At 64.4% G+C, this 107,944-nt stretch carries 121 protein-coding genes, 4 tRNA genes and 2 pseudogenes (2 of these 127 cut by a window edge); 39 read left to right on the forward strand and 88 right to left on the reverse strand.

Features of this window, described 5'->3' with window-relative positions; genetic code table 11:
- The 27 genes from AC1DYL_RS03615 to rpsL form a co-directional block, all read right to left on the reverse strand.
- On the reverse strand, positions 1-336 hold the 5' portion of the coding sequence (locus AC1DYL_RS03615; protein WP_477149300.1) for an adenylate kinase. It extends 234 nt beyond the left edge of the window; only the first 336 of its 570 coding nucleotides appear in the window; the start codon lies at positions 334-336; its stop codon lies off the left edge, out of view.
- Positions 333-1,667, reverse strand: a complete 1,335-nt coding sequence (secY, locus tag AC1DYL_RS03620) for a preprotein translocase subunit SecY (RefSeq protein WP_477149299.1) — start codon at positions 1,665-1,667, stop codon at positions 333-335. Before secY ends, AC1DYL_RS03615 begins: the two co-directional genes overlap by 4 nt.
- Positions 1,668-1,699: 32 nt before the next feature.
- A complete protein-coding gene (gene rplO / locus AC1DYL_RS03625; RefSeq protein ID WP_055877882.1) occupies positions 1,700-2,185 on the reverse strand; it encodes a 50S ribosomal protein L15 in 486 nt (161 codons plus the stop codon).
- 12 nt (positions 2,186-2,197) lie between these two features.
- Positions 2,198-2,386: a 50S ribosomal protein L30 gene (gene rpmD / locus AC1DYL_RS03630; protein WP_055877885.1), complete on the reverse strand. Its 189-nt coding sequence runs from the start codon at positions 2,384-2,386 to the stop codon at positions 2,198-2,200.
- Positions 2,387-2,408: 22 nt separating this feature from the next.
- Positions 2,409-2,936, reverse strand: a complete 528-nt coding sequence (gene rpsE / locus AC1DYL_RS03635) for a 30S ribosomal protein S5 (protein WP_055049088.1) — start codon at positions 2,934-2,936, stop codon at positions 2,409-2,411.
- 22 nt (positions 2,937-2,958) lie between these two features.
- On the reverse strand, positions 2,959-3,321 hold the full coding sequence (rplR, locus tag AC1DYL_RS03640) for a 50S ribosomal protein L18 (protein WP_477149298.1): 363 nt from the start codon (positions 3,319-3,321) through the stop codon (positions 2,959-2,961).
- Positions 3,322-3,333: 12 nt separating this feature from the next.
- Entirely contained in the window at positions 3,334-3,867 is a 534-nt protein-coding gene (gene rplF, locus AC1DYL_RS03645; RefSeq protein ID WP_477149297.1) for a 50S ribosomal protein L6, read from the reverse strand.
- Between the two features lie 54 nt (positions 3,868-3,921).
- Positions 3,922-4,320: a 30S ribosomal protein S8 gene (gene rpsH, locus AC1DYL_RS03650; protein WP_477149296.1), complete on the reverse strand. Its 399-nt coding sequence runs from the start codon at positions 4,318-4,320 to the stop codon at positions 3,922-3,924.
- 13 nt (positions 4,321-4,333) lie between these two features.
- On the reverse strand, positions 4,334-4,639 hold the full coding sequence (rpsN, locus tag AC1DYL_RS03655) for a 30S ribosomal protein S14 (RefSeq protein ID WP_055877897.1): 306 nt from the start codon (positions 4,637-4,639) through the stop codon (positions 4,334-4,336).
- A gap of 21 nt (positions 4,640-4,660) precedes the next feature.
- Positions 4,661-5,218 carry a 50S ribosomal protein L5 gene (rplE, locus tag AC1DYL_RS03660; RefSeq protein ID WP_477149295.1) on the reverse strand — a complete coding sequence of 186 codons (558 nt, stop codon included), beginning with the start codon at positions 5,216-5,218 and terminating at the stop codon, positions 4,661-4,663.
- Positions 5,211-5,525, reverse strand: a complete 315-nt coding sequence (rplX, locus tag AC1DYL_RS03665; protein WP_477149294.1) for a 50S ribosomal protein L24 — start codon at positions 5,523-5,525, stop codon at positions 5,211-5,213. Before rplX ends, rplE begins: the two co-directional genes overlap by 8 nt.
- Entirely contained in the window at positions 5,525-5,893 is a 369-nt protein-coding gene (rplN, locus tag AC1DYL_RS03670; RefSeq protein WP_055877905.1) for a 50S ribosomal protein L14, read from the reverse strand. Before rplN ends, rplX begins: the two co-directional genes overlap by 1 nt.
- A 57-nt stretch (positions 5,894-5,950) precedes the next feature.
- Positions 5,951-6,184: a 30S ribosomal protein S17 gene (rpsQ, locus tag AC1DYL_RS03675; protein ID WP_423067702.1), complete on the reverse strand. Its 234-nt coding sequence runs from the start codon at positions 6,182-6,184 to the stop codon at positions 5,951-5,953.
- Between the two features lie 10 nt (positions 6,185-6,194).
- On the reverse strand, positions 6,195-6,431 hold the full coding sequence (rpmC, locus tag AC1DYL_RS03680) for a 50S ribosomal protein L29 (RefSeq protein WP_477149293.1): 237 nt from the start codon (positions 6,429-6,431) through the stop codon (positions 6,195-6,197).
- 5 nt (positions 6,432-6,436) lie between these two features.
- Entirely contained in the window at positions 6,437-6,850 is a 414-nt protein-coding gene (gene rplP, locus AC1DYL_RS03685) for a 50S ribosomal protein L16 (RefSeq protein WP_291307874.1), read from the reverse strand.
- 16 nt (positions 6,851-6,866) lie between these two features.
- Positions 6,867-7,631, reverse strand: a complete 765-nt coding sequence (gene rpsC / locus AC1DYL_RS03690) for a 30S ribosomal protein S3 (RefSeq protein WP_477149292.1) — start codon at positions 7,629-7,631, stop codon at positions 6,867-6,869.
- Positions 7,631-8,011, reverse strand: coding sequence for a 50S ribosomal protein L22 (rplV, locus tag AC1DYL_RS03695; protein ID WP_055877918.1), 381 nt, complete (start codon positions 8,009-8,011; stop codon positions 7,631-7,633). Before rplV ends, rpsC begins: the two co-directional genes overlap by 1 nt.
- A gap of 1 nt (position 8,012) precedes the next feature.
- Complete coding sequence (gene rpsS, locus AC1DYL_RS03700; protein WP_477149291.1) at positions 8,013-8,291, reverse strand: 30S ribosomal protein S19; 279 nt, start codon at positions 8,289-8,291, stop codon at positions 8,013-8,015.
- A 3-nt stretch (positions 8,292-8,294) separates the two neighbouring features.
- Positions 8,295-9,134 (reverse strand): 50S ribosomal protein L2, encoded by an 840-nt coding sequence (gene rplB / locus AC1DYL_RS03705; protein WP_477149290.1) that lies wholly within the window; start codon positions 9,132-9,134, stop codon positions 8,295-8,297.
- Positions 9,135-9,148: 14 nt separating this feature from the next.
- Complete coding sequence (locus AC1DYL_RS03710; RefSeq protein WP_477149289.1) at positions 9,149-9,442, reverse strand: 50S ribosomal protein L23; 294 nt, start codon at positions 9,440-9,442, stop codon at positions 9,149-9,151.
- Complete coding sequence (rplD, locus tag AC1DYL_RS03715) at positions 9,439-10,059, reverse strand: 50S ribosomal protein L4 (RefSeq protein WP_477172107.1); 621 nt, start codon at positions 10,057-10,059, stop codon at positions 9,439-9,441. Before rplD ends, AC1DYL_RS03710 begins: the two co-directional genes overlap by 4 nt.
- The gene (gene rplC, locus AC1DYL_RS03720; protein WP_055877928.1) at positions 10,059-10,763 is read right to left on the reverse strand and encodes a 50S ribosomal protein L3; all 705 of its coding nucleotides are present in this window, start codon (positions 10,761-10,763) and stop codon (positions 10,059-10,061) included. The genes rplD and rplC overlap by 1 nt, the downstream gene beginning before the upstream one ends.
- 86 nt (positions 10,764-10,849) lie before the next feature.
- The gene (gene rpsJ / locus AC1DYL_RS03725; protein ID WP_055049780.1) at positions 10,850-11,158 is read right to left on the reverse strand and encodes a 30S ribosomal protein S10; all 309 of its coding nucleotides are present in this window, start codon (positions 11,156-11,158) and stop codon (positions 10,850-10,852) included.
- Positions 11,159-11,231: 73 nt separating this feature from the next.
- Positions 11,232-12,422: an elongation factor Tu gene (gene tuf / locus AC1DYL_RS03730; RefSeq protein ID WP_477149287.1), complete on the reverse strand. Its 1,191-nt coding sequence runs from the start codon at positions 12,420-12,422 to the stop codon at positions 11,232-11,234.
- Between the two features lie 80 nt (positions 12,423-12,502).
- On the reverse strand, positions 12,503-14,593 hold the full coding sequence (fusA, locus tag AC1DYL_RS03735; protein WP_477149286.1) for an elongation factor G: 2,091 nt from the start codon (positions 14,591-14,593) through the stop codon (positions 12,503-12,505).
- Positions 14,594-14,610: 17 nt separating this feature from the next.
- Complete coding sequence (gene rpsG / locus AC1DYL_RS03740) at positions 14,611-15,081, reverse strand: 30S ribosomal protein S7 (RefSeq protein ID WP_069911349.1); 471 nt, start codon at positions 15,079-15,081, stop codon at positions 14,611-14,613.
- An 11-nt stretch (positions 15,082-15,092) separates the two neighbouring features.
- Entirely contained in the window at positions 15,093-15,464 is a 372-nt protein-coding gene (rpsL, locus tag AC1DYL_RS03745) for a 30S ribosomal protein S12 (protein ID WP_273957941.1), read from the reverse strand.
- Between the two features lie 508 nt (positions 15,465-15,972).
- Between rpsL and AC1DYL_RS03750 the strand changes: the two genes are divergently transcribed.
- Positions 15,973-16,449 carry a YbjN domain-containing protein gene (locus tag AC1DYL_RS03750; protein WP_477172108.1) on the forward strand — a complete coding sequence of 159 codons (477 nt, stop codon included), beginning with the start codon at positions 15,973-15,975 and terminating at the stop codon, positions 16,447-16,449.
- Positions 16,450-16,452: 3 nt separating this feature from the next.
- On the opposite strand, the gene AC1DYL_RS03755 is transcribed toward AC1DYL_RS03750, so the two are convergent.
- The 10 genes from AC1DYL_RS03755 to secE all read right to left on the reverse strand — a co-directional run bounded on the left by AC1DYL_RS03755 (position 16,453) and on the right by secE (position 30,394).
- Positions 16,453-17,118, reverse strand: coding sequence for an O-methyltransferase (locus AC1DYL_RS03755; protein WP_477172109.1), 666 nt, complete (start codon positions 17,116-17,118; stop codon positions 16,453-16,455).
- 123 nt (positions 17,119-17,241) lie between these two features.
- Complete coding sequence (locus AC1DYL_RS03760; RefSeq protein WP_477172110.1) at positions 17,242-18,141, reverse strand: prohibitin family protein; 900 nt, start codon at positions 18,139-18,141, stop codon at positions 17,242-17,244.
- A 194-nt stretch (positions 18,142-18,335) separates the two neighbouring features.
- The gene (gene rpoC / locus AC1DYL_RS03765; RefSeq protein ID WP_477172111.1) at positions 18,336-22,556 is read right to left on the reverse strand and encodes a DNA-directed RNA polymerase subunit beta'; all 4,221 of its coding nucleotides are present in this window, start codon (positions 22,554-22,556) and stop codon (positions 18,336-18,338) included.
- Positions 22,557-22,637: 81 nt separating this feature from the next.
- Positions 22,638-26,786 carry a DNA-directed RNA polymerase subunit beta gene (gene rpoB / locus AC1DYL_RS03770; protein WP_477149280.1) on the reverse strand — a complete coding sequence of 1,383 codons (4,149 nt, stop codon included), beginning with the start codon at positions 26,784-26,786 and terminating at the stop codon, positions 22,638-22,640.
- A gap of 274 nt (positions 26,787-27,060) precedes the next feature.
- Positions 27,061-27,438, reverse strand: a complete 378-nt coding sequence (rplL, locus tag AC1DYL_RS03775; protein WP_477149279.1) for a 50S ribosomal protein L7/L12 — start codon at positions 27,436-27,438, stop codon at positions 27,061-27,063.
- 71 nt (positions 27,439-27,509) lie between these two features.
- Positions 27,510-28,028 carry a 50S ribosomal protein L10 gene (gene rplJ, locus AC1DYL_RS03780; protein WP_477149278.1) on the reverse strand — a complete coding sequence of 173 codons (519 nt, stop codon included), beginning with the start codon at positions 28,026-28,028 and terminating at the stop codon, positions 27,510-27,512.
- A 330-nt stretch (positions 28,029-28,358) separates the two neighbouring features.
- Positions 28,359-29,054 carry a 50S ribosomal protein L1 gene (gene rplA, locus AC1DYL_RS03785; RefSeq protein ID WP_477149277.1) on the reverse strand — a complete coding sequence of 232 codons (696 nt, stop codon included), beginning with the start codon at positions 29,052-29,054 and terminating at the stop codon, positions 28,359-28,361.
- Between the two features lie 2 nt (positions 29,055-29,056).
- Positions 29,057-29,485: a 50S ribosomal protein L11 gene (rplK, locus tag AC1DYL_RS03790; protein ID WP_477149276.1), complete on the reverse strand. Its 429-nt coding sequence runs from the start codon at positions 29,483-29,485 to the stop codon at positions 29,057-29,059.
- 145 nt (positions 29,486-29,630) lie between these two features.
- Entirely contained in the window at positions 29,631-30,161 is a 531-nt protein-coding gene (nusG, locus tag AC1DYL_RS03795) for a transcription termination/antitermination protein NusG (protein WP_055877965.1), read from the reverse strand.
- 35 nt (positions 30,162-30,196) lie between these two features.
- Positions 30,197-30,394: a preprotein translocase subunit SecE gene (gene secE, locus AC1DYL_RS03800; RefSeq protein WP_477149413.1), complete on the reverse strand. Its 198-nt coding sequence runs from the start codon at positions 30,392-30,394 to the stop codon at positions 30,197-30,199.
- Positions 30,395-30,631: 237 nt separating this feature from the next.
- Between secE and AC1DYL_RS03805 the strand changes: the two genes are divergently transcribed.
- Complete coding sequence (locus AC1DYL_RS03805) at positions 30,632-30,766, forward strand: hypothetical protein (RefSeq protein ID WP_477172112.1); 135 nt, start codon at positions 30,632-30,634, stop codon at positions 30,764-30,766.
- 57 nt (positions 30,767-30,823) lie between these two features.
- Positions 30,824-31,036, forward strand: a pseudogene (locus AC1DYL_RS03810) (helix-turn-helix domain-containing protein); the annotation flags it as partial.
- On the opposite strand, the gene AC1DYL_RS03815 reads toward AC1DYL_RS03810, so the two are convergent.
- The 3 genes from AC1DYL_RS03815 to AC1DYL_RS03825 form a co-directional block, all read right to left on the reverse strand.
- On the reverse strand, positions 31,009-31,275 hold the full coding sequence (locus AC1DYL_RS03815; protein WP_477172113.1) for a hypothetical protein: 267 nt from the start codon (positions 31,273-31,275) through the stop codon (positions 31,009-31,011). The pseudogene AC1DYL_RS03810 and the gene AC1DYL_RS03815 sit on opposite strands and share 28 nt — an antisense overlap.
- Positions 31,272-31,487: a hypothetical protein gene (locus AC1DYL_RS03820; RefSeq protein WP_477172114.1), complete on the reverse strand. Its 216-nt coding sequence runs from the start codon at positions 31,485-31,487 to the stop codon at positions 31,272-31,274. The genes AC1DYL_RS03815 and AC1DYL_RS03820 overlap by 4 nt, the downstream gene beginning before the upstream one ends.
- A gap of 530 nt (positions 31,488-32,017) precedes the next feature.
- Positions 32,018-32,093: transfer RNA gene (locus tag AC1DYL_RS03825), tRNA-Trp, on the reverse strand.
- A gap of 149 nt (positions 32,094-32,242) precedes the next feature.
- Here AC1DYL_RS03825 and AC1DYL_RS03830 point away from each other — a divergent pair.
- On the forward strand, positions 32,243-32,521 hold the full coding sequence (locus AC1DYL_RS03830; protein ID WP_477149271.1) for a hypothetical protein: 279 nt from the start codon (positions 32,243-32,245) through the stop codon (positions 32,519-32,521).
- 80 nt (positions 32,522-32,601) lie between these two features.
- Here AC1DYL_RS03830 and AC1DYL_RS03835 read toward each other — a convergent pair whose 3' ends face one another.
- Positions 32,602-32,769: a hypothetical protein gene (locus AC1DYL_RS03835; RefSeq protein WP_477158089.1), complete on the reverse strand. Its 168-nt coding sequence runs from the start codon at positions 32,767-32,769 to the stop codon at positions 32,602-32,604.
- A 97-nt stretch (positions 32,770-32,866) separates the two neighbouring features.
- Between AC1DYL_RS03835 and gcvA the strand changes: the two genes are divergently transcribed.
- Positions 32,867-33,760, forward strand: a complete 894-nt coding sequence (gene gcvA, locus AC1DYL_RS03840; RefSeq protein ID WP_477172115.1) for a transcriptional regulator GcvA — start codon at positions 32,867-32,869, stop codon at positions 33,758-33,760.
- 16 nt (positions 33,761-33,776) lie between these two features.
- Here the strand turns inward: gcvA and AC1DYL_RS03845 are convergent.
- Positions 33,777-33,850 (reverse strand) — tRNA-Gly (locus AC1DYL_RS03845).
- Positions 33,851-33,963: 113 nt separating this feature from the next.
- Between AC1DYL_RS03845 and AC1DYL_RS03850 the strand changes: the two genes are divergently transcribed.
- Together AC1DYL_RS03850 and AC1DYL_RS03855 are read left to right on the forward strand one after the other, a co-directional pair.
- The gene (locus tag AC1DYL_RS03850) at positions 33,964-34,368 is read left to right on the forward strand and encodes a thermonuclease family protein (protein ID WP_477158090.1); all 405 of its coding nucleotides are present in this window, start codon (positions 33,964-33,966) and stop codon (positions 34,366-34,368) included.
- Between the two features lie 99 nt (positions 34,369-34,467).
- Positions 34,468-35,493: a PAS domain S-box protein gene (locus AC1DYL_RS03855; RefSeq protein ID WP_477172116.1), complete on the forward strand. Its 1,026-nt coding sequence runs from the start codon at positions 34,468-34,470 to the stop codon at positions 35,491-35,493.
- 64 nt (positions 35,494-35,557) lie between these two features.
- Here AC1DYL_RS03855 and AC1DYL_RS03860 read toward each other — a convergent pair.
- A tRNA-Tyr gene (locus AC1DYL_RS03860) sits at positions 35,558-35,642 on the reverse strand.
- 166 nt (positions 35,643-35,808) lie between these two features.
- On the opposite strand from AC1DYL_RS03860, the gene rlmB reads away from it, so the two are divergent.
- On the forward strand, positions 35,809-36,564 hold the full coding sequence (rlmB, locus tag AC1DYL_RS03865) for a 23S rRNA (guanosine(2251)-2'-O)-methyltransferase RlmB (protein WP_477149266.1): 756 nt from the start codon (positions 35,809-35,811) through the stop codon (positions 36,562-36,564).
- A gap of 42 nt (positions 36,565-36,606) precedes the next feature.
- Here the strand turns inward: rlmB and AC1DYL_RS03870 are convergent, their stop codons facing one another.
- The 8 genes from AC1DYL_RS03870 to AC1DYL_RS03905 all read right to left on the reverse strand — a co-directional run bounded on the left by AC1DYL_RS03870 (position 36,607) and on the right by AC1DYL_RS03905 (position 45,486).
- Positions 36,607-37,833 (reverse strand): hypothetical protein, encoded by a 1,227-nt coding sequence (locus AC1DYL_RS03870; protein ID WP_477172117.1) that lies wholly within the window; start codon positions 37,831-37,833, stop codon positions 36,607-36,609.
- A 97-nt stretch (positions 37,834-37,930) separates the two neighbouring features.
- Complete coding sequence (locus AC1DYL_RS03875; RefSeq protein ID WP_477172118.1) at positions 37,931-38,602, reverse strand: DUF1345 domain-containing protein; 672 nt, start codon at positions 38,600-38,602, stop codon at positions 37,931-37,933.
- Positions 38,603-38,819: 217 nt separating this feature from the next.
- A complete protein-coding gene (locus AC1DYL_RS03880; RefSeq protein WP_477172415.1) occupies positions 38,820-39,971 on the reverse strand; it encodes a sulfite oxidase in 1,152 nt (383 codons plus the stop codon).
- 199 nt (positions 39,972-40,170) lie between these two features.
- Positions 40,171-40,246 (reverse strand) — tRNA-Thr (locus AC1DYL_RS03885).
- Positions 40,247-40,299: 53 nt separating this feature from the next.
- Positions 40,300-41,130: an ATP-grasp fold amidoligase family protein gene (locus AC1DYL_RS03890; protein ID WP_477172119.1), complete on the reverse strand. Its 831-nt coding sequence runs from the start codon at positions 41,128-41,130 to the stop codon at positions 40,300-40,302.
- 71 nt (positions 41,131-41,201) lie between these two features.
- Positions 41,202-41,693, reverse strand: a complete 492-nt coding sequence (locus tag AC1DYL_RS03895) for a peptide deformylase (protein WP_477172120.1) — start codon at positions 41,691-41,693, stop codon at positions 41,202-41,204.
- Between the two features lie 3 nt (positions 41,694-41,696).
- Entirely contained in the window at positions 41,697-44,123 is a 2,427-nt protein-coding gene (locus AC1DYL_RS03900) for a penicillin-binding protein 1A (protein ID WP_477172121.1), read from the reverse strand.
- Positions 44,124-44,259: 136 nt separating this feature from the next.
- Positions 44,260-45,486 carry an N-acetylmuramoyl-L-alanine amidase gene (locus AC1DYL_RS03905; protein WP_477172122.1) on the reverse strand — a complete coding sequence of 409 codons (1,227 nt, stop codon included), beginning with the start codon at positions 45,484-45,486 and terminating at the stop codon, positions 44,260-44,262.
- Between the two features lie 666 nt (positions 45,487-46,152).
- On the opposite strand from AC1DYL_RS03905, the gene AC1DYL_RS03910 reads away from it, so the two are divergent.
- The gene (locus tag AC1DYL_RS03910; protein ID WP_477172123.1) at positions 46,153-48,822 is read left to right on the forward strand and encodes an Rne/Rng family ribonuclease; all 2,670 of its coding nucleotides are present in this window, start codon (positions 46,153-46,155) and stop codon (positions 48,820-48,822) included.
- 69 nt (positions 48,823-48,891) lie between these two features.
- On the opposite strand, the gene AC1DYL_RS03915 is transcribed toward AC1DYL_RS03910, so the two are convergent.
- Together AC1DYL_RS03915 and AC1DYL_RS03920 are read right to left on the reverse strand one after the other, a co-directional pair.
- Complete coding sequence (locus AC1DYL_RS03915; RefSeq protein ID WP_477172124.1) at positions 48,892-49,599, reverse strand: DUF4386 family protein; 708 nt, start codon at positions 49,597-49,599, stop codon at positions 48,892-48,894.
- Positions 49,596-50,189 (reverse strand): TetR/AcrR family transcriptional regulator, encoded by a 594-nt coding sequence (locus tag AC1DYL_RS03920; RefSeq protein WP_477172125.1) that lies wholly within the window; start codon positions 50,187-50,189, stop codon positions 49,596-49,598. The genes AC1DYL_RS03915 and AC1DYL_RS03920 overlap by 4 nt, the downstream gene beginning before the upstream one ends.
- A 102-nt stretch (positions 50,190-50,291) precedes the next feature.
- On the opposite strand from AC1DYL_RS03920, the gene AC1DYL_RS03925 reads away from it, so the two are divergent.
- The gene (locus AC1DYL_RS03925; protein WP_477172126.1) at positions 50,292-50,981 is read left to right on the forward strand and encodes a helix-turn-helix transcriptional regulator; all 690 of its coding nucleotides are present in this window, start codon (positions 50,292-50,294) and stop codon (positions 50,979-50,981) included.
- Between the two features lie 62 nt (positions 50,982-51,043).
- Positions 51,044-51,418 carry a VOC family protein gene (locus tag AC1DYL_RS03930; protein ID WP_477172127.1) on the forward strand — a complete coding sequence of 125 codons (375 nt, stop codon included), beginning with the start codon at positions 51,044-51,046 and terminating at the stop codon, positions 51,416-51,418.
- Here the strand turns inward: AC1DYL_RS03930 and AC1DYL_RS03935 are convergent.
- Positions 51,415-51,936: a GNAT family N-acetyltransferase gene (locus AC1DYL_RS03935; protein ID WP_477172128.1), complete on the reverse strand. Its 522-nt coding sequence runs from the start codon at positions 51,934-51,936 to the stop codon at positions 51,415-51,417. The two genes, AC1DYL_RS03930 and AC1DYL_RS03935, sit on opposite strands and share 4 nt — an antisense overlap.
- The gene (locus AC1DYL_RS03940) at positions 51,936-53,090 is read right to left on the reverse strand and encodes a pyridoxal phosphate-dependent aminotransferase (protein WP_477172129.1); all 1,155 of its coding nucleotides are present in this window, start codon (positions 53,088-53,090) and stop codon (positions 51,936-51,938) included. Before AC1DYL_RS03940 ends, AC1DYL_RS03935 begins: the two co-directional genes overlap by 1 nt.
- A gap of 134 nt (positions 53,091-53,224) precedes the next feature.
- Here AC1DYL_RS03940 and AC1DYL_RS03945 point away from each other — a divergent pair, with 134 nt between their 5' ends.
- From AC1DYL_RS03945 to accC, 4 genes are all read left to right on the forward strand, one after another.
- Positions 53,225-54,151, forward strand: a complete 927-nt coding sequence (locus AC1DYL_RS03945) for a DsbA family protein (protein ID WP_477172130.1) — start codon at positions 53,225-53,227, stop codon at positions 54,149-54,151.
- 96 nt (positions 54,152-54,247) lie between these two features.
- Positions 54,248-54,682 (forward strand): type II 3-dehydroquinate dehydratase, encoded by a 435-nt coding sequence (aroQ, locus tag AC1DYL_RS03950; protein WP_477158104.1) that lies wholly within the window; start codon positions 54,248-54,250, stop codon positions 54,680-54,682.
- A 10-nt stretch (positions 54,683-54,692) separates the two neighbouring features.
- Positions 54,693-55,190, forward strand: a complete 498-nt coding sequence (accB, locus tag AC1DYL_RS03955) for an acetyl-CoA carboxylase biotin carboxyl carrier protein (RefSeq protein WP_477149250.1) — start codon at positions 54,693-54,695, stop codon at positions 55,188-55,190.
- A gap of 7 nt (positions 55,191-55,197) precedes the next feature.
- Entirely contained in the window at positions 55,198-56,544 is a 1,347-nt protein-coding gene (accC, locus tag AC1DYL_RS03960; RefSeq protein WP_477158105.1) for an acetyl-CoA carboxylase biotin carboxylase subunit, read from the forward strand.
- 207 nt (positions 56,545-56,751) lie between these two features.
- Here the strand turns inward: accC and AC1DYL_RS03965 are convergent, their stop codons facing one another.
- Positions 56,752-57,705 carry an alpha/beta hydrolase gene (locus AC1DYL_RS03965; RefSeq protein ID WP_477172131.1) on the reverse strand — a complete coding sequence of 318 codons (954 nt, stop codon included), beginning with the start codon at positions 57,703-57,705 and terminating at the stop codon, positions 56,752-56,754.
- Positions 57,706-57,803: 98 nt separating this feature from the next.
- On the opposite strand from AC1DYL_RS03965, the gene aat reads away from it, so the two are divergent.
- Positions 57,804-58,433: a leucyl/phenylalanyl-tRNA--protein transferase gene (gene aat / locus AC1DYL_RS03970; protein WP_477172132.1), complete on the forward strand. Its 630-nt coding sequence runs from the start codon at positions 57,804-57,806 to the stop codon at positions 58,431-58,433.
- Positions 58,421-59,164 carry an APH(3') family aminoglycoside O-phosphotransferase gene (locus tag AC1DYL_RS03975; RefSeq protein ID WP_477172133.1) on the forward strand — a complete coding sequence of 248 codons (744 nt, stop codon included), beginning with the start codon at positions 58,421-58,423 and terminating at the stop codon, positions 59,162-59,164. The genes aat and AC1DYL_RS03975 overlap by 13 nt, the downstream gene beginning before the upstream one ends.
- A gap of 13 nt (positions 59,165-59,177) precedes the next feature.
- On the opposite strand, the gene AC1DYL_RS03980 is transcribed toward AC1DYL_RS03975, so the two are convergent.
- From AC1DYL_RS03980 to AC1DYL_RS04010, 7 genes are all read right to left on the reverse strand, one after another.
- Positions 59,178-59,963, reverse strand: a complete 786-nt coding sequence (locus AC1DYL_RS03980; protein ID WP_477172134.1) for an SDR family NAD(P)-dependent oxidoreductase — start codon at positions 59,961-59,963, stop codon at positions 59,178-59,180.
- 2 nt (positions 59,964-59,965) lie between these two features.
- The gene (locus tag AC1DYL_RS03985; protein WP_477158110.1) at positions 59,966-60,457 is read right to left on the reverse strand and encodes a GyrI-like domain-containing protein; all 492 of its coding nucleotides are present in this window, start codon (positions 60,455-60,457) and stop codon (positions 59,966-59,968) included.
- Entirely contained in the window at positions 60,432-61,010 is a 579-nt protein-coding gene (locus tag AC1DYL_RS03990; protein ID WP_477172135.1) for an SRPBCC family protein, read from the reverse strand. Before AC1DYL_RS03990 ends, AC1DYL_RS03985 begins: the two co-directional genes overlap by 26 nt.
- On the reverse strand, positions 60,994-61,341 hold the full coding sequence (locus tag AC1DYL_RS03995; protein WP_477172136.1) for an ArsR/SmtB family transcription factor: 348 nt from the start codon (positions 61,339-61,341) through the stop codon (positions 60,994-60,996). Before AC1DYL_RS03995 ends, AC1DYL_RS03990 begins: the two co-directional genes overlap by 17 nt.
- Positions 61,342-61,453: 112 nt before the next feature.
- Positions 61,454-61,951, reverse strand: a complete 498-nt coding sequence (locus AC1DYL_RS04000) for a GyrI-like domain-containing protein (protein WP_477172137.1) — start codon at positions 61,949-61,951, stop codon at positions 61,454-61,456.
- 77 nt (positions 61,952-62,028) lie between these two features.
- Positions 62,029-62,403, reverse strand: a complete 375-nt coding sequence (locus AC1DYL_RS04005) for a DUF2155 domain-containing protein (protein ID WP_477149411.1) — start codon at positions 62,401-62,403, stop codon at positions 62,029-62,031.
- A 67-nt stretch (positions 62,404-62,470) separates the two neighbouring features.
- Positions 62,471-62,899 (reverse strand): NADH:ubiquinone oxidoreductase subunit NDUFA12, encoded by a 429-nt coding sequence (locus AC1DYL_RS04010; RefSeq protein ID WP_477172138.1) that lies wholly within the window; start codon positions 62,897-62,899, stop codon positions 62,471-62,473.
- A gap of 675 nt (positions 62,900-63,574) precedes the next feature.
- Here AC1DYL_RS04010 and AC1DYL_RS04015 point away from each other — a divergent pair.
- A complete protein-coding gene (locus AC1DYL_RS04015; RefSeq protein ID WP_477172139.1) occupies positions 63,575-67,273 on the forward strand; it encodes a vitamin B12-dependent ribonucleotide reductase in 3,699 nt (1,232 codons plus the stop codon).
- A gap of 52 nt (positions 67,274-67,325) precedes the next feature.
- The gene (locus AC1DYL_RS04020) at positions 67,326-67,562 is read left to right on the forward strand and encodes a DUF2188 domain-containing protein (protein WP_477172140.1); all 237 of its coding nucleotides are present in this window, start codon (positions 67,326-67,328) and stop codon (positions 67,560-67,562) included.
- A 153-nt stretch (positions 67,563-67,715) separates the two neighbouring features.
- Here AC1DYL_RS04020 and AC1DYL_RS04025 read toward each other — a convergent pair whose 3' ends face one another.
- The 7 genes and pseudogenes from AC1DYL_RS04025 to AC1DYL_RS04055 all read right to left on the reverse strand — a co-directional run bounded on the left by AC1DYL_RS04025 (position 67,716) and on the right by AC1DYL_RS04055 (position 72,159).
- Positions 67,716-68,642, reverse strand: a complete 927-nt coding sequence (locus AC1DYL_RS04025; RefSeq protein ID WP_477172416.1) for an ImmA/IrrE family metallo-endopeptidase — start codon at positions 68,640-68,642, stop codon at positions 67,716-67,718.
- A gap of 99 nt (positions 68,643-68,741) precedes the next feature.
- A pseudogene (locus AC1DYL_RS04030) lies at positions 68,742-68,924 on the reverse strand (helix-turn-helix domain-containing protein); the annotation flags it as partial.
- 2 nt (positions 68,925-68,926) lie between these two features.
- Positions 68,927-69,628, reverse strand: a complete 702-nt coding sequence (locus AC1DYL_RS04035; RefSeq protein ID WP_477172141.1) for a hypothetical protein — start codon at positions 69,626-69,628, stop codon at positions 68,927-68,929.
- 90 nt (positions 69,629-69,718) lie between these two features.
- A complete protein-coding gene (locus tag AC1DYL_RS04040; protein WP_477172142.1) occupies positions 69,719-69,946 on the reverse strand; it encodes a hypothetical protein in 228 nt (75 codons plus the stop codon).
- A gap of 504 nt (positions 69,947-70,450) precedes the next feature.
- The gene (locus AC1DYL_RS04045; protein ID WP_477172143.1) at positions 70,451-71,242 is read right to left on the reverse strand and encodes an alpha/beta fold hydrolase; all 792 of its coding nucleotides are present in this window, start codon (positions 71,240-71,242) and stop codon (positions 70,451-70,453) included.
- Positions 71,243-71,346: 104 nt separating this feature from the next.
- A complete protein-coding gene (locus AC1DYL_RS04050; protein WP_477172144.1) occupies positions 71,347-71,808 on the reverse strand; it encodes an SRPBCC domain-containing protein in 462 nt (153 codons plus the stop codon).
- 3 nt (positions 71,809-71,811) lie between these two features.
- Entirely contained in the window at positions 71,812-72,159 is a 348-nt protein-coding gene (locus AC1DYL_RS04055) for an ArsR/SmtB family transcription factor (RefSeq protein ID WP_477172145.1), read from the reverse strand.
- 204 nt (positions 72,160-72,363) lie between these two features.
- Between AC1DYL_RS04055 and AC1DYL_RS04060 the strand changes: the two genes are divergently transcribed.
- The 4 genes from AC1DYL_RS04060 (at position 72,364) to AC1DYL_RS04075 (ending at position 75,176) form a co-directional block, all read left to right on the forward strand.
- Complete coding sequence (locus AC1DYL_RS04060; protein ID WP_477172146.1) at positions 72,364-72,753, forward strand: GFA family protein; 390 nt, start codon at positions 72,364-72,366, stop codon at positions 72,751-72,753.
- A 128-nt stretch (positions 72,754-72,881) separates the two neighbouring features.
- Positions 72,882-73,328, forward strand: coding sequence for a hypothetical protein (locus tag AC1DYL_RS04065; RefSeq protein ID WP_477172147.1), 447 nt, complete (start codon positions 72,882-72,884; stop codon positions 73,326-73,328).
- A gap of 38 nt (positions 73,329-73,366) precedes the next feature.
- Positions 73,367-73,783, forward strand: a complete 417-nt coding sequence (locus tag AC1DYL_RS04070; protein WP_477172148.1) for a hypothetical protein — start codon at positions 73,367-73,369, stop codon at positions 73,781-73,783.
- A 685-nt stretch (positions 73,784-74,468) separates the two neighbouring features.
- A complete protein-coding gene (locus AC1DYL_RS04075; protein ID WP_477172149.1) occupies positions 74,469-75,176 on the forward strand; it encodes a gamma-glutamylcyclotransferase in 708 nt (235 codons plus the stop codon).
- Between the two features lie 2 nt (positions 75,177-75,178).
- Here AC1DYL_RS04075 and AC1DYL_RS04080 read toward each other — a convergent pair whose 3' ends face one another.
- Together AC1DYL_RS04080 and AC1DYL_RS04085 are read right to left on the reverse strand one after the other, a co-directional pair.
- Positions 75,179-75,490, reverse strand: a complete 312-nt coding sequence (locus AC1DYL_RS04080; RefSeq protein ID WP_477172150.1) for a DUF1905 domain-containing protein — start codon at positions 75,488-75,490, stop codon at positions 75,179-75,181.
- A gap of 27 nt (positions 75,491-75,517) precedes the next feature.
- Complete coding sequence (locus AC1DYL_RS04085) at positions 75,518-76,324, reverse strand: metallophosphoesterase (protein WP_477172151.1); 807 nt, start codon at positions 76,322-76,324, stop codon at positions 75,518-75,520.
- A 169-nt stretch (positions 76,325-76,493) separates the two neighbouring features.
- Here AC1DYL_RS04085 and AC1DYL_RS04090 point away from each other — a divergent pair, with 169 nt between their 5' ends.
- From AC1DYL_RS04090 to AC1DYL_RS04100, 3 genes are all read left to right on the forward strand, one after another.
- Positions 76,494-76,907: a hypothetical protein gene (locus AC1DYL_RS04090; protein ID WP_477172152.1), complete on the forward strand. Its 414-nt coding sequence runs from the start codon at positions 76,494-76,496 to the stop codon at positions 76,905-76,907.
- Between the two features lie 64 nt (positions 76,908-76,971).
- Positions 76,972-77,547: an SOS response-associated peptidase gene (locus AC1DYL_RS04095; protein WP_477172153.1), complete on the forward strand. Its 576-nt coding sequence runs from the start codon at positions 76,972-76,974 to the stop codon at positions 77,545-77,547.
- On the forward strand, positions 77,544-78,014 hold the full coding sequence (locus AC1DYL_RS04100; protein ID WP_477172154.1) for an NUDIX hydrolase: 471 nt from the start codon (positions 77,544-77,546) through the stop codon (positions 78,012-78,014). The genes AC1DYL_RS04095 and AC1DYL_RS04100 overlap by 4 nt, the downstream gene beginning before the upstream one ends.
- On the opposite strand, the gene AC1DYL_RS04105 is transcribed toward AC1DYL_RS04100, so the two are convergent.
- Positions 78,011-79,255 carry an NAD(P)/FAD-dependent oxidoreductase gene (locus tag AC1DYL_RS04105; RefSeq protein WP_477172155.1) on the reverse strand — a complete coding sequence of 415 codons (1,245 nt, stop codon included), beginning with the start codon at positions 79,253-79,255 and terminating at the stop codon, positions 78,011-78,013. The two genes, AC1DYL_RS04100 and AC1DYL_RS04105, sit on opposite strands and share 4 nt — an antisense overlap.
- A 65-nt stretch (positions 79,256-79,320) precedes the next feature.
- A complete protein-coding gene (locus AC1DYL_RS04110; protein ID WP_477149224.1) occupies positions 79,321-79,794 on the reverse strand; it encodes an Lrp/AsnC family transcriptional regulator in 474 nt (157 codons plus the stop codon).
- A 117-nt stretch (positions 79,795-79,911) separates the two neighbouring features.
- Between AC1DYL_RS04110 and AC1DYL_RS04115 the strand changes: the two genes are divergently transcribed.
- The 7 genes from AC1DYL_RS04115 to AC1DYL_RS04145 all read left to right on the forward strand — a co-directional run bounded on the left by AC1DYL_RS04115 (position 79,912) and on the right by AC1DYL_RS04145 (position 89,851).
- Positions 79,912-82,281 (forward strand): transketolase, encoded by a 2,370-nt coding sequence (locus AC1DYL_RS04115; protein ID WP_477172156.1) that lies wholly within the window; start codon positions 79,912-79,914, stop codon positions 82,279-82,281.
- 274 nt (positions 82,282-82,555) lie between these two features.
- Positions 82,556-84,166, forward strand: a complete 1,611-nt coding sequence (locus AC1DYL_RS04120) for a peptide ABC transporter substrate-binding protein (RefSeq protein ID WP_477149222.1) — start codon at positions 82,556-82,558, stop codon at positions 84,164-84,166.
- Between the two features lie 64 nt (positions 84,167-84,230).
- Positions 84,231-85,997, forward strand: coding sequence for an ABC transporter ATP-binding protein (locus tag AC1DYL_RS04125; RefSeq protein WP_477149221.1), 1,767 nt, complete (start codon positions 84,231-84,233; stop codon positions 85,995-85,997).
- Positions 85,998-86,008: 11 nt separating this feature from the next.
- Positions 86,009-86,941, forward strand: coding sequence for an ABC transporter permease (locus AC1DYL_RS04130; RefSeq protein WP_477149220.1), 933 nt, complete (start codon positions 86,009-86,011; stop codon positions 86,939-86,941).
- A complete protein-coding gene (locus AC1DYL_RS04135) occupies positions 86,938-87,840 on the forward strand; it encodes an ABC transporter permease (protein WP_477149219.1) in 903 nt (300 codons plus the stop codon). The genes AC1DYL_RS04130 and AC1DYL_RS04135 overlap by 4 nt, the downstream gene beginning before the upstream one ends.
- A gap of 1 nt (position 87,841) precedes the next feature.
- Positions 87,842-89,047: an aminotransferase class V-fold PLP-dependent enzyme gene (locus AC1DYL_RS04140; RefSeq protein WP_477172157.1), complete on the forward strand. Its 1,206-nt coding sequence runs from the start codon at positions 87,842-87,844 to the stop codon at positions 89,045-89,047.
- 60 nt (positions 89,048-89,107) lie between these two features.
- The gene (locus AC1DYL_RS04145) at positions 89,108-89,851 is read left to right on the forward strand and encodes a FadR/GntR family transcriptional regulator (protein WP_477149217.1); all 744 of its coding nucleotides are present in this window, start codon (positions 89,108-89,110) and stop codon (positions 89,849-89,851) included.
- A 3-nt stretch (positions 89,852-89,854) separates the two neighbouring features.
- Here AC1DYL_RS04145 and AC1DYL_RS04150 read toward each other — a convergent pair whose 3' ends face one another.
- Both AC1DYL_RS04150 and AC1DYL_RS04155 read right to left on the reverse strand, forming a co-directional pair.
- Positions 89,855-90,364, reverse strand: coding sequence for an HPP family protein (locus AC1DYL_RS04150; protein WP_477149216.1), 510 nt, complete (start codon positions 90,362-90,364; stop codon positions 89,855-89,857).
- A gap of 128 nt (positions 90,365-90,492) precedes the next feature.
- A complete protein-coding gene (locus AC1DYL_RS04155) occupies positions 90,493-90,951 on the reverse strand; it encodes a YaiI/YqxD family protein (RefSeq protein ID WP_477172158.1) in 459 nt (152 codons plus the stop codon).
- 81 nt (positions 90,952-91,032) lie between these two features.
- Here AC1DYL_RS04155 and AC1DYL_RS04160 point away from each other — a divergent pair, with 81 nt between their 5' ends.
- Entirely contained in the window at positions 91,033-91,467 is a 435-nt protein-coding gene (locus AC1DYL_RS04160; RefSeq protein ID WP_477149214.1) for a hypothetical protein, read from the forward strand.
- Between the two features lies 1 nt (position 91,468).
- On the opposite strand, the gene AC1DYL_RS04165 is transcribed toward AC1DYL_RS04160, so the two are convergent.
- The gene (locus AC1DYL_RS04165; RefSeq protein ID WP_477149213.1) at positions 91,469-91,843 is read right to left on the reverse strand and encodes a VOC family protein; all 375 of its coding nucleotides are present in this window, start codon (positions 91,841-91,843) and stop codon (positions 91,469-91,471) included.
- A 164-nt stretch (positions 91,844-92,007) separates the two neighbouring features.
- On the opposite strand from AC1DYL_RS04165, the gene AC1DYL_RS04170 reads away from it, so the two are divergent.
- Both AC1DYL_RS04170 and AC1DYL_RS04175 read left to right on the forward strand, forming a co-directional pair.
- Positions 92,008-92,985 (forward strand): calcium-binding protein, encoded by a 978-nt coding sequence (locus AC1DYL_RS04170; RefSeq protein WP_477172159.1) that lies wholly within the window; start codon positions 92,008-92,010, stop codon positions 92,983-92,985.
- A complete protein-coding gene (locus tag AC1DYL_RS04175) occupies positions 92,982-93,434 on the forward strand; it encodes an L-2-amino-thiazoline-4-carboxylic acid hydrolase (protein WP_477149211.1) in 453 nt (150 codons plus the stop codon). The genes AC1DYL_RS04170 and AC1DYL_RS04175 overlap by 4 nt, the downstream gene beginning before the upstream one ends.
- Here AC1DYL_RS04175 and AC1DYL_RS04180 read toward each other — a convergent pair.
- Both AC1DYL_RS04180 and AC1DYL_RS04185 read right to left on the reverse strand, forming a co-directional pair.
- Positions 93,431-94,435, reverse strand: a complete 1,005-nt coding sequence (locus tag AC1DYL_RS04180) for a P1 family peptidase (protein ID WP_477172160.1) — start codon at positions 94,433-94,435, stop codon at positions 93,431-93,433. The two genes, AC1DYL_RS04175 and AC1DYL_RS04180, sit on opposite strands and share 4 nt — an antisense overlap.
- A 15-nt stretch (positions 94,436-94,450) precedes the next feature.
- Positions 94,451-95,746, reverse strand: coding sequence for a tetratricopeptide repeat protein (locus tag AC1DYL_RS04185; RefSeq protein WP_477172161.1), 1,296 nt, complete (start codon positions 95,744-95,746; stop codon positions 94,451-94,453).
- Between the two features lie 120 nt (positions 95,747-95,866).
- On the opposite strand from AC1DYL_RS04185, the gene AC1DYL_RS04190 reads away from it, so the two are divergent.
- A complete protein-coding gene (locus AC1DYL_RS04190) occupies positions 95,867-96,643 on the forward strand; it encodes an alpha/beta fold hydrolase (protein ID WP_477172162.1) in 777 nt (258 codons plus the stop codon).
- Here AC1DYL_RS04190 and AC1DYL_RS04195 read toward each other — a convergent pair.
- From AC1DYL_RS04195 to AC1DYL_RS04230, 8 genes are all read right to left on the reverse strand, one after another.
- On the reverse strand, positions 96,640-97,380 hold the full coding sequence (locus AC1DYL_RS04195; RefSeq protein WP_477172163.1) for an SDR family oxidoreductase: 741 nt from the start codon (positions 97,378-97,380) through the stop codon (positions 96,640-96,642). The genes AC1DYL_RS04190 and AC1DYL_RS04195 overlap by 4 nt on opposite strands.
- Positions 97,381-97,384: 4 nt before the next feature.
- On the reverse strand, positions 97,385-98,839 hold the full coding sequence (locus tag AC1DYL_RS04200; RefSeq protein WP_477172164.1) for an aldehyde dehydrogenase family protein: 1,455 nt from the start codon (positions 98,837-98,839) through the stop codon (positions 97,385-97,387).
- Between the two features lie 44 nt (positions 98,840-98,883).
- Complete coding sequence (locus AC1DYL_RS04205; protein WP_477172165.1) at positions 98,884-100,503, reverse strand: ABC transporter ATP-binding protein; 1,620 nt, start codon at positions 100,501-100,503, stop codon at positions 98,884-98,886.
- Positions 100,503-101,330 carry an ABC transporter permease gene (locus tag AC1DYL_RS04210; RefSeq protein WP_477172417.1) on the reverse strand — a complete coding sequence of 276 codons (828 nt, stop codon included), beginning with the start codon at positions 101,328-101,330 and terminating at the stop codon, positions 100,503-100,505. Before AC1DYL_RS04210 ends, AC1DYL_RS04205 begins: the two co-directional genes overlap by 1 nt.
- Before the next feature lie 35 nt (positions 101,331-101,365).
- On the reverse strand, positions 101,366-102,313 hold the full coding sequence (locus AC1DYL_RS04215) for an ABC transporter permease (protein WP_477172166.1): 948 nt from the start codon (positions 102,311-102,313) through the stop codon (positions 101,366-101,368).
- Positions 102,314-102,521: 208 nt separating this feature from the next.
- Complete coding sequence (locus AC1DYL_RS04220; RefSeq protein ID WP_477172167.1) at positions 102,522-104,012, reverse strand: ABC transporter substrate-binding protein; 1,491 nt, start codon at positions 104,010-104,012, stop codon at positions 102,522-102,524.
- A gap of 140 nt (positions 104,013-104,152) precedes the next feature.
- Positions 104,153-105,469 (reverse strand): acetylornithine deacetylase/succinyl-diaminopimelate desuccinylase family protein, encoded by a 1,317-nt coding sequence (locus AC1DYL_RS04225; RefSeq protein ID WP_477172168.1) that lies wholly within the window; start codon positions 105,467-105,469, stop codon positions 104,153-104,155.
- Positions 105,470-105,524: 55 nt separating this feature from the next.
- Positions 105,525-105,908 (reverse strand): VOC family protein, encoded by a 384-nt coding sequence (locus AC1DYL_RS04230; RefSeq protein WP_477149200.1) that lies wholly within the window; start codon positions 105,906-105,908, stop codon positions 105,525-105,527.
- 75 nt (positions 105,909-105,983) lie between these two features.
- Between AC1DYL_RS04230 and AC1DYL_RS04235 the strand changes: the two genes are divergently transcribed.
- On the forward strand, positions 105,984-106,619 hold the full coding sequence (locus AC1DYL_RS04235; RefSeq protein ID WP_477172169.1) for a 5'-methylthioadenosine/S-adenosylhomocysteine nucleosidase: 636 nt from the start codon (positions 105,984-105,986) through the stop codon (positions 106,617-106,619).
- On the opposite strand, the gene AC1DYL_RS04240 is transcribed toward AC1DYL_RS04235, so the two are convergent.
- Entirely contained in the window at positions 106,620-106,928 is a 309-nt protein-coding gene (locus AC1DYL_RS04240; protein ID WP_477149198.1) for a hypothetical protein, read from the reverse strand.
- A gap of 255 nt (positions 106,929-107,183) precedes the next feature.
- Between AC1DYL_RS04240 and AC1DYL_RS04245 the strand changes: the two genes are divergently transcribed.
- Positions 107,184-107,944, forward strand: partial view of a DUF2189 domain-containing protein gene (locus AC1DYL_RS04245; RefSeq protein WP_477172170.1) — the 5' portion only. The gene runs 43 nt beyond the window's last position; only the first 761 of its 804 coding nucleotides appear in the window; the start codon lies at positions 107,184-107,186; its stop codon lies beyond the right edge, outside the window.

The following is a 107,944-nucleotide window of genomic DNA, read 5'->3' on the forward strand; positions in this document are numbered from 1 at the left end:
TTCCACCACCGCGTCGAGCTGCATGCCCTTCTCGGTCAGCATCTCGTCGAGCGCCTCGGCCTGCGGAATGGTCCGCGGGAAACCGTCGAGCACGAAACCGGCCCGGCAGTCTTCCTGGTCAAGCCGCTCGGACACGATGCCGTTGACGATCTCGTCGGAGACGAGGTCACCGCGGTCCATGATCTCCTTGGCGGCGAGGCCCATGGGGGTCTTCGCAGCGATGGCGGAGCGCAGGATGTCGCCGGTCGAAAGCTGCGGGATCCCGTAGCTATCGATCAGCACCTTTGCCTGCGTGCCCTTGCCGGCGCCCGGAGGTCCCAGAAGGATCAGCCTCATTTACGCTTGCCCCCAAGGCGCGACCGCTTCACCAGGCCCTCGTACTGCTGGGCGATCAGATGGCTCTGCACCTGGGTCACCGTATCCAGCGTCACCGTCACGATGATCAGCAGCGAGGTGCCGCCGATGAACTGGCTGACGTTGAGCTGGCTGTGGATCAGCTCGGGAATGAGCGCCACGACAGTAAGATACAGCGCGCCGACCAGGGTGATGCGGGTGAGCACGTAGTCGATGTAGTTCGCCGTCCGCTCGCCCGGCCGGATGCCGGGAATGAAGCCGCCGGAGCGCTTCAGGTTGTCCGCGGTGTCGGTCGGGTTGAAGACGATCGAGGTGTAGAAGAAGGCGAAGAAGATGATCAGCGCAGCGAACAGCGCCAGGTAGAGCGGCTGGCCGCGGCCGAGCAGCGCCGCCGTCACCGACAGCCACTGCGGGGCGTCACCCTGCGCCGCGAACGACGCAATAGTGGCGGGGAGCAGCAGCAGGGACGAGCCGAAGATCACCGGGATAACGCCCGAGGTGTTGAGCTTCAGCGGCAGGTGCGAGGTGTCGCCCTGGAACATCTTGTTGCCAACCTGGCGCTTCGGATACTGGATCAGCAGCCGGCGCTGGGCGCGTTCGAAGAACACGATGATGCCGATCACCAGAATGGCGATGAGCGGAATGCCGAAGCCCCAGAAGCCGGAGATGGCGCCCGTACGGGCGAGCTCAAGCGTCTGCACGACGGTTGCCGGCAGGTTCGCCACGATACCGGCGAAGATGATCAACGAGATACCGTTGCCGATGCCGCGCGAGGTGATCTGCTCACCAAGCCACATCAGGAACATGGTGCCGCCGACCAGCGTGATGACGGTCGAGAGCTCGAAGAACAGGCCCGGATTGAGCACCACACCCTGGCTGCCCTCGAGGCCCTTGGCGATGCCGTAAGCCTGCACCGCGCAGAACAGCACGGCAAGATAGCGGGTGTACTGGTTGAGCTTGCGACGCCCACTCTCACCTTCCTTGCGGAGGGCTTCGAGGCGCGGCGAGGCAGTGGTGACCACCTGAACCACGATGGACGCGGTGATGTAGGGAATGAGGTTCAGCGCGAAGATCGCCATGCGCTGCACGGCACCGCCGGCGAACATGTCGAACATGCCGAAAATGCCCTGCTGCGCCTGCTTGAAGGTCGCGGCATAGGCATCGGGATCGATACCGGGAACCGGGATGTAGGTGCCAAGCCGGTAAACCAGAAGCGCACCCAGTGTGAACCAGATGCGCTGCTGAAGGGCCTTCGCCTTGGCGAAGGTCCCGAAGTTAAGATTCTTGGCCAGCTGTTCGGCTGCGGACGCCATAGTCGCTCCCTTTAGAATGGGGCCAGGCGCTCTTAGGCGTCAGCCTTCACTTCTGCCTGAGGCATATCGACCTTGCCGCCGGCTGCTTCAATAGCAGCGAGGGCACCCTTGGTCGCGTGAGCAACCTTGAAGGTCACCTTCTTGGCCGTGAAACCGGAGCTGCCGATCAGACGAACGCCATCGAGCTCGCGGCGGATCACGCCGGCCTTCACGAGAGCGGCCGCATCGACCACGCCCTTGATGTCCAGCTTGCCGCTGTCGATGTAGTTCTGGATGCGGTCGATACGCAGCTGGTTCCACTTCTTGGGATTCAGAGCGTTGAAGCCGCGCTTCGGCATACGCATGTGAAGGGGCATCTGGCCGCCTTCGAAGCCGTTGATGGCTACGCCGGAACGAGCCGTCTGGCCCTTGCCGCCGCGACCACCGGTCTTGCCGACGCCCGAGCCGATACCACGACCGACGCGTACGCGCTTCTTGTTGGCGCCCGGGTTGTCCCGGAGTTCATTCAAACGAGTCATTGTTCTCGTTCCTTATTTGGCGTCGACGACGCGCACGAGGTGCGGGATCTTACGGATCATGCCGCGGACCTCGGGGGTGTCCTTGAGGGTCGACTGCTTGCGGATCTTGTTGAGCCCCAAACCGATGAGGGTGGCGCGCTGGTCCTGCGGACGGCGCGTCGGGCTGGCGATCTGCTCGATGGTGACGGTCTTGTCGGCCATAGTTCTAACTCCCAAGCCCTAATCAGGCTTCGACGGTCTCGCCACGGCGAGCCTGCAGGTCCGAGACCTTCAGGCCGCGGCGGGCGGCGACCGAACGCGGGCTATCAACGCGCTTCAGCGCATCGAAGGTGGCCCGCACCATGTTGTAGGGATTGGCGGTGCCCTGCGACTTCGCCACGATGTCGTTGACCCCGAGGGTCTCGAACACGGCGCGCATCGGGCCGCCGGCGATGATGCCGGTACCGGGAACGGCGGCACGCAGGATGACCTTGCCGGCGCCGTGGTGGCCGACCACATCGTGGTGCAGCGTACGGGCATCGCGCAGCGGAACGCGGATCATCTGGCGCTTAGCCTGCTCGGTCGCCTTGCGGATGGCCTCGGGCACTTCACGCGCCTTGCCGTGACCAAAGCCAACGCGGCCCTTCTGATCACCAACCACCACGAGGGCAGCGAAACCGAAACGACGGCCACCCTTCACAACCTTGGCGACACGGTTGATGTGCACCAGCCGGTCGACGAATTCGCTATCGCGCTCTTGAACGTCTCTCATCGAATTTTCCTTTGTCGCCGGATCAGAACTGCAGGCCGCCTTCGCGGGCCGCATCACCCAGGGCCTTAACGCGGCCATGGTAGAGGTAGGCACCACGATCGAACACGACCGTCGACACCTTGGCAGCGAGGCCACGCTCGGCAATCAGCTTGCCGACAGTGGCTGCGGCCTCGGCGGTCGAGCCGTTCTTGACCTTGGCCTTGACGTCCTTGTCGATGGTCGAAGCGGCAGCAAGCGTGCGGCCGGACGCATCATCGATGATCTGGGCGTAGATATTTTTGTCCGAGCGGTGCACGGACAGACGCGGGCGGCCATTCGAATTGGCCTTGAGCGCCTTGCGAACTCGGGCCTTGCGGCGGTCCGCACCTTTGAGGCTGATGGGCATCTCGTGCGCTCCTTACTTCTTCTTGCCTTCTTTGCGGGCGATGTACTCGCCCACATAACGCACGCCCTTGCCCTTGTAGGGCTCCGGCGGACGCCAACCGCGAATGTCGGCGGCCACCTGGCCAACCTGCTGCTTGTCCGAGCCGGTGATAACGACTTCGGTCTGCGTCGGCGCCGCGATGGTGATGCCAGCCGGAGTCTGGAACACCACTTCGTGGCTGAAACCGAGCGACAGCTTCAGATCCTTGCCCTGCATGGCGGCGCGATAACCAACGCCCTGGATCTGCAGCTTCTTCTCGAAGCCCGCGCTGACGCCGATCACCATATTGTTGATCAGCGCGCGGGTGGTCCCCCAGGCAGCCCGAGCTTCCTTGCTCTCGTTGGCGGGCTCGATGACGATGCCGTCATCGGTCTGCTTGGCGTTCACGATATCCATGAGCGTCAGCGCCTGCTCGCCCTTCGGCCCCTTTGCGGTGACCTTGCGATCGCTGATCGTGACGGTGACGCCACTGACCGGAGCAATCGGCTTTTTGCCTGTACGGGACATTCTTTCTACTTCCTTCGGAGTAATCGTCACACCGACGGCTTCAAGGCGTGAGCCTTAGAAGACGCGGCAGAGTACCTCGCCACCCAGGTTCTGGGCTTTTGCTTCATGATCGGCCATCACGCCCTTGGGGGTCGAAAGGATCGACACGCCAAGGCCATTCGCGACCGAGGGGATATTCTTGACCGACGCATAGACACGGCGACCGGGACGCGAGACGCGCTCGATGGTCCGGATCACCGGGGTATTGTCGGAGTACTTCAGCTCGATGTCGAACTGGGCAACGCCGTTGTCCATTTTGCTTTCCGAGTAGCCGCGGATGAAGCCTTCCGACTTCAGCACGTCGAGCACGCGGCCACGCAGGGTGGAAGCGGGAGTCTGGACGACATCGCGACGGCGCATCTGCGCGTTGCGGATGCGGGTCAGCATATCGCCGATCGGATCAGTAAGGCTCATAGCGTCTGTCTCCTTACCAGCTCGACTTCACAAGGCCCGGGATCAGCCCGAGGTTGCCGAGCTGACGCAGGGCAATACGGCTGAGCTTGAGCTTGCGATAGTAGCCACGCGGACGACCCGTGAGCTCGCAGCGGTTGTGCACGCGGTTCTCGGCCGAGTTACGCGGCAGCGCGGCAAGCTTGAGCTGCGCGGCGAAGCGTTCCTCGAGCGAAACGCTCTGGTTCATCACGACTGCCTTGAGCTTGGCCCGCTTGGGACCCAGCTGCTTGGCAAGGCGCTTGCGCTTGTTGTTCTTTTCGATGGAGCTGGTCTTTGCCATGTCTCGTCCTTCTCTCTTCCGTTACTGCCGGAAGGGGAAATTGAAAGCCTTGAGCAGCGCCCGGGCTTCGTCGTCGGTGCGCGCGGTCGTGCACACGATGATATCCATGCCCCAGGTCTGATCGATCTGATCGAAGTTGATCTCGGGGAAGATGATGTGTTCCTTGATGCCCATGGCGTAGTTGCCACGGCCATCGAACGAATTCGGGTTCAGCCCGCGGAAGTCACGAACGCGAGGCAGAGCGATGTTCACCAGGCGGTCCAGGAACTCGTACATGCGGGCCTTGCGGAGCGTCACCTTTACGCCGAGCGGCATCTCTTCGCGGACCTTGAAGCCGGCGATCGACTTGCGAGCGTGGGTGATGACGGGCTTCTGGCCAGCGATCTTCTCGAGATCAGCAGCCGCCGACTTCACCTTCTTGGTGTCGTTCACCGCCTCGCCGACACCCATGTTCAGCACGATCTTGTCGAGCTTGGGAGCCTGCATGACGTTCTTGTAGCCGAACTCTTTGATCAGGTTCGCCTTGATGGTCTCGTCGTACTCGGTACGGAGACGCGGGATATAGACGGTGTCAGCCATCGATCGTGTCCCCGGTCGACTTGGCGACGCGCACCTTGGTGCCGTCGGCGTTGATCTTGAAACCGACGCGCGACGGCTTGCCGTTCGCATCGACGATCGCGAGGTTGCTCAGGTGGATCGGGGCTTCCTTGGTGAAGATGCCCGCATCCTGGCTCGCGGTCTGCTTGGTGTGACGGCGCACGAGGTTGAGCCCCTGCACGGTGGCCTTGGTGGCCTCCGGGAACACCTGGGTGACCTGCCCGGTCTTGCCCTTGTCCTTGCCGGTCAGAATGACGACCTTGTCGCCCTTCTTAATCTTGGCCGCCATCACAACACCTCCGGCGCAAGCGAAATGATCTTCATGTGGTTCTTGGAACGCAGCTCGCGCGGCACCGGCCCGAAGATACGGGTACCGATCGGCTCGGCCTGGTTATTGATCAGGACGGCGGCGTTGCGGTCGAAGCGGATGACGGTGCCATCGGCGCGGCGAACCGGGAATGCGGTGCGCACAACGACGGCCTTCATCACCTGGCCCTTCTTGACGCGGCCACGCGGGATCGCGTCCTTGACCGAGACAACAATGATATCGCCCACCGAGGCGTACTTGCGGTGCGAACCGCCGAGTACCTTGATGCACATGACACGACGCGCGCCGGAATTATCGGCAACGTCGAGATTGGACTGCATCTGGATCATGGCTTGATGCCTTTTTCAGTTTCGGGGTCTGCCTACACGGCGAGCCCTAAATTCCGGTTACGCGGAGGGCTTGAGGACCCAACGCTTGTTCTTCGAAATCGGCGCCGATTCTTCGATCCAGACGACGTCCCCGACCTTGGCCGCATTGGCCTCGTCGTGAGCGTGGTACTTCTTGGACCGGCGCACGGTCTTCTTCATCACCGGGTGGGTAAAGGCGCGGTCAACCCGCACCACCACGGTCTTCTCGTTGGTGTCGGAGACCACGGTCCCCTGCAATACGCGCTTGGGCATCGGTTGCTCCTTACTTCGCCGCGGCTTTTTCGCCGAGGATCGTCTTCACCCGCGCGATTTCGCGGCGGACTTTCTTGACCTCGGTCGGCTTTTCCAGCTGCTGGGTAGCGCGCTGGAACCGCAGGTTGAACTGCTCTTTCTTCAGGCTGAGCAGCTGATCCTTCAGCTCATCCGGGGTATTGGCCCGGAGGTTGGCGGTGTGGCCACTGCCCTTGGCCTCGATCTTCTTCTTGGGTGCACGTGCCATGGCGATCAATCCGCAATGCGGGTGACGACCCGCGTGATGATCGGAAGCTTCATCGCGCCGAGGCGCAAGGCTTCCTTGGCGACGTCCTCGGGGACGCCGTCGATTTCGAACAGGATACGACCGGGCTTGACGCGGGCGGCCCAGAATTCAACCGAACCCTTGCCCTTACCCATACGAACTTCGGTCGGCTTCTTGGAAACCGGCAGGTCCGGGAAGACACGGATCCAGACGCGGCCGGCGCGCTTCATCTCGCGGGTGATCGCGCGGCGGGCCGCTTCGATCTGGCGAGCCGTAACGCGCTCGGGCTCCTGGGACTTCAGGCCGAACTGACCGAAGGCCAGGTCCGTGCCACCCTTAGCATTGCCATGGATGCGGCCCTTATGCGCCTTGCGGAACTTGGTACGTTTTGGTTGCAGCATTTTTGTCTATGCCTTCTCAGTTCGCCGGCGCGCGATCGCGATCGCGACCGCCACGATCACCGCGCTCGTCCCGATCGGAACGCTCGCGACGCTGACCGCCCTCGTTCGAACCGCCGCCTTCAGTGGCGCGACGCTCGTGAGCGGACGGATCGTGCTCAAGGACTTCGCCCTTGAAGACCCACACCTTGATGCCGATGATGCCGTAGGTGGTCTTCGCTTCGGCAGTGCCGTAGTCGATGTCGGCGCGCAGCGTGTGCAGCGGCACGCGACCTTCGCGGTACCACTCGGTGCGGGCGATGTCGGCGCCGCCGAGACGGCCGCCCACGTTCACCCGGATGCCGCCGGCGCCCATACGGATCGCCGTCTGCACTGCACGCTTCATCGCACGACGGAACGCCACGCGACGCTCGAGCTGCTGGGCAATGCCCTGCGCGACGAGGTTCGCATCGGTCTCGGGTTTGCGCACTTCAACGATGTTGATGTGCACTTCGCTGTCGGTGAACTGCTTCACCTTGGCGCGGATCTTGTCGATGTCAGCGCCCTTCTTGCCGATCACGATGCCCGGACGGGCAGTGTGGATCGACACGCGGCACTTGCGGTGCGGACGCTCGATGACGATCTTCGAGACCGCGGCCTGCTTGAGATCTTCGAGCAGCGTCGCACGGATCTTCAGGTCTTCCTGCAGCAGGTTACCGTACTCACCTTTGTTCGCGTACCAACGCGAATCCCAGGTGCGGTTGATGCCGAGGCGCAGACCGATCGGGTTGATCTTCTGACCCATTATGCGGTCTCCTCAACTTGGCGAACCACAATGGTGAGGTTCGAGAACGGGCGCTCCATGCGGGCAGCGTGACCACGGCCACGGGCCATGAAGCGCTTCATCACCAGCGAGTCACCGACATAGCACTCGGCAACAACCAGGCTGTCCGGGTCGAGACCGTGATTGTTTTCGGCGTTCGCGATGGCGCTCTCGAGCGTCTTCTTGACCGAGCCGGCGATACGCTTGCGCGAGAAGGTCAGCTCGGCGAGAGCCTTGTCGACCTTCTTGCCGCGGATCATCGCAGCCACGAGGTTGAGCTTGATGCCCGAGGTGCGAAGCATGCGGAGAACCGCCTTGGCCTCGTTGTCCTTGAGCGACCGCTGAGTTTTCGGCTTGCCCATGTTACTTCCTCTTGGCCTTCTTGTCGGCCGCGTGACCGTAGTAGGTACGGGTCGGCGCGAACTCGCCAAACTTGTGGCCGATCATTTCTTCCTGGACGTTCACCGGCACGTGCTTGTGGCCATTGTGAACGCCGAAGGTCAGACCGACGAACTGCGGCAGGATCGTGGAACGACGGCTCCAGATCTTGATGACTTCGTTGCGGCCGCTCGAACGGCTGGTCTCTGCCTTCTTGAGCAGATAGCCATCGACGAACGGGCCTTTCCAGACTGAACGCGACATGGCTTAGCGGCCCTTCTTCACGTGACGCGAGCGGACGATGAACTTGTCCGTCGACTTGTTGGAACGGGTCTTCTTGCCCTTGGTCGGCTTGCCCCACGGGCTCACCGGGTGACGGCCACCCGAGGTACGGCCTTCACCACCACCATGCGGGTGATCGACCGGGTTCATGGTCACACCGCGGTTGACCGGCTTGCGGCCGAGCCAGCGGTTACGACCGGCCTTGCCGATCGAGGTGTTCGAGTGATCCTGGTTCGACACCGCGCCGACAGTGGCGAGGCACGAGCCGTGGACCCGGCGCTGCTCGCCCGAGTTGAGGCGAAGGATCGCCCAACCGGCGTCGCGGCCGACATACTGTGCGTAGGCACCGGCCGAACGAGCGATCTGACCGCCCTTGCGGGGCTTCATCTCGACGTTGTGGACGATGGTGCCGACCGGCATGCGCTCGAGCGGCATGGCATTGCCCGGCTTCACGTCGGCGGTGCCGAGCGTGGAGATCACCTTGTCGCCGGCAGCCAGACGCTGCGGCGCGATGATGTAGGCAAGCTCGCCGTCGGCGTACTTGATCAGCGCGATCCAGGCCGTGCGGTTCGGATCGTACTCGAGACGCTCGACAGTCGCCACTTCGTCGAAACGAACGCGGCGGAAGTCGACCATACGGTACGAACGCTTGTGACCGCCGCCGCGATGGTACGCGGTGATACGGCCGGCGTTGTTACGGCCGCCGGACTGGTTCAGACCTTCGGTCAGCGACTTGACCGGCTTGCCCTTCCACAGCTCCGACCGATCGGTCGTGATGAGCTGGCGGCGGCCCGGAGAGGTCGGATTGTAAGTTTTTAGACCCATTCTTCTCTCTCCCCTCAGATGCCGGTCGAAATATCGATCGACTGGCCTTCGGCCAGGGTGACAATGGCCTTCTTGACGTCCTTGCGGGTGCCAAGTTCCTGCCGGAAACGCTTCACCTTGCCCTTGCGGACGAGGGTGTTGACCGCCTTGACCTTGACCGAGAAGAGCGCCTCGACGGCGGCTTTGATGTCGGCCTTGGTGGCATCGATCGCGACGTCGAAGACGACCTGGCTGTGCTCGGACGCCATGGTCGACTTTTCGGTGACGACCGGGTTACGGATCACGTCGTAGTTGCTGAACTTGCTCATGCGAACCGGGCCTCGAGCGCTTCGAGCGCTGCTTTGGTCAGAACGAGCTTATGGCGACGGAGAATGTCAGCGACATTGATCCCCTGCACCGGCAGCACGTCGATCTGCGGAATGTTGCGCGCCGCGTTGGCGAAATTCTTGTCCACCTCGGCGCCGTCGATGATCAGAGCGCTCGACCATTCCAGCTTGCCAAACTTGGCAACCAGCTGGGCGGTCTTGGGCTCCTTGGTGGCGACGGTCGGAACGACGACCAGTTCGCCAGCCTTGGCCTTGGCCGAAAGCGCATGCTTCAGGGCCAGGGCGCGGACCTTCTTGGGCAGCTCGATCGCATGGCTGCGGGGCTCGGGACCAAAGGCCCGGCCGCCGCCGCGGAACTGCGGAGCAGACTTGGCGCCGTGACGAGCGCCGCCCGAGCCCTTCTGCTTGACCGACTTCTTCGAAGTGTAAGCGATCTCGGAGCGGTGCTTCACCTTGTGGGTGCCGGCCATCGCCTTGAGCTGCTGGTAACGGACCATGCGGTGCAGGATGTCCTGGCGGACTTCAAGACCGAAGATCTCGTCCTTCAGAGTGACCGAACCGTCGGCCTTGCCGTCCAGAGTTGTGACCTGGAGTTCCATTATTTCGCCTCCTCGGCCACGGCTGCGACAGCCGCCTTGAACGAACCGGGCACAGCTGCGCCCTTCGGAGCGGCCTTCTTGACCGCGTCCTTGATCTGGATCCAGGCGCCCTTGGCACCCGGGACAGCGCCCTCGACCATGATCAGCCCGCGCTCCACATCGGTGCGCACGACCTTCAGGTTCTGGGTGGTGACACGACGGTCGCCCATGTGGCCGGCCATCTTCTTGCCCTTGAACACCTTGCCGGGGTCCTGGCGCTGGCCGGTAGAACCGTGCGAGCGGTGCGACACGGACACGCCGTGCGTGGCACGCAGACCACCGAAGTTCCAGCGCTTCATGCCGCCGGCGAAACCCTTACCGATCGAGGTACCGGTCACGTCGACCAGCTGACCTTCGACGAAGTGGTCCGCCTGCATGGTGGCACCGACTTCGATGAGGTTCGCAGGATCGACACGAAACTCAGTTACCTGACGCTTGGGCTCGACCTTGGCGACGGCGAACTGGCCGCGCTCCGCCTTGGTGACGTTCTTCGCCTTAACGGTGCCAGCGCCGAGCTGGAGGGCGGTATAGCCGTCCTTCTCCTGCGTGCGCTGACCCACGACCTGGCAGTTCTTGAGATCGAGCACGGTCACGGGGACGTGTGTGCCATCATCCAAGAACAGGCGGGTCATGCCCAGCTTCTGTGCGATCAAACCAGAACGCATCGGTTGTTACCTTCTCTCTTTGGCGCTTGACCGGGTCATTGTGTCCAAGAGGACCCTTTGGATGGTCAGCGCGAAAACTCAGTTACTCAGAGCTTGATTTCGACGTCGACGCCGGCGGCGAGATCGAGCTTCATCAGAGCATCAACGGTCTGCGGGGTCGGATCCACGATGTCGAGGAGACGCTTGTGCGTCCGGATCTCGAACTGCTCGCGGCTCTTCTTGTCGATGTGAGGCGACCGGTTGACCGTAAACTTCTCAATCTGTGTGGGCAGCGGGATCGGCCCGCGCACCTGCGCACCCGTGCGCTTGGCCGTGTTCACGATCTCCCGAGTGGAGGTGTCGAGCACACGGTGGTCAAAGGCTTTGAGCCGGATGCGAATGTTTTGACCGTTCATCTTGCTTTCCCAGCGAAAAATGGAACGCGGCGCGCTGTTTGTAGCGGCGCGCCGCGCCCTGGATTACCAGGTCTTATTTCAGGATCTTGGCGACGACGCCCGAACCGACGGTACGGCCACCCTCACGGATAGCGAAGCGGAGCTTCTCTTCCATGGCGATCGGCACGATCAGCTGAACGGAGATATTCACGTTGTCGCCCGGCATCACCATCTCGGTGCCTTCCGGCAGGGTAACCACACCGGTCACGTCGGTGGTGCGGAAGTAGAACTGCGGACGGTAGTTGGCGAAGAACGGAGTGTGACGGCCGCCTTCTTCCTTGGTGAGGATATAGGCCTCAGCAACGAAGTCGGTGTGCGGGGTCACGGAACCGGGCTTGCAGAGGACCTGGCCGCGCTCAACCTGAGTGCGGTCGATACCACGGATCAGCGCGCCGATGTTGTCGCCAGCCTGGCCCTGATCGAGCAGCTTGCGGAACATCTCAACGCCGGTCACGGTCGTCTTCTGGGTCGCCTTGATGCCGACGATCTCGACTTCCTCACCCACCTTCACGATGCCGCGCTCGACACGGCCGGTCACCACGGTGCCACGGCCAGAGATCGAGAACACGTCTTCGATCGGCATCAGGAACGGCTGGTCGATCGGACGAGCCGGCTGCGGGATGTAGGCGTCGACAGCGGCCATCAGCTCGAGAACGGCGTCGTGGCCGAGCTTCTTGTCACCATCGTTCAGAGCTTCGGTGGCCGAGCCCTTGATGATCGGAACGTCGTCGCCCGGGAATTCGTAGGACGACAGCAGTTCGCGAACCTCGAGTTCCACGAGCTCGAGGAGCTCCGGATCGTCGACCATGTCACACTTGTTGAGGAACACCACGAGGGCCGGCACGCCAACCTGACGGGCGAGCAGGATGTGCTCGCGGGTCTGCGGCATCGGGCCGTCGGCAGCCGACACGACCAGGATCGCGCCGTCCATCTGGGCCGCGCCGGTGATCATGTTCTTCACATAGTCGGCGTGGCCCGGGCAGTCGACGTGAGCGTAGTGACGGTTGGTCGTCTCGTACTCGACGTGCGCGGTGTTGATCGTGATCCCGCGGGCCTTCTCTTCCGGTGCTGCGTCGATCTGGTCGTACGCCTTGAAGGTCGCGCCACCGGTCTCAGCCAAAACCTTCGTGATCGCTGCGGTCAGCGAGGTCTTGCCATGGTCGACGTGACCGATGGTGCCGATGTTGCAGTGAGGCTTATTGCGGGAAAACTTTTCCTTGCCCATCGCTTCTCTCCGTATGCGTCAGCCAACAGCCGACGTGAGTTTTCAGTTTCTATTTCAAGCGGTTGCTTAGCGGGTAAACGTTAAGCGTACTTTGCCTGGACTTCGGTGGCGACCGCCTGCGGGACCTGCTCGTAGTGGTCGAAAGTCATGGTGTACTGAGCGCGCCCCTGGCTCATCGAGCGGAGCGAGTTCACGTAGCCAAACATGTTGGCAAGAGGCACCATGGCGTCGATCACCTGCGCAATACCGCGGGCTTCAGTGCCGCGGATCTGGCCGCGACGTGAATTCAGGTCACCGATGACGTCGCCCACATAGTCTTCCGGGGTCAGAACTTCAACCCGCATGACCGGCTCGAGGATCTTCGGAGCCGCCTTCTCGATGGCTTCGCGGAAACCCGCGCGGCCAGCGATTTCGAAGGCGAGAACCGAGGAGTCGACGTCGTGGTAGGCACCGTCCGTCAGCGTGAACTTCACGTCGACGATCGGGAAGCCGATCACCGGGCCGGAGCCCATGACCGACGAAACACCCTTCTGCACGCCCGGGACGTATTCCTTGGGGACGTTGCCGCCCACGATCGCGGACACGAACTCGAAGCCCTTGCCGGCTTCATTCGGCTCGATCGTGAACTTGATGCGGGCGAACTGGCCCGAACCACCAGACTGCTTCTTGTGCGTGTAGTCGTGCTCAACCTTGCGGGTGATCGCTTCACGGTAAGCCACCTGCGGCGCACCGATATTGGCCTCGACCTTGAACTCGCGGCGCATGCGATCGACGAGAATGTCGAGGTGCAGTTCGCCCATGCCCGAGATGATGGTCTGGCCGGATTCTTCGTCGGTCTTGACGCGGAACGACGGGTCTTCGGCAGCCAGGCGAGCGAGGGCGAGGCCCATCTTCTCCTGGTCGGCCTTGGACTTGGGCTCCACGGCGATGTCGATGACCGGCTCCGGGAACTCCATGCGCTCGAGGATCACCTTGTTGTTGGGATCCGAGAGCGTGTCGCCCGTGGTCGTGTCCTTGAGGCCAACGATAGCGACGATGTCACCAGCGTAGGCTTCGTTGATCTGCTCGCGAGAGTTCGCGTGCATCTGGAACATGCGACCGACGCGTTCCTTCTTTTCCTTGACCGTGTTCTCGAGCATCGCACCGGCCTCGAGGTGACCCGAGTAGATGCGGCAGAAGGTCAGCGAGCCCATGTGCGGGTCGTTGGCGATCTTGAAGGCCAGCATCGACAGCGGCTCGTTGTCGGTCGCGTGACGCTCGATCGGCTTGTCGGTCTTGACGTCGATGCCCTGGATCGCAGGAATGTCGGTCGGAGCCGGCAGGAAGTCGATAACGCCATCCAGCAGCGGCTGCACGCCCTTGTTCTTGAAGGCCGAGCCACAGAACACCGGATACAGCTTCACTTCGCAGGTGCCCTTGCGGATCAGCCGGCGCAGCGTGTCGTTATCAGGCATTTCGCCGTTGAGGTAAGCCTCGGTGGCCGCATCGTCCATCTCGACGGCGGTCTCGATCATCTTCTCGCGGTACTCAGCGGCCTTGGCCTTGAGGTCCTCGGGGATCTCGACGACGTCCCACTGGGCGCCCAGCTCTTCGTTGCGCCAGACGAGCGCGTTCATCTCGATCAGGTCGACGACGCCGCGGAAATCGCTCTCGGCGCCGATCGGCAGCTGCATCACAACCGGCTTGATGCCGAGGCGCTTATCGAGCGTATCGAGGCAGAAGTAGAAATCGGCACCGATCTTGTCCATCTTGTTGACGAAGATCAGGCGCGGAACGTTGTACTTGTCGGCCTGGCGCCAGACGGTTTCCGTCTGCGGCTCGACGCCCTGATTGCCGTCGAGCAGCGCGATGGCACCGTCGAGCACGCGGAGCGAGCGCTCGACTTCGATGGTGAAGTCCACGTGGCCGGGCGTGTCGATGATATTGAAGCGGTACTGGGTGCCGTCACGGCCCTTCCAGAACGTGGTGGTCGCGGCGGACGTGATGGTGATGCCGCGCTCCTGCTCCTGCTCCATCCAGTCCATGGTCGCGGCGCCGTCGTGGACTTCGCCGATCTTGTGGGACTTGCCGGTGTAGTAGAGAACACGCTCGGTCGTGGTCGTCTTGCCAGCATCAATGTGAGCCATGATGCCGAAGTTACGGTAGTGATTGATCGGGTATTCGCGGGCCATCTTGAGCGAGCCTTCCGTTACCAGCGGTAGTGCGAGAAGGCACGGTTGGCGTCAGCCATACGGTGCGTGTCTTCGCGTTTCTTGACGGCCTGGCCGCGACCGTTGACGGCATCCATGAGCTCGCCCGACAGGCGTTCCTTCATGGTGTGCTCGCCACGCTTGCGGGCAGACTCGATGAGCCAGCGGATGGCCAGCGCCTGCTGACGATCGGTGCGGACTTCGACCGGGACCTGATAGGTCGCACCACCAACGCGGCGCGAACGGACTTCGACGGCCGGGCGGATGTTGTCGAGGGCGGTGTGGAACACGCCGATCGGATCCTGCTTCAGCTTGGTCTGAACGATATCGAAGGCGCCGTAGACGATGCCTTCGGCGGCCGACTTCTTGCCGTCCTTCATGAGCGAGTTCATGAACTTGGAGACGACGAGATCGCCGAACTTCGGATCGGGATTGACGACGCGCTTTTCAGCGGAGTGACGACGGGACATCTAAATGCTCCTTACTTCGGCCGCTTCGCGCCGTACTTCGAACGGCGCTGCCTGCGATCCTTCACCGACTGGGTGTCGAGGACGCCGCGCAGCACGTGATAGCGAACACCCGGCAGATCGCGAACACGACCGCCGCGGATCAGCACCACGGAGTGTTCCTGCAGGTTGTGACCCTCGCCGGGGATGTAGGAAATGACTTCACGCGAAGTGGTCAGACGGACCTTCGCCACCTTGCGGAGAGCCGAGTTCGGCTTCTTCGGGGTCGTCGTATAAACGCGAGAGCACACGCCGCGCTTCTGCGGGTTTGCTTCCATCGCCGGTACTTTGTTCCGCTTGGGCTTGGATACCCGAGGCTTGCGGATCAACTGATTAATGGTCGGCATTGCGCTCTTTCCATCGGTCCGAAGTTCGTTGCGAAAGACGATGGCAAACCAAAGGGGCGCCAAATCCACTCCAAAACGGAGCAGCAGCGCCTCTTATTGCAGCGGACCACCCGGCTGTTGACCAGGCGTTCATGCGCACGAAGATTTGTCGTCGTCTCTTGCCTTTGGCGATGTGTTTGAAGTTCCTGGATGCCCGCACAAGGTGGCAGATACCCGCGTGAACTTCACGACCGACCGCTAAGGTTGCGCCTCTATATGAGCAGTGAGTCCCCCCGTCAAGGATTCTTTCAGCGGAACATCATGCTCACGCCGCCGGAAATCCGGGGAATTTCCGTTCACCAGGAGAACGGGGTCGGAGGGCAGAGCTAACTTGCCGCGCACGCATGGCTGGCACCAGATCGGACGTGCGGTTTTCCTCTACTTTCAGGGATCCCCCTGCCCCGCATTGGCCCGCCTCTGACAAAGGTGTATCAGTCGGGCCAATACCGGGACGATGAGGGAGCATCCGATGAAGCTGGGACGTCTGTGGGCTGGCCTGCTGCTTGGCGCTCTCTCTGCTGGTCCCACCCTTGCGCAGACCGTGGTCGATGGCAGCAAGGTCGACGAAATCGTCACGATCGCGCGCGGCTATGGCTCGGCGACGCTTGAGTCCCAGGGCGACAGCAACCCGCGCATTGCCGGCAACATCAAGGGCGTGCCCTACTACGTGTTCTTCATGAACTGCGCGGCCGACAAGGCCTGCGAGGACATCAACTTCTATGCCGGGTTCGCCGATATCAAGCCGACAATGGATGCGCTGAACGCCTGGAACCGCGACAAGCGCTTCGGCAACGCCTATCTCGACGCGGACCTCGACGCGGCGATCGAGTACGACGTGAACCTCGAGTATGGCGTCACGCGCGAGAACCTCGACGCGGCGTTCGGGGTATGGTCGGTGCTGCTGGAGCAGTACACCGCCTATGTCGGCTACAAGCCGGCCCAGTGATCCCTAGTCGAGGATCATCATCGCAAAACCGTCATAGCCCTTGGCGCCGACCGTCTGCAGCGCTGTGGCTGAGAGCCTCGGGTTTGCCGCGATCAGCTCAAAGGCGCCACGGCTGCCGAGGACGTTCGGATCCCTGCTCTCCGCATTCGCCACCTGGCCATCCCGCACCACGTTGTCGAGTACGATCACAGTACCCGGCCGCCCGAGCTTGATGGCCCAGTCGAGGTAGGTGGTGTTGTTCGGCTTGTCGGCGTCGATAAAGACGAAGTCGAACGGTTCGGGCTTCTCGGCCGCCAGCACCGGCAGCGTCTCCGCTGCGGCGCCGACGCGCACCTCGATCCGATCGGAGTACCCTGCCCGCTCGACGTTCCGGCGCGCCACCTCGGCATGGTGCGGCTCGTACTCCAGCGTGACGATTGAGCCACCTGCCGGTAGCGCCTTGGCCATCCATATCGTCGAGTAGCCCCCGAGCGTGCCGACTTCGAGCACGCGTCTGGCCCCGCTCATGCGGACCAGCAGATGCAGGAACTTGCCCTGGGCAGCGGACACGTCGATGGGGCGCAGGCCGCCAGCGGCGTTGGCTTTCAGCGCGTCGGCGAGCGCCGCACTCTCATCGACCAGCTTGTCGACGATGTAGTCATCCACCCGGCCCCACAGATCGGCGCTCATCTCATCCTCCAGCTTGCCCGGTGCCTTCTAGAGTGCGCCGCGTGACGCTTCCATGACACTGCGACTAGGCAAAAAGAAGGGGCGGCGACGGCCCCCTCAACGCACCTTCCGCTGCTCCGCCGCTTAGGGCACCGGCGTGGTGGGCGTCAGATTGAGGAAAGGCACAGTGCCGCCCGGCGGCATCACGGACGGCAGCACACCGTCCCACTTCTCCGCCTGCACCAAGGCCACGACGCCCGGGTTGTCCTTCAACGCCTGCCCCCGCTGATCGATCGCCGTTGCCTCGGCGCGGCCCTTGAGCTCGATCGAGTAGGCCTCGGCTTCGGCGGCGAGACGCACCGCCTGGGCATTGGCGGTGGCCGTCGCAACGACCGAGTCCGCTTCTGCCTGCGCCTGGGTGACGGTGATCTTGGCTTGCACTTCCTGCTGGGCCAGCTCCTGCTGCCGCTTCTGCACCTCGACGGTGGCGAGTTGCTTCTGCTCGATGGAGTTTTCGTAGGCCGCTGAGAACTTGATGTCCTCGACCTGGACGCTCTCGACGATGATCGGTTCGCCGATGCCGGCCTGCAGGGCGGACAGTGCATCGAGGTTGAGCTTGGCGCGCTGCTGGATAACACCGAGGGCGTCGTATTGGCCGAAGACGTTCTTGAACAGTGCCGGCACGCGTGGCTCAACCAGTCGGGCGATCATGTTTTCGACCCCGCCATACTCGGCATAGACCTCGGCGCCGCTGCCGGGAATGACGTGGTAGCTCACCGACAGGCGGATCTGGGCCGGCTGCTGATCGCGGCTGTAGGACTCCATCGACTCGAAGGTCTTGGTGTGGGACTGGAGCGAGATCTCCTTCACGTCGTCGACGATCGGCAACTTGAAGTGCAGGCCCGGTCCGACAGTGCCGGTCACCGCCCCGTTGCGCAACACAACCCCTTCCTCACCCTGGTCGATCTGATACCAGGAGCCGAACAGTATGATGGCCAGGGCGACGATAACGGCCCCGGCGATGGCAAGCGGCGGAATGCGCATTGTGCCTCCATGATGCTCAAGTCGTTCGCCGCTGCTTTGTGGATGAATCGGGGGCGAGCGACGACGGGCGCAGCATGTCACGGAGAGATCACAGTTTGTCCACGTCGGGGCTGCGGTTGTCGCCAGCTTCTTGCTGATCCCAAAGAGAAAGGGCCCCGGAGGGCCCTTTCGAAGTTCTGCGATGCGACTGCCGATTACTCGGCCGGCTCTGCCGGGGTCGGGGCCGGAGTCGGCGCCGGAGTCGGCGCCGGGATGGCGGCGGTCTCGGCCTGGCGGCGGCGCTCGTCCAGGATCATGTCGTCGCGACGGGTCGCGATCGCCTTGGCCTTGGTGATGCCGGCGCCGGTACCGGCCGGGATCAGGCGGCCGACGATGACGTTTTCCTTCAGGCCTTCGAGCAGGTCGGCCTTGCCGGAAACCGCCGCCTCGGTGAGGACGCGGGTGGTTTCCTGGAAGGACGCGGCCGACACGAACGAGCGGGTCTGCAGCGACGCCTTGGTGATGCCGAGCAGCACCGGGTTGGCCGTGGCCGGCTTCTTGCCGTCGGCGACCAGCTGGTCGTTGAGCTCGTCGAAGTCCAGCTTGTCGAGCTGCTCGTCCTTGAGCATGCCCGAGTCACCCGGGTTCACGATCTCGACCTTCTGCAGCATCTGGCGAACGATCACCTCGATGTGCTTGTCGTTGATCAGCACGCCCTGGAGCCGGTAGACCTCCTGGATCTCGTTGACGAGGTAGCGAGCAAGCTCCTCCACGCCCTTGATTGCCAGGATGTCGTGCGGTGCCGGGTTACCGTCGAGGATGTATTCACCCTTCTCGATGGTGTCGCCTTCCTGCAGGTGGAACGGCTTGCCCTTCGGGATCAGGTACTCGACGGGCTCGCCGCCCTCTTGAGACGACTCGATGATGATCCGGCGCTTGTTCTTGTAGTCGCGACCGAATTTGATCGTGCCGGTGATCTCCGCGATGATCGCGTGATCCTTGGGACGACGGGCCTCGAACAGCTCGGCCACACGCGGCAGACCGCCGGTGATGTCCTTGGTCTTGGCGCTTTCCAGCGGGATACGGGCCAGGACGTCACCCGGCGACACCTTCTCGCCCGGCTCGACCGCGATGACCGCGTCGACGGAGAGCAGGTACCGAGCTTCGCCGCCGCGATCGAGTTTGACGACTGCGTCGCCGCGCTTGATCGTGATGGCCGGCTTCAGGCTGTCGCTGCGCTGGCTGGTGCGCCAGTCAGCCACAACGCGCTTGGTGAAGCCGGTGGTCTCGTCGGTGTTTTCAGTCACCGATGCACCATCGACCAGATCCTCGAAGCCGACTTCGCCGTCGACTTCAGCCAGCACCGGACGGGTGTACGGATCCCATTCGGCGATACGCTGGCCGCGCTTGACCTCGGCACCATCATCCACGCGGAGCTTGGCACCATAAGTCACGCGGTGCGTGGCCCGGTCCTTGCCCTCGGGGTCGAGGATGGCGATGGTCACGTTACGGCCCATGGCAATCAGCTGACCGCCCGCCACCTTGGCGACGTTGCGGTTGCGGATCTCGATCTTACCCTCGGCACCAGCCTCGAGGTAGGACGAGTCAACCACCTGCGCGGTACCACCGATGTGGAACGTACGCATGGTGAGCTGGGTGCCCGGCTCGCCGATCGACTGGGCGGCGATAACGCCAACCGCTTCGCCGATGTTGACCGGAGTACCGCGAGCGAGATCGCGACCGTAGCACGCGGCGCAGCAGCCCTGGCGGAGATCGCAGGTCAGCGGCGAGCGGATGCGCATCGACTGGACCTTGTAGCTCTCGATGAGCTCCACGTCCTTTTCGGTGAGCAGCGTGCCCTTGGGAACGATGACGTCGCCGTTCTCCGGGTTCACCACATCGTCAGCCGTGGTACGGCCGAGAATGCGCTGACCCAGCGAGGCCACGACCTGGCCGGCATCGACGATCGGCTCCATGGTGAGGCCGCGTTCGGTGCCGCAATCGAGCTCGGTGATGATCGAGTCCTGCGCCACGTCGACGAGACGACGGGTCAGGTAACCCGAGTTCGCAGTCTTCAGCGCGGTGTCCGCGAGGCCCTTACGAGCACCGTGGGTCGAGTTGAAGTACTCGAGAACGTTCAGACCTTCCTTGAAGTTGGCCGTGATCGGGGTCTCGATGATCGAGCCGTCCGGACGCGCCATCAGGCCGCGCATACCGGCAAGCTGCTTCATCTGCGCCGGCGAACCACGGGCGCCGGAGTGGCTCATCATGTAAACCGAGTTGATCGGCTTCTGACGACCCGTCTCCTTGTCGAACTGAACGGCAGCGATGCCCTTCATCATTTCCTCGGCGACCTTGTCACCGCACTTGGCCCAGGCGTCGACCACCTTGTTGTACTTCTCGCCCTGAGTGATCAGGCCGTCGTTGTACTGCTGCTCGAACTCTTCGACCTGCTTACGGGTCTGCTCGACGATGGTGTACTTGGACGCCGGGATAACCATGTCGTCCTTGCCGAACGAAATGCCGGCACGGGCGGCGTGCTTGAAGCCCATGTCCATGATGCGGTCGCAGAAAATGACCGTCTCCTTCTGGCCGCAACCGCGATACACGGTGTCGATCATCTTGGAGATCATCTTCTTGGTCATCAGCTGGTTGGCCGTCGCATACGGCACCGCCGGATGCTTCGGAAGCAGCTTGCCAAGCAACATGCGGCCCGGAGTCGTCTCGACGATCTCGGTCGTGCGGTTGCCTTCCAGATCATAGACGTCGACACGCCCCTTGATCTTGGTGTGCATGGTCACGACGCCCGATGCCAGAGCGTGCTCCAGCTCGCCCATGTCCGAGAAGGCCATGCCCTGGCCGGGCTCGCCCTCGTTCATCAGGCTGAGGTGGTAGAGACCAAGCACGATGTCCTGGCTCGGCACGATGATCGGCTGGCCGTTGGCCGGGTGCAGGATGTTGTTGGTCGACATCATCAGCACGCGGGCTTCAAGCTGAGCCTCGAGCGAGAGCGGCACGTGGACGGCCATCTGGTCGCCGTCGAAGTCGGCGTTGAACGCCGCGCAGACGAGCGGGTGCAGTTGGATGGCCTTGCCTTCGATCAGGTGCGGCTCGAACGCCTGGATGCCCAGACGGTGAAGCGTGGGCGCGCGGTTCAGCAGAACCGGATGCTCGCGGATCACTTCGTCGAGGATATCCCAGACCTCGGGCTTCTCCTTCTCGACCAGCTTCTTGGCCTGCTTCACCGTCGACGAGAGGCCCTTGGCCTCAAGGCGCGAGTAGATGAAGGGCTTGAACAGCTCGAGCGCCATCTTCTTGGGCAGGCCGCACTGGTGGAGCTTGAGCTCCGGACCCACGGTGATCACCGAACGGCCGGAATAGTCCACGCGCTTGCCGAGCAGGTTCTGACGGAACCGGCCCTGCTTGCCCTTGAGCATATCGGACAGCGACTTCAGCGGACGCTTGTTCGCGCCGGTGATGGTGCGGCCACGGCGGCCGTTGTCGAACAGTGCATCGACCGCTTCCTGAAGCATGCGCTTCTCGTTGCGGATGATGATGTCCGGCGCACGAAGCTCGATCAGGCGCTTCAGGCGGTTGTTACGGTTGATCACACGACGGTAGAGGTCGTTCAGATCGGACGTGGCGAAGCGGCCGCCGTCCAGCGGGACGAGCGGACGGAGCTCGGGCGGAATGACCGGAATGACGGTCATGATCATCCACTCGGGCTTGTTGCCCGAGACGATGAACTGCTCGACGATCTTCAGGCGCTTGGCCAGCTTCTTCGGCTTCAGCTCGGTGGTCGACTCGGCGATCTCGACGCGGAGGTCCGCGGCGATCTTCTCGAGGTCGAGCGAGAGCAGCAGGTCACGGATGGCCTCGGCGCCGATCTTGGCGGTGAAGCTGTCGGCACCGTACTGGTCCTGGGCGTCGAGATACTGCTCCTCGGTGACCAGCTCGTTCTCGCCGAACGGGGTCAGGCCGGGGTCCAGCACGACGTACTGCTCGAAGTACAGGATGCGCTCGATGTCCTTCAGCGTCATGTCGAGCAGCAGCGCGATACGCGACGGCAGCGACTTCAGGAACCAGATGTGCGCAACCGGGGCGGCGAGCTCGATGTGGCCCATGCGCTCGCGACGGACGCGGCTCAGGGTGACTTCGACACCGCACTTCTCGCAGATGACGCCCTTGAACTTCATGCGCTTGTACTTGCCGCACAGGCACTCGTAGTCCTTCACGGGCCCGAAGATGCGCGCGCAGAACAGGCCGTCGCGCTCGGGCTTGAACGTACGGTAGTTGATGGTCTCGGGCTTCTTGATCTCGCCGTACGACCAGCTGAGAATCTTCTCAGGGCTGGCGATCGAGATCTTCATCTGGTCGAACATCTGGACCGGAACCTGGGGGTTGAACGGGTCCATGACGTGGTGATGAGTGTTCATCGGTAGACTCCTCTTATCGGAGCTTCCCGGCGGGCTGGGCCAGGAAGCGTCCGAAGTGAATGGGGGTTGAACTCGGCAGCCTTATTCCGCCGCGTTCTGAGGAGGTGCGATCTGGTCGGCGGCCTGGCTGCCCGCGGGCAGTTCGGTACCGTCGAGCGTATCCAGTTCGACATTGAGGCCGAGAGAGCGGATTTCCTTGACGAGAACGTTGAAGCTCTCGGGGATGCCCGCCTCGAAGGTGTCGTCGCCTCTGACGATCGCCTCGTAGACCTTGGTACGACCGGCAACGTCGTCCGACTTGATGGTCAGCATTTCCTGCAGCGTGTAGGCGGCGCCATAGGCTTCGAGTGCCCACACCTCCATCTCGCCGAAACGCTGGCCGCCGAACTGCGCCTTGCCGCCCAGCGGCTGCTGGGTAACGAGCGAGTACGGGCCGATCGAACGCGCGTGGATCTTGTCGTCCACGAGGTGGTGGAGCTTCAGCATGTAGATGTAGCCCACGGTCACCTTGCGGTCGAACTGCTCGCCGGTCCGGCCGTCAAAGACGTTGGACTGACCGGTCGAGTTGAGCCCGGCGCGCTCCAGCAGCTCGACGATGTCGCTTTCCTTGGCGCCGTCGAACACCGGAGTGGCAATCGGAACGCCCTTGGAGAGATGCTCGCCGAGGCGGAGGATGCTGTCGTCGTCAAGCTGGGAGACGTACTCATCGCCTTCGTAAAGGGCGCTGATCTCCTTCTTGAGCGGCGTCATGTCGCCCTTCTGCTGGTAGGTCTTCATGATCTCGTCGATCTTCTTGCCGAGGCCACGGCAGGCCCAGCCAAGATGCGTCTCGAGGATCTGACCAACGTTCATGCGCGACGGCACGCCGAGCGGGTTCAGCACGATGTCGACGTGCGTACCGTCTTCCAGGTACGGCATGTCTTCGATCGGGGTGATACGCGAAACCACGCCCTTGTTGCCATGACGGCCGGCCATCTTGTCGCCCGGCTGGATCTTGCGCTTGGTAGCGACGAAGACCTTGACCATCTTCATCACGCCCGGCGGAAGTTCGTCACCGCGCTGCAGCTTGTCCACCTTGTCGATGAAGCGCTGCTCGAGCAGCTTGCGGCTCTCCTCGTACTGAGCGTGGAGGGCCTCCATCTCGGCCATGACCTTGTCGTCGTCGAGGGCGAACTGCCACCACTTGGACCGCGGCTGGGCGTCGAAGGTCGCGTCGTTCAGCTTGGTGCCGTTGACATAGCCCTTCGGGCCAGCGGTCGCGGTCTTGCCGAACAGCATTTCCTTCAGGCGCGCATAGACGTTGCGGTCGAGGATCGACTGCTCGTCGTCACGGTCCTTGGCCAGGCGCTCGATTTCCTCGCGCTCGATGGCCATGGCACGCTCGTCCTTGTCGATGCCGTGGCGGTTGAAGACACGAACTTCAACCACGGTGCCGGCATCGCCCGGAGGAACCCGGAGCGAGGTGTCACGAACGTCCGAAGCCTTCTCGCCGAAGATGGCGCGGAGGAGCTTTTCTTCCGGCGTCATCGGGCTTTCGCCCTTCGGCGTGATCTTGCCGACGAGGATGTCGCCAGCAGCGACTTCCGCACCGATGTGCACGATACCGGCTTCGTCGAGGTTCTTCAGCGCTTCTTCCGAAACGTTCGGAATGTCGCGGGTGATTTCCTCGGGACCAAGCTTGGTGTCGCGGGCCATCACTTCGTATTCCTCGATGTGGATCGAGGTGAACACGTCCTGCATGGCGATCTTTTCGCTGAGCAGGATCGAGTCTTCGAAGTTGTAGCCATTCCACGGCATGAACGCGACGAGCACGTTGCGGCCGAGAGCCAGATCGCCCAGTTCGGTCGACGGACCATCCGCAACGATGTCGCCGGCTTCGACGTGGTCGCCCACCACCACCAGCGGACGCTGGTTGATGCAGGTCGACTGGTTCGAACGCTGGAACTTCATCAGGTTGTAGATGTCGACGCCGGACTTCGAGGCATCGGTCTCTTCGGTGGCGCGGATAACGATACGGGTCGCATCCACCTGGTCGACGATGCCCTTGCGCTTGGCAACGATCGCGGCGCCCGAGTCACGGGCGACGACCGGCTCCATGCCGGTGCCCACGAACGGGGCCTCGGCGCGCAGCAGCGGCACAGCCTGACGCTGCATGTTCGAGCCCATGAGCGCGCGGTTGGCGTCGTCGTTCTCGAGGAACGGGATCAGCGCCGCGGCCACCGAAACGATCTGCTTCGGGGACACGTCCATCAGGTCGATGGTCTCTTTCGGCGTCAGGCCGTTGTCGCCGGCGTGGCGCGCCACGATCAGGTCGTTGGCGAACTCACGCTTGTCGGTCAGCTGGGCGTTGGCCTGGGCTACGTAGTGCTTGGCCTCTTCCATTGCCGACAGATAGACGACGTCGTCGGTGACCTTGCCGTTGACGATCTTGCGGTAGGGCGTCTCGATGAAGCCATACTTGTTCACGCGAGCAAACGTCGCCAAGCTGTTGATCAGACCGATGTTCGGGCCTTCCGGCGTCTCGATCGGGCAGATACGGCCATAGTGGGTCGGGTGCACGTCGCGCACTTCGAAGCCGGCACGCTCGCGGGTCAGACCGCCAGGCCCAAGCGCCGAGAGACGACGCTTGTGCGTGATCTCGGACAGCGGGTTGGTCTGGTCCATGAACTGCGAGAGCTGGCTCGAGCCGAAGAACTCGCGCACGGCAGCAGCAGCCGGCTTGGCGTTGATCAGGTCCTGCGGCATGACGGTGTCGATCTCGACCGACGACATGCGCTCCTTGATCGCCCGCTCCATGCGGAGCAGACCGAGCCGGTAATGGTTCTCCATGAGTTCGCCGACCGAACGCACCCGGCGGTTGCCGAGGTTGTCGATGTCGTCGATCTCGCCGCGGCCATCGCGCAGGTCGACGAGGGTGCGAACCACCTCGACGATGTCTTCCTTGCGCAGGATGCGGACGGTGTCCTCGGCTTCGATGTCGAGGCGCATGTTCATCTTGACGCGGCCGACCGCAGACAGGTCATAGCGCTCGCTGTCGAAGAACAGCGACTTGAACATGGCTTCGGCGGTTTCGACGGTCGGGGGCTCGCCCGGACGCATCACGCGGTAGATGTCGAACAGCGCGTCCTCGCGGGACTCGTTCTTGTCGACGGCGAGCGTGTTGCGGAGGTAGGCGCCCACGGTGACGTGGTCGATGTCGAGGATCGGCAGGGCGTCGAACCCGGCGTCCTTGAGCTTGGTCAGCAGCTTCTCGTCGATCTCGTCGCCGGCTTCGGCGAAGATCTCACCGGTCTTGAGGTTGACCAGGTCCTCGGCGATGAACTGACCGTAGAGGTCCTCTTCCACCACTGCGAGGTGCGTCAGGCCGCCCTCAGCAAGCTTCTTGGCCTGCCGCGGGGAGAGTTTCTTGCCGCCTTCGTGGACGACGTCGCCGGTCTTGGCGTCGATCAGGTCGAACGTCGGCTTGGCGTTCTTCATCTTCTCGGCGTCGAACGGCTTCTGCCAGCCGGTTTTGGTCTGCTCGAACGAGATGGTGTCGTAATAGGTCGACAGGATCTCCTCGGCATCCATGCCGAGCGCCTTGAGCAGCGAGGTCACCGGAATCTTGCGACGACGGTCGATACGGGCGAACACGATGTCCTTGGCGTCGAACTCGATATCGAGCCACGAGCCGCGGTACGGGATGATGCGGGCGGCGAACAGCAGCTTGCCCGACGAGTGGGTCTTGCCCTTGTCGTGGTCGAAGAACACGCCAGGCGAACGGTGCATCTGCGAGACGATGACGCGCTCGGTACCATTGACGATGAAAGTACCGTTCATGGTCATGAACGGCATGTCGCCCATGTAGACGTCCTGCTCCTTGATGTCCTTGACGGACCGGGCGCCGGTTTCCTCGTCCACTTCGAACACGATCAGGCGAAGCGTGACCTTGAGCGGCGCTGCGAACGTCATGTCGCGCTGACGGCACTCGTCGACGTCATACTTCGGCTGCTCGAACTCGTACTTCACGAATTCGAGAGAAGCGGTGTTGGAAAAGTCAGTGATCGGGAAAACCGACCGGAAAACGGATTGAAGCCCCTCATCGGGACGCCCGCCCTTGGGCTCGTCCACGAGGAGGAACTGATCATAGGAGGCCTTCTGGACCTCGATCAGATTGGGCATCTCCGTGACTTCGCGAATGCTGCCGAAAGACTTGCGTACCTTGCGGCGGCCGTTGAACGTGGTAGCCATACCAGCTCCTGTTTTTCTCGATGTCTCGGAGGCAGATGTCCAAAGGCCCGACTATCAGCCGTCGGGCATCAGGACATCAGCCTTGCTTGTTTCGTCCAGGCCTCGATGGGAGGGAGGCCCTCAGTTTGCGCAACTCAAAATTCGGGCGGGTTGATCCCGCTATGCGCGCCCTGCCCGACCATTCAATCGCCGGGTGGCGCCCGTCCCTATAGTCAACACTGAGACGGTAATGAGGCAGCGCCGCCGGCGCTGCCTCGAGATCGGGTCGGGGAGCTTACTTAAGCTCGACCTTGGCGCCGGCCGCTTCCAGCTTCTTCTTGATGTCTTCGGCTTCGGTCTTGTTGGCGCCTTCCTTGACGGCCTTCGGAGCCGCTTCGACCAGTGCCTTGGCTTCGCCGAGGCCCAGACCGGTGATGGCGCGGACTTCCTTGATGACGTTGATCTTGTTCTCGCCGAACGAGGCGAGGATCACGTCGAATTCAGTCTTCTCTTCAGCGGCAGCGGCCGGGGCAGCAGCGCCGGCAGCCGCAGCGACGGCGACCGGAGCGGCAGCCGAAACGCCCCACTTCTCTTCGAGAAGCTTCGAAAGCTCGGAAGCTTCCAGAACGGTGAGGGCAGACAGGTCGTCTACGAGTTTGGCGAGATCAGCCATTTGAGTTCACTCTCTTTGATGTTTCAGTTCGAACCGTGGAGGGCCGGAACGGCCCCACGTGGGTAGTTTGCCTATGCTGCATTGCTCTTCTCGGCGTGTGCCGAGATGACCCGTGCAACCGCACCGCCAGGGGCCTGGAGGACCGACGCGATACGCGTGCCGGGCTGCTTGAGCATCCCTGCGAGCGTGGCGCGAAGCTGGTCCAGCGACGGCATGGTGGCGAGCGCCTTGACGTTTGCGGCGTCGAGCCCGGTCTTCCCCATTGCGCCACCGAGAACCACGAACTTCTGGTTCTTGTCGGCGAAAGCGGCCGCGACTTTCGGCGCGGTCATGGGATCCTTGGCGAAGGCGACGACGGTCGGACCTGTGAACAGGGCCGACATATCGGCGTTGTCGGTTTCCTTCAGAGCAAGCTTGGCGAGGCGGTTCTTGGCGACCTTGATCGTCCCCCCGGCCTGCTTCATCTGCCTGCGCAGATTCTCCAGGTCGGCAACGGTCAAGCCGGCGTTCTGAGCAACCACGATCGACCCGGCCGTCGCGAACGACGCCTGGAGCGAGGTGATGAGCTCAGCCTTTTCCGCTCTTTCCACTGCTAGTCTCCACATTTAGCTCACGAATAGTCGTGAACTTCTGCCAATTGCTGCCCTCCGTCGGGAGTGCAGCGGTTGATGCCTGTCAACCGGCTGACCGTCGGAGGGCGAAATGCCCCTTGGCGGCAACTGGCCTGGTTCGAACCGGAACGAATTCCGGTCTTCACCCCATCTATGCGGGCCCCTTTTCCTTTGATCGCGCGCTAGCGCGTCGCTGGGTTGGGATTAGGCGCCTCGAGGACGCACCCGCAGTCTCGGACAGGACTTTACCGATCCGAAGATCGGCATCCCGGCGGCATTGCTGCCGCCAGGAATTCTCGCGCGACGGTCTTAAGCGTTGACCGACGAGGGATCGACGTGGACGCCGGGGCCCATGGTCGAGGACACGGCGACGCGCTTGACGTAGGTGCCCTTGGCGCCAGCCGGCTTTGCCTTCTGGACGGCATCGGCGAACGCCTTGATGTTCTGCAGCAGGGCTTCGTCCGAGAACGAGGCCTTGCCAACGCCGGCGTGCAGGATGCCTGCCTTCTCGACGCGGAACTCGACGGCACCACCCTTGGCGGCCTTGACCGCACCGGCGACGTCGGGGGTCACGGTCCCGACCTTCGGGTTTGGCATCAGGTTGCGCGGCCCGAGGATCTTACCGAGACGGCCAACCAGCGGCATCATGTCCGGGGTCGCGATCACGCGATCGAACTCGATCTTGCCCGACTGGACGATCTCGACGAGGTCTTCGGCGCCAACGATGTCGGCGCCAGCCTTGCGGGCCTCATCGGCCTTGGCGTCCTTGGCGAACACGGCGACGCGAACGGTCTTGCCGGTGCCGTTGGGCAGGTTGACCACGCCGCGGACCATCTGGTCAGCGTGGCGCGGGTCGACGCCCAGGTTGAACGCGATCTCGACGGTCTCGTCGAACTTCGCCTTGGCGCGTTCCTTGACCATCTTCACGGCGTCGTTGAGGGCGTAGAGCTTCTTGCGATCGATGCCCACGCGGGCGGCGTCAGTACGCTTACCGAGCTTGGTCATGATCAGCCCTCTACCTGGATGCCCATGGACCGGGCGGAGCCGGCGATCATGGTCGCGGCCTGGTCGACGTCGTAGGCGTTGAGATCAGCCATCTTCTTTTCCGCGATGTCGCGGATCTGCTTCTGGGTGATCGTGCCAGCGGATTCCTTGCCCGGAAGCTTGGAGCCGGACTTCAGGTTCACGGCCTTCTTGATCAGGTAGGTGACCGGCGGGAGCTTGGTCTCGAAAGTGAAGCTCTTGTCGGCGTAGATGGTGATCACGACCGGGGTCGGGGCACCCTTTTCCTGCTCGGCGGTCTTCGCGTTAAAGGCCTTGCAGAATTCCATGATGTTGAGGCCGCGCTGACCCAGCGCGGGGCCGATCGGGGGCGACGGGGTCGCCGAGCCGGCCGGGACCTGAAGCTTCAGGTACCCAGTGATTTTCTTTGCCATGGTTCAATCTCCATATGTGCCCAGGATCGGGCGGTTGATCCGCGTCACCGGATCTGTGAGACGCCGTGGTCCGGACGTACGAGCGGTTGGCAACCGCCCTGCCCTCCCACGGTTTTCCTGCGACCATCAGGTCACAGGTAACGGATCAGACCTTCTCGACCTGTCCGTACTCCAGTTCGACGGGCGTCGGACGCCCGAAGATCGAAACTTCCACCTTGAGGCGCGAACGCTCCTCGTCGACTTCCTCGACCACGCCGTTGAAGCTGGCGAAGGGGCCGTCGGAAACGCGCACCTGCTCGCCGACCTCGAACGAGACCGACGGCTTCGGATGCTCGACGCCTTCCTGCACCTGCTGCAGAATGGCCATGGCTTCCTTCTCCGAGATCGGCATGGGCTTGTCGCCCGAACCGAGGAAGCCGGTGACCTTGGGCGTGTTCTTGATCAGATGGAATGCCTCGTTGGTCATGTCCATCTTCACCAGGACGTAGCCCGGGAAGAATTTCCGCTCGGCGTCGACCTTGCGGCCGCGACGCATCTCGACGACCTTTTCGGTCGGCACGATCACGTCGTCGAACAGGTCTTCAAGCTTCTTCTGCGCGACCTTCTGGCGAATATCTTCCGCCACTTTGCGCTCGAAGTTCGAGTACGCCTGAACGATATACCAGCGCTTGGCCATGCCGCGTCGAAGCTCCTAAAAGTTCAGTTTGCCGATCAGCGGATCGACAGCATCAGCTGCACGAGCCAGGAAATGATCTGGTCGGCCGCAAGGAAGAAGAAGCTCGCGACGACGACCATTACCAGCACCATCACGGTCGAAATCAGCGTCTCGTTCCGTGTGGGCCAAGTGACCTTGCCGACTTCCTGGCGAACCTCTTGCAAGAATTTCAGGGGGTTCAACGCAGCCATCAGCTCTACTTTCCGTCGGGCCGTCAGGCCAAAAACGAAGAACCGCGCGAGTCACCCCGGGCGGCTTGGGAAGCGGTATCTAATGGCTTGGCACAGCTATTGCAAGCCCCAATGACGTCCTGATGTCGGACCGCGGTTCTCAGCAGGCGCCGCACGCTGTCAGCCATTGGTCAGCTTGCCTTCGCTAGGCATGGAGAACGGACTAGCGGCGTGATTCTGGGGGTATCGGATATGGGGCGCGTGGCTAACACGGCAAGGCACAGGCTCGACCTCTTTTTGCATCTGCTGTTGATCGTCATGGTCGCGACAGCTGCGCTCATCGTCTTTGTCGGCATGCTGGAGTTCGGCTTCCAGCTGCCGATCGAACTGGGATAGCGGGAGGGTGATGCGATGCACACCGGCTATGACCTGCATCCGGATCCCACTGCCGCGCGGCAACTGGTCGGCCTGCAAGCGGCCGACGTCGAGCGCGAGCTGATCCTCGGTACGCTCCACGCCACCTTGGGCAACCGCACCCACGCGGCCGCCATCCTCGGCATCAGCATCCGCACGCTGCGCAACAAGCTGCATGAATATCTCGACGATGGGATCGACGTGCCGCAGCCGACCGGCGGAGATCACGCCGGAAACTCCGGGGCAGCATAGAGCCGGCGCATCGCCACGCTGTCATAGCGCTCGCCGTTGACCTCGAGCGTTGCCGAGGCCAGCTTGGCGGCGACCAGCGACTCCAGCGCATAGCTCAACGCTAAGGCCGCGGTAGGAAAACGCCGGTAATCGAGTCCGCCCTTGCGGCCCAGGTGCACCGGGAAATAGAGATCGGCCGGCTCCGCATAGTCGAACGGGACAGGCGCGCCGTCGATGTCGCTGATCGCGGGATCACTCATTTCACGATCTTCAGATGCGCGCGCGACCTAGCTGGACGCCGTGGCGGCCGGCGGACGTGGTGGGTCAAGTTGATTCCAGACGCCGCGAACGACGGGAACCTGCCTCCGGCCATCGCCTCGCTCAGCACCGGTCCATCGGAATTGTCGGGCAACACGGCCGGTGCGAAGCCCACGACGAAGCGCGGACGACCGGCAAAGCGGATATCAAGCATGGCGTGTGGCTCCGAACGTGCTGGTCAGCCCGATGCTCAAGTGAGGAACGTGCTGAACCGCAGCAATGGCGCCAGCGCGAACAACGCCCCCAGCGTGACAAGAAAGCTCAGCGCAACCGTCAGCGTCCGACCGCGAGTGCGACGAACCACTCCCGGCGCAGCGGCGGGATGATCGACAGGCATATTGGGGGGTCGCTTTCGCTGGTGGCGCGTATGTGCGCCGAGTCACTGTACCCCCTCCACGGGAACTCACCTACGGAATTCGGATGGTCTCGCCCGGCGGGATGTCATTGTTAAATGCGGACTGGTCCGGGGCCGTATACACACCGCTCTTCGGAGGAAGCAGCGGGCTGCTGACTCGATTGCGTGTCGCGCCCGCTGTCTTCCGGTCCGGAGCTCAATTGCCCAAAAAGCCAGGCCACGCGAACCCTGTTCGGACGGCAACGTCCAGATGGCGCGCGCTCTGGACAGGCGCGGCTAACTCTTCATCGGACAATGTGGGATTGGGTGGCGCTAAGCGCCTCGGCAGGTGGCAGGGGCAGAAGGACTTGAACCCTCGACCCTCGGTTTTGGAGACCGATGCTCTACCAACTGAGCTATACCCCTAGACCTGCGGCACTCCCTCTACTGAAAAGGTCCGGGCGGCGCAAGTGGCAAGGGGGCAACCTTTGCACCCGATTGCGCCCGATCGATCGGCCGGATTACGCTGCGTGCCGCGCGGTGCGCCGCGCCAGGAGGTAACCAGGGGATAATCGATGAAGAAGCTCGTACTCGTTGCCGCGCTCGTCGCGTCAGGTTTCGCCGTGCCGGTCTTGCCCACCACCGCTGCGCCGGTGCTCTCGGATCCCGAAATGAACTGCCTGATCTTCCCCGCACTGAAGAAAGAGTGCTGGGAAAAGGGCGCCGAAATGCTGAAGGCCGCTCCGAAGTCGGTTGCCATGGCCACCGAAGACGCCGCGGATACGGTCAAGCTGCCGCTGCTGTGGAAATGCACTGCAGCTCCCAAGGGCTCGGGTCACCTGCTCGACTGCTGATCGGGGTGATCGCCGCACGAATCGAAGGCCCGGCACTGCCGGGCCTTTTTCATTGGCCGTCACGAAAGCGGAGCCGGTCATTAGGGATGGTGAAACGGATAGTCCGTGTCGGCAGCACCAATATCGGCGCGCAGGTATGAGCTGAGCTCGCGGACGTCCGCTACGGGATGGGCGCGGCGCGGGAGGATGACGTGCTTCATCCAGTTGAGAAGGCGGGCGGCGCGGGTCTTGGGAGCTTGGTAGAGCATTTCGATCACCGTCAACTTTGATGTCTGTGAGGGATAGATGCGCTCCCAGCGCTTTGATTTCCAACCAAAGGTCGAGTATCATACATAAGGAGGCCTTATGTCAGATCACCTACCCCCACTTGCTGCGATCCGGGTATTCGAAGCTGCGGCGCGGCACCTGAGCTTCACCCGCGCGGCCCAGGAACTGGGCATGACGCAGGCTGCGGTGAGCTACCAGATCAAGCTTCTGGAGGAACGCGTGGGCTCGCCGCTATTCCTGCGCCGGCCGCGCGAGGTGGCGCTGACTGAGGCCGGCCAGCGGCTTGCGCCAGAGGTGAACCGGGCCTTCGACATCCTGCGCGAGGCGTTTGTCGATCTCGGGCAACGTGAGCACGGCACGCTGATCGTCAACACCATGCATACCTTCGCCGCGCAGTGGCTGGCACCGCGGCTGGGCATATTCCAGCTGCGCCATCCGGAGATTGCGCTGCGGCTCGAGACCACCGGCCGGCTGGTGGACTTCACCCGGGAGGAAGTAGACGTCGTCGTCCGCGCCGGCAGGGGGGTGTGGCCCGGCCTTACCGCCGTCAAGCTGATCGACGTGCGCTTCACCCCGATGCTGTCGCCGGCGCTGGCCGACTCGGTCGGCGGCATTCGGGAACCGGCGGATATCCTCAAACTGCCGCTGCTCGATGCCGATGATCCCTGGTGGATCCGGTGGCTCGATGCCTACGGCCTGCCCCACGATGTGCTGAGGCAGCAGAACACGCCCTCGATGAACATGCAGACGTTCGATGCCATCGCCGCGATGGCAGGCCAGGGCGTCACGCTGCTCACCCCGGACTACTTCCAGCGCGAGCTCGCCGAAGGGCGCCTGGTCCAGCCCTTCGAGCGCGTTATCGACGAAGGCACGAGCTATTGGCTCGCCTACCCCGAGGCGCGCCGGAACGTGCCCAAGATCAAGGCCTTCCGCGACTGGGTGGTCGAGGAAGCGAGAAAGCCGGTGGGTTAGGTGGGAGGCAGGAAGCTGGAGCGGGTGAAGGGAATCGAACCCTCGTCATAAGCTTGGAAGGCTTCTGCTCTACCATTGAGCTACACCCGCGCTGCGGCGACGACGGCCTTGTAGTGGTTCGGGTGCAATTCTGGCAAGAGGTCGTCCGGCCCGTTCCCGGCAAAGTGCATTGCGTGCCGGCGCGTTCGGAGTCAGCGTGGGGTATGCGCGCTGCGATTGCCCTGCTGATCCTGCCGCTGCTGGCGGCCCCCTCCCCGACCTTGGCCGAGGACGCCGGTTTCATGCTGTGCGAGGCGCTGCCGCACATCACCTGCGTGTGGTCGGGCGACAGCTTCTTTCTGCGCGGACAGATGGTCAGGCTCGCCGATATCACCGCGCCGGCGCGCTATGCCTCGGAGTGCCCTGGCGCATCAAACCTGTCCTGGCTCGCAGCCCTCAAACTCCGCGACCTCCTGAACAGGGGCTCGTTCGAGCTCAGCGGCGACGGACAGGTCGATGGGGCGCAGTTACGGCTTGTCACCCGGAACGGGCAGTCGATCGGCGCCGAACTCGTGGCCGCCGGACTCGCGAGGGAAAAAACAGCCGAAGCGCCGAACTGGTGCGGCTAGCGGAGCCTACGGCGCCGCTGCGAGATGCCTGCAAAATACGGCGAGGGGACCGGAACCTTCGGTGCCGAGCGACGTTCAAGCGAGTCGTCCGGGGGGCTCATGACACATCACGTACTCAATCCAGCGCACAGCGGCCAGGTCGCTGAGGCGCGTCTGGCTGCGATCATCGAGTCTTCGTTCGACGCGGTCATCGCCAAGGACCTCAACAGCATCATCACGGACTGGAACCCTGCCGCCGAGCGACTGTTCGGGTACACGGCGGCGGAGGCCGTCGGCCAGCCCATCACCATGCTGATCCCCGAACATCTGAGGAGCGAGGAGGCCGACATCATCCGGCGCATCCGCGCCAACGAGCGGGTGGAGAGCTACGAGACGATCCGCCAGCGCAAGGACGGAAGCACGATCTACGTCTCGCTGACGGTTTCGCCGATCCGCAACGCCCGTGGCGAGGTGATCGGCGCATCCAAGATTGCCCGCGACATCACCGAGGCCAAGGAGAGCGAACGGCGCATCCGGGTGCTGCTGAGGGAGATCAACCACCGGGTGAAGAACCAGTACGCGGTCATCCTGTCGCTGATCCGGGAGACCGGTCTCAGTTCGGTGTCGATCGACGAATTCCAGGCGAAGATCCGGACCCGCATCGCCAGCCTCGCGGCCTCGCATGATCTGCTCGTTCGATCGGAATGGACCGGATCGACCCTCGCCGAGCTGGTTCGCGAGCAATTGGCACCATTCGGACACGAGGAGTTGGTCTCGGTCTCCGGCCCGCTGATCACGGTCGCTCCGAACGCCGTGCAGAACCTCGGAATGGCGTTCCACGAACTGGGCACCAACTCGGCGAAGTATGGCGTCCTTTCCGGCCAGGGCGGCTCGATCGAGATTTCCTGGTCCATCGGCGGGCAACCGACCTCGGAGCTGGAGTTGACCTGGGATGAGAAGTTCGACCGGCCGGTGGTCGACGACGTCCAGCAGGGCAAGGGTTTCGGCACGGTCGTGCTGAAGCGCATCGCGCCGATCGCGCTGAATGGACGCGCGACGATAACCAAGACTCCGTCCCGGATTTCCTGGACCCTGGTGGCGCCGGCGAGCGCGGTGCTGATGCAGGATCAGGACGCGGACGAGTAGCGGGCGGGTCTATCGCCCCGGCTGCAGGAGACTTGGGAGTTCGGCTCTGGCGCCCTGGGGCGGCTGGTGGAGGGGACTGGATTCGAACCAGTGTACGCTAAGCGAGCAGATTTACAGTCTGCCGGATTTAACCACTCTCCCACCCCTCCATTCAGAGCCGGAGAAACGAACGGCGCCCGTCCCCGGGCGCGTCGTCGGGGCGGTTTATGTCGGGGCGGTGAACGCCTGTCAACACCCAATGCGCCCCTTTGCCGCCCATAGCGCCGCAAGCCTCGCCGCCTTGCCGTTGTGCATCAAAACCGCTAGGGCATCCCCATGAGCCGCAACAAATTCCCGCCTAAGCCGCGCTACGACCCAGATACCGGCCCGGTATACCTTTATGGGCTGCATACGGTGCGGGCGGCTCTCGACAATCCGCTGCGCGAACGGCGCAACCTGCTGGTCACTCCCAATGCGCTGATGCGCCTCAAGGAGACCGGTCCGGTGGAGATGCGATTCACCGAGACGACGCCCAAGGAACTGGACCGGCTGCTGGGTGCGGACGCCGTTCACCAGGGGGTGGCGCTGGAGGTGGAGGCGGTCAGCCGTTTCGGCCTCAACGACGTGCCGAACCCGCGGCTGGTGGTCATCCTCGACCAGTTGACCGACCCGCACAATGTCGGGGCGATCCTGCGTACCGCCTGCGCGTTCGGCGCCGATGCGGTGATCACCACGGCGCGGCACTCGCCGCGCGAGACCGGCGTGATGGCCAAGGCCGCCTCCGGAGCGTTGGACCTGGTGCCGATGATCGAGGTGCGCAACCTCGGCGATGCCATCGAGAAGCTCAAGGAACGCGGCCTGACGGTGATCGGCTTCGATTCGGAAGCCCCTGCCCCGGTTCGCCCGCGCACCGATGATACGCCGATCGCCATCGTGCTTGGCGCCGAAGGCAAAGGGTTGCGGCAGCGCACGCGTGAGCTTTGCGACGAGATGGTCCGGCTTGATATGCCGGGGCCGATCAAATCGCTAAACGTGTCGAACGCCGCAGCCATTGCGCTGTTTGCCGCGACCGCCGGACGCGCTGCGCAATAGGAAAGGCCSCGGCATTGCCGCGGCCCCCCATTTTCCTTCAGATCAGGGCGTCGTGCAGCGGACCAGCGAGGCGCCGTTGACGCTCAGCACGTCCGGCCCGGCCTGGACAATCTCCACGGTCTTGTCGCCCGACTTGAGACTGGCCTTGCCATCGACGGCCGGCACCGCATCGACCAGCAGGATATCGCTGCCCTGCCGGACGCTGATCTTGGTGATCACCACATAGCCGGTGCCGCCGGCCTGATCGACCGTGCCGCAGGCGGCAAAGTCCGGCGCCCAGACGCCGAGATAGCCGATCTGGTCACGCTTGGCGTTGGCAGCGAGCCGGGTGTCGGGCTTGAGGCCCGAGGCGGGCAGCACGCCCATCGCAGGCGTGGTCACCACCGGCTCTTCTGCCGCAGCAACTGCGGCTGCAGCGTCGGTAGCGCCCTTAGCCTCAGCCGACGGAGCAGCCCCGGCTGCCGGTGCCGCTTCGGCGGCGGCCACAGCAGCAGCGGCGTCAGCCGCACCCCGAGCCGCGGCGCCGGTCTCGGCAGTTGCCGAAGCGGCGGCCGCCTGCTTGTCGGCCTCAGCCTTGGCGGCAGCGGCCGCATCAGCAGCCTTCTTTTCTTCTGCGGCCTTTGCCGCGGCAGCCGCAGCGTCGGCGGCCTTCTTCTCTTCTGCGGCCTTGGCGGCAGCTGCAGCCTCGGCAGCCTTCTTCTCTTCCGCCGCCTTGGCAGCGGCTGCAGCGTCAGCGGCTTTCTTCTCTTCAGCGGCTTTAGCGGCAGCTGCAGCCTCGGCCGCCTTTTTCTCTTCCGCAGCCTTTGCTGCGGCGGCGTCGGCTGCCTTCTTTTCTTCGGCAGCCTTCGCGGCTGCCGCCGCGGCATCCGCTGCCTTTTTCTCTTCCGCAGCCTTGGCGGCAGCAGCGGCCTCAGCGGCCTTCTTCTCCTCAGCAGCCTTTGCAGCAGCTGCTTCGGCCGCCTTCTTTTCCTCGGCTGCCTTGGCCTCGGCTGCCGCCTTGTCGGCCGCTGCTTTGTCGGCTGCTACCTTGTCTGCCGCAGCCTTGTCCGCGGCGGCCTTATCGGCAGCGGCCTTATCGGCAGCGGCCTTATCTGCGGCTGCTTTCTCTTCCGCTGCCTTCTGCTCGGCGGCGGCCTTGTCCGCATCTGCGGTGGCGGCCGGGGTCTCGGCTGCCGGCGGTGGAGGCGGCGGGCTGTTGTTGTCGCAGGCGGCGACCAGCAGCCCAAGCGACAAGGCAATGGGCAGGGCCAGAAGGTGTATTCGCTTCATATCTTTGTCCTCTCCGAAACCGGCATCCGATGTACGGGATCATCGCCCGCCGCATGGCCATAATCTATCGGGAACGGCGCCATGCCGCGACCGTTCCTCATCCGCTGGCGATCGCCACGACGACGTTGACCGTCGCCGCAACGATGACCGTATTGAAAAAGAAGGCGAAGACGCCGTGCATGGTCACCAGCCGGCGCATGGCCGCTGACGTCACCGCCACATCGGCGACCTGCGCGGTCATCCCCAGCACATAGGCGAAATAGAGAAAGGCACCGCCATCCGGTGCTACGCCGCCCGGAAAGTCGAGGCCGGCGACGATCCCACTCTTGGGGCCGGGCGCATCGACATAGTACTCGTGCGCGTAGTGAAGGGCGGCCATGGTGTGCACAGTGAACCAGCCGAGCACCACCGATGCGACGCTCACCGCGATCTCGAGCATGTCGGTGCCTTCGCCGTCGTTCAGCGCAAGGAACAGGAAGACGACCGCGACCACCACGACGAGGATGGTGACGAGGAAAATGGCGGCAACCGGCGAATCGGCGTCATCCGGGCGCTGCTGCAGGAACTCCGCCGTGAGGCTGGGAAATTCCACGGCGACGAGCGCCAGATAGATGATGAACATCGCATTGGCGCCGACCGCCACCGCATATCTCGGCGACAGGAAGAGGCACACCACGAACGCCAGCGCACCTATGGCGACGCCCCAGTAGAAGGGCGCGTGTCGCGGCAGGATACGAGCCGCTACCGGTGTCTTTCGTCTGCCTGCCAAAGCCGCCCTCTCCGCCGGTGAATCAGCGACCAGCCGGATATTCGCACAGCGAGGATGCCACATCTAAGACAAGTCGTCGCCGCTCGCGAGGCCGTGTGTGCCACGCGAGTGTCGAGGGCATTGCCCAGCGGTTGGGAGGCGCCGGCGGGGGCGTCGCCACACCGCCGCGCCCGCTGGCTTGCTGTCGTCTCAGGCCCAAAAAGGTCGCCCTGACGGCTCAGCTGATGTTGATGTGCCGGGTGACCTGGCCGTTGCTCTCCCAATAAGTGCGCTTGTTGGCGATGATGGGATCGTCCATGGCAGGCTGGATCGCCCCGGACGTGTCGATCGCGCGCGAGGTCACGGTATGCTCTCCCGTGGAAGGACTCGGCCAGTCGAGCGACCATATCTTCCACGCGCGCTCGGCCTCCTCGGTGTGGTCGATGGTTGCCGGCATCCACTCCCCGTCATCGACCTTCACCTCGACCCGGTCTACCAGGGCACCCCAGGCTACACCGATGATGCGGTAGTCCGTGCCAAGCTTCGTGACGCGTGCCGGCGCCGATTTGAGGCGCGAGCGACCGACGGAGGTCTCTGCCCAGACCGTCTCGCCGTTGTGATCTTCTTGCCGGAGGGTGACGTAGTCGCGTCCCATCAGCAGGCTCTCGAAGCGGCGGTCGCGTATTTCGATCCGCTTCAGCCACTTGGCGTTGGCGATGCCGTACCAGCCCGGCGCGATCAACCTCAGCGGGAAGCCGTTCGGCTCCGGCAATGGCGCGCCATTCATCTCGTAGCAGAGAATGTTCTCGGGACTCATGGCGTCTTCGACCGACATGCTGCGGGCGAAGTTCTGCTTGATCTTCTGGTCGCGGACTTCGATCTCGCCGGCATCGGTTCCCCAGAAGACAACCTCTATGCCGCCCTTGCTGATGCCCACCTCTTCGAGAATTGGCGCAAGGGGTGTCCCGGCCCACTTGGCATTGCCGATGCCGCCGGTGAAAAACGGGAACCCGTGATTTCCAGAACATTCGATCGTAAAGACGACCTCCTGCCGCGGACGGGCTTTCAGGTCATCAAGCGTCAGCGTCATGGGCTTTTCGACGAGGCCGTCAACCTCGAGCTTCCATGCACTCGCATCAATCGTCGGCCGGTCGAAATGCGAGATCGAGAAGAACTTCTCGTTGGGAATGATCCAGGAATCGAGGTCCTCCCAAACGAGTTGGGTCTGGATTCCCACGGGATCTGGATTCTCCGTCGGCTGGTCGAGCCAGGGAATAACCGTTTCGCCGGAGCGGGCGGGATAAGCATATGCCGGGTGCGTTCGCAGTACCGCCATCGCGGTGAGGGCCGCGCTGCTTAAGATGAACTCTCTGCGTGCAAGGTATTGCATGATCACGACTTTCGCTTGATTGCGCGAATATCAGTGCCGCAACTAGAACGTCACCGTAGTGCCGGCGGGGCCGCCGGGTCAATTGTTGCGCTGAAGCACCACCTGGGTGATGGCCGTGATGTCGACGAAATGAAGCGTTAGGCTTGCGGCCGCAGGCGGCTCCCCCGAAACCGGCCAAATCTCAACGGAATCAGGGTTGTGGTGCCGGCAGCAAGAATCGAACTCGCGACCCACTGATTACAAATCAGTTGCTCTACCAACTGAGCTATGCCGGCCCGGCGCGGTCGATAGCACCGAGGGCGCGCTCGCGCAAGGAGATGGTCGGCGATCAGGCGGGCAGTCCGTCCGGCCACATGGCGCCGTATCTGAAATCCAGCTCGTCCGGCCAGCGGACGAAGCCGGAGTTCGGATAGAATGTCACTTCTCCAAAGCGCGGGCGATCGTCGATCTCGTAGAAATCGACCCGGGCGAAGGGGAAGCCGGCTGCCAGCAACTCGGCGGCGCGGATCATCTCGGAATAGCTCTTGGGCATCGGCGGGATATCGTCGCCATAGTACGGCTCCGCATCACTCACCGCGAACGGCAGGCGCTGCCACTCGCGGCTGTAGGTGGCGCGCTTGAGACCGGCAAAGCGCTCCCAGTTCACCGAGACGAAGTCGGACCGGCCGCCGAACACGTGCAGCCGATAGTCGGCCGGTGGCTCGCCGTGGCCGATGTACGGCTCGACGAGCATCTGGGGCGGAATCGCGCTGTAGACCCATTCGCCCATCGAGCGTCCGAACGGTCGGCGCATCCAGCTCTGGACGTGGCGTTCGACATCGTCCCAGTCGGGCTGGTCTGGGCCGGTAACGAAGTAGTTCCCGCCGCTCCAGTTGTTGGCCTTGATGACATAGGGCATCGGCCAGTTCCGTTCGCCGCGCGGCGGCAAGGCCGAGCCGGCGTAGAGCGTCGGCGTCACCCACTCGGGCCCCAGCAGTTCCGCGACGGCGTGCTTGGCGAGGACCTTGTCGGCCAGCACGACCATGCGCGGGGTGCGCCAGCGCAGCTTGGCGATCTGCACCTTCTCGGTGAACCGGGTGGGCCGTAGCAGGTTGGGGTAACGGCCAACGCGGCGACGGTACGCACGCATGACGCGCAGATGGTCGATCAAGCCCTGCATTCGGTTCTCCGCTGCCCCCCGGCGGCTGCCGCGGGCCATCAAGCCGAGAACGCCACGCGGGTCAAGCGGCGCTAACTCTCGCTGCGCTTCTTCCACTTCTTCAGCACCATGTCGCGCTTCAGGCGTGACAGGCGGTCGAGGAAGAAGATGCCGTTGAGCTGGTCGATCTCGTGCTGGGCGATGCGGGCCGGCAGCCCCTCGAAGCGGCGCTGCTGGCGGGTGCCGGTTTCGTCGTCCCAGGCGATTTCGGCCGCGTAGGAGCGGACGATCTCGACCTCGACGCCGGGCATCGAGACCGAGCCCTCGGGTTCCGCGACATTGGCGCCTGCGGTGGAGATGACCTCGGGATTATAGAGGACGAGGTAGTCGCGCTTGTCGGGATCCGGGTCGGCGCTGATCACCACGACCGGCGCCACTGCGCCGATGTGGACCGCGGCAAGGCCATAGGCATTGGCGGCCCTGGTGGCCTCGAGCAGCCGATTGCCGATCGACTTGAGGCCGTCGTCCACCGGCCGCGGCTCGGCCTTGCGGGTGAGCCGCGGATCGGGCCAGGCGACGAGCATCGGCTAGAACAGCCCGCCGCGACCCAGCGTCATGTCGGTGGCGGACGGGTCCTGCCCTGCCTGGATAGCCTGGAAGGCGTTGGAGTCGACGCCGATCACCGAGGTCACGAGATTCGGCCCCGTACCGGGCTTGAATGCCTCGTAGATCGCCTGGTCGCCACCATTGGCCTTCACGCCGGTGCTGGGGTCGATCCAGACCTGCGCCATGCCGCCCGGCATGTTGAACGGCGTCGGCGGCTTGCCCTTCAGGGCCTTGGCCATGAACTGGGTGAAGATCGGGACGGCCATTTCGCCGCCGGTCGACTGCTTGCCCATGTTGCGCGGCGTGTCGAAGCCGACATAGACGCCCACTGCCAGTTCGGGGGTGAAGCCGATGAACCAGGCGTCCTTGTAGTCGTTGGAGGTACCGGTCTTGCCGGCGACCGGGCGGCCGAGGCTCTTGGCACCGGTGCCGGTGCCGCGCTGTACCACGCCTTCCATCATCGACGTGATCTGGTAGGCGGTCATCGGATCGAGCACCTGCTCGCGGTTGTCGATGATCAGCGGCTCGCCCTGCTTGTTCCAGCTGTCTGCCACGCAGCCGTCGCAGACGCGCTCGTCGTGCTTGTAGATGGTCTTGCCGTAGCGGTCCTGGATGCGGTCGATCAGCGTCGGCACGATCTTCCTGCCGCCATTGGCGATGGTGGCATAGGCCGACGTCATGCGCATGTCGGTGGTTTCGCCGGCCCCGAGCGCCATGGCCAGCACCGGGTTCAGCGTGTCGTAGATGCCGAACATCTTGGCGTAGTCAGAGATCAGCGGCATGCCGAGATCCTTGGCCAAGCGCACGGTCATGACGTTCCGGCTGCGCTCGATGCCGCGGCGCAGCGTCTGCGGGCCGTAGAATTCCTGCGCGTAGTTCTCGGGCCGCCAGACCGATCCGTCGCCGTTGACGATCTCGATCGGCGCGTCGAGCACTACCGAGGCCGGCGTGTAGCCGTTGTCGAGGGCGGCCGAATAGACGATTGGCTTGAACGACGAGCCGGGCTGGCGCATCGCCTGGGTGGCGCGGTTGAACTCGGATTCAGCGTAGGAGAAGCCGCCGACCATGGCCAGGACGCGGCCGGTGCGCGGATCCATGGCAACGAGCGCGCCTTCGAGCTCGGGCACCTGCTCGAGCTTGTAGGCCCCCTCCTTGTCGGCGACCTTGGAGACATAGATCACGTCGCCGGGCTTCAGCAGGCTGCCGAGCTTCTTGCTGACCCATTTGATGTCGGGGCCGGCCAGCGTGCCGGTGACCCGCTCCTCCGAGACCTTGCCCTCGACGTCTGTCGCCGGGCGAATGCCGATGCGGCCCTCGTTGTCGCCCATCTCCAGCACCACGGCGAGGGTCCACTCGGGGACGTCGCTCAGCGGCTTGATGGCGTTGACCGCGGCGCCCCAGTCCGACGAGATGTCGACACTGGCGATGGGACCACGGAAGCCTTCGCCGTGATCGTAGTTGATCAGGCCGTCCATCAGGGCGCGACGGGCATACTCCTGCAGATGCGGGTCGAGCGTGGTGCGCACGCTGAGGCCGCCGCCGTAGAGCTCGGCCTCACCGTAGAGCTTGCCGAGCTGGCGGCGCACTTCCTCGGTGAAATACTCGGCTGAGAACAGCTGGCTGCCGGAGCTGCGCGGCTTGACGTTGAGCGGCTCTTCCTTGGCCTTGGCTGCCTCTTCCGCTGTCACGTAGCCATTCTCGACCATGCGGTCGATCACCCAGTTGCGGCGCTCGATGGCCTGCTTGGGGCGGCGAAACGGATGGTAGTTGTTCGGTCCCTTGGGGAGCGCCGCGAGATAGGCGGCCTCGCTGAGCGTCAGCTCGTAGAGCGCCTTGTCGAAATAGTTGAGCGCGGCCGCGGCGACCCCGTAGGAGTTGAGGCCGAGGAATATCTCGTTGACGTAGAGCTCGAGGATCTTGTTCTTCGAGAACGTCGACTCGATGCGCAACGCCAGGATGGCTTCCTGGATCTTGCGATCCCAGGTCTGCTCGGAAGTGAGCAGGAAGTTCTTCGCCACCTGCTGAGTGATGGTCGAGCCGCCGCCCTGGATCGAGTCATTGCCGTCGATGCGGGCCATGACGTTGTCGCGCAACGCGCGGATGACGCCGTCAACGGCGATGCCGGAGTGGGTATAGAAGTCCTTGTCTTCGGCTGAAATGAAGGCGTTGATGATCAGCGGCGGGATGGTTTCGATCGGCTGGAACAGCCGGCGTTCGCGCGCATATTCGGCCAGCAGCGTGCCATCGGCGGCGTGAACGCGCGTCGTCACCGGCGGCTGATAGTCCTTCAGCACCGTATAATCGGGCAGCGTCGAATTCAGCTGGTTGAGATAGACGGCGGCAACCGCAACCGCGCCCAGGGCGCAAAACACGCCGAAACCGAACAGCCAGCCGAAAAGTCTGAGCATCAGATCGAAAACCCTGGAGCAGGCGCCGGCGGGAGTGAGGCGGGCGCGAAAAGAAGCGGAATCATACCAGACAAGGGCGGAAATGTGGACAAGCCTGCCCTTTCAATACCTTGCGAGGTCGAGCGTGGTGGAAACGTCACTGTGTCGCCGCCACGGTCTTTTGCGTGCTGTCGAAGTAATCGGCGATGCCGCGGGCCAGCGCGTCGACCACGCGGTCGCGCCAGTCCGACTGCTGCAGGTTGGCGATATCGGAGGCGTTGGACAGGAAACCGAGTTCCACCAGCACGGAAGGCACGTCCGGGGCCTGCAGCACGAAGAAGTCGGCCTGCCGCACCGGAAAGCGCCGCAGCGCCACGCTCGGCTCCAACTGGTGGACGATGGCTTCGGCGGCAAGAAAGCTCGACTTGCGCATCTCGCGCCGCATCAGGTCGACGAGGATATCCATGACCGCCGGCGTGGACTGCGGCACGGCAAAGCCGGCGACGATGTCGTAGCGGTTCTCACCGTCGGCCAGCACCTTGTCGAGCACATCGGTGGCGTTCTCGTCGCGGGTGTAGACGCTGGCGCCGCGAATATCGGGCTGCTGGAAGCTGTCGGCATGCAGCGAGATAAACAGATCCGCCTTGTTCTGCCGGGCGAGATCGACACGCTCGTTGAGCGACAGGTAGGTGTCGTCCTCGCGGGTCAGCGCCACGTCGAAGCGGCCGGAATCGATCAGCACCTTCTGCAACTGCAGCGCAAAGGCGAGCGTGATGTCCTTTTCGTGCGTACCGCTGGGCGCGCTGGCGCCGTTGTCGATGCCGCCATGGCCGGGGTCGAGCACGACCAGAGGCCGCGTCGCGGTGACCGGGGCATGCGTGCCGGGATCGGTCGATGCGGTGGCGGGCGCAGTGCCCTGGTTGGCGATCGAGGCGGCGAGGTCGGCGGCCACCTTGGTGTTGAACTCTTCGGGCGTCGCCGGGATGAGGTCGACGACAAGGCGGGCCGGCTGATCGGCGACCGCATCGAGGACATAGGCCTGCTGCACCTGCGCCGGCGCAGCCAGCGTCAGCATGGTACGGGCCCTGCCCTTTTCGGCCATCTCGACGGTATACGAGGTGACGATGCCCTTCCCCGCCACATCCGCCGGCGCGAGGATCTTCAGCTCGAACGCCTTGACGTCGATGGCGATGCGGTTGGGCGCATCGAGCGAGACGATGGCGAACTCGGTCGGGCCGGAAAGATCGATGATCAAGCGTGCCCGCTGCGGCGTGGCGGTGACGCGCGCGTCGATGACGTCCGGGTAGTCTTCAATCGATTCGAGCTGGGCGAAGGCAGGATGAGCGGCGAACAAACTGGCAACGAGGACCAGAACAATGACCACAAACCCAGCAAATCCGCCGGTATGACCGCCAGAGCCGGCAGATTTCAACAAGGCAGCGTCGCTCCCTAAAACTTCGCGCATACACGCCAGAGCACTCAGGCGATTCTGCGGCGTTACGGGCCACACGTCGACAATGCAATAATGTGATCGACTTGGAACGGCCCTGTACCCGTGGGTTTTGAGTTTCCTGTTGCCAATTTGCGGCAACAACCCTAAAGCCATCTTGAGGCGGCCTGCTGCCGCCACCACATGCCAGAGCGGCGCAATCGGCGCCCGTGGCCCGGCTGGTCGGCAGCGGCGGATCGGAAATCACCCCAGGTGAACCGGTCTGAAGTGCGGCACATTTGGCGCCTCGTGATAGAATCTCGATCCCCCGGGATCGAAGGACAGGCGGTTGGATACTCTCGCTGGCCTGTTCTCAAGGAAGAGGTCTGATGGCCATCGGGCAGACAAAGAGTGACGCGATCCCGAACAGCGGTTGCGCTTTTGTCGTCGAAGTCCCGGCTGCCTTCGCTCTCCAGTCTCGTGGCGGCGCGCGCGCCGTCGCTTTTACCGGCGCTCAACGCGCTTCCCTTCTAGAACCAATCGCCTCGCATGGCGCCACGCCAGGAGGACCGGCTCGCCGGTCTATCGGTGTCGGCGCGCGACGGCGCGGAGAATTAGTCTATGGCTACAAAGCGCATGCTGGTGGATGCCATCCACCCGGAAGAAACACGGATCGTCGTCACTAACGGCAACCGGCTCGAGGAATTCGACTTCGAATCCGCCACCCGGCGGCAGCTCAGGGGTAACATCTACCTCGCCAAGGTGACGCGCGTGGAGCCGTCGCTCCAGGCGGCATTCATCGAGTATGGTGGCAACCGCCACGGCTTCCTCGCCTTCTCGGAAATCCACCCCGACTACTACCAGATCCCGGTCGCCGACCGCGAAGCGCTGTTGCGCGACGAGGAGCACGACGAGGAAGAGCACGAGCGTGAACACGCCGCGGCTCACGCCCTCGCGCCGACCGAGGCGGCCGCCGATGCCGACCCGCAGTCGACCGAGCCCGACGAGGACGAAGAGCACAGCCATATCGAGCAGGCGCCGACCAGCAACGAGCCGGTCGAAAGCGTCGGTGGCTCGGATGCGCTCGACGATGTGCAGGAGCGCCGCCGCCCGTCGCAGCGCCGCCACCAGTACAAGATCCAGGAGGTGATCAAGCGCCGCCAGGTGATGCTGGTGCAGGTCGTGAAGGAAGAGCGCGGCAACAAGGGCGCGGCTCTCACCACCTACCTGTCGCTCGCCGGCCGCTACTCAGTGCTGATGCCCAATACCGCCCGTGGCGGCGGCATCTCGCGCAAGATCACCAACGCCGCAGACCGTAAGCGTCTCAAGGACATCGTCGGGGATCTTGAAGTGCCACAGGGCCAGGGGATCATCCTCAGGACCGCCGGCGCCAGCCGCACGAAGGCCGAGGTGAAGCGGGACTTCGAGTACCTGCAGCGCCTGTGGGAGAACGTCCGCTCGCTGACTCTCAAGTCGCAGGCGCCGTGCCTCGTCTACGAGGAAGGCTCCCTCATCAAGCGGACCATCCGCGACCTCTACAACAAGGACATCGACGAGCTGTTCGTGACGGGCGACGACGCCTACCGCGAAGCCAAAGACTTCATGCGCATGATCATGCCGAGCCACGCCAAGAACGTGCAGCTCTACAAGGAAGATGCGCCGCTGTTCAGTAAGTTCAACGTCGAGGGCCAGCTCGACCAGATGTTCTCGCCGCAGGTCACCCTGCCGTCGGGCGGCTATCTGGTGATCAACCCGACCGAGGCGCTGGTCTCGATCGACGTGAACTCCGGCCGCGCCACCAAGGAACACAATATCGAGGACACGGCGCTCCAGACGAACCTCGAAGCCGCTGAGGAAGTGGCGCGCCAGCTCAGGTTGCGCGATCTCGCCGGCCTGATCGTCATCGACTTCATCGACATGGTCGAGAACCGCTCCAACCGGGCGGTGGAGCGCAAGCTCAAGGAAGCGCTGAAGAACGACCGGGCCCGCATCCAGGTCGGCCGCATCAGCCATTTCGGGCTGCTCGAAATGAGCCGCCAGCGCATCCGCTTCGGCGTCGTCGAAAGCTCGACCCACAAGTGCCCGACCTGCCAGGGCACTGGTCTCGTCCGCTCGGTCGAAAGCCTCGCGCTGATGGTCATGCGCAATGTCGAAGACCACGTGATGAAGAAGCCGGGCCAGTCGATCAACCTTCGGGTTCCGACCGATGTGGCGCTCTACATCCTCAACTCGAAGCGCAGCACGCTCAACATGCTCGAGGCCAAGTACGGGCTCTCGATCACCATCGTCGCCGACGACCATGTCGGCCCGTCGCACTTCGCCATCGAGCGGGGCGAAGCCCGGCTGACGGATCGCACCGAGACCGCCGGCACGCATGTGCGCGTCGACACCACCACGATCATCGACGCGGAAGCCGAAGCGGCCGACGCGGCGATCGAGGATGAGGACGACGAGGAAGAAGAAGCCGCAACCGCTGGCGGCGAACGCCAGCCGCGCTCGGACGAAGCCGGTGGCGAGCGCACCGGCCGTCGTCGTCGTCGCCGCCGTCGCGGTGGCGAACGCGATGATCGCCCTGCCCAGGGCCAACCGCAGCAGCAGCGCCAGCCGGTTGAAGCCGCGTCGGATGACGAGGGCGAGGATGGCGAGGGCGATGAGACGCCGCGTCAGGGCGGTGAAGGCGCCGTCGGCGAGGACGGCGAGCCGCGCCGCCGCCGTCGTCGGGGCCGCCGCGGCGGCCGCCGCAATCGTCGTGACGGCGAGGGCGTCGAGCAGCGCGATGGCGCAGTTGCCGAGCCGGTAGCCGAACAGGCTATCGCCGCCGTCGATGCGCCGGCCGTAGATGTCGTAGCGGAGGCCCCGGCCCCCGTGGTTGCCGAGGAAGCGCCGGCCGAGAAGCCGAAGCGCGGTCGCCGCAAGAAGGCGGAGCCCGTCGCCGAGGAAGCCGCTCCGGTGGTCGCCGAAGCCGCACCGGCTCCCGAGCCGGAAGTCGTGGCCGAGGAAGCTCCGAAGGCGAAGAAGCCGCGGGCACGCAAGCCGAAGGCTGCTCCGGCGACCGAGGCAGCAGCCGACGCCGCGCCGGCGGAAACCGTTGCCGAAGTTGCCGTCGCTCCCGCGCCGGAACCCGAGCCCGAGGCAGCCGCTGCCCCCGCACCGCGTCGCCGCGCCAAGAAGGAAATTCCGGAAGGTGAGATCGTCGTGAGCTCGGCGGCCGCCACCGAAGAGAAGCCGGCCGAGGACAGCAAGCCGAAGAAGGCCGGCTGGTGGCAGCGCCGCCTGGGTCTCGGCGGCTAAGCGCCCAACCAGTGATTGAATCGAAAAGGGCGGGATCATTTCCCGCCCTCTTCATTTCAGGGAGCGCCGTCAGGCGGCTCTCGGGGCCGGCAAAGCCTCCCGCCGCTCGCCGCGCAGCACGACGATGCCGAGTATCAGCGTCCAGACTGCCCACAGCGTGTAGCTGATCGCATTGATGGCGCCGGCCATCGGCACGCCGAAGGGCTCGGCCATGCCTGCCACCACACCGAGCGAGATCAGCACGCCGGCCGCAGCGATGTAGCGGTGCTGCCGGACAATCAGTACCGCGGCCAGCACGGTCCAGGCGGCGATGAACAGGTAGCCAAAATGCTCGCCGACACCCATGCCGAGGTAGCGGTTGGCCGCGTCGAACAAGGCGGTAGCCATTTGCTGCTGCACCTCAGTTGCACCAGGCGCCACATAGCTAGCGGCGAGACCGGGCACGAGGAGCACCCAGCGGAGCAGGCCCAGGGCCTGGACGAGGCCGGCGAGTACCCCTGCCCCGATCGACAACGCTGCGAGGTACCGGTCGCGCTCCCACAGGTGCAGGCCCAGCCCGATGGCTGCCGGGATCATCGCCAGGGCGGCCGCCATCATGGCGTACCAGTAAAGGTGGAGATCGGCGCCGGCCGCCGCGAAGCGGGTCAGCACCTCGCCGGCCGGGTGCCGGAGGATGTCGGGGTACTCGAAGGTCATCTGCAGGCCGGTGAAACCGGCGGTGAAGACGAGCGGGACGGCGACCAGAAGGATGCCGGTCGTGCGGACTTCGGTGGTCATGTCGATACTCCCTGAAGGTATGGGGAAATGATGCGCCGGAACAGCCGGACGCCCTGTGCGGTGTCGGATTGGGCAAACGGGGTGCCGCCGGTGTCGCGGAACACCAGCCAGAAATCGCCCACCAGCCACAGCAGCTGCGCGATATCGTCGAGCATCCGGTCGTCGCCGAGCGAGGCCAGTACTCCGACCCTCTCGAACAGCCGGAGAAGGGCGATCGTATTGGCGAAACCGGTGTCCCGGTTGGCTCGGTAGGCGGCGGCGAGTTGGGGATCTGCATTCAACAGCAGCGTCAGATCGCGAAAGAAAAAGCGGTAGCGCGCCTGGATGGTGAAGTTGCCGGCGACCATCCGCTCCATCATGTCGATGTCAGGCGTCATGCCCGGCGGGACGGCGTAGTTTTCGGCCCAGGCGGCCGAGATCCGGCCGAACAGCCCGCGCACGATCTCGGCCTTGTTGCGATAGTGGTAGTAGAGATTGCCGGGGCTCATCGCGAGGGCCTCGGCAATGTGGTTGGTGGTGACGGGCGCCGTCCCCTGCTCGTTGAACAGGGCCAGCGCGGCGTCAAGAATGCGGGTCTTGGTATCGGTCACGTCGGAAGCTCTAGAGTATTTGCTCGAACCCATGGCATTAGAGCTTTTACTCTAGTCCGTCAACCCCTCTCGCAGCCCTGGGGAATCCGCTACCGTGTCGCTATGTCCCGCGCCGAACGACTCCTCGACCTGATCCAATTGCTCCGCCGCCACCGTGCGCCGGTGAGCGGCCCTGCCCTCGCCGATGAACTCGGCATCTCGATCCGCACGCTCTATCGCGACATCGCGACGCTGCAGGCGCAGGGCGCCGACATCCAGGGCGAGCCGGGCCTCGGCTATGTGCTCCGCCCCGGCTTCACCCTGCCGCCGCTGATGTTCTCGGCCGACGAGATCGAGGCGCTGGTGCTCGGCTCGCGCTGGGTCGCTCGCCGTGCCGAGGACCCGCGGCTCGGCGATGCGGCGGCCAATGCGCTGAGCAAGATCACGGCCGTGCTGCCGGCGGAACTGCGGGACAGCGTGGACGGCTCCAACCTTCTGATCGGCGGCGGCGAGGTTATTCCTGCGGTGGTCGATCTCTCCGCTATTCGGCTCGCCATCCGCGATCAGCGGAAGCTCGCGATCGCCTACCGCAACGGTGACGGCACCGCGACTGAGCGCGTCATCTGGCCCTTTGCCATCGGCTTCTTCGATCGGGTGCGTGTGGTGATCGGCTGGTGCGAGCTAAGAGTGGACTACCGCAACTTCCGGCTCGATCGCATCGCGCAAATGGAGGTACTGCCTGAGCGCTATCCGCGCCGCCGTGCCGTCATGCTGAAGGAGTGGCGCGAGCGCGAGGGCATCCCGGTCCGCTGACCACTGCCGGAAACTGTCAGTGCCCACGGCTATCCCGTCTCCACCAACAACGGAGACGACAAATGCGCACCCTCAACTACCTGCTCCTCGCCGTCTGCGACCCGCTGAAGAGCGCCGAGCTCTACACCCAGCTGCTCGGACGCGAGCCGGTCGAGAAGGCTTCAACCTTCGTGCTCTACGTGCTGCCGACTGGCCTCAAGATCGGGCTGTGGCTGGCAGACGAGATGGAGCCCAAGCCCAACGCCGCCGGCGGGGTCGAGATCTCCTTCAGCGAAGAGAGCAAGGACGCGGTCCGTGCCACCTACGCGGAATGGACCAAGCTCGGCGTAAAGGTGGTGCAGGAGCCGACCGAGATGGATTTCGGCTTTACCTTCGTGGTCGAGGACCCCGATGGCCACCGGCTGCGGCCGTTCGTGATCGCTGATCAGCCGCGCTAGCCGCGGACTTCAGGCGGCAGATGCCTGTAGACGACGTCCTCGGGGTCCTGGCGCGGCGCAAGATCGTCCCGCACCGCCCCGAGGCGCTCGGCCACCGCGATGGAGCGGCTGTTGGCCGGATCGAAGTAGCTGACGAGGGTCGGCAGCCCAAGCTCGGCAAAAGCCCAGTCGCGCAGCGACGTTGCGGCCTCCGTCACATAGCCCTGCCCCTCAAAACCCTCGTAAAGGAGCCAGCCCAGTTCCTTCTCCGGGAACAGCGGCCCGTGATTGATCCCGACCTGCCCGACGCAGTGGCCGGTTGCCGTGACGTCGATCATCAGCGCGCCGTGCCCGAACAGCGACCAGCAGGCGATGTCATGGCAGAACAGCCCCCACGCTCGCGCCTCGTCGAACGGCCCGCCCATGCCCGTCGACCGCGACGATGCCATCAAGTCGCGATAGGCATCGAAATCGGCAAGCACCGGCGCCCGCAGCACCAGCCGGGACGTTCGCAGCGTCGGGATCGTGCCGCTGAGCATCACTTCCCCCTCAGGAAATCCCCGATCCGGTTCAGCCCCTCGTCGATAGTTGCCCGCGTCCCGGCATATGAGAACCGCACGAAGCGATTGCCGTTGAGGCGGTCGAAGTCGATGCCGGGCGTGGCGGCTACCGCGACCTCGTCGAGCATCTGCATGCAGAAGCTCAGCGAGTCGTTGGTGAAGCGCGAGAAGTCGACATAGGCGTAGAACGCGCCGTCGCCCTCGTTGGCCGAGGCAAGACCGAACTGGGCAAGCCCTTCGGCCAGCACGTGCCGGTTCACCGCATATTGCGCCTTCTGTTCCTCGGAATAGTCCCGCTCCCCCAGCGCCACGCGGCCGGCGATCTGGCTGAGCGTCGGGGCGGCGATGAACAGGTTTTGCTGCAGGATGTTGGTGCGCCGGGTCAGTTCCCCGGGCAGAACCATCCAGCCGATGCGCCAGCCCGTCATGCAGTAGTATTTCGAGAAGCTGTTGATGATGATGGCATCGGTGGTGAACTCGAGCGCCGAGACCGACGGTGCCCGGTAGTCGAGCCCATGATAGATTTCGTCGGAGATGAAGCGCACGCCCAGTTTGGCGCAGACCTCGACGATCTCCTTGAGTGCCTCGAGCGTCACCGCCGCACCGGTCGGGTTGGCCGGCGAGGCGAACAGCAGGCCGTCGAACTTCTCCCGGGCATAGGCGGCTTCGACATCGGCTGCCGTCAGGCGCCAACCGGCCGCGGCGGAAACGGGGATCTCCACCGCCTCCATGCCCAGGCCATCGAGCGTGTTGAGATAGGCCGGATAGCCCGGCCGGGTGACCGCAATCTTCGCCCCGCGCTCGAATGCGCCGAGAAAGGCGAGAATGAAGCCCGAGGACGAGCCCATCGTCACCACGATGCTCTCCGGATCGACAGTGACACCGTGCTGATCGCGGTAGTAGCGCACCAGCTCGCGACGCAGTTCGATCTGCCCGGCCGAGTGCGTGTAGTGCTGCGGCAGGTCGAGCGCGGCGGCCACCGCCTGGCGCACCCGAGGTGCCGGCGGAGCGCCGGGCTCGCCCGATTCCATATGCATCACGGTCCGCCCGCTCGCCTCGACGAGCTTGGAGCGAGCAGTGATTTCCATCACGTAGAACGGCCTGAGGCCGGTGAGTTTGCCGAGGTCTTCCATGGCGCCTTGGCTACGGGAATTGCCCCGCCGCCTCAACTAGAATTGAAGCTGGGGCGGTCGGTCCGTCCACCTCTCATGGCAAAATCACTCTAGTCTGCTAGACAGTGGCCGAAACGGGCCACTCCGGAGAACATATGTCGCGCCTCACAACCACCCTCGTCCTGCTCGTCGGCCTCCTGGCTGGCGGCCTCGGTGTCACGCTACTGTCGCCCCCCCGGGTCGACGAGGCGGCGGCACGTGCCATTGCCGAGGACGTGGTGGCCAAGGCGAAGCCGGAGCCAGGGCTCACCGCCTCGGCCGTAGAGACCATCGTCGCCGACCTGATCGCTCGTCAGCCGAAACAGGATGTGCCGCAGGCCGCCGGGAAGGTCGATCAGTCGACGCTGAACCCGATGATCGAAGACTACCTGATGAGCAACCCGCGCATCCTGCAAAAGGTATCCGCGGCGCTCAACGCCGAACTCACCGCCGAGCGGACGGCTGCCACGCGGACGGCGCTCACCGAGCTGAAGCCTGCCATCTTCGAGGCGGAAGGCCAGATCGTCCTGGGCAACCCGAACGGCGACGTCACCTTGGTCGAGATGTTCGACTACAATTGCGGCTACTGCCGGCAGGCGCTGCCCGACCTCGCGGCGCTGCTCGATACCGACAAGAACCTCAAGGTGATCCTCAAGGAATTCCCGATCCTGTCGCAGGGTTCGGTCGAGGCGGCACGCATCGCGGTGCAGGTCGCCGAGACCGACGTCGACTACTGGAGCTTCCACCAGGCGCTGTTCACGAGCCGTGGCCAGGTCGACAAGGCGGCGGCGCTGAAAGCGGCGGCCGACCTCGGGCTGAACCCCGTGACGCTCGAGATGGGAATGAACACGCCCAAGGTCGGCTCGGTCATCGAGCAGAGCTACCGGATCGCCGACCGGCTCAAGATCACCGGCACGCCGACCTTCATCATCGGCGAAGAGGTCATCCCGGGCGCCATCGGCCTCGATGCGCTGAAGACCCGGATCGCCAATATGCGCGCCTGCGGTGCCACCGTGTGCCCCGCTACAGATCAGCCGGGCTGATCCGACGGCCTTCCCTGCCGCAAATCCGCCCTTTTTCGTGCATTACTCCGCGCCACGCTTGCGCCCGCTGGGGGGCCAGTGCAAAAGGCACGAACCATGGCTCACCGCGTTCTCGTCCTCAACGGCCCGAACCTCAATATGCTCGGGACCCGCGAGCCCCAGACCTATGGCACGCAGACGCTTGCCGACATCGAGAAGATGGCGATTGCCGAAGGCAAGGCGCTGGGTCTCGAGGTCACCTGCAAGCAATCCAATATCGAAGGCGAGCTGGTTACTTGGATCCAGCAGGCACTGGGCAGTTTCGACGCCATCGTCATCAACCCCGGCGCCTACTCGCACACCTCGATCGCCATCCACGACGCCTTCCGGGCCGTCGGGTTGCCGGTGATCGAAGTTCACCTGTCGAACATCTACACCCGTGAGGCGTTCCGCCATCACTCCTACGTCTCGCCGGTGGCGACCGGGGTGATTTGCGGTCTGGGCGCTACCGGATATAGGCTGGCGCTCCACGCACTGGCCGAAAAACTCTAAGAGGCAGAATATGACCAAGGCGTCCCCCAATTCCGATCAGGAACTGATCGAGGCCATTGCCAAGCTGCTCAACGAGCAGAACCTCGCGGAAATCGAGATCGAGCGCGATGACCTGCGCGTTCGGGTCACGCGCTCATATGCCAGCCAGGCCGTGCAGCAGGTGGCCGTTCCAGCCTACGCACCGGCCCCGGTTGCGCACGCTGCCCCTGCCTCGGTCGCGCCGGCCGGCGCTGCCGCCGGCATTGCGCCGACGCATGACGATCTGAGCTCCAACCCCGGCACCCTCACCTCGCCGATGGTCGGAACGGCTTATCTGTCGCCGGAGCCGGGCAAGCCAACTTTCGCGTCGGTCGGATCCAAGGTGTCGGAGGGCCAGACGGTCCTTATCATCGAAGCGATGAAGACGATGAACCAGATCCCGGCGCATCGCTCGGGTACGGTGACGCGCATCCTGGTCGAGGATGGCTCGCCGGTCGAATACGGCCAGCCGCTGGTCGTGATCGAGTAACGGCCAGATGTTCCAGAAGGTCCTCATCGCCAACCGCGGCGAGATCGCGCTCCGCATCCTCAGGGCCTGCAAGGAGCTCGGTATCCAGACGGTCGCCATCCACTCGACCGCCGATTCCAACGCCATGCACGTGCGCCTCGCCGACGAAAGCGTCTGCATCGGGCCGCCGCCGGCCAAGGACAGCTATCTCAACATCCCCTCGATCATGGCGGCCTGCGAGATCACCGGCGCCGACGCCGTGCATCCGGGCTACGGGTTCCTCTCGGAGAATGCGCGTTTCGCTCGCATCCTCACCGAGCACAAGATCACCTTCATCGGCCCCTCGTCGCACCATATCGAGATCATGGGCGACAAGATCACCGCCAAGAAGACCGCGGTGGAGCTCGGCATCCCGGTGGTCCCGGGCTCCGAAGGCGAGATCAAGACGCCCGAGGACGCGATCAAGCTCGCCAACTCGATCGGCTACCCGGTCATCGTCAAGGCGACCGCCGGCGGTGGCGGGCGCGGCATGAAAGTGGCGCGGAACGACGAGGAAATGGCGATCGCCATCTCGACCGCCCGCACCGAGGCCAAGGCCGCCTTCGGCAATGACAGCGTCTATATCGAGAAGTACCTGCAGAAGCCGCGGCACATCGAAGTCCAGGTGATGGGCGATGGCCAGGGCAACGCGGTGCACCTGGGCACCCGTGACTGCTCGTTGCAACGCCGCCACCAGAAGGTGCTGGAGGAAGCGCCCGCGCCGACCGTGCCAATGGACCAGCAGCGCGAAATCGGCGAAATCTGCGCCGCCGCAATGCGGAAGCTGAAATACTCCGGCGCCGGCACCATCGAGTTCCTCTACGAGGACGACAAGTTCTACTTCATCGAGATGAACACCCGCCTGCAGGTGGAGCACCCGGTGACCGAGCGCATCACCGGCATCGACATCGTCTACGAGCAGATCCGCGTCGCCTCGGGCGAGACGCTCTCGATCAAGCAGAAGGACGTTGCCTTTACCGGCCATGCCATCGAAGTGCGCATCAACGCCGAGGACCCGCAGACCTTTGCGCCCTCGCCGGGCAAGATCCAGTTCTACCACCCGGCCGGCGGCGTCGGCGTGCGCGTCGATAGCGCCGTGTACCAGGGCTACTCGATCCCGCCCTACTACGACTCGCTGATCGGCAAGCTGATCGTCTACGGCCGCACCCGCACCGAGTGCCTGCAGCGCCTGCGCCGCGCTGTCGATGAGTTCGTGGTCGACGGCGTGAAGACCACCCTCCCCCTGTTCCAGCGGCTGATCAAGGAACCGGACATCATCGCCGGCAACTACGACATCCACTGGCTGGAAAAGTACCTCAAGGAAAACAAGGCCTGAGGCTTCGCGCCCGTTAACACGTGTTAACGGAAAATGAACGCCCGTCCCAGCGCCGGTTCAGCGGCCGCATGGCATGTATCTCCAACCCAAGGAGATCGTGCCATGCCGCACATGATCGATTACCTCGACGCCCTCGTCCTGATGCTGCCGGTGCTGCTCGCCGCGATCAGCCTGCCGCCGCTGGTGCGGCTGGTGGTCCGCTGAGCCTCAGCTGCCGAGACTTTTGAGAAACCCCAGCATCTCCTGCCGGTAGCGTTCGGGATCTTCCTTGAACGACAGCAAGTGGTTGGCTTCCGTGCGCAGATAGGTAGTCGGCGCCTGGCGCGCGACCACGAGCCGGTCGCTGATGCTGACCGGCACCAGCCCGTCGGCGCTGCCGTGGGCCAGGAACAGCGGACCCGGGAAGTTTGCTACCGCGTCGAAGCTGACGGCGTCGCTCAGGTGCGACCTGCGATAGATGTCGAACATCAGCAGCCCGGTCCGGGCCAGCGTGCGCGCGAAGGGGATCATCCGGGCGCCGATCTTGTCCGCTGCCACTTCGACGATATCGAGGGCCGGCGCATCGAGCGCCAACGCCACGACTTTGTCCGCCTGCTCGGAGTGCATCAGGAACTGCCCCGCAATGCCGCCGCCCATCGATTCCGCGACGAGGATGACGCCCGGTGCGCCGCGCCTCAGCATCCAGCTCACCGCCGCATCCAGATCGCGCCACTCGTTGACCCCGAAGCTGTAGATCGCGTTCTGCTCGGCCGGCGCATTGTTGTCGTTGCGGTAGGTGATCAGCAGCGTCGGGATGCCCGCCTCGTGCAGGATCGATAGCTGGCGATAGCCATTCTCGCGAATGCCGCCGATGCCATGGACGTACACCGCCCATGGCCCATCCATGTTCGCCGCGGGCACGAGCCAGGCCTCGGCCTCGCCCAGCTCGGTGGTGTAGTGCACCGTCTCGAACGGCAGGCCGAGCGCCACCAGCGGGTCGCCACGAAAGCCGAGCTCGAACGGATCGGTCGGCGGATTGGGGTTGTTCGCACCGCTCCAGTCGATGCCGCCCGGCGTCAGCAAGTGGTTCATCAGCACGGATGTGCCAACCCCGCCGATGACGAGAAACAGCGCAACCGCAATGACAATCCCAACGATGATCCGCCGCACCCACTTATTCATCGAACGCCCCCAAACGGCTTGGACAATTGCGTCCCGCGGCCGACGGCGCAAGCCGCTTTGGCGTTGTTTCGTTACCCGGCACGGCCCATATTCGGCATATGACGAAGAAGACCGATCCGTTCGCCATCGACCTCACGCCCGAACTGATCGTGCGGGCCTATCAGGCCGGCATTTTCCCGATGGCGGAGGATGCGGATTCGCCCGACCTGTTCTGGGTAAGCCCGCAGAAGCGTGGCATCATTCCACTCGACGACTTCCATATCTCGAAGACCCTGAGGAAGACGCTCCGCACGCATCCTTATGACGTCAAGGTCGATACCGACTTCGCCGGCGTCATCGAGGGCTGTGCCACGGCGGGCGTCGATCGCGAGTCGACCTGGATCAACCCCGAGATCCGCCGGCTCTACGGAGCGCTGTTCGATCGCGGTGTCGTCCATACGGTGGAGGTGTGGGAGGGGCCGGCGCTCGTCGGAGGACTCTACGGTGTGTCGCTAGGGGCGGCGTTCTTCGGCGAATCGATGTTCCACCGCAAGACCGATTGCTCGAAGATCGCGATGGCGCATCTGCTGCACCGCCTCGTGGCCGGCGGTTACCATCTGCTCGACACGCAATTCGTCACCGATCACCTCCGCACCTTCGGCGGCATCGAAATCCCGCGCGAGGACTACGAGGCCCGTCTCGCCGAAGCGCTGAAGCACAGGGGCGACTATTTCGCATGCGACCACTAGAGCTGCCGCCCGGCTGGGCGACGGGACTCGAACTCACGCCGCAGACCATCGGCGAGTCCGGGGCATTGGTGTACCGGGCCGGCGACAAACACTTCATCAAGTCCGAGCCGATCTCGCCGCTCGCCGAACTTCCCGGTGAGATCGAGCGCCTGCGCTGGCTGCATGCCACCGGGCTGCCCTGCCCCGCAGTCATCGATGTGACCAAACACGCCGACCGGCATTGGCTGCTGATGACCGCAGTCCCGGGGCAAGACCTCTCCTCGACGTCAGAGATTCCGGCGGATATCGCCGTGCCGCTGGTCGCCGGCGCGCTGCGCCAGTTGCACGCGCTCGATCCCGCCACTTGCCCGTTCGACCATCGGTCCAGCATCCGGGTCGCCGAGGCCTCGGCGCGCTACGAGGCGGGCCTCTACGACGGCGACGATCCCGACAATGGCCCCGCCGATCATGCGCGGCTGCTGGCCGATGTGCCCTCGAGCGAAGACCTTGTCGTCACCCACGGCGACGCCTGCTTTCCCAACTTCATGGCCGACGATGGCCGCTTCACGGGCTTCATCGATTGCGGCCGGCTCGGTGTCGCCGATCGCTACCAAGACCTGGCGCTGGCCTGCCGCAGTCTCTCATGGAATTACGGCGCGGCCTCGATCCCGGCGTTCCTCGAGGCCTACGGCATCACAGAACCCGACGAGGCGAAGGTCGCCTGGTACACGCTGCTCGACGAGTTCTTCTAGCCGGCGAGTTCTTCTAGTCGACTTGTGCGCCGCCGGTGGCGTTGGCCACCGTTGCCGTCATGCCGGCTGCAAGATCGGAGGCCATGAGCACGGCTGCGTCGGCCACCTGCGCCAATGCCGTGACCTTGCGCAGTGGTGTGTCCTTGCCGAACTCGCGGGCGACCTCCTCGAAGGTGACGCCGCGCTCGTTGGCCCGCAACTGCCAGGCTTCGCGCACGCCAGGTGCATCGGGCGATCCGGGCGAGCGTACCCAGCATACCCGCACGCCGGCTGGCCCGTTCTCCACTGCCAGCTGCCGCAGATAATGCTCGACCGCAGCGCAGGCGATGCCGAACCCGCCGACATGGCTATAGGCCTCACGTGCTGCGTTGGCGGTGATCCCGACAATTGCGCCGCCACCATTCTCGGCCATATGCCGCGCCACGGCGGTACCGGTGTAGAACCAGTTCCGCAATGCCACCTCGACGATGCCGAAGAACCGATCGAACTCCATCTCGGTCAGCAGCTGGCCCTGCGTGTCGACCCAGCCGCTGCCGTTGAACATCACCTTCACCGGGCCGGCCTTGGCGGCGATATCAGCCAGATGCGCCTCAACCGCCTCCCGATCGGTTGCGTCGACGGGTGCAACCTCCGCCTTGCCGCCCCCGGCCCTGATTTCTGCGGCCACCGCTTCCAGCGTGTCGGCATTGCGCGCCGCAAGGAACACCCGCGCTCCCTCACGGGCGAAGGCCTTGGCGACCGCCCCACCCACGGCGCCGGAACCGCCATAGACGATCGCCGTCCTGTCCTTCAGCAACATGATCAGTCCTTGACCTTGAACAGGAGGGTCGTCTCCCACTTCGCGGGGTCGGGCTCCTCCTCGGGGCTGTTGTGGTAGATCTCGAGCCGGGCCGCGAAATGCTCGCCATCCGGCCGCTCGACCATGTCCCACTGGATGCCCTTGTGCTTGGCCCAGCCGATCAGCAGGGCGGTGACCTCCATCAGGTCGTCGTAGTGCCCGAAATAGGTCATTTCGACATAGCGGCCAGCCGGCAGCACGCCGGTGACGAAGCGGCCGCCCGGCGTTGCCGATCCCTTGATCGGCGCGCCGAACTCGATCTCGAGTTCGGGCATCTTGACGATGTTGAACTTGAAGAAAGCTGGGCCAACCTGCTGGAGTTTCTGGGTTTCGATCGTATCGAACAGCTCGCCCATGGCGGGACCGATGGCTTGGTCGAACGGAATCAACACCTGCTGGCGGACCGCCACATAGGGTTGCGCCGGGCGATCAACCAGCTTGGGCAGTGTCAGCATTCTTCTTCTCCTCATTGCTCCTGCGGCGCGCTGCGACGATGTCCTCGGCCACGCCATCGCTGCGCGGCCGGCCCTTGGGGCTCCAGTCTTCGTCGATGAACTGCGCGACGTAGCGGTCGAACACGTCGAAGCCGCTCTTCCAGCCCCAGCCATGTCCATCGCGCTCCTCCACGCTGATGAACGGCGTCTGCCGGAAGTACATGCGGGTCTTGCCGGCCTCGTCGACGAAATCCATCGTCACGACGGTCTCGAACCCGTCGTACTCGTTGATGTAAGTGAAGCTCAGCCTGCCCGGCTCGTCGATCTCGAGGTACTCGCCGCGGATCCAGTGGGCGTGGCCGGGGCCGTTGCTCATGCAGCGGCGCCACTTGCCGCCGACGCGGAAGTCGATCTCGCAGCTCAGCAGCGCATAGCCCTCGGGCCCGTGCCAGCGGACCATGTGCTCGGGCTCCCTGAACATCAGCCAGACCAGGGCCTGCGGCGCGTCGAACAGCCGGTCGAACTCCAGCACCAGCGCAGCCTGCTCGGCGGTGACGCTATTGCTTTGGGCCATTCGGGTTCCCCTTCTGCAGTTCGGCGAGATACGCATCCATGCGCGCGAAATTGGCGTCCCAGTGCCGTCGGTAACGTTCGACCCAGTTGGCCAGTTCGGCGAGCGGCGCGGCGTTGAGCTGCACTGGCCGCCACTGGGCATGCCTGGTCCGTGCGACGAGGCCGGCCTGCTCCAGCACCTTGAGGTGCCGGGAGATGGCCGGCATCGAAATGTCGAAGGGTGCGGTGAGTTCGCTCACCGACGCCTCACCTTCACTCAGGCGCTGCAGGATCGCCCGCCGCGTTGGGTCGGCGAGTGCAGACAGGGTGAGGCTGAGTGGGTCGGTGGTCATATTTCGTACATGTGTTAAATAACACACTTGTTAAATATGAGCCGGAGTTCGGAGTCAATATCCTCGCTCTACCCACCACCGGCGCCGCCATGGCATCGCGGATTCGGAAGCATCAGCGCCCCAACCGAAATGCCACTTCCGTCTCCCACTTCTGCGGATCGGGCTCCGTCGCCGGGTCGGTGCCGTAAATCTCGAGCAGCGCCGCGTCGTATTCGCCAGCGGCCTGCTCCGGCATCGCGTGCGAGATGCCCTGCTTGCCCAGCCACTCACCGAGCGCGACGTTGGCTTCGTAGAGGCCGTCATAGGGGCCGGTATGAACAAGCGTGGCAAAGCGGCCGGCCGGGATGGTGCCAGTCCTGACCCGGCCGTCGCCGGTGAGCAACGATCCGGTCGGAAAGCCAACCTCCATCACCATCGGCCCATCCTCGGGCATGGCGATATAGCTGAAGAACGGTGCCCCTGTCGGCGCAGCGCCTTTCGAGCCGAGCCAGCCGGCCACCTCGCCGATCAACGGCGGTGCCTTGGAAGGGATTTCGTTGCGATCGAGGCTGATGCGGATGGCCGCGAACGGCTGGTCCGGACGGGTAACGATCTGGGGTTCGCTGAGCATGGTCTGGTCTCCTCTCGTCGTGACGGGAAGAGCTAAACCACAAAAACAGCGCCGGATTTGATCGTGGTTGCGGTGCGTCAGCCGCCGGAGCCAGCATCCGCCGACGGGGGCGGCACGTCCGAGCTCTGCTTACAGTCGAGCAGCCAGATGTCGTACACGGCGTGGTCGATGGCGTTGAGCGCCGGGCTGTCGGCGAACATCCACCCTGTGAAGATGCGCTCGATGGAGCCCTTGAGGCTCACCTGGTCCACTTCGACGAACACCGAGGTGCGCTGCGTCTCGGTCGGCGGGCGGGTGTAGCAGGCACGCGGGGTGATCTGCAGCGCCCCGAACTGCACCGTCTCGTCGATATAGACGTCGAAGGTGGTGATGCGGCCGGTGATCTTGTCGAGCCCGGAGAACTGCGCCACCGGGTTGGCGATGGTATCGGCCAGCGCTGGCGTCACCAGCATGGCGCAGGCAAATGCCGTGGCCAGTCCCTTGAGGACCCGATGTATGGGCGCGCCGATGGTGGTCAGCTCAGGCGTCGGGCGACCAGGCGTCATAGTCGCCCGTGACGCGCGGACGCTCGCCCTTGCTGAGGAGGCTGCCATCCGGGCGGTAAGCCAGTGCCGTTCCGGTGAGGTTTGGCTGGTGCGGCTGCTGCCAGGTGCGCGGGGCATATTCCTGCTCGGTGGGCGGAGTGTTGGTGCGATAGTGCATCCAGCCATACCAGCCGGGCGGAATGGTGGTCGGTTCGGCATAGCCGCCGGCATAGACCACCATGCGGCGCTCATAGCCGTTCGGGCCGGGCTTGGCGCCCTTCTTCGAGCGGTAGTAGCGGTTGCCCGCTTCGTCGGCGCCGACATACTCGCCGTGCAAGGCCGTCCAGAGGCGCGTGCCCCAGGTGTTGCCCCGCCACCAGGCGAAGATCTCGATCAGGAAGTCCTTCCAGCCGCCGCGTTCCATACCGTCTAACCCGTTGTGGGCGGACCAAATCGTCCGCCGTTTCCGCCGATGGCTCTAACATGCCGGGGGGCACACGCCTAGGGGTAAGGCGAGGCCGGCGTGCCCTCTACCTATGGTGTGCCGACCGACCAGGAGGCGCTGTGTATGGTCGGGCATTTGTGAAGGAAATAATGCACTTGACAGGTTTCGCATCAAAAACCGCCCCTCGCTTAGCGCCACCTCCTCACCTTCGCGCGATGCTCAAAGATGGCCAAAGAGTGGCGGGTTTGCCGTGGTTTAGGGCCGGTTTCGTCAGCGATCCGGGAGGTCGCGGTACGGAAAATTGACCATCGATTCCGTCGAATCGAGCTTGGAACTTTTCCCCGCAATCCACATATGAGATACTGGATTTAGCCGTCGGATACGGGCAATGCCACTACCAGTTGTATGTTGTGATCATGCCTCGGCATTGACCGACTCGAACAGAAAGGCCCATCCTTTTGAGGTTGCGTCGGGCTTGTTCAGACGGCACGACGGACGACCGGGACCACGCGGCGACAGCAGTTCGCTGAAGGTCCCAAACGGGGCTCCTAGGCCGCTTTTGGCGGCCAGTTAGACAGCGTCATACAAAGAGGCAGAGACCGTCAGTGGCGGCTCGCGGGCTTTCCTGTCCGCAATATTGGGGAATATATAGAGATGCGCATCGAACGCCGGTACACGAAAGCCAACGAAAGCGCCTATGCGGGGATCCAGTTCCGCTCGACCACGAGCGAGATCAAGAACCCCGACGGCTCGGTCGTGTTCAGGCTCGAGGACATGCAGGTCCCCGGTACCTGGTCGCAGGTCGCGGCGGACATCATCGCGCAGAAGTATTTCCGCAAGGCCGGTGTCGCCAAGATCCTGAAGAAGGTCGAGGAGAACGACGTTCCCTCATGGCTGTGGCGTTCGGTCCCCGACGAGAAAGCGCTCGCCAAGCTCCCCGAGGCTGAGCGCTACGGTTCGGAAATCGACAGCCGCCAGGTCTTCGATCGTCTCGCCGGCACGTGGACCTACTGGGGCTGGAAGGGCAAGTATTTTGCCACCGAGGAAGATGCGCGCGCCTTCTTCGACGAGCTCTGCTTCATGCTGGCCACGCAGCGGGTTGCCCCCAATTCCCCGCAGTGGTTCAACACGGGCCTGCACTGGGCCTATGGCATCGACGGCCCCGGCCAGGGCCACTTCTATGTCGACCCCTTCACCGGCAAGCTGACCTCGTCCAAGTCCGCCTACGAGCATCCGCAGCCGCATGCCTGCTTCATCCAGTCCGTCAGCGACGACCTCGTCAACGAGGGCGGCATCATGGACCTGTGGGTGCGCGAGGCGCGGCTGTTCAAGTATGGCTCGGGCACCGGCTCGAATTTCTCCAAGCTCCGGGGCGAAGGCGAGAAGCTGTCGGGCGGCGGCAAGTCGTCGGGCCTGATGAGCTTCCTCAAGATCGGCGACCGCGCGGCGGGCGCCATCAAGTCGGGCGGCACCACCCGCCGCGCCGCCAAGATGGTGGTGATCGACATCGACCACCCCGATATCGAGGACTACATCAACTGGAAGGTGAAGGAGGAGCAGAAGGTTGCCGCTCTCGTCACCGGCTCCAAGGTTGTCTCGAAGTCGCTCAAGGCCATCATGAAGGCCGCCGTGAACTGCGAAGGTTCCGGCGACGACTGCTTCGACGTGAACAAGAATCCGGCGCTCAAGCGCGAGGTTCGCGCCGCGAAAAAGGCGCTGGTGCCCGAGAACTACATCCAGCGCGTCATCCAGTTCGCGCGGCAGGGCTACACCGACATCGATTTCCCGGTCTACGACACCGACTGGGACTCCGAAGCCTACCTCACCGTCTCGGGCCAGAACTCGAACAATTCCGTCCGCGTCACCGACGATTTCCTCAAGGCCGTGGAAACCGACGGCGACTGGAACCTCCTGAGCCGCACCAAGGCCGGCAAGGTCACCAAGACCGTCAAGGCGCGCGACCTGTGGGAGCAGATCGGTTATGCCGCCTGGGCCTCGGCCGATCCGGGCATCCATTTCCACACCACCATCAACGAGTGGCACACGAGCCCGGCAGCCGGCGAGATCGTCGCGTCGAACCCCTGCTCGGAGTACATGTTCCTCGACGACACCGCCTGTAACCTCGCCTCGATCAACCTCCTGCCCTACCGCAACGCCGATAGCAGCTTCGACGTCGCGGCCTTCGAGCACACCACCCGCCTCTGGACCATCGTCCTCGAAGTCTCGGTGATGATGGCGCAGTTCCCGTCCAAGGCCATCGCCGAGCGCTCGTACATCTACCGCACGCTGGGCATCGGCTACGCCAATATCGGCGGCCTGCTGATGACCTCGGGCATCCCCTATGACTCGGCGCAGGGCCGCGCCATTGCCGGCGCCATCACCGCTGTCATGACCGGCGTCTCCTATGCCACGTCGGCCGAAATGGCCGGCGAGCTCGGCGCCTTCCAGGATTATCCGCGCAACGCCCCGCATATGCTGCGCGTCATCCGCAACCACCGGACCGCCGCCTACGGCAAGACCGACGGCTATGAGGGCCTCAGCATCAACCCGGTGGCGCTCGACCACGCCTCGATCGGCGACGCGACGCTCTCGACCCGCGCCAAGGCGGTGTGGGACGATGCCCTCGCGCTGGGCGAGAAGCACGGCTACCGCAACGCGCAGGTCTCGGTGATCGCCCCGACCGGCACCATCGGCCTCGTGATGGACTGCGACACCACCGGCATCGAGCCCGACTTCGCGCTGGTGAAGTTCAAGAAGCTCGCCGGCGGCGGCTACTTCAAGATCATCAACAACGCGGTGCCCCCGGCGCTGCGCACCCTCGGTTATTCCGAGAGCCAGATCGCCGAGATCGAGGCTTATGCGGTCGGCCATGGCAACCTGAACCAGGCGCCGGGCATCAACCCCTCGACGCTGCGCGCCAAGGGCTTCACCGACGAGAAGATCGCCGCGCTCAACGCCGCCACCAAGTCGGCCTTCGACATCAAGTTCATCTTCAACCAGTGGACGCTGGGCGCCGACTTCCTGAGGAGTCTCGGCGTCACCGACGCGCAGCTCTCGGACATGAGCTTCGATCTCCTCGCCTTCCTCGGCTTTTCGAAGAAGGACATCGAGGCCGCCAACATCCATGTCTGCGGGTCGATGACGCTCGAAGGCGCGCCGTTCCTCAAGGACGAGCACCTGCCGGTGTTCGATTGCGCCAACCCCTGCGGCAAGACCGGCAAGCGCTTCCTTTCGGTCGAGAGCCACATCCTGATGATGGCCGCGGCGCAGCCGTTCATCTCGGGCGCGATCTCGAAGACCATCAACATGCCGAACGACGCCACGGTCGCCGACGCCAAGGAAGCCTATACGCTCAGCTGGCGCCTGGCGCTGAAGGCCAACGCGCTCTATCGCGATGGTTCGAAGCTCAGCCAGCCCCTCAATTCCTCCCTCCTCGCCGATGAGGAAGAGGACGAGGATGACGCTGCCGAGACCTTGCTCGCCGCCAACCAGATGGCGCGCGTGCCGCAGATCTCCGAAAAGATCGTCGAGCGGATCGTCGAGCGCATCTCGCGCGAACGCGAAAAGCTGCCGAACCGTCGCAAGGGCTATACCCAGAAGGCCAATGTCGGCGGCCACAAGGTGTACCTGCGCACCGGCGAGTTCGACGACGGGCGCCTCGGCGAAATCTTCATCGACATGCACAAGGAAGGCGCCGCCTTCCGCGCCATGATGAACAACTTCGCCATCTCGATCTCGCTGGGCCTCCAGTATGGCGTGCCGCTCGATGAGTATGTCGAGGCCTTCACCTTCACCCGGTTCGAGCCGGCGGGCATGGTCATGGGCAACGACAAGATCAAGAACGCGACCTCGATCCTCGACTACATCTTCCGCGAGCTCGCCGTCAGCTATCTCGATCGCGACGATCTGGCCCATGTCCACGCCGACAGCCCGACCGCGCTGTCCAAGACCGACGAAGGCGTCCGCCAGGCCCCTGCCCCGGTTCCGGCGCAGAACCTCGTCTCCCGCGGCATGACCCGCGGCAAGGTCAAGGACCAGAACCTGATGCTGGTGCCGGGCGGCCTCACCGCCGCCAGCTTCAACCCGGTGCAGTCGATGCAGACGAGCACGGTCACCGCCCTCAAAGCCGCCACGGCCCTCAAGATCGAAACCAGCCCGACGGTGCTCAACGAAGCCGAACTCAACCCCATCCCGTCACCCCCGGCGCACCAGGACGCCGGCCAACTCCGCGCCCAGGCGCTCATGCAGGGCTACACGGGCGACCAGTGCAGCAACTGCAACTCGATGCGGATGAAGGTGTCGGGGCATTGCATGGTTTGCGAGGACTGCGGGACGACGACTGGGTGTAGCTGAGTTGACCGCAAGCCTGGAGCACCAGCAGACAACCTGACGACGGGAGAACAAGATGGCTCTTGATAAGTATACCCTTCACAAGGATCACGACTCTGAGAAGTGGCGACTTGAGAAAGAGGGTTCCGACCGCGCCAAACGTGTTTTCGACACAAAGTCGGATGCGCTCGATAACCTTCGCAGTGCGGTGGGACCGGACGGAGGATCTGTTCGGATCAGGAAGGTCGATAATACCATTCAGGAGGAGCGCACTTATCCGCGCTCGAAGGATCCCAAAGCCAGCAAAGGCTGACCGCTGTGTGATGAGATGTGCAAAGGAGTGGCTCCCAGTGGGAGCCATTCTTGTATTCGCTCCGAGGACGATGTGGTCCGTGCGTCAGTCATGTCGTTCCTACTGGACCTGCGAATGACCTTCTTTCGTCCCGGCGGCCCGACAACCTACTTATCAACGCTTTTTGGGAAACGGCAGTACGAGGTCATCCCCCCGGTCGATTGGCCTTCGCATGTCCGACAACGCTCGTGGTTTCAGTTGGATCACCCGGCCCTCGCCCGTGCTGGTGAACCATCCCCCTGGAAGGCCGGCCAAGTTCTCAACGTCATGCGCACTGATTGAAAACTCGAGCAGCAATTCGCCTTTGCTAAGCCCTCCCTCGCTAACAACGGCTCGAAATACGTCCGCCAGCAGGCTCGGGGCCTGCAATGGCCATGCTCCATCGTCGTATGGCTCGCCCTTGGAGTAACCCTTTGCGCTGTATCGTTTGAACAGCGACGTGGCCATGGTGTCCGACAGTACACTTAGAGTCCGAAGCCGATATATCTGGGCCTTGATAGAGGACTTCCAGCGAACCTTCAGCCTCTCGAACTCGTACAGGTCGAGCGCCTGCACTTCGACTGGATACTGATCCGAGGGCAACAAGAAGGCTGCCGCGAACTGGTCAGCCTGCTCCTCGATGCGCTTCAGGTTGGCCTCGACCTCTCCATTGCTCAAGCCACGATGAAGAAGCAGATGCGCCAGTTCATGTGCGGCGTCGTGCTGTCGGCGGGCATAGGATTGCTTGTCGTTGGCCAGAAGCACATAGGGCCTTCCGTCCGGGCCCCAGAAGCTCAGGGCGTCCAACCGATCAGTATCCATGTGCTCTGCGGCAACTATCACGCCGACGCGTTCGAGCAGGTTCACGATGTTGTCTATTGGCCGCCGGGCCAGCCCCCAGTGGGCACGCGTTGCCCCCGCCATCTGCTCTAGATCCTGCTGACGTAGATCGCGGTAGCTGCGCCCGCCGAGTAAGTCTGGCAGGTCGACGGCCGGGAGTGTGACATAGTGGTCCGCAACAGCAGTCACGTCGGTCAACCACAGCAGCCTGGCACGCTGCATGGCACGCGTGGCCTTCTCAGCAGACGCAAACGACCGAAAGAACATCGGGGCAATGCCGTTGCTTCGGCCTGGCTCCAAGAAATAGTGCTCCGGAAGAAGGAGCGTTCTGGCGAGTTGCCCAAGAGCGGCAGGTTCAGGTGCAACTTCACCGTCTTCCCACCGTGTTACGGTACTTGGAGCCTTCCCCAACAGGTCCGCTAGCCCACGGCTGGACGTGATGCCTCGCGCCAAGCGAGCCTCCGTCAACCTAGCTCCTACAAACCTGCTCACACCTTGCGGCATTACTATCCTGCTTGTTTGTCAGCCGACTCATCGTCCCCACGGAACTTACGGGTCGTCCCCTTCATACGGAACCGGGCCCTCTTCTCCGGCTCGCTGCCGTACGATGCAAGGAACTCGTTGATATCACGTTGCATAATCAGTTGGGTCATCTGGGGGTCGGTCATTGCGACCGTGATGCCGGCAATTTTTCCAACATCGAATGGGTCCCGTCGGACGAGAACGACGACGAAACGCATACGATCGACATAGAGCTCCTTAGGACGGAAAATGTCCGCCCCGAGTCCTATGTTTTGGGCGCTAAGCGCTAGTCTAGACGCGTTCTTCGTGGGTACGTCGCCCTTTTCCCAATGCGAGGCAAAGCCCACCAGCGTTTGACCAAACCGAGCAGTTGTCAGGAAGACAGGCAGGTTCTTAGGTCCATCCGGATAGGAGACCTGTACCTGGTTTACCGGGTCGCCACCGTGCTTCGCCACCAACAGTTCGAAGGCCTCGTCAGTAACTCCGAATCGAATAAGCCCACTCAGCCGATTTCCCCGGCGGACACCCAAGGGAATACCACCTTCCAAGAGGGTATGAGAGGTGGTGGTCGCGAGCTTTGCCTGCGCTGCAGCAAGCGGAAAGAGAGCCTGCACGTCCACAAAAAGCGCACGTGGCACGTCCCGCTGTACCGCTGCCATATAGTCCGGGAGTTCAGTTTCGTCCATGTACATCGCTTCCAAGATGTTGCGAACGTCGGGAATATGACCTCAAAACGTTGCATACGCAAGTCTGTCCACTTTCCACGGATTTGGAGGTCACTGCATCAGAAACGCCGTCGCGACCTCCGTGAACATCGGCGACTGGATCAGGTTGTAGTGCGTAGTGTTGGGGACAATGGCGAGGTGGCTGGCTGGGCGCTGCAAGCCGTCGAAGCCGGCTTCGCCCTGCCCGTCGCCGAGCAGCTTCCAGAACTCGACCATGTGTTCGGGGCGGATCGAGTCTGCGTCGGCTACTGAAAACTTATCCCCCCACCCCAACCTCATGCGATTCTCCCCTCGTCCGCTGCACCGAAGCGAGATCATGACGAGTGGTTGGTGCAGTGGAGGTTGGGTGGTGGTGGAGTCGTTCGCCATCAGGCCGAAAGCACGACGGCAGGATCCGGTTCGCCGGGGACGCCGCTAGCACGCGGGAGCCGTCCGAATGCTGGATGGTTCAAGGAGCAGGGCTGCCAAGCATGAGGCAGCTGCAGAGGCGGGACGGTTCGGTGGATTCCGGCCCGTCCGTCAGCCGGCACGTTCCTCGCGATGCGGCACGGGATGCGCCCGAGCCCTCGTGCCATACGCCCAAAACCCCGATCGGCCGGCGAGGCGTGAGCCTCATTCATTTGCGGACTACCCGCGTCGGGGCAAACGCCTCGCCGGCCCCGCTTCATCTTCCCCCACCAGGGGGAAGGCTCTTTGACAAACTCCGGGGCCGGATGGCCGCCGGACGCCTTGGCACGGCTTGCCCCCGCCGTGACGCTACAAGTCGACGCGCACGGGCGGCCTTCACTGCGTGAGAAACGCCGTCGCCACCTCCGTGAGCATCGGCGACGCGATCAGGTCGTAGTGCGTCGTGCCCGGAATGATCGCGAGCTGCCCCTTGGGTCGCTGCGAGCCGTCGAAGCCGGCGTCGCGCTGGCCGCCACCGAGCAGCTTCCAGAACGCGACCATGTGCTCGGGCCGGATCGAATCCGCGTCGGCAAACACCAGCAGCGTCGGGGCGGTGATCGCCTTGACCCCCTCGGTCCAGTCGTACTCGGGCTCGTTCATTTCACCGGACTTGCGAAACACCCGCTCCCAGTCGACGTCGGGATAGAGCTCTCCGAGGGGGGAACTCGCGAGCTGCTTCCCGTACTCCGCCGCATGAACAGGCAATTGCCGGAAGGCCTCGCGGACTTCGGGATAGTCGTCGTCGGTGCGGTAATCCACGCCGACCGACACCAGCTTCTCGACCAGCTCCGGGTGCCGGAACGCCACCTGCAGCGCCACGCCGGCGCCGAGCGAATAGCCCATGAAGCGCGCCTTGCCGATGCCGAGCTGCCCGAGCACTGCAGCGACGTCATCCGCCATCAGCTCGGCCGACCAGGGGGCATCGGTGTCGGTGCTGAAACCGTGGCCGCGCATGTGGATGGCGATCACCTTGTGCGTCTTCGCCATGGCGTCGAGCGGCGCGCCAAACGTCTGGGACGGGTCGACGCCGCCATGCAGCAGCACCAGCGGCGGGCCGTCGCCGTGGATCTCGTAATAGATCTCGGCGCCGCCGACCGGGACTTTTCCGCTGCTCGAGGGTGTGCTCATCGGGTCGTCTCCTGCGGTTTGGGCAATGGCGGGGCCGCGACAAGGGCCGCAGCGGCAAAGGCGAGGGTCACGAAGCTTCGTCTCAGCATGATCGTCCCCCGAAATCAGCGTGACGCGAGCAGCCGCTCGAGCTTGTCGTAGGCCTGCCTCGTCCCCTCGGCAAAACCGCCCGTGCTCGCCACCGCAAGCTCCGCGGCGCTCTCGAACTCGGCCCGCATGGTGAAAACTGTCTCGTCGCCAAGCGCCTCGAATGTCAGCGTCGCGAGGTAGCCCGGCGGCCCGCCGACCACCCCGGGCGGGCGAAACGGCCGGTAGACGATCCGCTCCGGCGCAACGATCTCGACGAACTGGTAGCGCACCGGATGCTCCCCACCGTCGGGCCGGTGCATAATGACGTGCCACTCGCCCCCGGCGCGGAATTCGAGCTTGCTGATGGTGGAGGTAAAGTTCTCCGGCCCCCACCACTGCGCCAGCAGGTACGGGTCCTCGAACGTGCGCCACACAAGCGCACGAGGCGCCCTGAGGCGGCGGGTGATGACGAGCTCGCGCTTCTCCAGCGGGTCCATGGCTCAGTTCTTCCTGGCCGTCGGATCGGCCGATTGCAGCCGCTCGAGCAGCCCGTCGAGCCGGTTGAGGCTGGTATCCCAGTGCTTGGAAAACTCCTCGATCCAGCCGACCGCCTCACGCAACGGCTGCGCCTCGAGGCGGCAGGGCCGGAGCTGGGCGTTGCGCCCGCGGCTGATCAGCCCCGCTCCCTCGAGCACCTTCAGGTGCTTGCAGATCGCCGGGATGCTCATCTCGAACGGCGCCGCGAGCTCCTTGACCGATGCTTCCCCATCCATCAGCCGCATCAGGATGGCCCGGCGGGTGGGGTCGGCGATGGCCGAGAGGGTGAGGCTGAGCTGGTCGGGCGGCACATCCGTTCCTAACTGATCGGTTAGCTAACTGATTGGTTAGTTACAGCGGACGAGAATGGGTGTCAAGGAAGGGGCTGTCGCCATGCACACGGCTCAAGAGGTAGTCCCGGCCGTTCATCGGATGGGGTAAAAGCAGCGCTGCGACGTTGCGCTGCCCAACCGGCGTGACGGCCGCGCGACACCCACCGAGGGGATGAGCCGACCATGACTTCCACCGCCTCCTGCCTCTGCGGCGACATCCGCATCACCACCTCCGGCGACCCGTACCGCACCGGGATTTGCCACTGCCTCGATTGCCGCAAGCATTCCGGGTCGCTGTTCGGCGTGTTTGCGATCTTTCCAGCGGCGGCCGTGACCATCGAAGGCATCACGCACGAATATGCCGGGCGGCACTTCTGCCCCCGCTGCGGGTCGTCGGTGTTCTCGGTAAGCGATGACGAGATCGAGGTGCATGCGGGGGCGTTCGATGCGCCCGACCAGGTGCGGCCGAGCTACGAGCTCTGGACCATCCGCCGCGAAGCCTGGCTGCCACCCTTCCCGCTCAAGCACAGCTACGAGCGCAACCGCGAGGGCGGCGGGCGCAGCGAGGATTAGGCCGCCGCCGCTCCGGCCCATATTCCGCCGCCGGAATTTACCCTACCCGAAGGATGCACTGGCAAGGCCAAGTCTTACCCCCTAGCGATACTTCGCACTTAAGTCATTTCACGCCTTTGGGGGATAATATGAAGCATCTGATACTAGCGGCCGGCTGCGTGCGATCGATCCTGGCCGCCCTCGTCGTCCTCGCCGGCGCCGGCGCTGCAGTCGCGGCGCCAAAGCTCGCCGACCAGACCGTCATGACCTACAGCCCCGGCCACGGCACGCAGGTCGAGTACTACGACAAAAAGGGCGGCACCTGGCTCTGGTATCCCGGCAACAGGGTCGTGCTGCCCGGCCGCTGGAAGACCGAGAGCGGCAATATCTGCTTCGGCTACACGCCCAACAGCTACAACCCGGTCACCGGCCACACCGGCGCGAGCTGGGAATGCCAGCCGCTGAGGATATTCGAGAGCGTCGTGGTGGAGCGCGCCGCGGGCGACGTGTTCGGGCTCGCAAAGCGCCAGAAGCCGCCATTCTCCCTCCCCAAGCGCCGCACCACCATCGAGGCTCTGAGCAAGCGGCTCAACTGATCCCCGCCGACACCTCATTCGCCAACAGGAACATCGTCATGCGACGCAACGCACTCCCGTCCATCCTCCTCGCCGCACTCGCCCTCGCCACCGGCGCCGGGATCAGCGAAGTATCCGCCAAGGGTGGAGCGCAGCTGCTGCCCACGAGTTCGCTCTACTACAAGGTGAGCACCACCTCCACCAAGGACGAGATCAAGGCGATCTGCGCCGAGATCATCGAGCGCCAGGAGGCCTCCGCGATCGGCAGGCGCGACGCTTCCCAACTCTACATGCACGGCATGATCATGGGCGTCACCTGCCTCAAGGTTGATTATTACAAGGCGCTGGTCCTCGCCCACGATTCAGGCGACGCCTTCACCCTGAAGTCGGCGCTGACCTACGTGCGCGGCCGCGCCGCCGGCGGCATCACCAAGGCCATCCGGGCGCTCGAAAAGTACGAGAAGGCCTACGACTAAGCGCCGCCGCTACTCACCGGCGGGAACTTATCCCCCCACCTCTCCACCCATGCGATTCTCCCTCCCATCCGCTGCACCGAAGCGAGATCATGACGAGTGGTTGGTGCGGTGGAGACCGGGTGGGATGGCAGTCGTGCCGTCTCAGGCCCAAACTCCGGCCGGCCGGGCTGCAACCACAGCCAAGCCGCTGTTCTTACGCCGGGCAGGTCCATGTGACGGACCTGCCGATGACCAAGGTTCTCGCGCACACGAGAGCCGGGACCGCCTGTCTGGAAACGTCCGAGGCCTTGCCTCGCGGATCTGGACCGGCAGGCGGTGCCAGGTCAGGCGATGCGGCATCGGGAGGTCCCGAAGCTCGCTGGAGCCAAAGCCCAAAATCCCGGCCGGCCGGCGAGGCGTGAGCCTCTTTCATCTGCGGACTACCGCTACAGGGCAAACGCCTCGCCGGTCCCGCTTCGTTCCCCACGGGGAACGGCTCTTTTGAAACTCCGAAGCCCTATGGGCTGTCGGACGCATCTGTTCGTCCTGCCGCTCGCTGCCGGCGCCGTTTGCGAAGGCCCAGAGAGGTTGAAACCGGGTCGCCCGCCCGAGGCGATTTCCGTACCACGAGTCCACTTGATCCCCCGCCGATCTGCCGGCATATCCCGCCCAACCTTAGCGGGGGGCGCCGCAAGGAGATGGACCTGTGTCTGCGTTGCGTCCCGAAATGGAACTGACCGCCGAGCTGGTGGCGCTGGTCGAGCGCACCGAGCCCGACTCGGGCCCCGCGCCCGGCCTGCCCGAACCTGCCGAAGCCGATCTCGCCAACGCCGCAACGCGGCTGCTGGCCACCCGTCCGCCGGGCCCACTCTGGCTCTTCGCCTATGGCTCGCTGATCTGGAAGCCCGAGCTCGAGCATCTCGAGACGCGCCCTGCCCTGGCGCGCGGCTGGCACCGCCGCTTCTGCCTGCGGCTGACGCGCTGGCGCGGCACCCGCGAGGTGCCCGGGCTGATGATGGCGCTTGATCGCGGCGGCAGCTGCGCCGGCCTCGCCTACCGGCTGCCCGATGCCGATCCGCACGGCCAACTGATGCGCCTCCTGGCGCGGGAGACGGACAGCGCACGGCCGACCAACGTGCCCCGCTGGGTCCGGCTCGTCACTCCCGAGGGGCCGCTGGTGGCGCTGGGTTTCGTCGCCTCGCCGCAAGGGACCAACTATGCCGGTCGCCTGCCGCATGAGGTGGTGGCGCACACTCTCGCCCGGGCCGCGGGACACTGGGGCTCGGGTGCGCAGTACCTCTACAACACGGTCGAGCGGCTCGAGGCGCACGGCATCCGCGACCGGAACCTGTGGGCGCTGCAGGCGCTGGTGGCCGAGGAGATCCGGAGCCTCACGCTGCCCCTCGCGGCGTGAGGCTAGAGGTCGGGTTCGCGGATAGTGCCGCCGATGGTCATCTCGACCGCGACCTCGTCATCCACGGTGACGCCGATCCGCTGCCGCACCGCCGCCTTCAGCGGCAGCAGATAGGTGTCATCCTTGGGGAACAGCGAGGTCTCGAACTCAACGCCGACGATCGTCGCCCGCACCGGGATCACGCCCCAGCCATAGCTGGCAGCCTTCTTGATCTTGCCGATCTCGGCGGCGATATCGGGCGGGATCCGCGCGTAAAAGAACGGCGCCGGGCCCCGCCAGTAGATCACCGGTGCCTTGAACTGCCACTCGACCACGCTTGCGATGCTCCCTCGTGAGGGCCGCTAGCCTAGCAATATCTCGGCATTGCCATCCACGAAATCCTCGAACAGCACCGTGGTGCGGTCCTCAGTGCCCAGCACCACGGCCATCTGCCCCGGCCCTGTCAGGCGACGGAACGGCACCTGCGGCTGGTCGACGTTGAAGCTCACCGAATAGTGGCCACCGGCCAGCGTGGTGAAGGGGATACCGCGATAGGTAGCGGTCGAGGTGACGTGGACGTGCCCGGCGATCACCTGGCGGATGTCGGGATGGGTCTGCAGCGCGTCGAGGAACGGACCGTCCTCGAGGATGCGGATGGTGTCGGAGTTGATATGCAGCGCATTGGCGTTGTGGTGGAGGATGACGATCACTGGCCGCTCGACGGCCTCCGCCAGGTTGCGACGGAGCCAGTTGATCTGGCCGGGCTCGAGCACCCCATCCACCCGCCCCGGCTCGGACGAATCGAGGAGGATCACCCGGTAGCCCTTGACGTCGATGACCTTGTCCACGTGACCGGTCTCGCCGGCATACTCATCCCCGAACACCGCAAGGAAGGTCGGCCGGTCGTCATGGTTGCCCAGGGTGATGTGGACGGGGACCGTCAGCTTCGAGAGGATCGCCTGCAACCGGCGATAGGCCTCTGCTTGGCCGAGATCGGCGAGATCGCCGGCCAGCACGCAGAAATCGGCATCGGCATAGCGAGCGTTGATGGCGTCGACGGCAATCTCCAGCCGCCCGGCGGTGTCGAGTGTCATCGACAGTTCCCCCTCTGGTACCAGGTGCAAGTCGCTCATCACGATGATCTTCAGTGTCACGGCGGAGGCCCCCATTTTCGGTTGGCGCCTCCTAGCGAGCCCCGATGACCGAGCCGTGACAGTTCCGCAGTAACGGAAGTCGCCGAAAACCCTGTTCATTGTCACCGAACTGCAGTCATACTGTCATTGCAGCGTCACACAATTGAGTCCGCCGCAGCGCGCTGGCTCGTAGGAGACCACGCGAATGGCTTGGACGCACCGCCGTCGGGTACCCCTCCTCTCAGCGCTGGTGCTGCTCGCCGGCATCACGGCTCCAACCGCCATCATGGCTGCGCCGCCCCTCGCCGGCACCACCCATACGTTCCGCGACCCAGTGTTCCGCGGCACAATCTTCTGCGACACGCTCGACGAAGTTTGGGCCATCGCCACGGCCGATGCGCCCGACGACATCTACGCCAACTATTTCCTCACCACGAACGACCGCGACGAGCCGCTCTGCATGGCCATCGCCCCTACCGCAATGGTCGTCGACGTCGTGCCGGTCGGCGTCATGATCCGCAACGGCGAGCATTACAATGCCTGGGCCATCGAGACCGAGGTCGGAGGTGTCACTGCATTTGCGCTCTATCTCGAGCACTTCGAGTATACGAGCGCCTGACCTAACCGCCCGGCCCTGCTCGAAAAGTTCGACCAGTCGGCAATTTCCACGCTAAGCTCGGCGGATGTGCAACGACTACGAACAGCACGTCAGCCACGCCCAGTATCTCGAAGCGGTTCGGGCCCTCGAGCTCGACACCGCAGGCCCGGCCGCCGAGCTGCCGCAGGCTGATGACATCCGCATCGGCGATATGGGGCCGGTGCTCCGCGCTGCCGGCAATGGCGTCGAGATCGTCTCGATGCGCTTCGGTTGGCCGCCACCGCGACCCAAGGCGGCGCCGGTGTTCAACTTCAAGTCCGACGGGCGGCATTTCGACAAGTCGAAGCGCTGCCTCATTATCCTGTCGGGCTTCTTCGAATTCACCGGCAGCAAATCCCCCAAGACCAAGCACCGGTTCAGCCTGAAGGGTTCGCCGGTCATGGGGATCGCCGGCCTGTGGTCGGAAGACAGCGATGGCGCGCTGAGCTTCACCATGCTCACCACAGAGCCCGGTCCGGATATCGCCCCGATCCACGATCGCCAGGTCTGCGCTATCCTGCCCGAGGACTGGGCGCACTGGCTGTTCCTCACCAAGCCCGAGGAGGAGCTGCTGAAGCCGCTTCCCGCCGGCACGCTCGAGGTGGTGACGGTGCGGCCGTGACCCGGCCACCGGAACGCTCAGCGGGCATCCTGCTGCATCGTCCCGGCACCGGCGGCCGCGAGGTCCTGCTGGTTCACCCCGGCGGTCCGTTCTGGGCCAACAAGGACGAAGCCGCCTGGTCGATCCCCAAGGGCGTCTGCGATCCCGGCGAAGACGTCATCACTGCGGCTCGCCGTGAGTTTGCCGAGGAGGTCGGCAGTGTACCCGATGGTCCGCTCGTGCCGCTCGGCGAGTTCCGTCAGTCCAGCGGCAAGCTGGTCATCGCCTTTGCCCTCGAGGCCGATTTCGACCCGAGCACGCTGGTTTCCAACAGCTTCGAGATGGAATGGCCTCCGCATTCGGGCCGGCGGCCGAGTTTCCCTGAAGTCGACCGGGCCGAATGGATGGGGCTCGAGCCAGCACGTCATCGCCTGCACAAAGGGCAGCGGCCGATCATCGATGCACTGGAACGCTCGCTCGCCAGCTAGAGGAAGCGCTTCGCCGAGAATGCGCTCGGATCGATGAACGGCACCTCGCCCGTCACCATCTCCGCGATCAGTCGCCCGGTCACCGGCCCCAACGTGATGCCATGGTGAGCGTGCCCGAAGGCGAACCAAAGGCCGCGATGGCGCGGCGCCGGCCCGATGATCGGCATCATGTCAGGCGTCGCCGGTCGCGCACCGCGCCAGGGTTCTGCGTCGATGCGCTGTCCCAAACCGGGGAACAACTGGCGAGCAAATGGCTCGTCGCGGTCGATCTGCACCGGGGTGGACGGTGCGTCGCGCAGGGCGAACTCCGCGCCGCTGGTCAACCTTATGCCGCGGACCATCGGCGTCAGCAGGTAGCCGTAACTGGCGTCGAACACCCAATTGGTCAGCGGCCGCGCGTCGGGCTGGCCGTAGTGCATGTGGTAGCCGCGCTTGACCCCGAGCGGCAGGTTATAGCCGAGCCGTTCCGTGAGGTCGCCGGCCCATGGCCCGAGTGCGATCACGGCCTCCCTTGCCTCGAGCACGCCGTCGGCAACCGGCAGACGCCAGCCCGCGCCATGCTGCTCCAGTTGCATCGCGTCGCCGGTGACCATGACGCCACCCAGCGACTCGAACAGTTCGCGGTATTTCACCACCAATCCGCCCGGATCGCGGATGCTCCACGGGTCCGTCCAGTGTAGCGCACCTTCCAGCGGCACGCCCAGCCCGGGCTCAAGCCGGTGCATCTCGGCGCCTGTGAGCACAGCGCTGCCGATGCCGAAGCGCCGCACGGCTTCCGCCTTGCGATAGGCCTCGTCGCGCTTCGCGGTGTCACGGAAGAGCTGATACCAACCCTTCTTCTGGATCAGGTCGCCGGCCCCTGCCCGCTCGATCAGCGGGGCGTGCTCGCTGATCGAATGGGCGATCAGCGGGGCGTAGGTCTCCACGACGCGACGATAGTGGACGGAACGGGAATGCCACCAGTACTGGCCGAGGAACGGCGCTATCCGCGGCAGTGCGCTCAGGTGGTAGTGCATGTCCGTGCGGTTGTTCAGCCCGTAGCGGAACAGGTCGCCCAGTCCCTGCGGGAAGGCGTGGGGCATCACCCCCTCGCGCTGGATCAGGCCGGCATTGCCGTAGGAGGTTTCCTCGCCGGCTCCACGCCGATCGACCAGCACGGTCGCCCTGCCCCGCATCTGCAGGTGCAGCGCGACGCTGACGCCCACGATACCCGCGCCCAGAACGATGCTATCGGCCTGCATGACTCAACCCGGAAAGTCTCTCTTGGCGGACAGCTTTAGCGGTGTTCGCGGCCGCCGTAACTGCGTCAGATGGGCAGTACGCGGGAGTATTTCACCTGCCCGAGCGAGAAGCTCGATTCAATCGAGCTGACACCCGCGACCTGGGTCAGCTTTTCGCGCAGGAATGCCTCGTAGGCGGCGAGATCGGCGCAGACGACGCGGAGCAGGAAATCGAACTGGCCGGTCATCAGGTAGCACTCCATCACCTCGGGCCAACCAGCGATCGCCTCGCCGAAGCGGTCCAGTTCCTCGGCGCGCTGGCGCTCCAGCTTGATCGAAATGAACACCGATACCGGCAGGCCAACCGCCTTCTGGTCGATCACGGCGCTGTAAGCCGCGATGATCCCCGCATCCTCCATCTGGCGAATCCGCCGCAGACAGGGAGAAGCGGAGAGCCCCACCCGGTCGGCGATCGCCTGGATGGTCATCCGTCCGTCTTCCTGCAATGCGCGGAGGATACGGCGGTCGATGGCCGTCAGGTCGGATTTGGCAGAATTCACCACTCTTGTCGGCATTTCGTGCAAGAACCTGCGCAACTCGGTGACAGAGCAGTCACAATAGGCGGGAAACACCCCAAAGCCTAGTGCACCGTTAATGTCAGACATTTGGGAGGGGATATGTCGTCGACGGAGCGGATCGCCCTGATTGAGGCGCTGGCTGGCAAGGCTCTGTGGTTGTCCAACTGGATGATCCACCACGCCAACCATCTGCGGGCCAATCCGGACGGGGTGAAGGTTGGCGGCCACCAGGCCTCCTCCGCGTCGATGACGGCGATCCTCTCCGCTCTCTACTTCGGCATCCTCAAGCCTGAGGACCGCGTGGCGGTGAAGCCGCATGCGGCGCCGGTGTTCCACGCGATCCAGTACCTGTTCGGCAAGCAGAGCCTCGATAAGCTCAAGGCGTTCCGCGGCTATGGCGGCGCGCAGTCCTATCCATCGCGTACCAAGGACACCGACGACGTCGATATCTCCACCGGCTCGGTCGGCCTCGGCGTCGCCTTCACAGCCTTCGCCTCGATGATCCAGGACTATGTGCGCGCCAAGCCATGGGCGAAGAAGCGCGCCGAGGGCCGGATGATCGCGCTGGTCGGCGATGCCGAGCTCGACGAGGGCAATGTCTACGAGTGCCTGCTGGAGGGCTGGAAGCACAGCCTTCGCAACACCTGGTGGATCATCGACTACAACCGTCAGAGCCTCGACGGCGTGGTGCGCGAGGGGCTGTACGACCGGATCGAGGCGATCTTCCGCGCCTTCGAGTGGAACGTCGTGACGCTGAAATACGGCGCCAAGCAGCGCCGCGCCTTTGCCGAGCCGGGCGGCGAGCGGCTGCGCGAATGGATCGACGCCTGCCCGAACGCACTCTACTCGGCGCTAATGTTCCGCGGTGGTGCCGCCTGGCGCGAACGGCTGACCGACGAGATCGGCGACCAGGGCGCGGTCACCGCCCTGCTCGAACGCCGGACCGATGACGAGCTGGCCGACCTGATGGCCAATCTCGGCGGCCACTGCATCGAGAGCCTACTGGAGCAGTTCGAGACCCAGACCACCGACAAGCCGACGGTGTTCATCGCCTATACAGTCAAGGGCTGGGGCACCCCGCTCGCCGGTCATAAGGATAATCACGCCGGGCAGATGACCGGTGCGCAGATCGAGAACCTCAAGGCCTCGATGGGGGTTCGCGAGGGGCACGAGTGGGAGCGCTTCGAGGGGCTCAAGCAGTCCGAACGCGAGCTGCAGGCCTTCCTCGACGCCGTTCCATTCAACACCACACAGTCTCGACGGCTTTCCTCCCCCGCCGTCGCGGCGCTGGGGCCGCAGTTCGTCGGTCTCGGCGCCACTTCCACGCAGACGGCGTTCGGCAAGATCCTCGACGCGATTGCCAAGACCGACAGCGAACTTGCGCGCCGCATCGTCACCACCTCGCCCGACGTTACGGTCTCAACCAACCTCGGCACCTGGGTCAACCGCCGGCACCTGTTCGCCAACCGCGAGATGGCCGACATCTTCCAGAAGGAGCGGATCCCGAGCGCGCAAAAGTGGCAATTCACGCCCGATGGCCAGCATATCGAGCTGGGCATCGCCGAGATGAACCTGTTCCTGCTGCTCGGTGCCGCCGGCCTCAGCCATTCGCTGTTCGGCGAGCGGCTTCTGCCGGTGGGCACGCTCTACGACCCGTTCATCGCCCGCGGCCTCGATGCGCTGAACTATGCCTGCTACCAGGACGCCAGGTTCCTGCTGGTCGCGACCCCCTCCGGGGTGTCGCTGGCCGGCGAAGGTGGCGCGCACCAATCCGTTGGCACGCCGCTAATCGGCATGGCGCAGGATGGGCTGGCCTCGTTCGAACCGGCCTTTGCCGATGAGGTATCCGTCATCATCAACTGGGGCTTCGATTACATGCAGCGCGACGGCAGCGACCGGGCGGATCTCGCCGACTGGCCGCGCGACGTCTCCGGTGGATCGGTCTACCTGCGGCTCTCCACCCGCTCGATCGAGCAGCCGCCCCGCGAAGTCACGCCGCAGCTGGCCAGCGACATCATTCGCGGCGGCTACTGGCTGGTGCCGCCGACCCCGAGTTGCGAAGTGATCATCGCCTACCAGGGCGTCCTCGCCAGCGAGGCGATTGCCGCGGCCGGCACCGTCGGCGGCGACCGGCGCAACGTGGCGGTGTTGGCCGTTACCTCCGCCGATCGGCTCAATGCCGGCTGGCACGCGGCGCAGCGTGCCCGCCTCCACGGCGACCTCTCGGCCACCTGCCACATCGAGACGCTCCTGGCCGAAGCGCCCGACACGGCGGCACTCGTCACCGCCATCGACGGCCACCCGGCAACGCTCGGCTGGCTCGGAAGCGTCAGGGGGCATCGCGCCATCACTCTGGGCGTCGAGCACTTCGGCCAGACCGGCACGGTGACCGATCTCTACCGCCATTTCGGCATCGACGCGGCGGCCATTGCCAACGCGGCGCAGAGCCTCTTCGGAGGGCGGCGATGACCGGAGATCGCTCAAGTTTTCGGCAGTCGCGCACTGGGCGCGAGAGTTGTCCACGAATCCCTGACATTCGCCTTGCCAAGCCAATCCGGAGTTGTCAGACATATGTCATACGGCAGATTTCGAGGGGAAATCGATCTGCCCAAGACCGGTTGCCGGGTGAGGCGTCTATACCCGGCCGCCGCGCATGCCACCCCCGAGCGGAGCAGCCATCATGCACCGCTTCGTCCGGGGCACAGGGGACGTCAAATCGGCTCTGCAACAAGGAGGGAGCTATATGAACGCGTTGCTGAAATTTGTCGGCGCGCTGGCGCTCGCTGCGGGATTGACCGCGGCACCAGCGCTGGCCCAGACAAAGCTCACGGTGCCAGGCGGTTCTACAACCGGCACCTACATGGACTACATGAAGACGGTTTATGCACGCGCATCGGGCTCCGAGCTCCTGCAGGTGCCGCTCACCAGCTTCGACAATGAGTACCAGCTCACCCCGCTCGCGGCCGAAAGCTGGACCCAGTCGGACGATGGCCTCACCTGGACCTTCAAGCTCCGTGACGGGCTCGTCTGGAGCGATGGACAGCCGCTGACGGCTGGCGACTACGTCTTTGCGCTGCAGCACGCTGCCACGAGCGGCTATGATTTCGCCTGGTACTGGGACTTCGCCGGCGGCATCAAGAACTGGAAGGAAGTCACCGAAGGCAAGGCCGGTCCCGAGACCCTCGGCCTCAAGGCCGTCGACGACAAGACCCTCGAGATCACCTCGACCGCATCCAAACCCTACATGCCGAGTGTGGTCAGCCTCTGGTATCCGGTGCCCAAGCATCAGTTCGACAAGTTCGGCGATGACTGGTCCACCGCCGTCGAGAACGTCGTTTCCTCCGGCCCGTTCAAGCTGCAAGCCTGGGAGAAGTCGAACAACTCGGTGACGCTCGTGAAGAACGAGACCTACACCGGCCCATGGCCGGCCGAGGTCGATGAACTCACGATCGACCCCTCGCTCGGCGCCCCCGAAGTCGGCATGCCGGCCTTCCTCGCCGGCGATGTAGGCTACACGTGGCTCAACGCCGGTCAGATCCCGGTGGTGAAGCAGCGCTTCCCCGACGCGATCCGTACCAACACCGTGTTCGCGACCTCGTACCTTGCGTTCGACCTCGAGAAGGCGCCGTTCGACAATGTCGACGTCCGCCGCGCCCTCTACTACGCCGTCAACCGTGACGAGCTGACCCAGACGGTACTCAAGGACATCGCTATCCCGGCGCATTCGATCCTCGCGCCCGGCTATCCTGGGTACAGCGAGAAGATCGCGGCTGAGGCCGTGTTCGACCCGCAGAAGGCCAAGGACCTGCTTGCCAAGGCCGGCTATCCGAACGGCGAAGGCTTCCCGACCATCGAGGTCTGGTTCCGCGAGGAAGGCGGCTACAACGGGGCCATCCTGCCCCCGATGGCCCAGTACCTGCAGGCCCAGTTCAAGGACATCCTCGGGATCACCATGAATATCAAGGTGATGCCGGGCAAGGACTGGATGGAAGGCATGCTGGCGCGCAAGAACAACATCTACCTGGCGCCCTACGAGTACGACTATCTCGATCCGTCGAACTTCTACGGCCTGTTCTACAATGGCGGCCGCCACAGCTACCACGTGCCTGAATACGACAAGCTCGTCGCTGAAGCCGACAAGGCTCCCAAGTGGGAAGACCGCGTGGCGCTCTACGAGCAGGCCGAGCAGGTGATGATCGACCAGGGCCTGATCGTGCCGCTGGTGCATCCGATCATCATGGCCGCGGTCAGTGAGGACATCTCGGGTGCGGGCGTCTCGCCCAACTCGAAGGGCTTCACCCCGCTCGATCGTATCGGCAACTTCCTCTACTCGCACATCTCGGTAAAGCAGTAGTCGAACCAACCTCGTGTCCCCCGGCCGACGCCGGGGGACACCCTCCCAAGGGCCAGGGCAGCGCATGACACTCGTCGATATCAAGGGCCTCAAGGTCAGTTTCGCCCAGCATGGCGGCACAATCGAAGCCGTCCGCGGCGTCAGCCTGCACGTGAACGAGGGCGAGAGCCTCGGCATCGTCGGCGAATCCGGCTCGGGAAAGTCCGTGACCTGCATGGCGCTGATGCGCTTGCTGCCTCCGACGGCCAAGGTCACCGCCGACAGCATGATCCTCGACGACGTCAACGTCGTCGACGCCGACAAGCGCACAATGGCAAGCGTCCGTGGGCGGTCCGCCGCGATGATCTTCCAGGACCCGATGACGGCGTTCGATCCGGTGTTCACCATCGGGCACCAGATCGTCGAGACCATCCGCACGCACCGCAGAACCAGCAAGCGCGAGGCGCTCGCCGAGGCTGAGCAGCTCCTGCGCCGCGTTGAGATCCTCAACGCCAAGGAGGTTCTCGCATACTACCCCCACCAGCTTTCCGGCGGCATGCTGCAGCGCGCGATGATCGCGATGGCGCTGTCCTGCCGGCCCAAGGTGCTGATTGCCGATGAGCCGACTACGGCGCTCGACGTCACCATCCAGGCGCAGATCCTCCAGTTGATCAAGCAGTTGCAAGCCGAGTTCGGCATGGCGCTGATCATGATCACCCATGACCTCGGCGTCATCGCCGAGACGGTCGATCGGGTCGTCGTCATGTATGGCGGCCGGGTGATGGAAGAAGGCCCGGTGCAGCAGATCTTCGATGCACCCACCCATAGCTACACTCAGCAACTGCTCGCCAGCCTGACCGCGGGGTCGACCAAGCAAGCCGCCCGCGACGAGCCGCCAGTCGCGCCCGCACTGGAGTTGCGCGACCTCAGCAAGGTCTACAAGCTCCGCCGCCAGGGCCGGATCTTTGCGACCTACTCCGATCACCACGCGGTACGCGAAGTCAGTCTGACGCTGCCGCGCAACAAGATCGTCGGCCTCGTCGGCGAGTCCGGCTCGGGCAAGAGCACCACCGGCATGATGGCGATGCGCCTGATCGAGCCGACCAACGGCCGCATCTTCGTGGATGGCTCGGATATCAGCACGCTCGACACGGCTGCTCTCAAATCCTTCCGCCGCCGCATGCAGGTGGTCTTCCAGGATAGCTACTCAGCGCTCGATCCGATGATGACCCTCACCGAGATCATCACCGAACCGCTGCACATCCATGGCCTGATGAACCAGCGGCAACGTGACGACCTGGCGCTGGAGTGGCTGGAGAAGGTCGGTCTCGATAAGAGCTTCGGGCTTCGCTACCCGCACGAGTTGTCGGGCGGGCAGCGCCAGCGCGTCGCCATTGCCCGCGCTCTTGTTCTCGGCCCGTCTGTGCTCGTTGCGGATGAGCCCACCTCCGCGCTCGATGTCTCGGTGAAGGCCCAGATCATCGGCCTGCTCAAGAACCTGCAGCGCGAGATGGGCCTGTCGATGCTGTTCATCAGCCACGACCTCAGCGTCGTGCGTTCGCTCACCGACACGGTCGTCGTCATGTATCGCGGCCGCGTCGTCGAACAGGCGCCTACCGGCGCGCTCTTCGCCGACCCGCGGCATCCATACACGCGCGCCCTGCTCGATGCGATTCCCGCCACCAATCCGCGCAACCGCCGGCAGCGCACGTTCCTCAAGGCCGCCGACATCGAGGCCGCCGTGCCACGGCTCGCTGCAGCCTCCCTCGCCGAAGCCGCCACCCCTGGCAGCACCCCGCAACTCGTGAGCATCGCTCCCGGCCACCTGGTCGAAGCGATCGTCACCAACTAGGGAGCGCGAGCATGGCCCTCTACATCCTCCGACGGCTCGTCTCGATTGCCTTCACCTTCTTCGTGGTGTCGGTCATCGTGTTCCTGATGATGCACGCCGTCCCCGGCGGCCCCTTTGACGGCAACGATATGCCGGTTTCCAAGGCCGTCCGCGACACGTTGATGGCCAAGCTCGGCCTCGATCAGCCGTTATGGGTGCAGTACGTCAACTACATGAAGGGGGTGCTGACCTTCGATTTCGGCTACCCGTACCAAGCCCCCGGCGAAACCGTGATCAGCCTCCTCGCCGACGCCTGGCCCCCTAGCCTTTTGCTCGGCGGTCTCGGGGTCCTCATCGGCGCACCCCTTGGCATCCTCCTCGGCATGGCCGCAGCCCTCAATCGCAACACCTGGATCGACTATTTCGCCTCGGCGCTAGCGACGCTCGGCCTCACCATTCCGGTGTTCGTCATCTCGATGCTGCTGATCCTCGTCTTCGCAGTCTGGTTCAACTGGCTGCCCGCCAGCGGCTGGGGCAAACCCGAACGCTGGATCCTCCCCATCATCGCCTATGCCGCGATCCCGGTGGCGACCTATGCCCGCTACACACGCTCCGCGATGCTCGACAACCTGAACCGGCCGTTCGTCACGGCGCTCCGCGCCAAGGGGCTCAGCGAGAACCGCGTGATCTTCCAGCATGTTCTGCGCAACTCGGCCATTCCGATGGTGGCGGTGTTCCTTCCCATGTTCATCGGCACCGCCACCGGCTCGATCTTCGTCGAGGCGATGTTCCGCGTTCCCGGTCTCGGCTCCTACTTCGTGTCTTCCATTGAGAACCGCGACTATCCCCTTGAAATGGCATTGGTGCTCATGGTGACCGTCGCCTTCTGCTTCGCCTACCTCATCAGTGACATTGCCTATGCCTGGCTTAACCCACGCATCCGTTTCGGGAACCAGCCGCGATGAGCACCAACATCGACGTCGCCGCCGAACTAGCCGTACCGGCAACCGCCAAGCAGCGCAGCCCCGCCTATTTCGCCCTGCGCCGGTTCCTCGCCAACAAGGCGGCGGTTGCCGGCGGCATCGTACTCGTCATCTTGATCCTCGCCGCGATCCTTGCGCCGCTCTTCACCAAGACGGATCCGTCTGCTCAGGCCTTCCTCACCCAGTCCCTCGCCTTCCCGTCCGCCGAGTTCTGGTTCGGGGTCGACGACCTCGGCCGCGATTTCTTCACCCGGATCGTCTACGGCGCCCGCGTTTCGCTCACCATCGGGTTCGCGGCGGCCACGTTCAGCGTCGTCATCGGGATCCCGCTCGGTGCGCTCGCCGGCTATTTCGGCGGCAGGACCGACTGGGTGATCATGCGTATCATCGAACTCTTCTCGGTGGTTCCATCGCTGCTCGCCGCCATGCTGCTGGGGGCGCTCACCGGCGGGGGCTTTCTCACCATCATCACCATTGCGGCTCTGTTCGGCTGGGTGAACGTCTGCCTGCTGGTTCGGGCGCAGGTGAAATCCCTGCGCGAGAAGGAGTTCATCCGGGCAGCCCAGGCGCTCGGGGCGTCGCCTTGGTACGTCATCCGCCGACACCTGATCCCCAACGCGATCTCCCCGATCATCGTCGGCTTCGTGCTGGCCATTCCGCTCGCCATGATGCTCGAGGCCTCCCTGAGCTTCCTTGGCATCGGCGTGCCGCCGCCGACTCCCAGCTGGGGGCAGATGATCAACGTCGGCATGAATTTCATGTTCTTCTACTGGCACATGGCCGTCTTCCCGACGGCGGCCCTGGCCATCACCGTGCTCGCCACGACGCTATTCGGTGACGGCTTGCGCGATGCACTCGATCCCACACTGAAAGGGCGCTGACTTGTCCTCCAATCTCGCGCGGCACTTCCTCCTTCGGGACGATGTCGTCTTTCTCAATCACGGCTCGTTCGGCGCCTGCCCGCGTCCGGTGTTCGAGACCTACCAGGGGTGGCAGCTCGAGCTCGAGCGTCAGCCGGTGGCCTTCCTCGGCCGCGAATTGACGGAGCGGATGCGTGTCCCCCGCGTCGCGCTGTCGGCCTTTCTCGGTACGACCTCGGAGAACATCGTCGGCCTCGTCAATGCCACCGAGGGTCTCAATATCGTGGCCCAGTCGCTCGACCTCAAGGAAGGCGACGAGATCCTGACGACGGACCACGAATACTCGGCGTTGGAGAAGACCTGGGCCTATGTGGCCCGGCGCACCGGGGCGAAGATCGTCACGGTCAAGGTGCCGATGCCCTTCGTCTCCGAGGCGGCGTTCACCGACACGCTGCTCGCGGCGATGACCGATCGAACCAAGGTGCTGTTCCTCAGCCACATCACTTCGCCAACCGCACTGGTGTTCCCGATCGAACGGCCGATCGCCGAGGCGCGCAAGCGTGGCATCTGGACCGTAATCGACGGCGCTCACACCCCCGGCCACATCCCGCTGAACCTCGACGCGACGGGCGTCGATTTCTATTCGGGCAACTGCCACAAATGGCTGATGACGCCGAAGGGCTCGGCCTTCCTCTACGTCCGGCCGGAACTGCAGGGCATGATCAACCCGCTGGTGATCAGCCACGGCTGGACCGCGGACTCAAAGCAACCCGACGCCAAGGGCGCCTTTGGCAACTCGCCGTTCATCGACGAGCTTGAAATGCAGGGCACCCGCGACCCGGCAGCCTGGCTGACTGTCCCGGCCGCTATCGAGTTCCGTAAGGACCACGACTGGACCAGCGTCGCTGCCGATTGCCGGGTGCTGGCGCAGGACACCGCCCGCCGGCTACAGGCGCTGACCGGCCTTGCGCCGCTCAGCACGCCGGAATTCTGCGCGCCGCAGATGGTGGCAATGCCGATCCCGGACACCGATACGGTGGAACTCGCCAAGCAGTTGATGGCGCGCTACTCGATAGAAATCCCGGTTTTCAAGTGGCAGGACCACTCGATCGTCCGGGTTTCGGTGCAGGGATACAACTCGAAAGCGCAGATGGACATTCTGATCGAGGCACTGACAGACCTGCTGGATTTGCAGGGGAAGCCGGAGCTGGCGCGTCAGCATGGCTGACAAATCCGCCGAACTGTGATGGTGGTGCCGGCGCGGCCATTTGGGCCGGGAGGAACAGGCGTGGCACAGGACGGAGCACTGAGCTACCTCGAACCGCTGGAGACGCGGACCCGCGGCGTTGCCGTGCTGGATGCGCTTGCCGACATGATCGAGCGCGCCGGGCTGAAGATCGGCGACCGCCTGCCGCCGGAAATTTCGCTCGCCACGACACTCGGGGTTGGACGCTCCACTATTCGCGAGGCCCTGAACCGCTGGGAGGGCCTCGGCATCATTCGCCGCCGACGTGGTGACGGCACTTATCTCGCCGCGAAGGTGCAGACCTCCCGCGGCCTGGTGCCGACGATGATCCGGCTCGAAGGCGAGGCTCTGATCCGCCTGATCGAGGTTCGCCGTGCTCTGGAAAACGACGTCGTCCGCAAGGCGACGATCAATGCGACCGACGCGCAGCGCGCCGAGATCTCACGGCTATGCGACGTGCTGCTCGTCGAAGTTGCCGCCCGCCGAAACTGGCACAAGGCCGACGCGGCGTTCCACGGCGCCATCTACGAAGCGTCGGGCAACCCAATGTTCGGCGAGATCCTGCACAAGCTCGACGACGCCCTCGAGCGCTCGAATGAATCGCCGTTTGGGCGTGACGACTTCGGCCTCGCCTCGTTCCCGCCGCACCGCGACCTCGCCGATGCGATCGTTGCCGGTGACCCCGATGCGGCGGCGGCGGCCATCCACGTGGTGCTCGATTTTGTCGCTGGCGAGATCCGCGACATCATCACCATCGGCCTGCCCATCGAGGCCGCCAAGAACTAGGTCTCAGGTAGGCCGGCTGGGCGGGCGCGGATAGGTGATCCGCGGCGGCAGGCGATGGTGCACTAGCGCCACGCCGATCAGGCATGCCGCACCCGCTGTCACCACCAGGAACAGCATCTCGATCGGCATGTGCGTCGAGAAGGCCACCAGCGGCACTGCGCCGGCCGGCGGATGCGTCACTCGCAACAGCAGCATCGCCGCGATCACCAGACCGACGGCAATCGTTGCCACCCACCACGCCGCCGGCGCCAAGGTCAGCATGGCGACACTGATCGCAGCCGCCACCAGGTAGCCGCCGAAGATGTTGGCGGGCTGGGCCAATGGGCTCTCGGCCTGCCCGAACAGCAGCACCGCCGTCGCACCAAACGGCGCCAGCAGCATTGGCAGCCCGGTCCAGGCGGCCAGCCCGCCAACCAGCGTCATCGCCACCACGGCGCCGGTGCCCGACTTCAGATGCGACAACGTCTGGCCGCGCGGCTCGTGCCGGTGGATGAAATCAAGAAGGCGGCTCAAGGGAGATACTCAGGCAGGAAAACGGTGCACGTTTGAAGCGCAGTTTGCTGCCTATTTCAAGAGCATACAGCTTAAACTTCAGGCGGTCCGACGAATGTCTATCTTCAGTTGTGCTGATGACGCGACGCTCACCCCTGCCGCTTGGCACGCTGCACGGCGGCGTCGAACTCATGGAGGAAGTTCGAGCGGTCCCTGGCGGTGAAGCCGGCATTGTAGCCCTTGCTCTCACCAGTCTCGCGCAGGTGCTGGTTCAGTTCGCGCATCGCCAGCGCCATGCCGATCGAGTGCTCGGTGAACGGCTTGCCGGTCGGTCCGAGGACGATCGCGCCCTTCTTCAGCGCCCGGCTCGCCAGCGGAATGTCAGATGTCACCACGAGATCGTTGGTGCCCGCATGCTCGACGATCCAGTCATCGGCCGCGTCAGCACCCTGCGGCACCATCACGTTGCGGATCATCGGATCGCGCGACGGCCGCAGCCCGAAATTGGCGACGAACGTCGTCACCATGCCGTGCCGCTCAGCTACGCGCAGCACCTCGTCCTTTACAGGACAGGCGTCGGCATCCACAAAGATCTGCGGCAAGGCCAAACTTGATCACTCCGCTGCACAATCGCGCCGCAATGACGGCGCACCCATACCACGACAATAGCAATGACACCGGATTCGCCGATGCGCCTTTTGCCGCTCTCCCTGCTCCTCGTCCTGCCGCTGCTCGCCGCCTGCGACAGCAATACGCCCAAGGCGCCTGGCGCCGACGCGCCGGCAGCGGTTACCCCCGCGAAGGCTCCGGCCACCGGCAAGACGCCGGCAACTGCCGCTGCCACCGCCAAGCTGCCGCCTGGCGCTCGTCCGCTGATCGGCAGTTGGGCCGCGGATGCCTCCGGTTGCGCCGATACCGCAGCGCTCACAGTGGTTTCCGCCACCAGCTACGCCGTGGGTGGCAAGAGCTGCGATATCGCGCTCGCCGACAACAAGGACGGCACGTTCAGCGCCACCTGCGGCAAGCAGGACCTGAAGCTGACGCCGATTTTCGGGCCAACCGGCGAAGGTATCCGGGTGGCCGCCGGCGACAAATCGAGCACCGTGTTCCGCTGTTCGAAATAGCCTACATGCCCTGAACGAAGCCGAGAATGTTGCCCTCGGAGTCCTTGGCCCAGGCGTTCTTCACCGGGCCGAAGGTTGCGATGCCATTCTCGGTTTTGAGGTCCGGCAGGTCGTAGTCGAGGAACGACACGCCCTTTCCGCGCATCGCCTGCATGTCGCCGGTGAGGTCGGTGGTGTCGAACGAGAGCAGCGTGTGCTCTGCCGTGCCGGCGTAGTCCGACTTGTAGAGGTAGGCGTTGACGCCGTGCAGCGCGAAGTTGGCGCCATACTCGTCCTGCTTGTCAGGTTTCAGCCCGAGCTTGTCGGCATACCAGGCGACGGCACGCTGCACGTCCTTGGCTGGCAGCATGGCGGTAGCGTTGCGGTTGGCAAACATCAGGTATTCCTCCGTTTTGGAAATCGTGGCTCAACGCGGTAGCGGCGCCAGAGTTTCCCTCCGTCCCGCGGCCGCCCAGTTTGCCTCGAACTTTATCGGCCCACTGGACGCCACCGCTCGATTGCTCTCAGATGCCCTTGGGATCAGGTAGGTGGGAGCTTATCGTGACAACAGCAAGCGGCATCCTCTTGGACTACACGCAGACCTACCGTCAGGTGGTAGCCGTCCCGACAACAGTTGCCGCAAGCGACGCGATCTTCTTTTTCGAGCCGCACGGCCATTTCCCGATCACCGATCTCGGCGAGTTCACGCTGGACGCTTCGCTGCAGGTGAGCATTGAGGGCTACGACCTCGGCACGCTCTACAACTTCAACCCGGCCGATGACCTGTTCGACGATCCCAATGCCGATAGCGACGTCCCGGGTCGGCACGTCGCGGTCATTCCACAGGATGTCTGGGCCGCCATCATCGCCGATGGAGTGGTCGAGATCGACTACCGGCTCGGCCTCGATTCCGACCGCTCCGGCCCCGCCGACTACATGCTGGCCGAGTTCGTATGGAACCCGGGCAGCATCAGCCATCACGGCACGGCGGCAAACGACATCGTCAACGGCAGCAACGCGCCGGGCAAGCTTTGGGGCGATGCCGGGAACGACTACGTCGTCGGCGGTTACTGGGACGACAAGGCCTGGGGCGGCGACGGCGACGACAAGATCTACGGCGGGTCAGGAGACGACAAACTCTGGGGTGGCGCCGGCGACGACAGCGTACTCTACGGCGAATCCGGCGACGACCGCATCTGGGGCGAAGCTGGCAATGACGTGCTCTACGGCGGCAATGGGCACGACAAGCTCTGGGGCGGCGACGGCAACGACACGCTCGATGGCGGTGTCCACGACGATCAGCTGTGGGGCGGCGCTGGTGCGGATAGTTTTGTGTTCGCGGCCTCCGCGGGCCACGACAAGATCTACGATTTCGAGCAGGGCGTCGATCGCATCGACCTCACCCAGTTGGCCGATCTCGATTTCTCCAACCTCGCCATCCGCGAAGCCAATGGCTCCACCGTCATCAGTGTCGACGACATCAGCATCACACTCAGCGGCTTCACCGGCGTCACCGTGGACGATTTCCGCTTCGCATGACCCCATTCGAGCGCATCACCACGGAGGTTCGGGCCCAGATTCCGCTGGTCCGCGCCATGGAGGCCGCGCTCGGCAAGGAACGGGCGCACGCGCTGGTCCGCGAGGCCCTCGACAAGGCCAACCGCGCCATCGTCGCGCAGCGCGGCTCCCTGCTCGATATCCCGACGCTGTCCGCCGAGTTCGCCGGCTTCGGCGAGGGCGTGCGCTACGAGTTCGAAACCCTGGAGCAGACCGACACCCTGCTGCGCAACCAGGTCAACCACTGCGACTATGCCGAGTTCATGGAGCAGATCGGCGCCCGCGACCTCGGCGAGCTCTTGATCTGCAACGGCGATTTCGCCATGGCCGATGAGCTGGGGCTGAAGCTCGAGCGAACGAAGACCTGCATGAACGGCGATGGCATGTGCAACTTCTGCTACCACGTCAAAACGCAGCAACCCGCAGCCTAGCTACCCCACTTCTCGCGCCACGTCGGCACTGGATCACCAGGCGCCGGCGCGGCGAGGTAGATCGCCCGGGCCATCGCGCGACTGAGGCAAACGGCTGCCGCATGGCCCAGTTGCAACACGTTCAGCACCGGCGTGGTCACCGGACGCGCACCGGTCGAAACCGAGAAGATCAGGTCGCCATCCACCTGCGTGTGCGCCGGGCTCGCCCCACGGGCAATGCCGTCCTGTGCCGCCACCGCGAGGCGCTTCAGCTGCGCCTTGGTAAGATCAGCATCGGTGGCGACGATGGCGATGGTGGTGTTAGAGATCGGCGTCACCCAGTCACGCTTGGAGCGCGCCGTCTGCTCGAACGGCATCGACGCCGTCAGCGGCCCAAGGCCACCGAACTCGCCGTCCGCCTCGTACGGCGCGGCCCAGAAATGCCTGCTGTCGCCCATTGTGACGCTGCCCGTGGGGTTCGCCACCACCAATGCACCGACGGTGAAGCCACCCGGGATCACCAGCGAGGCCGAGCCGAGCCCACCTTTGAGGTTAGCCGTCAGGGCCCCAACACCCGCGCCGGCAGTGCCAAGCGCGAAGTCCTCTCCGGAGTTGCGCAGCGCCGCCAGACCCAGGGCCCGGTACGGGTTCTCGTCCCAGTCCTTGTCGCCATTGTTGAGCAGGTCGAAGATGATGGCGCCCGGGACGATCGGGATCGTCGCCCGCTCCACCTTGAAGCCGCGGCCCATTTTCCTGAGCCCGTCACTTACCCCCGAAGCCGCATCGAGCCCGAAGGCCGAGCCACCCGACAACACCAGCGCATCGATCTCCTCGACCAGCTTGTCCGGCGCCAGGAGCTCCGTCTCACGCGACCCGGGCGAGCCGCCCATTACATCGACCGAAGCGCGGAACGGCTTGTCCGCCACAAGCACGGTAGTGCCGGTCTTGATCTTGTGGTCTTCGGAATTGCCGACGCGCAGGCCAGCGACGTCGGTGATCAGGTTGCGCGGTCCGGGTTTCATCCGGGCTCCTTCGTCTCAGGCGGCCGCTCCCAGCCGCTCGTTCACCAGCGCCAGCGCCCGGTTAACCGGCACTCCGTCCGGGTCCCAGGTGCGGCGCATCTCCAGCATCTGCTGGGCAATCGCCCAATTGCCGAGTTTCAGATGCGCATCGAGCAGCAGTTGTCCGAAAAGGTCGCGCTGGGCGTGGCTGCCGCCGATCTCAGTCATCCGCGGATTCGCCACCGAAAGCCACTTGGCGGCTGCGGCATGGTCGCCGCGGGCGTGGGCGAGGACGCCGCGCGCCGCTGGCAGCGCCACTTCCTGCCAGACCACGCGATCGAACGCAGCGGAGGTGGCCGCCTTCTCCTCCACCGCCCGCATCAACTCATCGGCCTCGGCACGCTCGGCCCGTGCCAGCCCGTAGAGGTATTGCAGCGTCAGGAACGGCTGGATGGTGTCCCGCCCCCTGCCCTTCATGTGATCAGCCACATCCTCCCAGCGGCCACCGACATCCATGCCAGCGACTTCCATCCGCGCCAGCAGCGACACCGCCCCGACCTGGTCCTGCGAGTAGTCCGGCTCGATGCCCCAGATGTGGTTGTCATAGGCGTCGAACACCGCGGCGTTGTCGCCTTGGCTGATGTGGAACAGCGCCTTGTGCCACCAATTGTGGGTGTACATGAACGAGTTGAGGTCGACCCAGGTCTTCTGCGCCTCGGCGAGGAACTGCACGCCCTCCTCGACCCGCCCGGTGCCCAGCATCACATGCGCCAGGGCATGCTGCGCCCACGGCTCCTTGGTCTTCAGCTTCAGCGCCAGGCGCGCCTCGCGCTCGGCAGTCTCGAGGTCGTGCAACTGCTCGTAGCCGAAGGCCAGCATGCCGTGTATGTGCGGGTTCTCGGCATTCGCCGCCTCGGCCACCCGGGCGATGCGCAGCATGTTCGCCGCGTCGCCACGGTTGAAGCTGAAATACTGATGCAGCTTCACCGAGGCGAGGTCGCGCGGATAGCGCGCCACGATCTCGTCGCCGATCGCCTGCACGCCGGGGATGTCGTCGCTGATCCAGCGCTCAAGCTGTGTGACCAGCATCCGCTCGCGCTCGTTTGCCCCTTCTGCCGACGCCTGCGCCCGCGCAAGATACTTCGACGCCACTCTCTTGGCGCCCTCGGCCTCGAGGAACATCCAGGTGAACCCGGCATAAGTGTTGCCCAGCACGGCATCTGGCTCACCATCTGCGGCGGCGATGATGTTGCCGGCCTTCTTCTCGTAGCCGAGGAAGCCGGTCACGAAATCGTCGATCCCCTGGAGCGTCGCGCTACTCGAGCGGCTCACTTCATTTCCGAGGGCATCCTGTGCCATGTTCGTACTAACCATTTGTCCAACCGGTCAAATATAAACCTCGCGCCGAGCCTGTCCACGCCGGTCGCTAGCAAAAACAGTCGAGATTGCCACGTGCCGCAGTTCCAGAACGGCCCCGCCTCGGTGCACTACGAAATCCTCAGCGAGGGCAAGCCGCTGCTGCTGATCGCCGGCACCGCCAGCGACGGCGCCAGTTGGGGTCCGCTGCTGCCGCTGTTGCCCGCCCGGCAGCTGATCCTCATCGACAATCGCGGCTCCGGCCAGACTCGCGTCGAAGGACCGATCGAAATCGCGGAGATGGTTGCCGATTGCGCGGCGCTGCTCGATCACCTCGGTCTTGATCGGGTCGACGTGGTCGGTCACTCGCTCGGCGGCTTCCTCGGCCTCGCCCTCGCGGCGCTTCATCCAACACGGGTGAGCCGCCTCGTAACGCTGGGCGCCGGCACCATCAGCCCCAAGGCCCGCGTGCTGTTCCACGATCTGTCTCGGCTCTACTTCACCGAGCCGCCAGCCGACTGGTTCCGTCTGCTCTACCAATGGCTGTTCTCGACGCCGTTCTTCGCCGACGAGACGAATGTCGCAGCGGCAGCGGCGGCCTCCACTGCTTACGCCCACCGGCAGTCACCCGGCGACTTCGCGCGGCAGGTGGTGGCGCTCGATCGTGGCATGATCGTCGACCTCTCGACCATCGCCTGCGATGTGCTGGCTCTCTCCGGCGATCTGGACCTGCTGGCCCCGTTCGGCGCCGTCGAGGAACTGCACGGCAAGGTGCCACGCTTCACCCACGAGCCCATCGCCAACGCCGCCCATTCGCTGCACTGGGAGGCGCCGGCATCCGTTGCCCGCGAGATCAACGCGTTCCTGCGCTAGATCACGCGCCCACCATCCACCTCGAGCGCCACGCCGGTGATCATCGAGGCCTCGTCCGAGCAGAGGAAGCAGGCGGCATTGCCCATGTCCTCGGGCGTCGAGAACCGCCCCAACGGAATGGTGGCGAGGAACTTGGCCCGGATTTCCGGCGTGTCCTCTCCCATAAAGGTCTTCAGCAGCGGCGTCTCGCCGGCCACCGGGTTGATAGCGTTCACCCGCACGCCGAACGGCGCCAACTCCACCGCCATCGACTTGGTCGCGGTCACCATCCAGCCCTTCGATGCATTGTACCAGCTGAGCCGGGGCCGCGGGCTCACTGCGGCGGTGGACGCGACATTAAGGATGGCCCCGGTCTTCCGCGCCTTGAAGTGCGGCACGAGGTGGCGCGCCGTCAGGTAGACCGACTTCATGTTCACATTGAACACCCGGTCGAAATCGGCCTCGGAAATCTCGTCCAGCGCTGCCGGCAGGTGCGATATGCCGGCATTGTTGACGAGGATATCGACCTTGCCGAAGGCCATCAGCGCCGCAGCTGCAAGCTGATTGACGCTCGCATCCTTGCTGACGTCGACATGGCCCGCCTTCTGGCCGAGCTCTCGCGCCAGTGCCTCCGCGCCCTCGAGATTGATGTCGGCGATCAGCACCCGCGCACCCTCGGCGGCGAACTTCCGCACGATGCCGGCGCCGAACCCCGATGCGCCGCCCGTAACGATGGCGACCTTGCCCTCTAGTCTCATAAAATCACCCGTGCCATGCGGCTACCGTCTTCAACACCGAGAAGCCGTACAGCGCCTCGAAACCCTTTTCCCGGCCATGACCGGATTTGCCGACGCCGCCGAACGGCAGCTCGACGCCACCGCCCGCGCCGTAGTTGTTCAGGAACACCTGCCCGGTCTTGATGGCCTTGGCCATCCGCATCTGCCGCCCGCCGTCGGCAGTCCAGATACCTGCCACCAGCCCGAAATCCGTGCTATTGGCGATCGCTACCGCCTCGGCTTCGTCCTCGAACGGGATCACCACCTGCACCGGCCCAAAGATCTCGTCCTGCGCCAGCCGGTTGTCCGGCGAAACGCGCGAGAGCAGCGTCGGCGCCTGGTAGTGCCCGCCGCGCGGCGCATCGCCGACAATGCTGCCCTGCCCGGCGATCTCAGCACCGCCAAGGTCGCCGAGGAATCCGCCGACGATCTCCTTCTGCCGCTCCGACACCAACGGCCCGAGATCGAGATCGGCCACGGCCGGCCCGACCTTCAGCGCCCGGTAGCGCTCTGCCATGCGGCCCAGCACCTCGTCGTGCACCTCACGCTGAACGAGGATGCGCGAGCTGGCCGAACAGGTCTGCCCGGCATTCTGGATGCCGGCATTGATCAGGAACGGCAGCGCCCGGTCGAGATCGGCATCGGCGAACACCAGCTGCGGCGATTTCCCGCCCAGCTCCAGCGTCACCGGCACGACATTTTCCGCTGCTGCATGCTGGATGAGCTTACCCACCCCCACCGACCCGGTGAACGAAATGTGGTTCACTCCGGAGTGCGCCGTCAGCGCCGCGCCGGCCTCTTCGCCCAGGCCCGGCACCACGTTCAGCGCCCCGGCCGGCAGCCCCGCCTCCTCGGCGATCTTGGCGAAGGCGATCGCCGTGAGACACGCCTCCTCCGCCGGCTTCAGCACCGCGGCATTGCCCATCGCCAGCGCGCCGGTCACCGAGCGGCCGATGATCTGCATTGGGTAGTTCCAAGGGATGATGTGCGCCGTAACGCCATGCGGCTCGCGCAGCGTGTAGACGGTGTAGCCGTCGAGATATGGAATGGTCTCGCCGTGGATCTTGTCGCAGGCGCCGCCATAGAACTCGAGGTAGCGTGCCAGCGCTACGGCATCAGCCCGCGCCTGCTTCAGTGGCTTGCCGACATCCATGGCCTCGATGCGCGCGAGATCGTCGACCCGCTCCAGCACCGCCCGGCCGATCTTGCTGAGGATACGCCCTCGCTCCGCCGCTGGCGTCCGGCCCCAATCGCCCGCCAGCGCAGCCTTCGCAGCCCCGACCGCCGCATCGACATCAGCGGCCTTGCCGCGCGCGATCTGACCGATGGTCTCGCCCGTCGACGGGTTCTCTATCGGCAGGTAGTCGCCGCCCTGTGGCGCGACCCAGCGGCCGCCGATGAAGCATTTGGTCGGATCGAAGAACAGGTTCAGCTCGGTCATATCAAACTCGACTATCTGCCCGTGGCCGGGCGCTGCTGCCGTGGCTATGCGCCCGCAGCCTCACGCGAGGCAAGAGCCGCCTCGAGGTTCGGCGTCGCGGCCAGCAATTCCTGGGTGTAGGGATGCTTGGGCGCCCGGAACACCTCTTCCGTCGCGCCTTCTTCGACGATCTTGCCCGCGCGCATCACCAGCACCCGGTCGGTGATCGAGCGCACCACGGCAAGATCATGCGAAATGAACAGGTAGCTCAGCTGCAGCCGGTCGGAGAGATCGGCCAGCAGATCAAGGACTTGAGCTCGTACCGAGACGTCCAGCGCAGACACGGCTTCGTCGAGGATGATCAGGCTCGGCTCGATGATCAGCGCGCGTGCGATGGCGATGCGCTGCCGCTGCCCGCCGGAGAACTCGTGCACATACTTCTCGCCGTCGGCAGCCGACAGCCCGACCTCAGTCAGGGCCCGCGCGATCCGCTTGTCACGCTCCGCCCCAGTCGGCGCGGCCGAACCCAGCAGGTGGAACGGCTCGCTCACCAGCCGGTCGACGCGATGGCGTGGATTGAAGCTGCCATAGGGGTCCTGGAACACCACCTGCAGGTGCCGGCGGGTGGCGAAACTTGCACCCCGCTTCGGATCGATCGGCTCACCCGCGATGGCGATGCGCCCGCCTTGCGTCGGCTCCAGCGCCATGATGGCGCGGGCCAGCGTGGACTTGCCGCAGCCGCTCTCGCCCACCAGCCCGACATTCTCGCCCTTCTCGATGCGGAGGCTGACGCCATCGACGGCACGCAGCACCTTGCGCTTCTCGAACAATCCACGCCGCGGCAACGGGTAGTCGCGCACCACATCGTCGACCGCCAGCACGGGCATACCGCCAACGACGACCGGCGGTATGCGCGGCGGCACGTGCGAGGAGGCCTCGAACAGCGCCTTCGAGTAGGGATGCGTGAGGTTGCGGAACAGCTGGACGGTCGACCCCGCCTCCACCACCTCGCCCTGCCGCATGATCGACACCTTGTCGGCGAGGCCGGCGATAACACCAAGGTCATGGGTGATGAACATCAACCCCATGCCGTCCTCGTCGACTAGCTTCTGCAGCAGCTTCAGGATTTGCGCCTGCGTCGTCACGTCCAGCGCCGTGGTCGGCTCATCGGCGATCAGCAGCTTCGGCCGCATCGCGATGGCCATGGCGATCACCACGCGCTGGCGCTGCCCTCCGCTCAATTCATGCGGATAGCGATCGAGCGGGAAACGTGCCGTCGGCAATTCCACCCGCTCCAGCGTCTGCCGCGCCACTTCCAGCGCCTCGCGCCGCCCGAGCCCACCGTGCACCATGGCGGTTTCGGCCACCTGGTCGCCGATGGTCTTGACCGGGTTCAGCGCCGTCATCGGCTCCTGGAACACCATGCCCACGGTGCCGCCGCGGATCTTCCGCATCTCGGCATCGGGCAGCCCGAGCACTTCCCGACCCTCCAGCTTCACCGAGCCGGCGGTCTTCGCGCCCGTGGGCAGCAGTTGCATAACGCTCAGCGCTGTCATCGACTTGCCCGAGCCGCTCTCGCCGATCACCCCGAGGATCTCGCCGGCATCCACTGACAAGTCGATATCCCGGAGGATCTCGAACTTCCCGATCGACAACGACAGGTCTTTGACTTCGAGCAGCGGCATCAGCGGTGCCGCCTCAAGCGCGGGTCGAAGATATCGCGCAGGCCGTCACCGAGCAGGTTCACGCCCAGCACCATCAGCACGATGGTCAGCCCCGGAACCAGCGCCACGTGCGGGGCCAGCGAGATCATGGTCTGGCTGTCCGCCAGCATCTTGCCCCAGCTCGGCGTCGGCGGCTGCACGCCGAGGCCGACATAGGCGAGCGCGGCTTCCGCGAGGATGCCGAGCGCGAACTGGATCGTCGCCTGCACCACCAGCGTATTGAAGATGTTGGGCAGGATGTGCTCGAACGAAATCCGCGCCGCTCCCTTTCCCGACACCCGCGCCGCCATGATGAACTCGCGCTGCCACAGGCTCAGCGCTCCAGCCCGCGCCAGCCGCGCGAACACCGGCATGTTGTACAGGCCCACTGCGATGATGGCGTTGATCGCCCCGGGGCCGAACACTGCGGTAATCAGGATGGCGATCAGCAACGCCGGGAAGGCGAACACCAGGTCATTGGCGCGCATCAGCACGTCGTCGAGCAGCGTGCCACGCTTGGCCGCCGCCCACAGCCCGATCGGCACGCCGATAACCATGGCCACCGTCACCGCGATGAACGCCACGGCGATCGATGTGCGCGCCCCGACCATGATCATCGAGAAGATGTCGCGGCCGAAATGGTCGGTGCCGAACCAGTGCTCGGCCGAAGGCGGCTTCAGCTTGTTGGGGATGTTCTGGAGCAGATAGTCGTAGGGGGTCCAGACGAACGAGATCAGCGCCGCCAGCGCGAAGACCAGCGTGATCGCCGCCCCGATGAGGAAGTTCGGCGAGCGCAGCGCTGCCTTCATCAAGCTATCGCGCGCGGCAGGGGCGGCAATGGCGCTCATCGCGTCGCCCTCCTCAGCCGCGGGTCGACCAGCGCATAGGTCACGTCGACGAGGAAGGTGACGAGGATCACCGCGAAGACCAGCAGCATCACTACCGATTTCACCACGATCAGGTCGCGCGAGGTGATGCCCTGGAACACCAGCCGCCCGAGGCCGGGCAGGAAGAAGACGTTCTCGATGATGATGGCGCCGGCAAGCAGGAACGAGAACTGCAGCCCGATGATCGTCAGCACCGGGATCAGCGCATTGCGCAGCGCATGCCGCCACAGCGTCTGCCCCTGGCTCAGCCCCTTGGCCCGTGCGGAGCGGATATAGTCCTCGCCCAGCGTATCGAGCAGCGACGAGCGCATCACCCGCGCGAGGATCGAGGCCTGCGGCAGCGCCAGCGCGATGGCCGGCAGCGTCAGGGCCTTCAGGGCCATCAGCGGATCCTGCCAGCCCGGGAACCCACCAGCCGAGAACCAGCGCAAGGTGATCGAAAACAGCAGCACCAGCAGCATGGCGAACCAGAAGTTCGGCACTGCGAGGCCCACCTGCGTTGCCCCCATGATGCCGACATCGGCCGCCGAGTTGCGCCTGACCGCGGCGAGGATGCCGACCGGAAAGGCGATCAGCGTCGACAGTGCCAGCGCGTAGATGGCAAGCGGCAGCGAGATCCAGATGCGGTCGGCGATCAGCCCGGATACCGGCACCTTGTAGGTGTAACTGATGCCGAAATCGCCATGCAGCAGCCCGAAGATCCAGGTGAAGTAGCGCTCCAGCAGCGGCCCTTCGAGACCGAGCGAGGTGCGCAGCGCCTCCGCCGCTTCAGGCGTGGCGTTCAGCCCGAGCATGAACTGCGCGGGATCGCCCGGCACCACCTCGAGCACGAGGAAGATCACGATGCTGGCCGCGATGAGGCTCAGCACGAGGGAAACGACGCGGCCGAGGATGAACGAGGGCATCAGCGAATGCCCCCGGTCACTTTCTGGCTGCAGGTCTTGTCCCACACACCCGCGTCATCCCCGCGAAAGCGGGAATCCTTCTCGCCACCGACGCGGGCGGAGAAATGGATCCCCGCTTTCGCGGGGATGACGCCGAGTGTTTGGGGAGCTGAAGTGGTCAAACGCCAATCGGAGTTGGGAGGCGAGCATTGCCCGCCTCCCAAAACACTCACTCTTCCCAGGACACGCCGGTGAGGTCGGTCGCCTGGGTCGGCGCGTTCTCCCACATGCCCTTGAGCTTGGCGTTCTCTACGCCGACCTTGGCGAGCTCGAACAGGAAACCGGCGGCGTAGTTGTCCGCGAGGTTCTGCTGGGCCGCCTTGGTCAGTTCCGAGCGCTTGGCCGGGTCGGCGGTCACTGCCAAGTCGGCGATGATCTTATTGAAGTCGGCGTTCTTGTAGTTGAAGTAGTAGCCGTCGCGGGCAAAAATGCCGATGTCGTTCGGCTCGGTGTGCGAGACGATCGTCAGGTCGTAGTTCTTGTCGGTGAACACCTCGCTCAGCCACTGCGCCCATTCCAGGTTGGTCGTCTCGGTCTTGATGCCGACGGCCGCCAGTTGCTGGGCGATGATCTCGCCACCACGGCGGGCATAGCCCTCGACGGGCGGCAGCTTCAGCGACAGCGTCAGGTCGGTGACGCCGGCCTCGGCGAGCAGCGTCTTCGACTTCTCGGGGTCGTAGTTCGACTGCGCCGTAAGGTCGACATAGTCCTTGTTGGATGGCGGGAAGAACGTGCCGATCGGCTGGCCGTAGCCGAACATGGCGCCATCGATGATGGCCTTGCGGTCGATGGCGTGGGCGATGGCCTCGCGCACCTTTACGTTGTCCAGCGGCGGCTTGGCGTTGTTCATGGCGAGGACGGTCTCGCCCTCGGTCGAGCCCACCACGACGCGGAAGCGCGGGTCGTTCTGGAACTGCACCACGGTCTCGGGTGCCGGGAAGTTCGGGAAGGTGTCGATGTCGCCGGCCTGCAGCGCTGCGAATGCAGCCGTCGGGTCGCCGATGAACTTGAAGGTCGCGCCTTCCAGCTTCACGGGCGTGCCCCAGTAGCTCTGGTTCTTCTCAAGGGTGATCGAGTCGCCCTCGACGCGGTCCTTGAACACGAACGGGCCGGTGCCGATCGGATTGGTCTTGTTGGCGTCGGCGCTTTCCGGCGCCACGATCACGGCATCGCCCCAGGCGAGGTTGTAGATCAGGTTGCCGTCGGGCTGCTTCAGCGTCACCTTGACGGTCGCCGGGTCGACGACTTCCACCGAGGCGATGGACGCGTAGAGCGCCTTCTGGGCGTTCAGCGAGCCTTCGGCATTGATGCGATCGAGCGAGAACTTCACGTCGTCTGCGTTGAAGTCGGTGCCGTCGTGGAACGTGGCACCCTCGACGAGGTGGAACGTATAGGTCAGCCCATCCTCGGAAATATCCCAGGACTTGGCCAGCGCCGGGATCACGCTGCCATCGGAAGTGATGCGGGTGAGGCCCTCGAAGACGTTGGCATAGACGACTTCATCGACGGCCGCCGCAGCTTCCGCAGTCGGGTCAAGGCTCGGCGGCTCGAGCACAAGGCCGACCTTCACATCGGTCCGCGCCTGCGCGAATGCCGGCGTCATCGCGGTGGTCATTGCCAGGGCGCCGGCAAGAGCCAGCACGACCAGTGATTTGCGCATGATTATCCCTTCTGAATGCAGCCGCTTACCCCCGCGGCCTTGAGGCGATCCTAGGATGCTTCCGGCTTAAGGTGAACCGATCCCTTGGTGTGAATTGCGCGTAGCGCATGGCTCGCGGGAAATGGCTTTCCACGCATCTTTCACGCCGCGCGATCCGGCCCGAGCAAGTCGAGCAGCGTCAACGCCATCACCTTGGCCGAATCCAGCATGTCATCGACGCCCACCCACTCGTCCGGCTGATGCGCCAGGTCGAGGATGCCGGGCCCGTAGGCGATGCAGTTCTTCAGCCGCCCGATGCGGTCGATGTGTTTCTGATCATAGGTTCCCGGCGAGACCACGTATTCCGGCGAAACCCCCATCACCTCGCCGATGGCCTTCGCCACCGAACGCACCACCGGTGCATCCTTCTCCGTCATGGTCGGCGAAATCGTCCAGAGGTCGCGTATCTCGTAGCTGAAACCCTGTCGCTCGGCCTTCAGCTTCTCCAGCAGGTCCACCACCTCCTGCCGCACCGCCGCCGGGCTCTCCTCGATGAGATATCGCCGATCGATGACGATCCTCGCCGAGTGCGCCACCACTGGTGCCGGAAAACCCGTGAAGCCGCTTTCCGGCTCCGCCTGGCCGCCGTGGATCGAGTTGATATTCATCGTCGATTGCCGCGCTCCGGGCGGCACCACCGGCATCGCCGTGTGCTTGAGGCTCAGTGCCGGATAGAGCACATCCTCGAACTGGCGCAGCACCTCGGCCATGTGGCGGATGGCGCTATCGCCGAGGAACGGCATGGACCCATGGGCGATCCGCCCGAAAGTCTCGATCTCCGCCCACCAGACCCCGCGGTGCCCGAGGCAGATGCGATCCTTGTTCAGCGGCTCGGGGATGATGACGTGCTGCACCCGATCGGGTGAGAAATAACCCTTCTCGGCGAGGTAGGCGACGCCGCCGTAGCCGCCGGTCTCCTCGTCCGCGGTGCCGGAGATTTCGATAGCCCCGCGATAGTCCGGAACCACATCGGCAAACGCTTCCGCGGCGATGATCGAGGCGGCCAGCCCGCCCTTCATGTCGCAGGTGCCGCGGCCGTAGATGCGCCCATCCTTCAGCTCGCCGCCAAACGGGTCGAAGGTCCAGTCTCGGCCGACCTCGACCACATCGTGGTGCGAGTTGAAGTGCACCGTCTCACCCGGCAGCGCGCCCTCGCGGCGCGCCACGACGTTCCACCGCGGGTACTTGTCGCTGTCACCTGGCATTCCATCAGCGCGAATCAATTCAACGGCATAGCCGTGTTTGCTCAAGCGGCGCGCGAGGTAGTCGCAGATTTCGCGATAATTGTTGCCCGGCGGATTGACCGTAGGGATGCGGATCAGGTCCTGCGTCAGGGCGATCAACTCGTCGCGCCGGGCGTCGATCTCGGCGGCGAGGCGGCGCTTCACGTCAGGCGCGAGGGAAGATGCAATCGTCATGGCGCGGCAGACTGTTGCCCGCCGCGCGTGCTGTCAATGCGGCAGCAGTGGCCCGTTAGTGCGGCTCGTCGCCGATGGCGAGGATGTTGCCTTCGGAATCCTTGAACCAGGCACCGTGATACGGCCCCATGGTCGCCATGCCGTGATCGGTCTTCAGCCCCGGCATGTCGTATTCCTCGAACTTCACGCCGCGGTCGCGCAGCATCTTCATGTCGGCCGCAAGGTCGGTGGATGAAAAGCCCATCACGGTGTTCTTGGCTGTGCCAGCGAACTGCGACTCGTAGAGCTGGAAGCCGGTGCCGTCGGCCAGGCGATAGACGATGCCGATAGGCATCTCCTCGGCCGGTTCCAGGCCGAGTTTGTCCTTGTACCAGCTCTTGGCTCTTTGCAGGTTCGAGGCTGCGATGGTCGGGTAGGCGTGGTGATCGGAAAGAAGCATGATCTCCTCCATTGCAGAGGCCCCCAGTGGAGCTTACGCCTCCCTTCACACCGAGAACAACCCACCGGAATCGCCATGCCCTTCGCCACCCGAACGCCCGGCTCCGCCGACATTCTCTACGTCATGGCGCTGGACAACGAGTACGGCCCGCATCTGCGCTCGCGCATCACGCCGCTGATGACGGGCGTGGGCCCGGTGGAGGCCGCGATCGTCGTCACCCACGCGCTGGCAAAGCTGGATGGTGAGGGGAAGCTCCCGGCGCTGGTGGTTTCGCTGGGCTCGGCGGGTTCGGCCAAGCTCGAGCAGACCGGCGTCTACCAGGCGACCTCGGTCGAGTACCGCGACATGGACGCTTCGCCGCTCGGGTTCGAGCCGGGCGTGACACCCCTGCTCGACCAGCCGGCTGTCATCCCGCTTGGGCCGTTCGTCCCGGGTATCGCCAAGGCGACGCTCTCGACCGGCGCCAACGTCGTGTCCGGCGCGGCGTACCAGCGGGTGAAGGCGGACATGGTCGATATGGAGACTTACGCCGTGCTGCGCGCCTGCCAGCGGTTCAGGGTGCCGCTCATTGCGCTGCGCGGCGTTTCCGATGGTGACGAGGAGCTGGGCCATCTCGACGACTGGAAGCGGTACCTCCACATCGTCGACGAGAAGCTGGCCCATGCCGTCGACCTGCTCGAGGCAGCGATCGCCAACGGCACGCTGGAATAGCTACTTCTTCTTCCGGCTGCGTTGCCAGTTGGTCCACTTGCGCTGCACCCAGAAGCTCAGCCGGTTGAGCGGCCCCTGCAGGAACGGCAGATCGAGCGCCAGGAGGAACAGGCCCAGCGGCAGCATCCAGACACCGAGCAGCGGCAGGAAGCTGAACACGCCGCCCAGAATCAGCAGGATGCCCAGCGGAATGCGCACGATGCGCGACGATGGCTTGCGGATCCACGCGAGGAACCCGGTCGAAGCGGGGACCGCCCTGCCGATCCTGTCGAACTGCCGGTGCAGCCGCGCGCCTTCCTTGCCTGTCATCGAAGTCCCCTTTTTCCCAGTTGCTGCAACGCATTTGGGTACTGCCGACCGGTCGTCAAACCTACCCGGTCGGCTTTTTGGGCCGCGATCACCCTTGAAATCGTCGTGCCGCCCACCGCAACGCACGAAATGCTTATTTCGACAGGATCGAAAATCCGGGCTAGACTGGCACTCTGAGGCGCAGTGGCGGTTTCCGCCGGCGTACTACACGCCAAGCGGCGGCCGTTCCTGGCTCCCATTTTGAGGAGGATGGAGATGGCCGGTTTTCACGTGCTCACCAATGCTGAGCGGCTCGAAGTTCCCGAGATCCGCACGCTCGGCTTCAACGACCTTACTGGAGCGTTGGCAGAAGGCTGGCGTGATTTCTGGCAGAAGCCGTCCCACCTGGCTTTTCTGGGGCTGATCTATCCGCTGATGGGCGCTGTGCTCGCCGTCTGGACGTCCGGCAACAATTCCTGGCCGCTGCTGTTCCCGCTGATCTCGGGTTTTGCACTGGTCGGCCCGTTTCTCGCGCTGCCCATCTACGAGATGAGCCGGCGGCAGGAACAAGGCCTCGATACGCATTGGCGCGCCGCGTTCGACGTGTTTCGCACCCCGGCCTTCGCCTCCATCGCAGCGCTCGGCGTGATGATGCTGATCGTCTTCACCGTGTGGCTGATGACGGCCCAGTTCATCTACGAGTCGTTCTTCGGGCCGGGCTCGCCGCCGACGCTGATGGCGTTCTTCAACGAGGTCTTCACCACCCCGCAGGGCCAGTCGCTGATGATCTGGGGCAATCTCATCGGCTTCGTCTTCGCCGCCGTGGTGCTTTCCACCATGGTGGTGTCGATCCCGCTGCTGCTCGACCGCGACCTCGGCACAGCCATTGCCGTGCAGACCTCCATCCGCGTCACTCTTCGCAACCCGGTGCAGATCGCCGCATGGGGCCTGATCGTCGCCGCGCTGCTGGTCATCGGCTCGATTCCGCTGTTGGTCGGCCTCAGCATCGTCGTGCCGGTGCTCGGCCACGCCACCTG

This window comes from Devosia sp. P1_H9, assembly GCF_056405135.1.

Bases quoted from the DNA above. Each gene is read 5' to 3' on its own strand.
- aat (WP_477172132.1), top strand. From the start codon at position 57,804: ATGACGAAGAAGACCGATCCGTTCGCCATCGACCTCACGCCCGAACTG.
- rpsC (WP_477149292.1), bottom strand. From the start codon at position 7,631: ATGGGTCAGAAGATCAACCCGATCGGTCTGCGCCTCGGCATCAACCGC.
- AC1DYL_RS03900 (WP_477172121.1), bottom strand. From the start codon at position 44,123: ATGCTCAGACTTTTCGGCTGGCTGTTCGGTTTCGGCGTGTTTTGCGCC.
- rplV (WP_055877918.1), bottom strand. From the start codon at position 8,011: ATGGGCAAGCCGAAAACTCAGCGGTCGCTCAAGGACAACGAGGCCAAG.
- AC1DYL_RS03915 (WP_477172124.1), bottom strand. From the start codon at position 49,599: ATGACCACCGAAGTCCGCACGACCGGCATCCTTCTGGTCGCCGTCCCG.
- AC1DYL_RS03850 (WP_477158090.1), top strand. From the start codon at position 33,964: ATGCGCGCTGCGATTGCCCTGCTGATCCTGCCGCTGCTGGCGGCCCCC.
- AC1DYL_RS03750 (WP_477172108.1), top strand. From the start codon at position 15,973: ATGAAGCTGGGACGTCTGTGGGCTGGCCTGCTGCTTGGCGCTCTCTCT.
- rpsE (WP_055049088.1), bottom strand. From the start codon at position 2,936: ATGAGAGACGTTCAAGAGCGCGATAGCGAATTCGTCGACCGGCTGGTG.
- rplN (WP_055877905.1), bottom strand. From the start codon at position 5,893: ATGATCCAGATGCAGTCCAATCTCGACGTTGCCGATAATTCCGGCGCG.
- AC1DYL_RS03870 (WP_477172117.1), bottom strand. From the start codon at position 37,833: ATGAAGCGAATACACCTTCTGGCCCTGCCCATTGCCTTGTCGCTTGGG.
- aroQ (WP_477158104.1), top strand. From the start codon at position 54,248: ATGGCTCACCGCGTTCTCGTCCTCAACGGCCCGAACCTCAATATGCTC.
- rplX (WP_477149294.1), bottom strand. From the start codon at position 5,525: ATGGCGGCCAAGATTAAGAAGGGCGACAAGGTCGTCATTCTGACCGGC.
- AC1DYL_RS04115 (WP_477172156.1), top strand. From the start codon at position 79,912: ATGTCGTCGACGGAGCGGATCGCCCTGATTGAGGCGCTGGCTGGCAAG.
- AC1DYL_RS04235 (WP_477172169.1), top strand. From the start codon at position 105,984: ATGCCCTTCGCCACCCGAACGCCCGGCTCCGCCGACATTCTCTACGTC.
- AC1DYL_RS04020 (WP_477172140.1), top strand. From the start codon at position 67,326: ATGGCTCTTGATAAGTATACCCTTCACAAGGATCACGACTCTGAGAAG.
- AC1DYL_RS04045 (WP_477172143.1), bottom strand. From the start codon at position 71,242: ATGAGCACACCCTCGAGCAGCGGAAAAGTCCCGGTCGGCGGCGCCGAG.
- AC1DYL_RS04215 (WP_477172166.1), bottom strand. From the start codon at position 102,313: ATGCCCTCGTTCATCCTCGGCCGCGTCGTTTCCCTCGTGCTGAGCCTC.
- fusA (WP_477149286.1), bottom strand. From the start codon at position 14,593: ATGGCCCGCGAATACCCGATCAATCACTACCGTAACTTCGGCATCATG.
- rplL (WP_477149279.1), bottom strand. From the start codon at position 27,438: ATGGCTGATCTCGCCAAACTCGTAGACGACCTGTCTGCCCTCACCGTT.
- AC1DYL_RS04060 (WP_477172146.1), top strand. From the start codon at position 72,364: ATGACTTCCACCGCCTCCTGCCTCTGCGGCGACATCCGCATCACCACC.
- AC1DYL_RS04095 (WP_477172153.1), top strand. From the start codon at position 76,972: ATGTGCAACGACTACGAACAGCACGTCAGCCACGCCCAGTATCTCGAA.
- AC1DYL_RS03855 (WP_477172116.1), top strand. From the start codon at position 34,468: ATGACACATCACGTACTCAATCCAGCGCACAGCGGCCAGGTCGCTGAG.
- AC1DYL_RS04035 (WP_477172141.1), bottom strand. From the start codon at position 69,628: ATGGACGAAACTGAACTCCCGGACTATATGGCAGCGGTACAGCGGGAC.
- AC1DYL_RS04180 (WP_477172160.1), bottom strand. From the start codon at position 94,435: ATGAAACCCGGACCGCGCAACCTGATCACCGACGTCGCTGGCCTGCGC.
- AC1DYL_RS04070 (WP_477172148.1), top strand. From the start codon at position 73,367: ATGCGACGCAACGCACTCCCGTCCATCCTCCTCGCCGCACTCGCCCTC.
- AC1DYL_RS03995 (WP_477172136.1), bottom strand. From the start codon at position 61,341: ATGACCACCGACCCACTCAGCCTCACCCTGTCTGCACTCGCCGACCCA.
- AC1DYL_RS04135 (WP_477149219.1), top strand. From the start codon at position 86,938: ATGAGCACCAACATCGACGTCGCCGCCGAACTAGCCGTACCGGCAACC.
- AC1DYL_RS03890 (WP_477172119.1), bottom strand. From the start codon at position 41,130: ATGCAGGGCTTGATCGACCATCTGCGCGTCATGCGTGCGTACCGTCGC.
- AC1DYL_RS03895 (WP_477172120.1), bottom strand. From the start codon at position 41,693: ATGCTCGTCGCCTGGCCCGATCCGCGGCTCACCCGCAAGGCCGAGCCG.
- AC1DYL_RS04010 (WP_477172138.1), bottom strand. From the start codon at position 62,899: ATGGAACGCGGCGGCTGGAAGGACTTCCTGATCGAGATCTTCGCCTGG.
- AC1DYL_RS04015 (WP_477172139.1), top strand. From the start codon at position 63,575: ATGCGCATCGAACGCCGGTACACGAAAGCCAACGAAAGCGCCTATGCG.
- AC1DYL_RS04085 (WP_477172151.1), bottom strand. From the start codon at position 76,324: ATGGGGGCCTCCGCCGTGACACTGAAGATCATCGTGATGAGCGACTTG.
- AC1DYL_RS03925 (WP_477172126.1), top strand. From the start codon at position 50,292: ATGTCCCGCGCCGAACGACTCCTCGACCTGATCCAATTGCTCCGCCGC.
- AC1DYL_RS04090 (WP_477172152.1), top strand. From the start codon at position 76,494: ATGGCTTGGACGCACCGCCGTCGGGTACCCCTCCTCTCAGCGCTGGTG.
- rplB (WP_477149290.1), bottom strand. From the start codon at position 9,134: ATGGGTCTAAAAACTTACAATCCGACCTCTCCGGGCCGCCGCCAGCTC.
- secY (WP_477149299.1), bottom strand. From the start codon at position 1,667: ATGGCGTCCGCAGCCGAACAGCTGGCCAAGAATCTTAACTTCGGGACC.
- AC1DYL_RS04240 (WP_477149198.1), bottom strand. From the start codon at position 106,928: ATGACAGGCAAGGAAGGCGCGCGGCTGCACCGGCAGTTCGACAGGATC.
- rpsJ (WP_055049780.1), bottom strand. From the start codon at position 11,158: ATGAACGGTCAAAACATTCGCATCCGGCTCAAAGCCTTTGACCACCGT.
- AC1DYL_RS03975 (WP_477172133.1), top strand. From the start codon at position 58,421: ATGCGACCACTAGAGCTGCCGCCCGGCTGGGCGACGGGACTCGAACTC.
- AC1DYL_RS03710 (WP_477149289.1), bottom strand. From the start codon at position 9,442: ATGAGCAAGTTCAGCAACTACGACGTGATCCGTAACCCGGTCGTCACC.
- nusG (WP_055877965.1), bottom strand. From the start codon at position 30,161: ATGGCCAAGCGCTGGTATATCGTTCAGGCGTACTCGAACTTCGAGCGC.
- rplD (WP_477172107.1), bottom strand. From the start codon at position 10,059: ATGGAACTCCAGGTCACAACTCTGGACGGCAAGGCCGACGGTTCGGTC.
- rpmD (WP_055877885.1), bottom strand. From the start codon at position 2,386: ATGGCCGACAAGACCGTCACCATCGAGCAGATCGCCAGCCCGACGCGC.
- AC1DYL_RS03880 (WP_477172415.1), bottom strand. From the start codon at position 39,971: ATGCAATACCTTGCACGCAGAGAGTTCATCTTAAGCAGCGCGGCCCTC.
- AC1DYL_RS04200 (WP_477172164.1), bottom strand. From the start codon at position 98,839: ATGACCGAGCTGAACCTGTTCTTCGATCCGACCAAATGCTTCATCGGC.
- AC1DYL_RS04130 (WP_477149220.1), top strand. From the start codon at position 86,009: ATGGCCCTCTACATCCTCCGACGGCTCGTCTCGATTGCCTTCACCTTC.
- rpmC (WP_477149293.1), bottom strand. From the start codon at position 6,431: ATGGCACGTGCACCCAAGAAGAAGATCGAGGCCAAGGGCAGTGGCCAC.
- AC1DYL_RS04175 (WP_477149211.1), top strand. From the start codon at position 92,982: ATGACCCCATTCGAGCGCATCACCACGGAGGTTCGGGCCCAGATTCCG.
- AC1DYL_RS03985 (WP_477158110.1), bottom strand. From the start codon at position 60,457: ATGCTGACACTGCCCAAGCTGGTTGATCGCCCGGCGCAACCCTATGTG.
- accC (WP_477158105.1), top strand. From the start codon at position 55,198: ATGTTCCAGAAGGTCCTCATCGCCAACCGCGGCGAGATCGCGCTCCGC.
- AC1DYL_RS03965 (WP_477172131.1), bottom strand. From the start codon at position 57,705: ATGAATAAGTGGGTGCGGCGGATCATCGTTGGGATTGTCATTGCGGTT.
- rplR (WP_477149298.1), bottom strand. From the start codon at position 3,321: ATGCCCATCAGCCTCAAAGGTGCGGACCGCCGCAAGGCCCGAGTTCGC.
- AC1DYL_RS04050 (WP_477172144.1), bottom strand. From the start codon at position 71,808: ATGGACCCGCTGGAGAAGCGCGAGCTCGTCATCACCCGCCGCCTCAGG.
- rplK (WP_477149276.1), bottom strand. From the start codon at position 29,485: ATGGCAAAGAAAATCACTGGGTACCTGAAGCTTCAGGTCCCGGCCGGC.
- rpsN (WP_055877897.1), bottom strand. From the start codon at position 4,639: ATGGCAAAGACCAGCTCCATCGAAAAGAACAACAAGCGCAAGCGCCTT.
- AC1DYL_RS04065 (WP_477172147.1), top strand. From the start codon at position 72,882: ATGAAGCATCTGATACTAGCGGCCGGCTGCGTGCGATCGATCCTGGCC.
- AC1DYL_RS04205 (WP_477172165.1), bottom strand. From the start codon at position 100,503: ATGCCGCTGCTCGAAGTCAAAGACCTGTCGTTGTCGATCGGGAAGTTC.
- rpsL (WP_273957941.1), bottom strand. From the start codon at position 15,464: ATGCCGACCATTAATCAGTTGATCCGCAAGCCTCGGGTATCCAAGCCC.
- AC1DYL_RS03935 (WP_477172128.1), bottom strand. From the start codon at position 51,936: ATGCTCAGCGGCACGATCCCGACGCTGCGAACGTCCCGGCTGGTGCTG.
- AC1DYL_RS03820 (WP_477172114.1), bottom strand. From the start codon at position 31,487: ATGCTTGATATCCGCTTTGCCGGTCGTCCGCGCTTCGTCGTGGGCTTC.
- AC1DYL_RS04165 (WP_477149213.1), bottom strand. From the start codon at position 91,843: ATGTTTGCCAACCGCAACGCTACCGCCATGCTGCCAGCCAAGGACGTG.
- AC1DYL_RS03945 (WP_477172130.1), top strand. From the start codon at position 53,225: ATGTCGCGCCTCACAACCACCCTCGTCCTGCTCGTCGGCCTCCTGGCT.
- AC1DYL_RS03980 (WP_477172134.1), bottom strand. From the start codon at position 59,963: ATGTTGCTGAAGGACAGGACGGCGATCGTCTATGGCGGTTCCGGCGCC.
- rpsH (WP_477149296.1), bottom strand. From the start codon at position 4,320: ATGAGCCTTACTGATCCGATCGGCGATATGCTGACCCGCATCCGCAAC.
- AC1DYL_RS03815 (WP_477172113.1), bottom strand. From the start codon at position 31,275: ATGAGTGATCCCGCGATCAGCGACATCGACGGCGCGCCTGTCCCGTTC.
- AC1DYL_RS04040 (WP_477172142.1), bottom strand. From the start codon at position 69,946: ATGAGGTTGGGGTGGGGGGATAAGTTTTCAGTAGCCGACGCAGACTCG.
- rplP (WP_291307874.1), bottom strand. From the start codon at position 6,850: ATGCTGCAACCAAAACGTACCAAGTTCCGCAAGGCGCATAAGGGCCGC.
- rpsQ (WP_423067702.1), bottom strand. From the start codon at position 6,184: ATGCCCAAGCGCGTATTGCAGGGGACCGTGGTCTCCGACACCAACGAG.
- AC1DYL_RS04160 (WP_477149214.1), top strand. From the start codon at position 91,033: ATGCGCCTTTTGCCGCTCTCCCTGCTCCTCGTCCTGCCGCTGCTCGCC.
- gcvA (WP_477172115.1), top strand. From the start codon at position 32,867: ATGTCAGATCACCTACCCCCACTTGCTGCGATCCGGGTATTCGAAGCT.
- rpoB (WP_477149280.1), bottom strand. From the start codon at position 26,786: ATGGCTACCACGTTCAACGGCCGCCGCAAGGTACGCAAGTCTTTCGGC.
- rplF (WP_477149297.1), bottom strand. From the start codon at position 3,867: ATGTCCCGTACAGGCAAAAAGCCGATTGCTCCGGTCAGTGGCGTCACC.
- AC1DYL_RS04025 (WP_477172416.1), bottom strand. From the start codon at position 68,642: ATGCAGCGTGCCAGGCTGCTGTGGTTGACCGACGTGACTGCTGTTGCG.
- AC1DYL_RS03990 (WP_477172135.1), bottom strand. From the start codon at position 61,010: ATGGCCCAAAGCAATAGCGTCACCGCCGAGCAGGCTGCGCTGGTGCTG.
- rplC (WP_055877928.1), bottom strand. From the start codon at position 10,763: ATGCGTTCTGGTTTGATCGCACAGAAGCTGGGCATGACCCGCCTGTTC.
- AC1DYL_RS03755 (WP_477172109.1), bottom strand. From the start codon at position 17,118: ATGAGCGCCGATCTGTGGGGCCGGGTGGATGACTACATCGTCGACAAG.
- rplE (WP_477149295.1), bottom strand. From the start codon at position 5,218: ATGGCTGACACCGTCTATATCCCGCGTCTCCGTACCGAGTACGACGAG.
- rplA (WP_477149277.1), bottom strand. From the start codon at position 29,054: ATGACCAAGCTCGGTAAGCGTACTGACGCCGCCCGCGTGGGCATCGAT.
- AC1DYL_RS04125 (WP_477149221.1), top strand. From the start codon at position 84,231: ATGACACTCGTCGATATCAAGGGCCTCAAGGTCAGTTTCGCCCAGCAT.
- AC1DYL_RS04000 (WP_477172137.1), bottom strand. From the start codon at position 61,951: ATGCTCAGCGAACCCCAGATCGTTACCCGTCCGGACCAGCCGTTCGCG.
- AC1DYL_RS03830 (WP_477149271.1), top strand. From the start codon at position 32,243: ATGAAGAAGCTCGTACTCGTTGCCGCGCTCGTCGCGTCAGGTTTCGCC.
- AC1DYL_RS03930 (WP_477172127.1), top strand. From the start codon at position 51,044: ATGCGCACCCTCAACTACCTGCTCCTCGCCGTCTGCGACCCGCTGAAG.
- AC1DYL_RS04005 (WP_477149411.1), bottom strand. From the start codon at position 62,403: ATGCTGGTGACGCCAGCGCTGGCCGATACCATCGCCAACCCGGTGGCG.
- AC1DYL_RS03940 (WP_477172129.1), bottom strand. From the start codon at position 53,090: ATGGAAGACCTCGGCAAACTCACCGGCCTCAGGCCGTTCTACGTGATG.
- AC1DYL_RS03760 (WP_477172110.1), bottom strand. From the start codon at position 18,141: ATGCGCATTCCGCCGCTTGCCATCGCCGGGGCCGTTATCGTCGCCCTG.
- rpsS (WP_477149291.1), bottom strand. From the start codon at position 8,291: ATGTCGCGTTCAGTCTGGAAAGGCCCGTTCGTCGATGGCTATCTGCTC.
- AC1DYL_RS04225 (WP_477172168.1), bottom strand. From the start codon at position 105,469: ATGACGATTGCATCTTCCCTCGCGCCTGACGTGAAGCGCCGCCTCGCC.
- AC1DYL_RS04105 (WP_477172155.1), bottom strand. From the start codon at position 79,255: ATGCAGGCCGATAGCATCGTTCTGGGCGCGGGTATCGTGGGCGTCAGC.
- AC1DYL_RS04195 (WP_477172163.1), bottom strand. From the start codon at position 97,380: ATGAGACTAGAGGGCAAGGTCGCCATCGTTACGGGCGGCGCATCGGGG.
- AC1DYL_RS03835 (WP_477158089.1), bottom strand. From the start codon at position 32,769: ATGCTCTACCAAGCTCCCAAGACCCGCGCCGCCCGCCTTCTCAACTGG.
- AC1DYL_RS04120 (WP_477149222.1), top strand. From the start codon at position 82,556: ATGAACGCGTTGCTGAAATTTGTCGGCGCGCTGGCGCTCGCTGCGGGA.
- tuf (WP_477149287.1), bottom strand. From the start codon at position 12,422: ATGGGCAAGGAAAAGTTTTCCCGCAATAAGCCTCACTGCAACATCGGC.
- AC1DYL_RS04230 (WP_477149200.1), bottom strand. From the start codon at position 105,908: ATGCTTCTTTCCGATCACCACGCCTACCCGACCATCGCAGCCTCGAAC.
- AC1DYL_RS04210 (WP_477172417.1), bottom strand. From the start codon at position 101,330: ATGAAGGCAGCGCTGCGCTCGCCGAACTTCCTCATCGGGGCGGCGATC.
- rpoC (WP_477172111.1), bottom strand. From the start codon at position 22,556: ATGAACACTCATCACCACGTCATGGACCCGTTCAACCCCCAGGTTCCG.
- rpsG (WP_069911349.1), bottom strand. From the start codon at position 15,081: ATGTCCCGTCGTCACTCCGCTGAAAAGCGCGTCGTCAATCCCGATCCG.
- rplO (WP_055877882.1), bottom strand. From the start codon at position 2,185: ATGACTCGTTTGAATGAACTCCGGGACAACCCGGGCGCCAACAAGAAG.
- AC1DYL_RS04220 (WP_477172167.1), bottom strand. From the start codon at position 104,012: ATGCGCAAATCACTGGTCGTGCTGGCTCTTGCCGGCGCCCTGGCAATG.
- accB (WP_477149250.1), top strand. From the start codon at position 54,693: ATGACCAAGGCGTCCCCCAATTCCGATCAGGAACTGATCGAGGCCATT.
- rlmB (WP_477149266.1), top strand. From the start codon at position 35,809: ATGAGCCGCAACAAATTCCCGCCTAAGCCGCGCTACGACCCAGATACC.
- AC1DYL_RS03910 (WP_477172123.1), top strand. From the start codon at position 46,153: ATGGCTACAAAGCGCATGCTGGTGGATGCCATCCACCCGGAAGAAACA.